We start from the raw sequence: 115343 nt of genomic DNA on the forward strand, positions 1-115343 counted from the left end.
CCCAGCGTCACCGGCCCGAACAATTCGGTCAGGTTGGGCGCCCGAATGTCGCGCGACCGGGTAACGCGGAAACGCACTTCCTCGATCGGCGCATAGATGCCGCCCAGTTTCCAGGTGGTGGCATTGACCGTCGTGGTGTCCAGGCCAGGGCTGGAGCGGCGATAATGGGTGCGGCGGACCGCGCCGTTCAGTTCCAGCGTCTGGGCGAAAGGCGCGTCCTTCAGGATCGGTGCCTGCGCCTCCAGATAGGCTTCGGCGACGCGGATGCTGCCATTGACCGCCTTGCCGTTGAACGACCAGAAGGCGTTGGCGGTGGACAGGGCGTCGGCGGCGCCGACCGCCTTGTCGCTGCGATATTCGCCACCCGCCGCGATCGAGAAATCGCCACCCGGCAGCGCGAACAGCGATCCGTTGATGTTGGCAGCGACCACATGCTCGGTCGTGTCAGTGGTCTGATAGCCCGACGGCGCGATATAGGCGGCGGCCTCCGGCGAGATATTGCCGGAGCCGAACAGGTTGATCGGCACGCAGCTGGGATCGTCATTGGCACTGCTGGCGTCGGCATTGATGCCGCACACCACCTGGCCGTTCACATTGACCGCATTGGCCGCGTTGGTGACCCGCGACCCGACGACGTTGCCGCTATAATCCTGGCGGAACTTGTTGCGGCCATATTGATAATAGGCGTCCCAGCGCCAGTTGTCGCTGATCTTGCCTTCCAGCGACAGCACCGCCCGATAGGTCTTGTTGTCGCTATGATTGACCGATCCGCCCAGATCCATCAGCGCGCGGCCTAGGGTGAAGGCCGTGATGGCATTCGCGTCCATGATCGCCGCGACGCCGTCGGGCAGATAGGCGTTGTTGCGCTGGATCGTCTGCGTCGTGCGGGCGACCGATCCGATCACCATGCCCTGCGACCGAGCATAGGACAGGTCGACACTGGCCTTCAATGCATCGGAAAATTCATAGGATGCCTGGCTGTAGCCGACGAAACGCTTGACCGGCGGGATCAGGAGAATGCCGTCCAGAAAACCGTTGCGCACCGACTCCTCGCCGCCCTTGGTGAACAGCGGCGACGGATTGGTGCCATAGATGGTGCCGAAATCATAAGCGTGCGTCGTGCCATCCGGGTTGAACGCCAGCCCGCGCAACGGCCCGGAATTGGCGACGATCAGTCCGCCGGACGAGATGGTGCCGGTGCCGGCCGGGCCGCCGCGGATGCTGGCGGGCAGGCCGCCAGATCCCGCCGGGCTGTTGCCGATCAACTGCTCGCGCGGACACCAGTCGCGGGTGTAGCAATCGCCCATTCCGTCCGACCGGTCATATTCGCCCGCGATCATGAAATGACCCTTTTCGTCCGCGAACTTCGTGCCCCAGGCGAGTTGCGCATTCTGCCCGGCATAATCGCCGCGGTCGGATATGCCCGCCTGGATCGATCCTTTGAGGCCGGTCAGGTTGCGGTCGAGGATGAAGTTGACGACACCCGCCACCGCGTCCGAGCCATAGGCGGCCGACGCGCCGCCGGTCACGACTTCGGTGCGCGACACCAGCGAACTGGGGATCAAATTGACGTCGATGGTGCCCTGCGTGGTCGACGGCACGAAACGCTTGCCGTCGAGCAGCACCAGCGTCCGGGTCGCGCCAAGGCCGCGCAGGTCGAGTACGCGCGCGCCGATATTGCCGCCCACCGCCTGCTGCGTCGCCGGCGTCACCAGCGGACGGAAGGAGGGCAGTTCGTTGAGCGCGTCGCCGACATTGGTGATGGCGCGCTGCTCCAGCCGCTCACCGCCGACTACGGTAACGGGCGTCGGCGCGTTGAAGCCCGATCGGGCGATGCGCGATCCGGTGACGACGATGTCGGCAGCCGCCGCGTCATCGACCTCCGTCGGCTGGGGCGGCGGCGCGGCGTCCTGCGCCGACGCGACATTGGCCAAGGCGCACAGCGCCGCACTGCCCAGAAGCCCGTATTTGAAGCGAGACACCAAATGAAGATTCATATTTTCATCCTCCCAACACTCTCGGATCTGCCATCCGCTTTATCGTGATATCGGTCACATTAGCGAATATGTTTATGCAAGGCAATCCCCTTGGCGCCAAAGAATGACATTCACCCTGCCCGCAAAAATATGGCTAGTAAGCAGAATATTTGGCTTTTTATCGCCATGTTCTACGAGGCCACCTGGGAAAATCCGTAGAGGATGCATCAAGCGCTTGGCCATCGATGCAGCATTTGATATCGGTCCCATCTATTAGAGAGAAATCGGAAGAGGACGAAAATGGACATCCGCGCCGCCGTCGTTGAAGCATCGAACCGCCCCATGGTCATCCGGTCGCTGACCATCGAACCACCCCGCGCGGGCGAAATATTGGTGCGGCTGGTCGCCACCGGCGTGTGCCATACCGACGCGACCATGTGGCAGCAGGGCGTGCCGGTACCCCTGCCGGTCGTACTGGGGCATGAGGGCGCCGGCATCGTCGAACAGGTGGGCGATGGCGTGACCGACATCCGCCCCGGCGATCCTGTGGTGATGAGCTATAATAGCTGTGGAAGCTGTCCAACTTGCTGTTCGGACCACAGCAGCTATTGCCATGAATTTTTCCCGCGCAATTTCTTCGGCACCCGTCCCGATGGCAGCGCCGCCCTCGCCACGAGCGACGGCAGCCCGGTCTTCGCCAACATCTTCGGCCAATCTTCCTTCGCGACCCACGCGATCTGTCACGCCCGCAACACGGTAGTCGTGCCTGAGGGTTTCGACCTGCGGATCGCCGGCCCGCTGGGCTGCGGCATATTGACCGGCGCAGGCGCGGTGATGAACGCGCTTCAGGTCCGTCCGGGGCAGAGCGTGGTCGTGCTGGGCGCGGGGTCGGTCGGCCTATCCGCGATCATGGCGGCCAAGGCGGTGGGTGCGACGACCATCGTCGCCGTGGACTTGAACCCGGAGCGGCTGGCGCTGGCGGCGGAACTGGGCGCGACCCTGACGATCGACGGCCGCACCGACGATCCCGTCGCGCGCGTGCTGGAAACCGTGCCGGGCGGCGTCGATCATGCGCTCGACTGCACCGGCCTGCCCGCGGTGATCCAGCAGGGGATCGCGATGCTGGGCGTGCGCGGCACTTGCGGCATTGTCGGCGCAGCGGCACCCGGTACGCTGTTTCAGGCCGACGTCTCGCATGTGATGAGCGGCGGGCGTACGATCCGGGGCATTGTCGAAGGCGACGCCGACCCCAAGCGGTTCATCCCGCAGCTTATAGCCTTGCACCAGGCCGGGCGGTTCCCATTCGACCGGCTGATCCGTTTCTATCCGTTCGACGCGATCAACGACGCCTTCCACGACTCCGAAAGCGGCGTCGCGATCAAGCCCGTGCTTCTGTTCGAATGACGAACCGCGCCCCTATTGTCCTACCACATCATGGTGCATCGGGGCCAGTTTCGACAGGAAGCGGTTCTGCGCCTGAAAATCGATCTTCTCGTCGCGCATAGCCTGTTGCAGCAGTTCGACCAGGCGGTTCATATCCTTGCGCTGCACGCCCAGATCCTTGTGCGCACTGGCCATGTCGCGGCCGCTATAGGAACAGCCAGCGTTGAGGATGTAGCAGAATTGCTCGACCAGAGTCCGCTTCAGCCGGACCTTGTCATGGCTGACGAATATCTCACCGATGACCGGGTCGGCATAGGCCAGCGTGACCATATGGTCGACGACCCGGCCGATGCCATCCTGACCGTGAAAGGCTCTGGCCATCGCATCGCCCGTGAAGGGCGTCGCGCCGGCATTGGCGTTGCTGGCGACATAGGGATCGACGGTCGCCTCGCCGGGCATGGCATGGGGCGCTGCCTGAAGCAGGAGCAGGGAAAGGATCAGCGACATCTCAATAGTCCTTAAAAGGCGGCCTGGAGCGAGAGGAAGACGCCGCGCTGGCCCTTCACCGTCGCGATCGAACCCAGATCGGTATAGGCGACCGTCGCGGTCAGGTTGCGGCTGAGCGCCAGCGCGGCGAAGGCGTCGAACCAGTCATCCTCCCGCGCGATGCCCAGATTGTCGGGCTTGCTGCGAAACTCGCCGCCAATGGCCAGACCAGGCGACAATTGCCACGCAGCCGATCCTTCGAACTCCACGCCATAGTCGCCATTCTTGTCGCCGCCAAAGCCCAGCAGGCCCATCTGGTTCGCCTTGGTCAGGCGCGCCGTCGCCGACAGCAGGATGGAGCGGGAGAGAAACAGCCGACTGACCGTGGCATAATAATCCACGCCCTCGTCATGGCGCGCGCCGATCGCGCGCACGACGTCGCCCTGCCCGTTCTTCTTATACTGCACGCCGACCGCGATCGCCGGCAGCGAATCATAGACCAGATCGCCCGCCACGCGCAGTTTCGCGCCGACAATATCCTGCGAAAAGGCATAATCCTTGCCCAGTCCCAGCGCGGCGCCGATCTCGTTCGTGTTGAAATCCTGATGGGTGTAGCTCAGTTCCAGCCGGTCGCGAAAGCCGATGGCGACGCCGGCGCTCTGATAATCATAATCCTTGACCTCAACGATCGTGCCATGGGCGGACAGGCCGATGCCCTCGTCCGTCTCATTGCCGGCGATCACCGCCCAAGGGGTCAGGCCACCGCCAGCCGCGCCCTCCAACGAGCTGATGCCGTTGGTCAGCAGCAATTTACCGCCATTACGGAGCGGTTTGGCGGTGGCTTGCCCGGATGGCAGGGCAACCGCCAGGGCGGCGAGCGCGATGAAGGAATATCGGGTCATGCCATGCTGATAGCCCGCCATGGTTAATATTCGCTTTGGCCAACCGTGCGGTTTTTATGGCAAAAGATACGTCCGGTTCGCACTAAACATTTCTTCAACCTTAGCGATTAGGAGCAGGCATCATGTATTGCCTGCGCCTCGTCCCCCTCGCCCTGACCTGCATGGCCGCGCCTGCGCTGGCGGGCGATCTCAACCTCAAGCTGGTGGATGCGGCGGGGCGCCCGGTCGCCGACGCCGTCGTTACGGTGCGTCCAGCGGGCGGCATCCCGCCCGGCCCCATCCGCTTTCCCTGGCCTACCACCATGGTCCAGCAGAATATCGCCTTCGCCCCGCATGTGCTGGTGGTGCCGGTCGGGACCACGGTGCGCTTTCCCAACAAGGACAAGGTGCGCCATCACGTCTATTCCTTTTCCAAACCAGCCAAGTTCGAGATCAAGCTGTTCGGCCAGGATGAAACACGCAGCTACACTTTCACGTCGGTGGGGGCAGTCGCGCTGGGTTGCAACATCCACGACCAGATGAGCGGCTTCATCAAGGTCGTCGACACGCCCTTCGCGATCAAGAGCGATGCGGCCGGCACCGCGCACCTGGCCGGTATGGCGACCGGCACAGCGCAAGTGACGATCTGGCATCCGTTGCTCAAGGCGAAGGACAATGAAATCGTCGTCAACATCCCCATTCCGGGCAGCGGCGCGGCCAGCAAGACCGTCCCGCTAACGCTCCGCAACGCTCAATGAGCCACGCTCTCGCCCTCAAACGATTCTGGCGGCGCGCCGTCTGGCGCTTCCAGTCGACGCTGACCTTCCGCATGACGCTCTTTTATGGAGCGCTTTTCGTCGCGGTGTCGATGCTGTCGCTGTTCGGTACGCGCAAGGCGATCGAATCCTATGCCGAAAGCCAGATCCGCCGCGAAATGACGGTCGGCAGCGCCCTGTTCGACCGGATCGCCACAATGCAGTTCCATCAACTGGCGCAGGCCGGCAATGTCCTGGCCAGCGACTTCGGCTTTCGCGCGGCGGTCGGCACCAACGACGCGGCGACGATCGCCTCCGCATTGCAGAGCCTGCAGGGCCGGTTCAAAATCGACGACGCCATGTTCGTCGGCATCGATGGCACGATAGCGGGAGGTTCCGACGGGCTATCGGCCACGGAGCAGACGCAATTGTTCGACGCACTGGACGCCGGACGCGAACGCGGCATCGTGCGCTGGCGCGGCCAGAGTCATATGGTCGCCGCCGCGCCGGTGCGTGCGCCGATGTTGATGGGCTGGGTCGTGTTCGCGCGCAACATGGGGCCGGTCGATCTGCAACAACTCGCCAAGCTTTCTTCGATCGATTTGCATCCGCAACTCGTGCCGCTCACCGCCGCTGTGGCGCGGGGCACCGAGGTGCGGGAAATCGACCGCGGCGGCGAACGCATTCTCAGTTGGGGGCAACCGGTGCCTGCGCTGGTGGAGGCCGCGCCGCAACGACTGATACTGGAATATAGCCTGACCCGCGCGCTGCGGGGCTATGCGCCCATCCTCTGGGCGCTGTTCGGCTTCGGCGCGCTCGGCCTGCTGCTGGCGATCGCCGGCGCCTTTGCCGCCTCGCGCCGGCTGGCGCGGCCGATCATCGCGCTGGAAGCCGCCGCGCGCAAAGTCAGCGCCGGCGAACATGCCGAGGTGGTGGTCGAAACCCGCGATGAGATCGGTCGCCTCGCGCGCAGTTTCAACCGCATGGTCACTGCGGTCGAGGAGCGCGAGCGCCAGATCGCGCATATGGCCTTTCATGATTCGCTGACCGGCCTCGCCAACCGCACCCTGCTGCGCGAACAGATCGCGCTGGCGCTGCACCGCCATGGCGGGGTGGATTTCGCGCTGTTCTGCCTTGACCTCGACAATTTCAAGTCGGTCAACGACACGTTGGGCCATCCGACCGGCGACGCGCTGCTGTGCGAAGTCGCAACGCGCCTCGCCGAAACCTGCCCCCAGGGCTTCGTCGCCCGGCTGGGCGGCGACGAATTTGCGATCATCGTCCAGGATGGCAATGGCGCCGCCGACCAGACTGGCAGGGCCATCGTTCAGGCGCTGACCCGTCCCTTCACCGTCAACGGCCATCGCATCGTCACCGGCGGCAGCGTCGGCATCGCACTGGCGCCGCAGGACGGACAGGATGCGACGTCGCTGCTCAAGAACGCCGACCTTGCCCTCTACCGCGCCAAGCATGACGGCAAGGGCAGCCACCGATTCTTCGAAAACGCCATGGATGCCGAAGCGCAGGCGCGACGCGCGATGGAGGTCGACCTGCACGACGCGCTGCGCAAGGGCGAGCTGGAGCTGCATTTCCAGCCGCTCTTCGGCCTGTCCCAGAACCGCGTGACCGCGTTCGAGGCGCTGATGCGCTGGAACCATCCGGTGCGCGGCATGGTGTCGCCGATCGACTTCATTCCACTGGCGGAAGAAACCGGTCTGATCATCCCGATCGGCGAATGGGCGCTGCATGAAGCCTGCCGGATCGCCACCAGCTGGGGCGACGACATCCGCGTCGCGGTGAATGTGTCCCCGGTCCAGTTCCGCAGTTCGACACTCAACAGCATCGTGTTCCAGGCGCTAGCGCGGTCCGGCCTGGAGCCGCAGCGGCTGGAACTGGAGATCACCGAAAGCCTGTTCATCGACAATGTGGAGGCGACGCTTGCCTCGCTGCACTCCCTCAAAGTCCTGGGCGTGCGAGTGGCACTCGACGATTTCGGGACCGGCTATTCCTCGCTCAGCTATCTGCGCAGCTTTCCCTTCGACAAGCTCAAGATCGATCGCAGCTTCATCGTCGACCTGCTCGCCAATGAAGGCGCCACCGCCATCATCCGCGCCATCACGACGCTGGCGGACGCGCTGGGCATCGAGACGACGGCCGAGGGCGTGGAAAGCAGCGAGCAGCTCGACATATTGCGATCCGAAGGCTGCAACCAGATCCAGGGCTATCTGTTCAGCCGGCCGATCCCCGCGGGCGAGGTTCCCGCGCTGCTGATGAAGCTGTCGGGCGATCGCATGGCGGCCTGAACCAGCCCCGTTCCAGAAGCATATAAAGCCAGCCTGGCGCTTGCCGACTGACTCGTCGCGCTGTTGTAAAAGCGCTGTTTCCATGCCGCTGAAGGCCCGCCGGGTCGAACTATCCTCCCTCGCAAGGGCCTTCCTCGCAAGGGCCTTGCGCGCCCGGCGCGCGCCGATCCATATTCCGCTACGAATTGCGTGCGATCGTTAGACGATGGTCGAACTTCGGATCGTTGCGGACCGAACGGTAAAACTTCATTAGCCGCGAAATCATCCAAGGGAACCAGTGCCTCAACAAGGACTGGAACCATGGCCCGAACATTGATCACCGCTCTTCTCGCCGCCGCGGCCGTCGTCACCCCGGCAGCCGCTTCCCAGGGACCGTTGCAGGTCGCCTCCAAGATTTTCGTCGAACAGCGCGCGCTGGACAAGGCCGGCGCGGTCAGTACCTCGCTGGCGCCTGCCACGCGTGCCGTGCCGGGCGACCATGTCGTCTTCGTGCTCGCCTATCGCAACACCGGCGCGCAGCCGCTGTCCGACATCGTCCTCGACAACCCCGTGCCCGGCGCGATCACCTATCGCGCGCCCGGGGCCGGATCGGCCGCGCCGGAACTGTCGGTCGACGGCAAGACCTATGGCGCGCTCGCCCAGTTGCGCGTGCCCACGGCCAGCGGCGGCAGCCGCGCGGCCACATCCAATGATGTCCGCCACATCCGCTGGCGCATCGCGACCGTGCCTGCCGGAGGACAGGGCCAGCTCGCCTTCAAGGCCGTCCTCAAATGACCCCCGCTGCTCGAACCACAGGAAACCACAAGATGATCTCTCGCTCCCTGCGGCTGATGCTGCTGAGCGGCGCCGCAATCGCCGCTACCGGCACCGCCCACGCCCAGTCCGCCTCAACCGCTACCACCGCTGGCACGGAAGTCGCCAACACCGCAACCGTGACCTATACCGTCAACGGCGCGTCGCAGACCACCACCTCCAATACCGCCAAGTTCGTGGTCGACCGCAAGGTGGACTTCACGGTCATCACCGACCAGACCGGCGCCACCCAGGTCAATCTCAGCCAGCAGGCCGCCGTCACCAAGTTCAAGGTGACCAACCACACCAACGGCATCCAGGATTTCTGGCTCGATCCGGACCAGACCACCCTGTCGGTCGGCATCCTGACCGGCACCGACGATTTCGACATCTCGAGCATGAAGGTCTATGTCGACAGCAATAACAACGGCGTGTACGACGTCGATGTCGATACCCAGACCTATATCGACGAACTGGCGCCCGAAGCCTCGGTCGCCGTGTTCATCGTCGGCAATATCCCCGCGACCGTGGGCATCCACGAAGCGCAGGTGTCGCTGCATGTGATCGCTGCCGCCGGCGGCACTTCGGGAACGAAGGGCGCCCTGCTCGTCGCGACCGACCTAAATCTGGGCAATGCCGACAATGTCGTCGATATCGTGTTCGCCGACGACGACAGCGACGGTACGCTCAACCTGGGCGACGTCGCCCGCAACGGCCAGGGCCGTGCCTATGCCGCCTATGTCATCGGCACCCAGAATGTCGCGCTGACGGTCACCAAGTCGGCCCTCATCCTGTCCGATGGCGTCAACACCCTCAATCCCAAGGCGCTGCCCGGCGCGACGGTGCAATATTGCCTGCTCGTCCATAATGGCACCGCGCTAACCGGGGCGAACGGCGTGGCGCTGACCGACATCGTGCCGTCGAACACGACCTATGTGCCGGGTTCGATCAGCGTCGGCCTGCCGGGCGGTACCTGCGTGCTGGCCGGCACGACCGAGGATGACGATGCCGACGACGCAGCGGAAACCGATGGATACACCGCCAATTACAATAGCGGTACGCAGACCGTCACGGCCAATGTCGGCACCGTCGCAGGCCTGGGTTCGGTGGCCGTCGCCTTCAAGGTGACGATCAACTAACCACCGGAAAAGCAAAGGACAACTGGGCGGCGCGCGCTTTACCCGCGCGCGCCGGCAGGACCCCTATGGCCAAAATTCGCGCCCTTGCCAACCTGATCGCCGCCCTGAGCGGCGTGGCCGCCGCGACCCCCGTCGCGACGCAGGGGCAGACGCGCGTCACCAATACCGCGACCGCGACCTGGCAGGCGCCGACCGGCCCGGTCAGCATCGATTCCAACACGGTGACCTTCGACGTCGAAGCGCGCGGCAAGCGCCCGACCCGGTTGAGCTTTCGCCTGCTCCCGGTCGGCTACAGCTTGCAAGGCACGCGATGCGAAACGTCGCCCTCCATCGTCTTCACCCCCGCCCCGATCGACGCTGCCGACCTTGCGCGCGCGCCGGTGGCCGAATCCATCGACACCCATGTCCCCTTGATTCTGGTGCTGGACAATCCGGGCGGCAATCATGATCCCAATCTACGCGAAACCTCCTGGATCAACGTCCACACCCAATATCTGACCAGCACCATTCCCATGATGGAGACAGGTCCCGATACCGGCGTCTTCGCCGGCGGCGTGCCGCAGGGCAATGACGGCTCCGCCTCCCCCTGCGACCCGACGCTGGATCGCGGCGCGCAATTGACGCTCAGCTTCACCGAGGATGCCTATAGCTACGGATCGACCAGTTCGATCCTGATCGATCCCACCGGCTATGTCTTCGATTCCGAAACCGGCGCGCTGGTCGATGGCGCGACGGTGACGCTGCTGGGCGAGGACGGCCAGCCCGCCAAGGTGTTCGGCGACGACGGCGTCAGCGCCTACCCCTCCACCGTCGTCAGCGGGGGCAGCACCACCGATGCCAGCGGTCGCCTCTATGATTTTCCCCAGGGCAATTACCGTTTTCCGCTCACCGCACCGGGCCGTTATCATCTGCAAGTCACGCCGCCGGCTCATTATGTCGCGCCCTCGACCCGCAGTCGCGCCGATCTGGAGGCGCTGCGCGGCCCGATGAACCATCCCTTCATACTGAACGAGGCGTCGTTCGGCGGCGTCTTCGCCCTTAGCGATCCGGAACCCTTCATCGCCGACATCCCCCTCGATCGCGTCGGCGATACCCATTTGCTGCTCACAAAGACCGCCTCGGTCCGCGAAGCCTCGCCCGGCGATTTCGTCCAATATCTGGTCCGCGTAGACAACCGCTCGGACGACGACGCCAGCGGCATCCATCTGACCGACATCCTGCCGCCCGGCCTGCGTTACGAGCGCGGATCGACCCGAGGGGCGGACGAACCCGTGGTCGCGACAGACGGCCGAACGCTGGACTTCACCATCCCGGCCTTGCCCGCCGGTAAGACGCTGGAAGTGCGCTATATCGTCTCCGTCGCGCCCGGCGCACCGCGCGGCGAGGCGCTCAACCGCGTGCTCGCCTCCGGCTCTGCCGGCGCCACCAGTAACGAGGCGGCCGCCTCCGTCCGCATCGGTGCGCTGCTTTTCACCGACGGCTTCACTGTCGTCGGCCGCGTCACCGAGGGCGACTGCAACGCCCCGGCCAAGGGGCGCAAGGGCGTTGCCGGCATTCGCCTGCTGATGGAGGATGGCAGTTTCGTCGTCACCGACAAGGACGGCCTCTATCATTTCGAAGCCGTACGGCCCGGTCGCCACGTCGTCCAGCTCGACGGCGCCAGCCTGCCCGCCAGTCACGCGCCGCTGCTGTGCGACGCCGACACGCGCAACGGCGGCAGCGCAACGTCGCGCTTCGTCGAGAGCGCAGGCGGCCTGCTCCAGCGCGTCGATTTCCAGCTGCGCTTGACCGGCCTCGCCGCTGCCGCCGTCGCCGACGCCCTACCCGCCGCGCCCGACGCCGCGCAGGCCGCAGGCGACCGGGAATGGTTCGACGGGCAGGATGCCGGCATCGCCCTGCTGTTCCCGATGCAGGGCTATAATCCCCGCTCCCCGTCCACCCGCGTCGTCATCAAACATCATGCCGGGCAAAAGGTCGCGTTACGCCTCAACGGCGGGCTGGTCGATGCGCTGGCCTATGATGCCACCGATACGGACGGCGACATCGCCATCGCCAAATGGTCCGGCCTCGGCCTCGATCCCGGCGACAACGCGCTGGAAGCCACCGTGATGAATGCGGACGGCAGCATAGCCCAGACGCTGCACGGCACCGTCCATTATGCCGGGGCCGCCGCCAACGCCATCGTCGCGCCGGACGCCAGCAAGCTCGCAGCCGACGGCCTGACCAACCCGGTCCTCGCCTTCCGCCTGACCGATCGAAGCGGCCGCCCGGTGCGCGACGGCACGACCGTTCCCGTCACGGTGGACCAGCCCTATGCTATCGCGGTCGACACCACCGTCCCTGCCAGCCGCCGCGCCAGCGGCACCGCGCTGGTGATCGGCGACGAAGGCATCGCCTATCTCGCGCTGCAACCCACCACCCAGGCCGGCGCCTTGCGGGCGACCGTGACCCTGACCGACGACAAGCAACAGCGCGCCATCGAACTGCGCGCGCGCCTGACGGCGGTGGCGCGCGACTGGACCGTGGTCGGCTTCGGGTCGGGTACGATCGGCTTCCACACGCTGCGCCGGCGCTCGTCCGCCCTGCCTGCCTCCAGCCGCAACAGCCTGGTCACCGACGGGCAGTTGGCGCTCTATGCCAAGGGCCGGATCAAGGGCAGCTGGCTGATGACCATCGCCTATGACAGCGACCGCAAATATGACCGCTCGCGCGGCCTGCTGGGCCAGATCGACCCGGATCGCTACTACACCGTCTATGGCGACGCCACCCGCCAGGGCCATGACGCCGCGACCGCGCGCAAACTCTATCTGCGGCTGGAGCGCAAGGATTTCAGTGCCCTGTTCGGCGATTTCGAAACCGGCATGACCCAGACCCAGTTGACCCGCTACAGCCGGACCCTCAACGGCATGAAGGCGGATTATGCCGACGATCGCCTCAGCTTCAGCGCCTTCGCCGCCAACAGCGACGACCTGCACGCCCGCGACGAAATCCAGGGCAATGGCCTGACCGGCCCCTATCGCCTGTCGGGCCGTGACATCGTTCCCAACAGCGACAAGCTGAGCATCGAAACACGCGACCGGCTGCGCCCCGAGCGCATCCTGTCCTCGACCCCGCTCACCCGCCATATCGACTATGATATCGACGCGACTATCGGCACCATCCGCTTCCGCGAGCCGGTGCTGGGCCGCGACGCCGCCAACAATCCGGTCTTCATCCTCGTCGACTATGAAACCTACGGCAAGGGCAAGAAGCTGACCGCAGGCGGCCGCGCCGCGATGAAGTTCGCCAAGGGCAAGGCCGAGGTCGGCGTGTCGGCGATCAAGGACAACAGCCATGGCGACGGCCTGCTGCTGGGCGCGGACGTCAGTGCGCGAATCAGCGACACGACCCAGTTGCGCGCCGAAATGGCCGCCGGCAGCCGCGACGGCCTGACCGACGGCCGCGCCTGGCTGGCGGAAGTCGAACATCACAGCAAGAAGGCCGATGTGCTGGCTTATGCACGACAGCAGGACGACGCGTTTGGCCTCGGCCAGCAGAATCTGGTCGAGGCGGGCACGCGCCGCATCGGCTTCGACGGCCGCGTGCAACTGGCCGACAAATGGGCGCTTACGGCCTCCTCCTGGTATCAGGACCAGCTGATCGGTGCCGGCAGCCGCTTCGCTGGCGAATCGCGCATCGAATATCGGCGCGACCATGGCACGATCTTCGCCGGCGCGCAGTTCGCGCTGGATCACGGCATCGACGGCAAGGATCGCGACTCCCGCCTGCTGACGCTGGGCGGCACCCAGATATTGATGGGCGGCAAGCTGACCCTTACCGGCCAGACCCAGTTCGCGCCGGGCGGCGACCGCGACAGCGTCGATTTCCCCGCCCGCCACCAGTTGATCGCGGCTTGGCGCGTCAAGCCGGGCATCCGCCTGATCGGTGGCTATGAAGTGGCGCAGGGCGAGGACTACACGACCCATACCGCGCAAATCGGCTTCGACGTCCAGCCCTGGACCGGCGCCAAGGTCACCACCGCCATCAACAACCAGACGTCAGGGGAGAATGGCGGGCGCGTCTATGCCAATTACGGTCTGGTTCAGTCGCTGCCGATCGGCGATCGCTGGACGATCGACGCGACCTTCGACGCCAGCACGACCGTCAGCGGCAAGATTCCGGCCGGCGGCGTCGTTCAGCCGTTCCAGACCAGCGGATCGGGCAGCGTTGGCGGCGGCGCGCTGGGCAGCATCTATGGCAATGACGGCGATTATGCCGCGGTGACGCTGGGCGCCAATTACCGCGCTGACCTCTGGTCCTGGAACGGCCGGGTCGAATATCGCAAGTCCGGCCAGAATAAGCGCTTCAATATCACCAGCAACGTCGTCCGCGCGCTGGGCGAGGGCAAGACGCTTGCCGGCACCGTCCGCTACGCCACGCTGAGCCAGGTCAGCGGCGCGCAGGCGAAGAGCCTGGCGACCTCGGTCGCGCTCGCCTGGCGACCGCTCGACAGCCGCTGGTCGCTGTTGGAGCGGCTGGAACTGCGCAAGGAAAGCGCGGATGCGGGCGTGGGCGGGGGCAACGTGCTGGGCGTACCGGCCGGCAGCGGCATCGGCCAGCGCACCCTGCGCCTTATTAACAACCTTGCCGTCAACTATCGCGCCGGCGCAGAAGGCGGGCGCCACAATGTCGAGGCGACCGTCTATTATGGCGCCAAATGGGTCAGCGGCAGCTATGGCGCGGACGACTATACCGGCTATATCGACGTCACCGGCGTCGACCTGAGGATGGACCTGGGCAAGCGTTTCGACATCGGCGTGCAAGCGTCGGCGCAGCACGCCTGGAGCCGCGGTGCGGTGGCGTTCAGCGGCGGACCGTCGGCCGGCGTATCCCCTGCGCCCAATGTCTGGATCAGCGCCGGATATAATATCGCGGGTTATCGCGACCGCGATTTCGAGGATGACCGCTACACCCGTCGCGGCCCCTATGTGACGATGCGCATGAAATTCGACCGCAACGCCATCGCCGGCCTGCTCGGGAAGGGCCGCTGATGCGCCGGTTCACCTTCCTCCTGCTTGCGGCGCTGTCCACACCCGCCCTGGCCGATCCGATCACGGCGACCAAGTCGGTGAGCGTCGTGTCCGATCCCATGGGCAACCTGATCCCGCGCGCCATCCCCGGCGCGGTGGTCGACTACAGCGCGACCCTCGCCAACCCGCTCGCCAACCTGGGCAAGACAGTGCGGGGCGTCGCGTTCGAGGACCAGTTGCCCGCCAATGTAATCCTGCGCGTCAGCGATCTGGGGACCAGCGGCAGCGGCCCGGTGGTCTTCACCAACGGCGCGATCGTGCTGGGCGTGGGCGACAGCGGCCTGACCTACACGTTCAGCGGCCTTGGCAGCACAACCGACGGTATCGAATTCAGCAACGGGGCGAATTGGGCCTACACGCCCATCCCGGATGCCGACGGCTATGACTCCAATGTCCGCGCCATCCGTATCAAGCCAATCACCACATTCAAGGCGGGCGGATCATTTACCGTCCGCTTCCGCGTCAAGCTGCGTTAGCCAAAGGGGGAAGTCAGACATGTCCTACGGAATGGAACAGGCGGCGATGATGCCGATGGCCGCTCCTTCGATCGCCGGACCATCGGCTGTCGCGATGGAACGGCGGCGGGACACCCGCGCGGCGACGGTCTTTACCATCGGCAAGATTTCGTTCGATGGTCGCAGCCTGCCCTGCATGGTGCGAGACCTGTCGGAAGGGGGAATGCGCATCCAGTTGCCCGCCCCGCCGCCGCCCGGCGCCCGCGTCCTGATCGAAATGCGCGGTCTCGACCCCCGCCTTGCCTGCATCCGCTGGGCGGTGGGGCATGAAGCCGGCCTCAGTTTCGACCTGCGCTGCTGCCCGGCGGATATTTTCGCGGCCCGCGCCAGCCGGTCGGGACGGATTGCGCGCCAGCCGCGCTTCCCGTTGCGCCGCGACGCGCCATTGTTGATCGACGATATGCCGATCGCCGCCACGATCGAAAATATTTCTGTCGGCGGCGCGCGGCTTGTCCTGTCCGAACCGCTGGCGAACGGCCGGCAAGGCGTGCTGGGCCTGACACTTGGCGACCGGCACGGAGTCGCCGGAACCATCTGCTGGACGCGCGACGACCACTGCGGCTTCCGCTTTGTTCAGCCGATCAGCAGCGTCGCGCTGGCCGTCATGCTGGATGGCGCCGGATTGGATTGAGTCCGCTCAACCGGTCGCCGCCAGCCAGCGATCAATCGCGATCAAGGCGGTCCGGCTGTCGCGCAATGCCGCCGCTCGCCCGCCCGTTCCCAGATCGACCGCCTGCCAGCTCCCGCTCGCGACGGTGAAGCCCAATGTGCCTGTCAGTCCTGCGATGCGGTGGGCGCTATGACCCTCCGCTCCCTCGATAGCCCTTTCCAGTTCCGCGCGAAGGCCCTCCACCACAGGCAGCAGGCCGTCGCGGCCGAACATCGTCGCCATGCGCGCCAGACTGGCCGTATCCGGCGGCAGCCACTGACTGAAAATGGCGGTAAGGCGTTCAACGCCCTGATCCGGATCGACCACCAGATCGACCGGAAAAGACGGCGTCCTCCCGCCATCCATCACCGCTGCCACAATATGATCGCGCCGCAGCGACGCAACCTCGCCCATTCCGTCCACAACGATCATGCTGGCCGCCGCGACAGCGTCGCCATCGTCGCATGATGCTTCCAACACCTCCCATCCGGCAAGGCGCATTGCGGCGCCAACATGCGCATAGGTTAACGAGGCGGCAACACTGATGACAGCCAAAGTGTTTTGCGATCCGTCCATAGACGCATTACATCCTGTTGCGTCCTTTCCCGTGACTAGCCCATTTTCTACAAATGGATAACAATAAGGCTGGAGGATGGTGGAGACCGTAACCGGAGGCCGCGTATTGATCGCGGACGACCACCCGTTGATCCGTGAGGGTCTGGCGCTCGCCGCGCGCGCGGTGATGCCTGGCGTCACGGTCGATACCGCCGGCACGATCGGCGAAACCCTGGCGACCTTGAAGCGCCACGCCAAATATCGCCTGATCCTGCTCGACTTCGTCCTGCCCGACGCGCGCGGCTTTTCCGGCTTCCTGCAGGTGCAGCATGAAGCCGGCCGGACGCCCATCGCGATGATCTCCGCGCATGAGAATGCGACGCTGGTCGAAAGCGCCCGCGCGTTGGGCGCCGCGGGCTTCCTGTACAAGACCCGGCCGTTCGATGACCTGGCGCGCGACATAAAGAAGCTGGCGGAGGGGCAGACCAGCTTCCCCGCGGTGGATATCGACGCCAATCCGGCAGACCTGCGCGATCGCATCGCGACCCTGTCCGGCGCACAGCTCCGGGTGTTGATCGCCCTTTCGGACGGGCGTCTCAACAAACAGATCGCCGCCGATCTCGCCGTATCGGAGGCGACGGTGAAAGCCCATCTGACGGCGATCTTCCGCAAGCTTGATGTCGGCAACCGCGCGCAGGCGCTGCTCGCGGTGCAGCCGCTGTTGGGAGACGTGGCGGCGGCCCGCCCAACATGAACGGCGCGCCCCCCGAGCCGCCCAGCGCGTCACCCTTCGTGCTGGCGGCGCTGGTCGTTCCGCTGGTGCTGGCGGCGCTGCTTTTCTGGCTGGGCGGGGAATATGGCCGCTGGAACGGCCTGCGCGTGAATGCCGACCAATCATTCCAGCGGCGCGTCCTCCTGATCGACATATTGTCCGAACTGCGCGCCGCAGAATCCAGCCAGCGCGGTTATATTATCACCAACGACCCGGAATTCCGCGCCCGCTACGGCGAGTGGCATGGCGAAATCCAGCGCAGCTTCGAAAAGGCCGACGCGCTCTACCGCGAAGCGCCTTCGCACCAGACCAGCTTCGACGGCCTGCGCCGGATCGCCCGGACCAAGGTAGCCGAGATGGACACGGTGTTGCGAATATATGCGAACAGCGGGCCGGAAGCGGCGCGCCGACGTGTGGCGGAAGGCGAAGGCAAGCGACTGATGAACCGGCTACAGCAGCAACTGGATCGCGTCATCCGCGAAGAACAGGGGATCGGTGAAACGCGCGTCGCCGACTATCGCAGCCGCACCGAAACATTGCAGCGGGTCATGTGGATACTCGTCGCACTCAGCAGCCTGTCGCTGGCGATCGCGCTGCTCGGCCTGTGGCGCCAGCGGGTGTCGCAATATATTGTCGAACTGCGCGGGTTCGAGGCGGCGCGGCGCAACGAAACCATCCTCGACAGCACGATCGACCCCATCATCATCGTCAATCCCAGCGGCAGCATCGAAACCATCAACCAGGCGGCGACGAAAATGCTGGGCTATGAGGCGACCAGCCTCGCGCGCCGCGATTTCGACCTGATTTCCGACATTGCGCCTGGCGTCGGCAGCTTCCTCGACCGCATCGGTCTTGTCGATGGCGAACTACGCACACCCTATTGGACCGATCGGCAGGTTCGGCACCAAAGCGGCCGCCTGCTGCCTGTCGATATCGCCTTGGGCGTCATGTCGCTGCCCGACGGCAACCATATCGTCGTGTCACTGCGCGACATTGTCGAACGCAAGCGGGTCGAGCGGTTGAAGGACGACCTGATCTCCACCGTAAGCCATGAACTGCGCACGCCGCTGACATCGATCGTCGGCGCGCTGGCGCTCCTCCGGCTGGATGTCGGCAATCGGCTCGACCCGGAATCAGCAGGCCTCGTCACCATCGCCGAAAATAATGCGCAGCGTCTGATCCGCCTCATCAACGACATGCTCGACATCGATCGCATCGATTCGGGCAAACTGCGCATGACGTTGGCCCCGATCGACCTGCATCATGTCGTGATGCGCGCGTGCGACGACAATGGCGGCCTGGTCCGGTCCGCCGGCGCGTTGCTCGACCGCACCATGGCGGACGAAACCCTGATGGTTCAAGGCGACGAGGAACGGCTGTTGCAGGTCATCACCAACCTCCTGTCCAATGCCGTCAAGATATCCTCAGAAGGCCATCATATCGCCGTCGGACTCACGCGCAGCGCCGACGGGCGTCGCGCCACCGTCTTTGTCGATGATGACGGCCCCGGCATCCCCGAGGAATTTCGCGGGCGCATCTTCGGCCGGTTCGAGCGCGCCGCAAATGACGAAGGCGCGCCGGGTACGGGGCTGGGGCTGGCCATCGCGCGCGAGATCGTCACGCAGCATGGCGGAGAATTGTGGTTCGAGGACCGGCCCGGCGGCGGAACCCGCTTCGCCTTTTCGCTGCCGGTCATGCTGCCGGTCGCCCTGCCGCGCGAACGCCCCCATGGCGAAACCCATGTGCTCATCTGCGAGAGCAATCCCGCCGTCGCACGGTTGCTTCAGTCGCAATTGTCGGAGGAAGGCTATGCCTGCCGCGTCGTCACCGACGCCCGCGCAGCGCGCGCGGCGATCGTCGCCGATGGCTTCAGCCTTCTATTGCTCGACATGGCGCTCGACGATGCCGACGCCTTTCATTTTGCGCGCGAAATGCGCCGGCTGGAAGGACCGGAAAAACTGTCGATCCTCATGGTATCCGCTACGGGCGGCGATGCGTCGACACCCTTGTCGCTGGACCTGATCGACTGGATCGACAAGCCGATCGATCCCGGCCGGCTCAAGGCGGCGATCACGGCATCCTTCCGCCATTCGGGCATCAAACGGCCGACGGTTCTTCATCTCGACGACGACCAGGACACACTTGAAATCACCGCCGCAGCGCTCAAAGGCATCGCCTACATCCTCAAGGCCACGACCCTTGCAGAAGCGCGCGCCCTGCTTCGTGTGGAAACGCCTAATCTGGCGATCCTGGACGTCCATCTGGAAGAAGGCCTCGGCCTTGACCTGTTACCCGATCTGGTGGACGACCAAGGGGTCGCCATCCCGACCATCATCTATTCCGCGCATGATGTCGATATAGAGATCGCCGGCCAGATCGACGCGGTGCTGGTCAAATCGCGCACGTCGCTGCCCGATCTCAAGGCGACGGTGCGACGGGTCGTGGCGACCCGTCACGGCCGGGCAGAAGGCGGGGAGGAAGAAGGCGCATGAGCGAAGCCGACCGTTTGCGCATCCTTTATGTCGATGACGACAAGGACATCCGCCACATCGTCAAACTGTCGCTCGCCCTCGACCCCTTGATCGAATTGCGGCTGTGCGCCGATGGCGCCGAAGCGCTGGAGGTCGCCGCGACCGGTGCATGGCGATCCGACCTTGTCATGCTCGACGTGATGATGCCCCGCATGGATGGCCCCACGCTGATGGTTGCGCTGCGCGAGCTGGCAGGCTTTGCGGACATACCCTTCGTCTTCGTTACCGCCCGCGCCCGCGAAGCGGACGTGCAGAGCTATCATGCAGCGGGCGCCAGGGGCGTGATCCTGAAACCGTTCAATCCGCTGACCTTGGCCGGCAGCGTCCGCACGCTGGTCGGCTGAACCGCGGCGGCGTCAGGCATCGACCAAATGGCGCGCGCGCATCAAGGCGCTCGGGTCGGGCGCGCGGCCTAGAAAAGCCCTGAACGATTCCATCGGATCGCGACTGTCCCCCGCCGCCAATATCTCCGCCCGGAAGCGGGCGGCGAGCGCAGGATCGAAAATGTCGCCTGTCGCCAGAAACGCTTCGAACGCGTCGGCATCCAGCGCCTCTGACCAGGCATAGCTATAATAGGCGCTGGCATAGCCGCCGTCGAAGATGTGGGTGAAATAGGGAACGCGATGCCGAAGCCCGATTTCCGGCGGCATACCCAGCCGCTCCAGTTCCGCCGCGACAAAAGCGCGCGGATTGGCGGCCGCACCCACCGACCGGTGCATGGCCAGGTCGACCAGCGCACAGCCGATCAGTTCCACCGTGGCGAAACCCTGGCCATAGGCCTCGGCCTGGCGGATCGCATCGATCAGCGCGTCGGGTACGCCGAAGCCCGACAGCACGTCCCGGCTGACGATCCAGTTTTCCATGAACTTGCTGGGAAATTCCACGAAATCCCGCGCGACCGCCGTCCCGGACTGGCTGGGATAGGTGACGCGCGACAGCAGGCCGTGCAGCGCATGGCCGAACTCGTGGAACAGGGTGCGTGCCTCGTCGATCGACAGCCGCGTGGCGGCGGTGTCAGGCGGTGGCGCGGCGGCGAAATTGGCCACCAGATAGACGACCGGACGCACGTCGCCGTCCATCGCCTCCTGCACGCGCAGGCTGCCCATCCAGGCGCCGCCATGCTTTTCCGGCCGCGCCAGATAGTCGGTGAAGAGCAGGCCGACCGGCGCACCGGTCGCGTCGCCGACTTCCCACGCCCAGACATCGGGATGATAGCCGGCGATATCGGCCCGGCGCGTGAAGGTCAGGCCATAGAGACGCGCGGCGCTGTCGAACGCCGCCTGCCGCACAGCGTCCAGCCGCAGATGTTCAGCCACCGCCCCGCCGTCCAGCGCATAGCGATCGCGGCGCACCTTTTCGGCATAGAAGCGCCAGTCCCAGGGCGCGAGCGCGAAGCCGCCGCCGTCCGCATCGATCAGCGCCTGTAATTCGGCCGCTTCTTCGGCGGCGCGACGCTTGCCCGGCTCCCACAACTGGGCGAGCAGGTCGGCGGCGGCGGCGGGATCATGCGCCATACTGTCTTCCAGCGCATAATGGGCATGGTCAGCGTAACCCAGCAGTGCCGCCCGCTCCTGCCGAAGCGCCAGCGTCTCCGCGATCACCAGCCAATTGTCATGCGCCCCGCCATCGCAGCGATCGGTAAAGGCCCGCCACAGCGCCTCGCGGAGATCGCGTCGCGCCGAAAAAGTCAGGAAACTCTCGTAATCGGTACGGTCGAGCGTCACATGATAGCGCCCCACCTGCCCCTTGGCCGCGGCGCGCCCGGCGGCCGCATCGCACAGACCCGACGGCAGACCCGCAAGATCGTCCGGGCCAAGGTCCAGAACCCAGTCGGCGGTCGCGGCCAGCACATGATGACCGAACTGCACCGCCAACGCCGACAATCGCGCGTCGATCGCGGCAAACCGGTCCTTCTGCAACGGGGTCAGCGCCGCCCCACCGCGCCGGAAGCCGGCATGACTGCTTTCCACCAGCCTTATCTGTGCGGGTGTCAATCCAGCATCGTGCCGTGCGGCATGGACCGTGGCGACTTTCGCGGCGAGTATGGCATTATGGCTGATCGCCGTTCCATGCGCGCTCAGCATCGCCGAAACCTGCCCCTCGATCGCACGGATAGCAGGCGTCCCCTGCGCCGAGGACAAGGTCCAGAAAAGCCGGCGCACCCGCGCCAGCGGCTCGCCCGACCGCTCCAGCGCAGCGACCACCGTGTCGAATGTCGCAGGCGCATCATCTCCTGCGATCGCGGAAATCTCGTCCCGGTGCAAAGCCATCGCGGTCTCGAACGCGGGCAGGAAATCCTCGTCCCGCACCTTGTCGAACGGCGGCGCGCCCAGCGGCCCGTCCCAGGATTGCAGCAGGGGATTGGCATGTGGATCAGTCAATGGATTGGACCTCGTCGGTATGGACTTCGAACCGCACCAGATTCGCCGGACCAAAGGCGGTGGTCAAGGCGACATCAGTGGCGTCGCGCCCGCGCGCCATCAAGATGCGGCCGATCCGCGGTCTGTTGTGGCGGGCGTCATGGGTATACCATTCGCCGTCGATATAGACGTCGAACCAGGCGCTGAAATCCATCGGCGCGTCCACCGGCGGAATGCCGATATCGCCTAGATAACCCGTGCAGTAGCGCGCCGGGATGTTCATGCAGCGGCAAAGGGTGACGGCGAGATGGGCGAAATCGCGGCACACGCCCTGCCGTTCCTGATAGGCGTTCCAGGCAGTTTTGTCCGGCCGCGCATGATGATAACCGAACTCGATATGGTTGTGGACGAAATCCACGATGGCATCCACCCGCGCCCGCGCCGATCCATAATGCGCAAAATTCGCCCAGGCGACCGCCATCAGCCTATCCGTCTCACAATAGCGGCTGCCCAGCAGGAAGGGCATGACCGCATCGGGCAGATCCTCGACCGCCATCTGTGGCCCGTCGGGCGCTTGCGCATCAGGCAATCCGCTATCCTCGATCACGAAGTCGCAGGACAGGGTAACGCCACCTGCGGGGATGGTCAGGCGGGTCGCGACGTTCCCGAACCCGTCCTCGAAATGATAGAGCGGGATGTCGGGAGCCGCCATCAGCCTCTGCGGCGTGCGCAGGTCGTGATGGCGCGATGGATGCAGGCTCAGCATCGCCATCATCGCGGTCCTGTTGTCGGTCTCGAATCTTATGTCATATCCGCATCGGATCAGCATCTTAAGGTGACTTTCCTGAAGCGCCGATGGCTCGGCTATTGATGGCCCCATGGTCTGACACGGGGAATTTGCGGGGATCGGCGCGCCGTACATCGACGGTGACGTCCATCCCCAGGAAGCTGGCCGGCAGGCCGAACCATGTGCCCGACAATGGCAGCGCCTGATAAGGATCGCGCGCGACAGCGACGCGGATCAGCCCACGATTGCCGATGATGCCGTTCGTCGGATCGAATTCGACCCAGCCCGATCCGGGAAGGAAAATGCGCACCCAGGCATGGGTATTGCCGCCGCCCACGACATCTTCTGCGCGCGACGGGTTGTACACATAGCCCGACACGAAGCGCGCGGCGAAACCCAGCGCCCGCACCGCCTCGATCATCAGCACGGCGAAGTCGCGGCAAGTGCCCTGTCGCTTGCGCAACGTCTCGATCGGCGACTGGGTGCCCTTCTCGTGGCGCGGGACATAGGTAAAGTCGCATTGAATGCCGGTCGCCATCCGGGTCAGCAGGTCGACCGTGGCGGTATCGCCATGATTGCTGACGAAGGCGCGCGCCCAATTGTCGACGATCCGTTCAGGATCATGATATTGCCGCTCGATCGACCGCAGCAGATCGGGCATGTCTTCCGAGGCGTAAGTGAAGGGGAAGAGCCGGGCGTAAGGTTCCACATCCACCTGTCTTTGCGCCAGTGGCGCATGTTCCAGCGTCGCTTCGCTCGTCACGACCAGATGCGACGCCCGCCGCTTGAACGAAGCGATCGCCACCGAATTGCCGAACACATCATGCAGCCAGCGCAGTTCGCTCGGCTCGGGGTCGATGTCGAGCCGGGCGGATAGCAGCCGCTGGTCAAACGCCTCGCGCGGGCGCATCATGATGCGATGTTCACCCAGCGACACCGGCTGCTGATAGCGATAGCAGGCCACATGATGGATCGTCAGCAACGGCATGGGGAGAAATCCTGATGGCCGGGCACACGACGGAGGGGTTGCTGGGGGCGGACGATCCGGTGCCGGTCGGCCTGTTTAACGCAGCAGGCTCCTCGCCGTTCCTGCTGATCGGTGACCATGCAGGGTCGGCGGTGCCGGACGCGCTCGGCGATCTTGGTCTTACCGCTGCGGATCGCGGCAGGCACATCGCCATCGATATCGGCGTCTACGGCCTTGGCCATGCCCTTGCCGCACTGCTGGATGCACCTTTCCTGCATCAATTATATTCACGCCTCGTCATCGACTGCAATCGCGACCCGGCCCAGCCAGAGGCTATCCCGGCCTTGTCGGACGGTAGCCAGATTGCCGGCAATGCAGGGCTGGATGCCGCCGCCCGCGCCGCCCGCATTGCAGCGATCCACGAACCCTATCAGGCCGCGATCACCGCCACGATCGCCGAGCGTCAGGCGGCTGGACGCGCCACCATCCTGCTCTCGCTGCACAGTTTCACCCCGGTCATGGACGGCATCGCCCGCCCCTGGGACGTCGGCGTGCTGCTTTGGCTGGGCCGCACCGATTTCGCCCGGGCGATGCTGGATGCGCTGCGCGCCGACGCCGCGCTCACCGTCGGCGACAACCAGCCCTATCAGATGGACGCCACCGACCACACCGTCCCGCGCCATGCATTCCCCCACCAGCTTCCCTATGCCGAAATAGAGGTGCGCCAGGATCTGATCGGCGACGCTGTGGGCCAGCATCTCTGGGCGCAACGGCTGGCGCAGGCCGCGCAAAGCGGCGCCGCCCGGATAGGCTATGGATCGAATGCCGCTGCCGGGGGATTATAGCCCCGCACGGATCGGCACAGCCGACGGTGCCATCCATCACAAAAACAGCAGCAAGAGGGAGCAAGACATCACGATGCCGAACCCCATGTCATGCCGACAGCACGCCGACCGGCATGGTGCGGCCGCGGAGCGCCCGTGAAGAACCCTTTCCCGACCGTGCTCAAGGCAGCCCGCATGGCGCGCAAGGGTCGTCCGCTGTCCGCCGCCTTGTTGTGGCAACGCGCGCTGATGCCTACGCTGCCAAAGCCGCCGCGGGTGACCAAAGGCAAAAGCGCGGCCAAAAAGGTCGATCGCGTCGTGCGGCCCGCACCCGGCAGCTTCATCGAAAGCGATTATAGCTGCGCGCAGGGGTCGCTCCGCTATCGCCTCTACACGCCAGTCGGCTCCACGCGCCGCCGCCTGCCGCTGATCGTCATGCTGCACGGCTGCACCCAGTCGGCCGCCGATTTCGCGACCGGCACGGCGATGAACCGACTGGGCGACGAACTGGGCTTCCTCGTCCTCTATCCCGAACAATCGCCGCGCGCCAACCCCAATCGTTGCTGGAACTGGCACAGCCCGTCGCACCAGAAGCGCGGCAGCGGCGAGGCTGCCGTCATCGCCGGCATGACCCGCCATATCCTGGACCGGTGCAGAGGCCATGCCGGGCGCGTCTATATTGCGGGCATATCCGCCGGCGGAGCAGCGGCCGCGATCATTGCTGCCGCCTATCCCCAGCTCTATGTCGCGGTCGGCGTCCACTCGGGCGTGCCGATGGGCGCGATCGGCTCGGTCGGCGAAGCGTTGGCGGCGATGCGAGGGCAGGCCGTTCCACCCATCGGCAAGACCACGCCGCCGCTGCCCATGATCCTGTTCCACGGCGACAGCGACCGGGTGGTCCACCCATCCAACGCCAGCGGCTTCGTCAGCCAGTTGCAGCGGTCGAGCACGCGGGCGCTCAGCGTCCAGTCGGAAGCGGGCGTCGCACCGGGCGGACGGGCCTTCACCCGCAGCTTCTATCGCTACGGTCGCGGGCCGGTCATGCTGGAGGAATGGACGGTGCATGGCAGCGGCCATGCCTGGTCAGGCGGCTACGCAGGCGGCAGCCACACCGACCCCAAAGGCCCGGACGCATCGCGAGCGATGGCGACCTTCTTCCTCGCCCGCCGCCGCTCCCTTTGATCGTCAGCCTGCGTCGTCCTCGTCGCGCTCATTCTCCGCCGGCTTGAGCGGCGCCAGCACCCAGAAGGTCAATAAGGTGAACGCGGTCAGCACGACGGCGACGTCATAGCTGCCCAATCCCGCGGCCACGCCGACCGCCCCGGTCACCCACAGGCTGGCCGCCGTCGCCGTTCCCCGAACGCTGTTCTTCTGCTGCAGAATGGCGCCCCCGCCCAAGAAGCCGATACCCGCGATCACGCCTTCCAATACGCGGGCGATGGCGGCAGGATCATGCGCCATCATCGTCTCGACCGCCTGTACGAAGCCACAGCTTGCGACCGCGACCAACGGAAACGTCCTGATGCCCGCGCTGCGTTCCGCCTGCTCCCGATTCCAGCCGATCGGCAGGGCCAGTCCATAGGCGATCGAAAGCGCGAGCAAATGGGGCAATATCGCGAAACTGTCGGTCATATCGGACACAACGCGCGGCGATCCATTCGGATGCGCAACGACGCGATGTGCCGTCGGCCGAAGCCCCGACGATGGTAGGCCGGCATCAGGCCAGACGATGGTAGGCCGGCATCAGGCCAGCCGCATTGTCGGAGCTCCTCACGCATGATAAGGTCGCGGCTGACGCGTCTTATAGCAGTTTCCATATGCGTATGTCGACGAACCGGAGCGGCCGATATCCTGCATCAACACCAATGGTGAGGGACTCATGACGAATCCTGCGTTTTTGATATGCCTCGGTTTGCTTGCAGGCGGCGGAATGGATGATGCGCCAGCAGACGGCACGCCTGCGCCGACAAAAGTTCGCAGGCTGCCCGGCACTGGCGGCATCATGACGCCTCCCCCCGATCCCGAAGCCGCGATCCGGTCCGAATTTACAGCGGTAGAGCAAAAGGATTCGGCGTCGGCCTATGACATGTTCGCGCGACGCCATCCCGGCCACCCTCTTGCTCGCGAAGCCAAGCGACGCGCCACAACTCTGAATGCAAAAGCACCGCGCCGCCTCGATCCGACACCTTGTCTGAATGGCGCCTCGCGCAAATGCGATCCACCATCCTGATTTTGCGCAGAGTCGATTTTCCAAAAACCCAAACAATACAATAGTCTATTTTTCGATGATGACTATGCCGTTGATTTACAGGACAAATGTAAAGCTTGGCATGAACAGTGAATAGTGCCATTAAAGCCCGCAACAAACGGTCGCCAATCGACACAGTGAACGTGTCAGCCTCTCTTCTCTTTAGGAGGATGTATGTTCAAGGTCACTGGCTCTGGGCCCGTCAAGGTCAAGTTAACTCCCGATTATTCCCTTCCCTCGACTTCGGATGCTAGCGGATCGAGGCCGGAATTTACCGGCACATGGTCGCTGGCGCGCGAAGCGCAGGTGCGCAGCGAAGTCCGGCTGCTCTATCCGATGGATGCACCGACACCCCCTGCCACCACGCCCAGTTCCGGTGATCTGGCGGAAAATGGCAGTGCTTCCACGACGGTAACGGTAGGCGCTACGGGCGACGCCCGCATTGATGGCATCCTGCGCGGAGTCGCCTGGTCCGGAGGCATCACCTATTCGGACGTGGACTCGACGGCCGACTATCAGTCTGGCTATTTTTCCGATAGCGACGGCGACGGCACCAGCGCTCAGAATGAGGGCTTTTCCCAATTCACGGCGCAGCAATTGCTGGCGATGCATTCCGCGCTCAACGCAGCGACCTATACCCAGCTTGCCGGCGCCTACGGCTTTTCGATCGAGGGATTCACTAACCTGACCATCGACTATGCCGGTGCAGGGCTCGGCACCGCCACCATCCGCGGCGCCAATTCCAGCGATGCGCCGACCGCCTATGCCTATTATCCGGCCAACAACATCTATGGCGGCGATACCTTCTTCGGCAACGCCTATGACGGCACGTCCAATTCCCTGAAGAACCCCGTGGCAGGCAACTATGCCTGGCATACGATGCTCCATGAACTAGGCCATTCGCTCGGCCTGAAACATGGACAGGAAACGGGCGGCGTCAGCAACGTGGCGCTCCCTACCGCCTGGGACTCGATCGAATTTTCGGTCATGACCTATCGCAGCTATGTCGGGGCGCCGCTCAGCGGGTACAGCTATGAAGAGTTCGGCGCGCCGCAAACATATATGATGCTCGACATCGCCGCGCTCCAGACAATGTATGGTGCGGATTATACGGTTCATGCGGAAAACACGACCTATAGTTGGAATCCGTCTACCGGCATCACCTATATCAATGGCGACATCGCCATCCAGCCCGGCGACAACCGTATTTTCGCAACCATCTGGGACGGCGGCGGCGTCGATACATATGACCTGTCGGCCTATAGCAGCGGCGTCACCATCGATCTGACGCCCGGCGGCTATTCGCTGTTCAGCGGAACGCAGCAGGCCTATCTGGGCGGAGGCAATTACGCCCGCGGCAACATCTTCAACGCCCTCACCTTCGGTGGCAGCAACGCTTCGCTGATCGAGAACGCCACGGGCGGGTCGGGCGGCGACACGATTACCGGCAATGCCGTAGGCAACCTGCTCAAGGGCGGCGGTGGCACCGACACCATCTATGGCGGTGACGGCAACGACGTCATCCAGGGCGGCTTCAATGCAGACTTCGTCTATGGCGAGGCTGGCGACGACGTCTTCCAGGTACTGCAAGGCGAATTTGGCGACAATATCGATGGTGGTATCGGCACGGATCGACTGGATCTCAGCAACTATACCACAACCTACGGCGCAACCGTCGATCTCAGCGCTGGCACCTGGGACTTCAATCCCAGCTTCGGCGGCCCCTACACCATTACCGGGGTTGAAAATGTCGACGGCACCCAGCTTGCCGACACCATCACCGGCGACAGCAACAACAATGTCCTCAATGGCAATGGCGGTAACGACACGCTGAAGGGCGGCATCGGTCAGGACACCATCTATGGCGGTGACGGCAACGACATCATCCAGGGCGGCTTCGGGGCCGACACCGTTTATGGCGAGGCTGGCGACGACGTCTTCCAGGTGCTGCAGGGCGAGTTTGGCGACAATATCAACGGGGGCATCGGCACCGACCGGCTCGACCTGAGCGATTACACCGCCACTTATGGGGCAACCGTTGATCTCAGCGCTGGCACCTGGGACTTCAGTCCCAGCTTCGGCGGCCCCTACACCATCACCGGGGTCGAAAATGTCGACGGCACCCAGCTTGCCGACACCATCATCGGCGACGGCAACAACAATGTCATCGACGGCAATGGCGGTAACGACACGCTGAAGGGCGGCATCGGTCAGGACACCATCTATGGCGGTGACGGCAACGACATCATCCAGGGCGGCTTCGGGACCGATTTTGTCTATGGCGAAGCGGGCAACGATGTCTTCCAGGTGCTGCAGGGCGAGTTTGGCGACAATGTCGACGGCGGCAGCGGCACGGATCGGCTCGACCTGAGTGACTATACTGCGACCTATGGCGCCACGGTAGATCTGGCAGCGGGAAGTTGGGACTTCAATCCCAGCTTCGGCGGCCCCTACACCATCACCGGGGTCGAGGATGTCGACGGCACCCAACTCGCCGACACCCTGACCGGCAACAGCGCCAATAATGTGCTGAACGGCAATGGCGGCAACGACGTCCTCAGCGGGGGCGCCGGCAACGACACCATCAACGGTGGCAGCGGCGACGACCAGATGATCGGCGGCACCGGCAATGACATATTCGATGGCGGATCGGGCGTCGACACTGCCTATGGCGAAGCGGGCGACGATATCTACAAGGTCATTGCTGGCTGGAATGGCGGCTATGGAGAGTTGTTCTCTGGCGGCGCCGGCGTCGATACGATCGACGGCTCCGCGCTGTTCTCCGACTATGTGGTCAATCTTTCCGACGGCGAATTCGCGATCAGCGGCGGTTCTGGCCTGATCGCGCTCGCCAGCGTGGAGAATGCGACGACCGGGTCGGGCAACGATACGCTCACCGGTTCGGGGGAGGCCAATCGGCTGATCGGCAATGCCGGTGCCGATACGCTGAACGGCCTGGACGGCAATGACGTGCTGCAAGGCGGGACGGGTAACGACCGGCTGAATGGCGGCCTGGGCGATGATACGCTTGATGGCGGTGCGGATGTCGACACTGTCACCTATGCCGGCATGGCTGCCGGCGTAACCGTCAGCCTCGCGATCGCAGGCGCGCAGAACACGATCGGCGCCGGCACAGACACGCTGGTCGGTATCGAAAATCTGGCCGGCACATCCTTCAACGACGTGCTCACCGGCAATGGCGGCGCCAATGTGCTTACCGGCGGTGCTGGCAGCGATACGCTTGATGGCGGTGCTGGCGCCGACACCATGGATGGCGGCACGTCCAGCGACATCTATTATGTCGACAATGTCGGCGACAATGTCGTGGAAAGCTTCTCCACCGGCGGCACGGACGATCAGATTTTCTCGTCCGTGACCTATTCGCTGTCGGGGCGCCATATCGAAAAACTGACCTTGACCGGATCGGCCAACATCAACGCCACCGGCAATGACCTGGCCCAGACGATCACCGGCAACAGCGGCAATAACAGCCTGAGCGGCCTTGGCGGCAAAGACGTGCTCAACGGCGGCATGGGCAACGATATGATAGACGGCGGCGCCGGCAACGACACCGCTTCCTATGCCGGCATAGCAGAGGGAGTGATCGTCAGCCTAGCGATCGCGGGCGCGCAGGATACGGTCAGCGCCGGCACCGATACGCTGGTCGGCATCGAAAACCTGACCGGAACATCCTTTGATGACGGGCTGATCGGCAATGGCGGCGCCAATGTGTTGATCGGTGGCGCTGGCCTCGACATCCTCGACGGCGGCGCGGGCGCAGACATCATGGATGGCGGCACATCCAACGACCTCTATTATGTCGATAATGTCGGCGACAATGTCGTGGAAAGCTTCTCCTCCGGCGGCACGGACGATCAAATCTTCTCGTCAGTGACCTATTCGCTGGCCGGGCGCCATATCGAACGACTGACCCTGCTCGGATCGGCCAACATCAACGGCACTGGCAATGACCTGGCCCAGACCATTACCGGCAACAGCGGCAATAACAGCTTGAGCGGCCTTGGCGGCAACGACATACTCAACGGCGGCCTGGGTAACGATATGATCGACGGCGGCGCAGGTGTCGACACCGCCAACTATGCCGGTGCGGCAGCCGGCGTGACCGTCAGTCTGGCGATCGCCGGAGCGCAGAATACGGTAAACGCCGGCACCGATACGCTGGTCGGTATCGAAAACCTGTCCGGCACAACCTTCAATGACATATTGACCGGCAATGGCGCCGCCAATGTGATTACTGGCGGGTCGGGCAGCGACACCATCAACGGTGGCGCTGGCGCCGACACCATGGACGGTGGCACGTCCAGCGACATCTATTATGTCGACAATGTCGGCGACAATGTCGTGGAAAGCTTCTCGTCCGGCGGTACGGACGACCAGATTTTCTCGTCGGTTACCTATTCGCTGGCCGGTCGCCACATTGAAAAACTGATCCTGACCGGGGCGGCCAACATCAACGCCACCGGCAATGACCTGGGCCAGACCATTACCGGCAATAGCGGCAATAACATCTTGAGCGGCCTTGGCGGCAACGATGTGCTCAACGGCGGACTTGGTGCGGACACGCTGATGGGCGGCACCGGCGCCGACATCTTCCTGTTCAACTCCACGTTGGGCGGCGGCAATGTCGATACGATGGCCAGCTATGTCGTGGCCGATGATACGATCCAGTTGGACGACGCCATATTTACCGGGTTGGCGCTGGGTACGCTGTCGGCTGCTCAGTTCCAGATCGGATCGGCCGCCAATGATGCTGCGGACCGGATCATCTACAACAGTGCAACCGGCGCGCTGTTGTTCGACGCGGATGGCACCGGAGCGATCGCGGCGGTTCAGTTCGCGACGATCGGCACGGGATTGAGCATGGTCGCGTCCGAATTCGTCATCGTGTAAACGTGACCCAGATATTGTGAATAGGGCCACCCGATCCCGTCGGGTGGCCCTTTTTTTTGGATCGAACCCAATTGGCGGTGTTGCGGCGGTAAGATCAGGGCGGAACGTCATCCGCGGAAATCACTGCTATCGCGCGAAAGGAATGCGCCATGAGAAAGCACGCGTGATGAGGCCGAACCGGTCAGCGAATGGCCAATCCACGGGTAACAAGCGGCGAATCATGCGATGGATATAGGATAGACCGGCACCTGTGTCTCCGCCGCTGGATCGCCAGGAAGCCCGCTCATTCGCGGAAGGCCGTTTCCTTGAGGCGCGTCAGCGGGGTCAGAATATAGGCCAGTATCGTGCGCTTATCGCCAAGCAGGCTGACATTGGCCCCCATGCCCGGCCCGATGCGAAGCCTATGTCCTTCCTTGTCCAGGATGGCATCGCTACTCGTGCGCACCCGGACCAGATAATGGCTCTCGCCGGTCCGTTCATTCACAACCGCATCGGGAGAAAGGGCGACGACCTGTCCCTGCATCGACCCATAGATCGCGCTGTCATAGGCCGATATTTCGACCTTGGCCCGCTGGCCCAGCCGGACCGATGCGATATCCTTGGCGGCCACCATCGCCTCGACCAGCAGGTTGTCGCGGGCCGGCACCATTTCCAGCAAAGGATCGCCCGCACGCACGCTGCCGCCCACCGTCGTCACGAAGACGCGGTTGACGCGGCCGTCCAGCGGCGCGCGCACGATGGTGCGGTCGAGCTTATATTCATAGGCCGGCATCGTCGCGTCGCGCACGGACATTTCGGCGCGCGCGGCAGTGAGTTCATCCCCCGCACGCGCGATCCAGTCGCGCCTCTGCTGCATCGCGCTGGCCTGCGCCTCCGCCAGGATATAATGGGCGCGGCTGAGCGCGGCCCCGGACCCGGCCGCTTCGCTGGTCGCGACGCTATAGGCATTTTCCGCCTGTAGCAGCGACCGGCGTGGCTCTATCCCTTCGCGCACCAGCGGACGCATCAGGTCGAGGTCGGTACGCGCCGTATCGCGCGCGGAAATGCGGGCGGCCTGAACCGCAGCGGCCTCACCGATCCCGCGTTGTGCCTGGGTGACGCGGGCGGACCCGACATTGGCCAGGCTGGCCAATTCGGCCATGCGCGCGCGATACAGGCTCTGCTCCACCGCGATCTGGCTGGCCATGCTGGCATTGCGGGCGGCTGGAAAGACCGGGTTGCGCCCCGAAATCTCCGCCTCCAGCCGCAATATCTTCAGGCTAAGCGCATCGCCGCTGGCCCGATTGCTCGCCAACTCCGCGCCAGGCTGGATCGGGCTGAGGCGAATCAAAGGGGCGCCAGCTTTCACGTCCTGTCCGGTCCGCACGAGGATCGTGTCCACCACGCCGCCTTCCAAGTTGGAAATCACCTGCAACTGCGAACTGGGAATGACCCGGCCATTGGCGCGCACGGTCCGGTCGATTTCGGTCAATCCCGCCCATAGCAGGAAGATCAGCAGGAAAGCCGCGATCGCCCATAAAAAGATGTTCGCGGGGACGGCGGGCCGGATATGCGCGTCACCCGGCAATTGCGCCTCGCCGCTCATGCCGCCTTGCCCCGCGTCAGCCGCTGCAGGATGATATCGCGCGGCCCGTCGGCGGCGATCCGCCCCTGTTCCATCACGACGATCCGATCGACCAGCCGTAGCAGCGAGGGCCGATGGGTGATCAGCAATATGGTGCGCCCCTCCACTTCCGGTTGCAGGCGGTCGATCAGGTCGGTTTCGGTCTGGATGTCCATCGCGCTGCTTGGCTCGTCGAAGACCAGGATGGGCGGTCGTCCTGCCAGGGCGCGCGCCAGCGAAATGGACTGCCGCTGCCCGCCCGACAGGCCTTCGCCGCGATCCGTCAGCTTCAGGTCATAGCCATTGACGATCTTGCCCATGAAACCATGGGTGCCGCTCAGCGACGCGACGCGGATCATCTCGTCATGGTCGATATCCGTACGGTCGAGACAGATATTGTCCCGCACCGATCCGGCGATCAGCACATTATCCTGCATCGCAGCGCCGATGAACCGGCGCAATCGGCCGGGATCGAACTGACGCACATCGGTGCCGTCGATCATGACCACGCCCTCCTGTGGTTCGTACAGGCCCAGGATCAGCCGCGCCAGGGTCGACTTGCCCGACCCCACGCGGCCCAGAAAACCGACGCGCTCGCCCGGCGCGATAGACAGGCTGATCTGATCCAGCGCCTTTTCGGCGGCGCGCGGGTAGCGGAAGGCGACATTGCGCAACTCGATCGCACCCAGCAGCTGCGCGGGTTGCAGCGGCTCGCCCGCCGGCCCTTCGCTGGGCGTGTCCATCAAGGTGTTGATCTGGCGGCAGGCGATGCGGGTGGCGGACAGGCGCGCCAGCAGGTTGGCGATCTGCGCGAGCGGAGCGATCGCGCGTCCGCACAGGATGGAGCAGGCCAGCAGCGCACCGGTCGTGATGCTATTGTCGCGGATCAGCCCCACGCCCAGAATGATGATGCCGCAATAGGCGATGATGTTCGCGCTATTGGCCACCGTCATCGCGATCGATGCCGTCAGTCGCTGGCTCAGCGAACTTTGCGCATGGCTTTTGAGCGCCGACCGCCACCGCGCGCCCAGCATCCCGCCCGCGCCGATCGCCTTCACCGTTTCCAGGCTGCCGACGGTTTCCACCAGCACCGACTGTTTGCGCAATCCGTCGCCCAGACTGGCCGCCGACAAGCGGTCGAGCGCCGGGTTGGTTATCAAGCCGGCGACGACCACGACGGGGATCATCGCCAGCGGCGGCAGCACCAATATCCCGCCCAGCATCGCCATGACCGCCAGCGTGATGATGACGAAGGGCACGTCGATGATCGCCGTCAGCGTGGCGGACGCGAAGAAGTCCCGCAGCGTCTCCAGTTCACGCATCAGGCCGGTGAGCGTGCCGGTGGACCCGGGGCGGCGGTCGAGTCGCATCGACAGCAGCTTGGCGAACAGCGTGTCGCCCACCTCATAGTCGATATTGGCACCGGCGATATCGACGAAATAGACGCGCAGCAGCCGCAACACGAAATCGAATATGACCACGATGGCAAGCCCGATGCTCAGTCCCACCAGCGAGGAGGACGCATCATTGGGTATGACCCGATCATAGACGGTCATCGTGAACAGGGAAGAGACCATCGCAAACAGATTGATCATGGCAGCGGCGGCCGCGACCTTGATGTAGGTGCCGCGATTGCGCAGCATGGGTTCGATCAGCCAGGGTGCGAAGCGTTGCCGGGCGGCGGCGATCAGGGGCTGGTCGGTCATGGCGTTTCCATCCGGTCCGAAGGAGTGACGGCGATCGAGAGGCTGGGCAATAATCGCCCTGTCCGGCCCAGCAGGGCAAAGCGCGACACATCCCGTTCGGCCAGGGTCTGCACATAGCTTGCAATGGAATAGAAGTAGTTGTCCTCGACATAGAGCAGGTCGTAAAGCGTACCCTGTGAGGCTTCGAAGCGCGTGGCGATGACGTCGCGGGTATTGCGATTGGCGATATAGCTCGCCTCCGCCGCGGCGAGTTGATCGTCCAGCGCCCTGATATCGGTGAGCGCGATCTGCGCGTCACGCACCGCTTCCTGCCGGACGCGGTCGGCATAGGCGTCCGCAGCGTCCGCACGCGCGGTCGCCTGGTCGGCCTTGGCGTTGAAACCGGCGCCAAGCTGCGCTCGCACGATGATGCGGCCGCGCACATCATAGTCGCCGGGGCTTTCGAACACGCCGTAGCGCCCCGCATCCACGCCCGCGGCGATGGTGGGCAATCGTTCCGATCGGGTCGCACGCGCTTCCTGCCGCGCTGCCCGCGCCTCCGCCTCCGCCTTGCGGACAACCGGCGATCGCAGCACGATCGCATCCAGCATTTCCATGTCATCGACCGCTTCGGGCGGCAGGACGGCTCGGGTCAGCGCAGGCGGCGGCTCGTGGCCGGTCAGCGCACGATATTGCGCCTCCGCACCCGCCAGGTCACGACGGATGCCGGCAAGCCGGGACCGGACATTGGCGATCGAACTGTCGACCCGCGGCAGATCGCCCTGTGCCGAAAAGCCCTGATCGATGCGGCGTTGCAAACCCTCGCGCAACTGCAGCTGGCGCACTATATATTCCTGTGCCGCCTGCGCCATCAACCGCTGCGAGAACACCGAATACCAGGCGGTGATGGTTCGCAGCCCCACTTCCTCGCCATAGCCCAATATGCCCTGCTGCGCTGCATCCACGCGCGCGTTGCCCGCGTCGATCCGGTTCGAAGCGGCGCCGAAATCGAGCAAACGCTGTCGCACGGAGGCCGTCGCATCGGTCCGTCCTTCAGGTCGCGACCGTTCGATGATGTTACCGGGATCGTTGGAGAAATTGCGGGCGACCGATCGATTGGCATCGATCGACAGGTCTATCGAAGGAAAAAGCAGCGATCGGGCCTGTGTCCGCGCCGCGCGTGCCTCACGTTCACTCGCTCGCGCTTCGTCGAGCAGCGGATTGTTGCGGATGGCCGTTTCGATTTCCGATCGGAACAGCGGGTCGGCGACGGCCGGTTTAGCCAGTTCGAGCAGCGGGTCAGATTCTGTCGGCGCGCTGAAGGGCCGGGGATTGGGCGCTTGAAGGAGCTTGCGCGTCGCATTGGCGGCGCGCGCATCCTGGCCCTGAATGCACAAGGCCATGCCGAACGCGATTGCGGCGCACCCGGCGGCGCGGAGGTCTGCCCCCCTCTTCCTATCCTGCGATGTAACAAAGCACAGTGCCCCGGCCGCGCGTATACCCCCTCCAAATCTCCGCAATACTCAACAAAAGTTTTGCGGCCATCTGGCGATTCTCAACATGCCCGAGAACGGGTGCGCAGGCAACTTACATAGATTGTAATGTTCGACGAAATGAACGCCCGATCAATTCAATGCGATAGGATGGTCTGCCAAATAAATTTGCCGTCAACCATCTCGATATCGTTACCCCTATCCCGGCCTTGATCTTTATCCTGTCATCCCGACGAGTTGGTTCAGGCCAGTCGATCTGGCAAGGACAGCGCTTCCTCCACGATCGCCTCTTCCGCCGCAAGTGCTTCCCAGGGAAAGACGAACCAGCGCTTGTCGATTTTGCGGTCGATATTATCCGCGCAATAATCGACCGTCTCGCCGGAACTGTCATTATTGAGCAACACCGCAAAGCGCACATGACGCAGATCACTGCCCTGGTCGCGCAGAAGGCGGCGAAGCTGGCCGATCGTCCCGCCGCTGTCGTTGATGTCGTCGATGAGCAGGCAGCGGACACCGGCCGCGCTTTTGGCCGCGATGCCGGCGAGCGCGGGGTCGGCGAGGGCGAGCAGGTTGCTGCTATAGTCGATCGACAGCATCGGCCGGTTCAGACGATGCGACAGATAGACCGCCGGAACGAGGCCGCCCCGCCCGATTCCGACAAGAATATCGGGCATCCATGCATCCGCCTCGATCCGGCGGCCGAGTAGCGCCACGTCGGCAAGGAACCGCGCATGGGTGATGGGATAGAGTTCGGGACTGGCGGACGGGTTCATCGGCATGAATCCAGTTATCGGGCTGCGTCGAAGAAAAACGGTCAGCCTGTCTTACGGGACGGCGCGACGGACGCAAGAAGCCCGGCCCACGCTTCCATCATCATATCCAGCCGATAGGCTCCAATCCGGTCGCCCGGTCGCACAGCGTGCGCCGGATCGATCTGCCGCGTCATCGCCTGCGCCATGGCAACAGAGTCCGACGGATCGACCAGCAATCCGTGACGCCCTTCCGCCAAGAGCGACGCCGCATTGCCGGCGCTGCGCGATGCGACAACGGGCACATTCAGCGCCATCGCCTCCAGCAGCACATTGGCCGACCCCTCCCACCAGGACGGCAGGACGAATGCACCGGCGCGCGCGAGCCAGGGGAAGACATTGTCGACCGTACCAGGTAGCAGCAGGTCCGCCCCGATGCCGAGCGCGTCGGCCTGGTCGCGCAGCATTTGTTGGGACCGGTCGCGGCTTTCGCCCAGGATGATGAGCCGGGCCGCCGTTCCAGCCCGGCGCATTTCCGCAAAAGCCGCCAGCAAGGTGCCAAAATTCTTCTGCGGCGCCAGTCGGCCAATCGCGACGATGACCGGTACGCCATCGTCATAGCAGCCATGCGGCGCTGGACCCGCCGCGCGGGCGCGGGCGATGGTGGGGTCGATCGCATTTTCGATGATGCGCGCCCTGCCTTCGGCAAGAGCGCAGGCGAAGGCGCCGACCGCCAGTGTGGGTGACACCAGCACCAAATGATCGGCGTCGGCCGCCAGCAAGCGCATGGCGAACGACCGGCCGAACCGACCAGCCATGCTCCCGGGCGTGCCGGGCGCGGCGCGGCGCAGATCGTTGCTGATCCGATAGACCCGACGAAGACCCGGCACGACCCGGCTGCCCAGCAGCGCCGTCAGATGGCCGTGATTGCCCGCCGACAATAGCACATCGGGTCGCGCCCGGCGCAGATAAGCGTGGAGCCGCGGCATCGCCCGCCATTTCTGCAGCGCCCGCGATCCGCCTGACCCCGCCAGCAGCGGATGATGCGGCACGCCCGCCACCCCTTCCCCGCCGGACAGCGCCGTCACGAGCGTAACGTCATGACCCCGCGCGCGAAAGTCGCTGGCCAGCAGGCGTGCGTTGCGCACGACGCCGGTCGCCGCGAGCGCATGGACATAGAGGGCGACCTTCACCGCCGGTCCCGCTGCACCGCCCGCGCTGCACGCCAGTCCGCGTCCGTCAACCGATCGAGCGCGTGACGATAGAGGGCGCCCAGCCGACTATCTGCGACCCCCCGGCCGTTCACCAGTTGCACGATGTCGGTGCCGGGGTTCCAATTGCCCTCGATCAGCACCGGCCCCTGCGTCGTCAGACCGATGTCCCAGCCGATCAGGGTGAAGCCCTGCCGGAACCGCTCATGCGCCTGGAGCGCCAGCGCGCGCGCCGCGTCATGATCGGGGATAGTCGCGCCTTCGATCGCCATGCCGGTCACGGGGTGGCGGCTGTGGCGGGATGGCGCGCGTTTGCCGCCGCTGCGCCAGGCTACGCCGCAACGCCCTTGTCCATCGACCGCCAGAACCAGATTGCCCGCGTTGAAATTATCGACCGGTCGCGGCCCGCCTGCCGACAGGCGCAGCGCCATATCGCAGATTTCCGGAGCGCGCGCCTCGTTCAGGCAGGTGACGATGCGCAATGTCGGCAGCGCGCCTGGTGACAGGTCCGCCAAGGCCGCATGGGTCGGCAGGCGCTGCTGAATGACGCCGCCCTTGCGCCACAGCGCGCGTAGCGAAACAGCGAGTTGGACAGTTGTGAGGATTAAATCGCCGTTGCGCCAGCCATCGCCATTGCGGACGAAACGCTCTACGCCCTGTCCCTTGGATCGATAGCTGGGCTTGGCGATGATGTCGTCCTGCCCGGCCAGCCAGTCGCCCAAATCCATAGCATTGGGGTCACAAGCGTCCGGCAGCGGTAGTCCCGACGCCATTTCTGCAAATAATTGCTTATTTTTCAATATGTTATTTGACAGCGGGAAGGCGCCCGGGTTGAGCAGCCGATGCAGGCCCTTGCGATCCTTCATGCTGAGGCCCTGCGTCCGCACGGCTTCGCCCAGATAGAGCCGTTCGGCGGGGGACCATCCGCCACAGCCGATCGCAGACAGACCATACGCCGCCAGCCGCCGCGCAGGCGGCCAGTGGCGCGCCAGTCCGTCATGATAGGCGGCGATCAGGCTATTGCCGCCGTCCCGCCGGACCGGCAGCGCGCGCAGCGTGAGCAAGCCTTACTCCGCCGCCACGGCCAGCGTGCTGCGCCCGGCCAGCATCTGTTCCGCCACGGCGTGCGAACGCGCATGGTCGACGTCGATCGCCACGGCGCCATCGGTCAGGATCACAGGGCTGATGGTCAGACGGAAGCGGTGCGAAAAGCGGGCGAAGGCCTGCTCCAGCGTACCGATGCCCAAACGGAAGCGGAGGAGGTTGAGCAGGCCGAAAGCGCCGACGATGCGCGCCGGATGCTTGACGAACTGGCCACCCGACCGGAACGTCTCCGCGGCTTTCAGCGCAGCCCGATCGCGCAGCCAATAGCTGTTGCAGTTGGAATAGCTGTCGTCGGCGAAATTGTAGAATTTACGCTGTCCGTGCGGATGGGCGGCCAGCACCGACGCCCGGCGGGTGAAGGCGACGGCGGCATCCGCCGCCTGCGCCGTGCATCCGTCCAGCATCTCGTCCACCGCCTCCGGCGTCAGCATCACATTGTCGGCCGTGGTGACGAACAACGGGAAGGCCGCGCCGGCCGCACCGGCCAGCACGCTATCGACCAGATTGGGCCACGCCGCCACGCCGACCACCCGGCCGCTATGGAGCAGCCCGCGCAGCGGCGGGAGACCGGCCAGCAACGCCGGGTCTTCGATCACCACGCGCACCTGCCCGATCCGGCGATTGGCGACCAGCGCCTCGATTACATGGAGCAGCATGGGCTGGCCCGCGACCGGGACCAGGCATTTATGGGTCACCCCCGCCGCCAGCGCCAGCGGATCGGTCGCGCCGTCACGTCGCCCTGCGAGCAGGATCGCCGTCGTGCCGCCGCTCTTCATGCCGCGACCCGTACGATGGCGTCGCTCAGCAAGCCCTGCCGCGCCAGGCTATGGCCGACGATCGTTTCGACCAGCGCCGCATGATCGAGGCCGATCGAGGCGGCCGAGCGGGAGATCGTCTTCTTCGACCACAGGTTGCAAGACAGGTTCACTTCCATGAACAGCACTTGCCCGCTCGCCGGATCGTAGCGAAATTCGAACCGGCCATAATCGAACGGCCAGAATTCGGGCAGCAGCGCGGCCGTCATCGCCTCCAGCCGGGCGCGCAGGTCCATGTCCTCGACCAGCACGAGCGGATCGTCCCCCGCATCGATCAGGCCACGTTTCTCCTCATAGCTGCGTTCGCGATGGGGATCGGCCGGCACATATAGCATCGGCGGCAAGATCCAGGGCTGGCCGCCGCTGCCGCCGATCACCGGCACCGCGACGTCCAGCAGCGGCGCCCATTGTTCCACCAGGACATCATGGCCCAGCGCGAACAGGCTGTCGGCATGATCCTGCGCCGCCGTCCAGTCATCCACCATCTTCACGCCCCAGGAGGCGGAGGAGGCGTTGGGTTTCACCACCAGCCTGTCGGCCTGGAAGGCGGGAGCGTCGAACAGGCCGCCGCGGCGGAACAGTTGCGCGTTCATCGTCGGCACGCCGCGCGCGCGCGCGATCAGCTTGCTGAGATATTTGTCGTCGGACAGGCCGCGCACGATCGGACTGGCGCCCAGATGGGGCATGGCGTGCCGGCTCAGCAGCAGCGGCGCCAGCATCTCGCTATTCTGGAAGCCGCCGCGGTTCAGCAGGGTGACGACGAAGTCGGCGTCGGGCCGATCGAACAGCGCGTCGTAACTGTCGGCGACATCGACATGCAGGCCGATCGCCTCCAGCGTCGTGCGCATCTCATGATGATAGACGGCATGATTGCCGTCCTGCGCATCGGGCCGGCCGCCGGCGCGGGCATGCTTGGCGAGGAAGAGGATATGCAACCGCGCCTTGTCGGCAGCCGGGATGCGGATCTGGCGGGGATGTATCGCTGTCATTGCGCCAGATTACAGCCGGCAAATGACGCGCCGCTTACGGCGCGGTTGCAGCGACATGAAGGCCACCGGTCAATCCGATGACGCTTTGTGCGCAGTTTTGTTACCGCAGGTCGATCGGCGGCGTTTCCGCATCGGGCAGCGTGCCGCCCATGATCGTGGCTAGCGTCGGCGCGATCGCACGCATGTCGATCCGGCCCAGATCCTTGCCCGCGGCGATGCCTTTGCCCATAGCCATGAAGGTCGCCTCCAGATGGGCGGGGCCGGGCAGATAGCCGTGCATCCCCTTGACCGGCGTGCGCGCCACCAGCGGCGCACCCGCGCCGCGGAAGATGTCGGTGACGAAACCGGGCTTCAGATTGACATAATAGGCCGCTTGCGGATTGCCGCCGACCCTGGCGATCGCCGCCTTGTCCAGCACCGCCGCAATGCCGTTCGCCGGGTTGGCGGCGAGCCGGTCGAGCAGTTGTTTCGTGCGGTCGGCGATGGCAGCGTCCTCCGGCCGCGCGAGCATGATCGCGGCCGACCCGCCCGCTATCCAGGGCATCGCCTGCCAGGACGCGACCTTGCCGTCCTTATCCAGCGTGATGAGGCCTTCGTCGATGAAGGCGCGGAAGAGGTTGAGGCCGGTGTGCGTCGCTTCGAACCCATGGTCGCTGACCAGTGCGATCGCCGCATCGGGATGCGCCCTGCGCTCGGCGGCGATGAGGTCGCCGACGATCGCGTCGATCTTTTCCAGCACTGCCTTGGCGGCAGGCGTGTCCGGCCCCTTTTCATGCTGCTCATGGTCGAGCGCAGTAAGATAGACGGTCAGGAAATCCGGCTTGTGCGCGGCGATCAGCGCGGTGGCGAAACGCCCCCTATTCTGGTCGCCGGACAGGCTTTCATCGATGCCCATGGCGTAGGGATGGCCGACCTTCGCCTCCAGATCGGCCTTCAGCCCCGGCGTCGCCAGCGCATCCAGAAGCTTGGCGTCATCGGCATGGCCGGTGCGCCAGATTTGCGGCAGGTTCCAGGTCACGCCCTTGGCAGCGACGCTGACGGGCCAATGGATATTGCCGGTGGACAGGCCCGCTTTCGTGGCCGCCTCCCACAGGGTCGGCACCTTGATATCCTGTGCATACCAGTACCAGCCGCCCTGGTTGATTCCGGTCGGATCGAAACTGTTATTGGCGACGACGCCATGTTTGGCCGGCGACACGCCGGTCATCAGCGTCGTGTGGCTGGGATAGGTCAATGTCGGCGCAACCCCGGTGACGCCCGACGCATGGGCGCCCTCGGTCAGGAAGCGGCGCAGATTGGGTAGGGAAAGGCCGCGCTTTTGCGCCTCCAGCACGTCGCCGGGGCGCAACCCGTCGATCGAGATCAGGAGCAGCGGTTCCGCCAGCGCCGTTGAGGGGAGGAGGATGGCGAGAGCGGTGGTGAAGAGCGCGGTCTTTTTCATGAGGATTGTTTGTCTTTCCTAAGCCCCTTCCCTTCAGGGGAGAGGTTGGGGTGGGAGCTTGCCCCTGTGGCTGCGCCTGATCGACATCCCCCACCCCCGGCCCTTCCCCTGAAGGGGAGGGGTGAACCAGTGCTTAGAACCCCGCCTTGGCGGTGATGAAGAATTGCTGCGGCGCGCCGACCAGCAAAGTCTGCGCGTCGCCGCTGTTGCCGAAGCCGCCCGACCCGATCGTGCCGACATATTTCTTGTCGAACAGGTTGGTGGCGTTGAGCTGCAATTCGATCTTGTCGGTGAAGCGATAGCCCAGCGAGGCGTCCACGATCAACCGGCCGGGGACCGACGCGTCGTTGGTGTAGCTGTAATAGCGGCGCGACATGTAATTGGCGCCGATCCGGCCGAAGATCGGACCCTGGTCGTAATTCACCTCCCCGCGCAGCATATGTTTGGGGCTGTCGACCACGGTCTTGTCCTTGATCGCGGCGACCAGCGTGCCGTCGCTGCTGTTGAACACATTGTCGCGATAGGTGGCGTCGGTGTAGCTGTAGCTGGCATAGACGCCGAAGCCATGGCCGAGCTTCAGGTCGCCCGCAGCTTCGACACCGACCGCGCGCACGCCGCCGACATTCTGGAGGGCGGAGGCCAGACCCTGGATCGGACTGCCCACCTGCACCGCGAGCAGGCGGTTCTTGAAGTTGACCAGATAGGCGCCGAGCGTGCCGTTGAAGACCGGCGTATTGTAGCGCAGGCCCAGTTCGAACGTGTCCGACGTCTCCGGCTTCAGATCATCCTTGATCGCGTCGAAACCGGCCTGGTTGGTGGAGAAGGGACCAGTGGTCGTGGCGCTGGCGAAGGCGCGGGTCACCTGGGTGAAGCCACCGAAGATTTCCGCTTCGGGGCTCAGCTCCACCGCGAAGCCGGCATGAGGCTGAAACCAGTCCTCGACCTTGATCTTGCCCTGTGGGAAGCTCGCCTGGACGATGGCCTCGGCCTTGTTGGTGACCTTGAAGCCCTTCCAGCCCAGGTTGATCGTCACCATGCCGAGGTCGATCTTGTCCTGGACATGATATTGGAAGGTATTGGTGGTGAAGTCGAATTCCCACTGGGTCGCGAACGGGTTCTTGGGATAGTCGCGGAACGACAGGCCCGGCTCGGTGCGGCTGGCGAAGGCGTAGAAGCGCCGCGCCTGATGGAACTGGTTATTTTCATACCAGGCGCCGACGCTGAAATTCTGGATGCCGAGCGTGTAGTCGACACTGCCGAACGCGCCGATCCGGTCCATGTCATATTCGGTGGTGCGCACCGACATCGGCACGCCGTTCGGGCTTGGCGTATAGGGGGTCGCCCACAGGCCCATGCCGCTATTATTGTGATAATAGCCCTTGATCTTGAAGGTCGCGGCATCGCCGATCGGCGTGGTCAGCCCCACCGCACCCAGCCAGTCCTTGCGCAAGCCGGCGGCGTCATAATAGGCGTCGTCGGCGCTGGTGACATTGCCCGGATAGGTCTGGCCGGTGGCGACGGGCGCGCCGCTATAGTCGTACAGGCCGTCGGGAAAGGGCGAGCCCCCGCTGTTGCTGACCTTGTCGACGTCGTTCAGGCGGTCGGCATAGTCGATCGCGCGGGCATAGTCGGGATAGGTGTTGTCCCAGTCCCAGCCCAGGCGGCGGATCATGCCCATCGACATGTCCTGATAATCCTGCTCGCGCCGGTCCGAATAGCTCAGCCAGCCGTCAATCTTGGCGTCGCCGACCGGGATCACGACCTTGGCGTTGCCCATATGCTGGTCCTGGACGCCCTCGCCCTTATATTTGTCGGTCGAGCCATAGCCATAGGACACATAGCCGCGGATGCCGTCTGCACTGCCCAGATTGACGCGGCCAAAGGCGCGCCAGGTGTCGTCGCTGCCATAGGTCAGGTTGCCCTGCGCGCCGAACTCGCCGGTGGGGTCCATCGAGAAGGTCTCGACCGTGCCGCCCAGATTGCCGGTGGCCTGCGTACCAAGCGAGCCGGCGCCCTGCGACACGCGCACGCTGCCGATGTTCTCGCTGCTGATCGCGCGGGTGATGTGCAGGCCATTATGGTTGCCATAGCTCATGTCGCCCAGCGGAATGCCGTCGAAGGTGAAGCCGAGCTGGTTCTGGTTGAAGCTGCGGATGGTCACACGCTGCGACCATTCATAATTGCCGAACGGGTCGGCCGACTGGAAATTGACGCTGGGCAGCTTTTCGATCGCTTTGAGCGGATTGGTGCCCGGCGTCAGCGTGACGATGTCCTTGGCGGAGATTTCCTGCACCTGACGGGTTTCGCCCCGGCCGAACACGATGATGTCGGCGCCGGCGTCCGCCGCCACATCGGCCGCGGCGGGCGCAACGTCCTGAGCATAGGCGGATTGGGCGATGATGGCGGTCGACGCCATCAGCAATATGGTGGTGATACGCATTTGGATAGTCCCCCTCTTGGACCTGAAGTCGGGGGCGGCCTATCCGCATCATGTTGCACCGCAATGTGGTTTGGTTGACGGCGCCAAGTCATATCGATGACAGGCGCCGTCACATATTGATCAGTCGTTCAAGAAGGTCAGCGTCGCCATATGATAGAGGGTCGCGACCTTCTGGTTGGCCAGGCTGAGGTCACCCTTTTCCTCCTGCGTCGCGCTCAGAATATAGCGCCCCTTGTCCTTGAGCGGCAGCGCCACGCGACCCTGGGCATCGGTCGTGAACGCCTTGGTCCATTTGTCGGGCGAAATGACGGTCAGCTTGGTGGCGGGCACCGGCTTGCCTTCGCGTAGCAAGGTGAAGCTGTCGGCATGGGCGGCGGTCGGCACGATCTCCAGCGGCAGGCCCGCCTTCGCCTCGGCGCGGCCAGCGCGGGCGTAATAGATTACGCCTTCCTTCTTGCCCTCTTCGCCCCAGGGTTCGAACACCGTGTCGTCGATGACGCGGACGTCGCCGGCCGGTGCCGCAACCTCGATATAGCCGGCCTTGCGGACCTGCGCCGCCTGCGACGCGGGCATCAGTTTGGGCGCCTTCAGCTTCTCGAACTCGGGATCTCCGCCTTCGGGTAGCGCCTCGCCCGGTTCGCCCAGATAGATGCGCGCTGGCCCCGTGCCGTCCCGCTCCACCCATATTTCATGCGCCTGCGCCACGCAGGACAGGCTCACCAGCGCCACCAGGGCCAGGGATAATCTCTTCATGCTTTCTCTCCTTTGATATCCCGTCAGAAACGGAAACCGACCGTGCCCATCACGTTGCGCGGCGCGCCGACGAAACAGTCGCCCCGCGCCAGGCAGGACGCATAATAATGGTTGTTGAGCAGGTTGGTGGCGTTCAGCGCGAGGCGCCAGCTGTTCCAGTTGATCTCCGCCAGCGCATCGACCGTGGTGCGCGACGGCGTGACGATCGTATATAGCGCGCCGACAGGAATGGCGGCATTGAATCCATAGGGATCGACAAGACCGGTCGAGACGCTCTTGCCACTATATACGACGCCGCCGCCGAGACGCAGTTGAGCCTCGCCGGAAAGGCCGAACGTCTTGGTCGACCAGACCGACGCCGTATGACGCGGCATATAGTCGAGGCTCGTGTTGGTTTCCGACTTCAGCTTCGAATAGCCATAATTGGCCAGCAGTTCGAAATTGCCTGGCAGGGTATGGCTGGCCTCGATCTCGAACCCCTTGGTGCTGAGCACCCCGGACTGAGTGGTAGAATCATTGGCGCCATACAGGACGCGGTTGCGCTCCTTGATCTTGAACATCGTGGCTGTGACCAACGTGCCGGCGGCCGGCTGCCACTTCACGCCCGCCTCATATTGGGTGCCGGTCTGTGGGCGGTAGGCATCGCTCGGAATACCGCCTGGCAGTTGAATTCTACCCGCAACCGGCAGGAAGCTTTCGGTATAGCTGAAAAAGGGCGAGATGCCGGCGCCGATTTCGCCGATGATGCCGGCGCGGAACGTGGTGGCATTATCCTTTTGGCCCGATGAGCCGGTCACATGGTCGCGACGGGCGCCCAGCACGACCGAGACGCGATCGTAGAAACGGATCTGGTCCTGGACGTAAACTCCAAGCTGTTTTTGCGTTTCCGCGGTGAACGGACCGGTAGCGTCATAGGTTTGAAGCGCATCATAGTCGATGTCGTAGAGATCAACGATTTCGCTGCCGTAAACAGTCCGCTTGGCCACCTTGTTCCAGCTATAGTCGATGCCAACAAGCAGCTTGTGTTCGATATTGGCGCCGGTGTTGAAATTGACCTGGAGATTGTTGTCGGTCGAGAAGACGTTCATTCGCGCATCGCTGGCGCTGGCGGTCAGGCCGATCGTGCGCCCATCCGTACCATAGACCGAGAAGGGATCCTGCGGATTGGAATAGCTGTCGGCATAATGGGTGTTATATGCCAGGTCGCTGTCGATATAGCGGGCCTTCAGGCTGAGCTTGATAGCATCGGAAAAGCGGTGCGTGATGGAGCCGCCGCCCTGCAGCGAGCGACCGGCATAGCGGTCCCAGCCCGCCTTGCCGACGAAGGTGTAGCGCCCAAGCTGCTCGCCTGCGACCGTGTTGGGGCGGAAGGTGCCGACGATCGGCAGGAATTGCGAGGTCGATCCGCTATCGTCCTCCTGATAGAGGCCGGTCAGCACGATGTCGGTGTCGGGCGTCGGCTGCCAGCGGATCGACGGCGCAAACATCACGCGGTCGTCGGGCACATGATCGACATAGGTGTCGGCGTCGCGAGCGCGGCCGACGAAGCGGACCGCCAGGTTATCGGCCAGCGCGACATTGACGTCGCCCAGGACTTCCTTGCGGTCATAGCTGCCATAGACGAGGTTCAGCTCGCCGCCGGTGCGGAACTCCGGCGTCTTGGAGACGAGGTTGACGAGGCCGCCGATCGATCCCTGGCCGAACAGAACGGAGGCCGGACCGCGCAGGATTTCGACGCGCGAGAAATTATAGGGGTCCGACGTGACGCTGGCATAATAGCTAAAAATGTCGCGCATGCCGTCGCGGAACTGGAGCGCGTCCAGGCCGCGCACGTTGAAGCCGTCCACCCGCGTATCGCGGCCATAGGGATTGGCCAGCACGCCGGCAGCATATTTGACCGTGTCGGAGATGCTGATCGCGCCCTGCGACAGATATTGTTCCGACGTAATAACCTTGATCGGCTGGGGCAGTTCGACCAGCGCGGTGTCGGTCTTCGAGCCGGTCGTGGCTGCGGTGACGATGATGCTGTCCTGCATCTGATCCGCCGCTGCGACGGCGGCTCCGTCCGCGGCATGAGCCACCGTATGGCACAACGCCATGCCCGCTGCGCTGCCCAGCGCGATCCATTTTACCTTCATTCCAACGCCCCTTATTCGTGATTCGATTGGCTCGCGGCGTATAGATAATGCGACATATTATCAATAGCATGATGTGATATTGGCGCGAAATCGCGCTTGACGCGCTTTCCATCGCGCGCAGTCGCACTTCACCCCTTTCCTACAAGGCGTAATGAACTCAATGGCTTGTAACGCGTTATGGGGGAGTGACGGCGGGGAATGGAGGCAGGCGATGGCGATTTCTGTGCGTTTCCCCGACGGCAGCTGGCGTGACGTTCCCAGCGAATTGCGCCCCATCGATCCCGTAACGACCGGCATGAAGAGCCGCTTTCGCCATGTCCCCGTCAACTGCGATCCGCAATGGCGCTATCTGCGTGTCGCCTCGATCTGGCACGCGCGTCCGCGCCGTGGCAGTTTGGCGATCCTCACCCCTTCCGTCGACGACTGGTGGCTCGGCATAGCGGCGATGGCGGACACCCCCGCTTCCTCGGACAAGGAATCCCATTCGCCACGCGCCGCCTGACGATAGACTCTCGTCAGGGACAGGGATCGGGCAGCACGCGATGCACCGTTTCGATCGCCGCCAGTTGCTCATCGGTCAGGCGGATGGCCGCGCTCGAGATATCGACCCGTAACTGCTCCAGGCTGGTCGCGCCAATGATCGTCGATGTGACGAAGGGCTGGGCATGGACGAAAGCCAGTGCGAGCGTCGCCGGGTCCAGGCCGAAGGCATGGGCGACCGCCACATAGCGGGCGCTGGCGACCGGCTGGTTGGGCAGGTCGTAGCGCACGAACTGGCGCGACACGTCGCGGCGCGAACCCGGCGGAATGACCCCGCCCAGATATTTGCCGGTCAGATTGCCGCCCGCCAGCGGCGAATAGGCGAGCAGCCCCACATCCTCGCGCAGGGCGAATTCGGACAGGCCGATCTCGAAGATTCGATTGAGCAGGTTGTAGGCGTTCTGGATCGACGCCACCCTCGGCAACCCCTGATCGCGCGCAAGCCGCAGATATTCGCCCAGCCCCCAGGGCGTCTCGTTGGATACGCCGACGTGGCGGATCTTGCCGGCCTGGACCAGGTCGGCCAGCGCCTCCAGCGTCTCCTGGATCGGCACCGTGTCGGGACCGTCGGCCAGCGCACCCAGGCCGCGCGCGCCGAAGGACGGCACCGGCCGGTCGGGCCAATGCACCTGATACAGATCGATATAATCCGTCTTCAACCGCTTCAGGCTGTCATCGACCGCCTGATGGATATTGCGGCGATCCAGCCGGTTGTCGCCGCCCCGAAATTGGCGGATCGGATCGCGCGACGGCCCCGCCACCTTGGTCGCCAGGATGATGTCGTCGCGCTTCCTGCGCCCGGCGATCCAGTTGCCGATATAGGTTTCGGTCAAAAATTGCGTGTCCGCGCTGACCGGCGTCACCGGATAGGCTTCGGCCGTATCGATGAAGTTGACGCCCTCGCCGATCGCATAATCCAGCTGGGCGTGCGCCTCCGCCTCGCTATTTTGCGATCCCCAGGTCATGGTGCCCAGACAGATCAGGCTGACCTTCAGGTCGGTGCGGCCGAGCGTGCGATATTCCATGCGATCCTCTCGAAGCTATTGGGTTGCGTCTTACCGACGGGCTGGCGGAAGGAAAGAGGGTCGCAGGCGCTTCACCAAAACTCATCGACCTATGAGGCAGGCAGGGTCAGCCCTGTTCGGTCAATTCCATGAAGTTGCGCGCCGCGTCCCGGTCCGTCGCATCCTCGAACACGACATCCAGGTCGGGCGCATCGCCAAGCAGGAACAGCAGCGACCAGAGCGCGAACCGCCGCCCGCGATCCTCCTCCAGCCCCAGGTCGACGCGCATCCGCTCGATCCCGGATTCCATCGCCGCGGCAGGCAGGCTATCGATCTCGGTCGTCCCGAAATAGCGCTGGAGCTGATCGTCGAAATGCATCGCTGCCGACCCTACAGCAGCCAGCCCCTCAGGAGCAAGCCGCGCCGCCGCCGTCGAGCATCGCGCGCAAGGCCGTTTCGGGCAGCGGCACGTCGAACCGCACGCCAAAGCGCTTGGCCCGCACCCATATGACATGCGCAACCGCCGCCAAGTCTTGGAATTCGATGATGACGCCATCGCCGATCCGCGGCGGCCGTTCGGCGTGGAGCAACGCGCCCGACACCGACAGGTCCAGCATATGGGCGCGCCGAAGCACGCCCGCATGGCGCAGCGCCAAGGGTTCGAACAGCTTGTGCCGCGCAGCACCCCGCTGTCGCATGTCCAATGCCGTGAAAGACCCTCGATCGGTCATGCCGCAGCCTCCCTGGATGATCTTTACGCCATCGGGCTATGCCGGCTTCTCAACAAGCAACATTAGGCAAAAATTAACCCTGCGGTTCAGCCCTGAAAGGCGCAGGGGACGATGCTGGCCGGGTCGGGCCGCGCGGCGATGCGCCGGAACCGGGCCAGATAGCCGCCCGCGGTCGGTTTCGGGATCACCTGCTCCATGCGGAATCCCATCGCCGCCAGTTCGCAGGCCAGCAGGCGCGGCGGCGTGCCATGCTGGTCGGTCGGCCGGTTGGCATCGACCACGATCAGTTCGCCGTCCTTCTTCAACGCCGGACTCATGTGCCACAGAAAGGCATAGGGTTCGCCAATCTCATGATACATATGGACCATCAATATGCGGTCGAAGCTGTTCTCCGGCAGCTTGGGGTCTTCCGGCGCGCCCAGCTTCACGCTGACATTATCCCATTTCTCGCGGGTGATGCGGCGCGACAGCGCCTCGATCACCTCGGGCATGATATCCTCCGCCAGGACGCGACCCTTGTCGCCCACCCGTCTGGCGAGACGCACGGTATAATAGCCCTCGCCTGCGCCGATATCCGCGACGGTCATGCCGGGGCGGATGCCCGCCCGGTCCATGATATCTTCCGCCTCGTTGACCCGGTCGCGCGCTTCCTCGCTCGACCAGCGGGTCGACACGATCGGGGCCACCGGCCGATCGGCCTGCGGAAAGGGTGCCGCCGCGGCGGAGCGATGCGAATCCTTGCCGCCGCCAATCTGGTCGCAGGCGGCCAGCAGGACAAGCATGCCCGCCATGACCGCCCGGATCATCAGTCCACATCCTCCACATCGACCTTCTCGCCCGTCACCTTCTGCGACAGGGCAGCGGCCATGAACGGGTCGAGCGCGCCGTCCAGCACATCGTCGGGCGCGGTGGAGGTAACGCCGGTGCGCAGATCCTTCACCAACTGATAAGGCTGGAGCACATAGGAGCGGATCTGGTGGCCCCAGCCGATTTCGGTCTTGGCCTGATAGTCGGTATTGGCCGCTTCTTCGCGCTTGCGCAGTTCGGCTTCGTACAGGCGCGCCTTCAGCATGTTCATCGCGGTGGCGCGGTTCTTGTGCTGCGACCGGTCATTCTGCGATGCGACGATAATGCCCGACGGGACGTGGGTGATGCGGACCGCCGAATCGGTGGTGTTGACGTGCTGACCGCCCGCGCCCGATGCGCGATAGGTGTCGATCTTGAGGTCGGATTCCTTGACCTCAATATCGATATTGTCATCGATCACCGGATAGACCCACACCGACGAGAAGCTGGTGTGGCGACGGGCCGCGCTGTCATAGGGGCTGATGCGGACCAGACGGTGGACGCCGCTTTCGGTCTTGGCATAGCCATAGGCGTTCTCGCCCTTGATCAGGAAGGTGGCCGACTTGATGCCCGCGGTTTCGCCGGCCTGATAATCGACCAGTTCCACCTTGTAGCCGCGCCGTTCGGCCCAGCGGCGATACATGCGGGAGAGGATTTCGGCCCAGTCCTGGCTTTCGGTCCCGCCAGCCCCTGCATGGATTTCCAGATAGGTGTCGCTGGCATCGGCCTCGCCGGCGAGCAGCGCCTTGATCTTGTCCTCGTCCGCCCGGTCGGCCAGCGCCTTGAGCGACGCGATGGCTTCGGAAACCATTTCCTCGTCGCCCTCGGCCTCGGCCATTTCGATCAGTTCGGCATTGTCGGTCTTGCCGCTCTCGATCGCACGGGTGGCGCCGATCGCGCTTTCCAGCCGGGTGCGCTCGCGCATCACCTCCTGCGCCAGCTTCGCATTGTCCCACAGGGTCGGGTCCTCGACACGCGCATTCAGCTCGTCCAGCCGGCGCAGCGCGCGGTCCCAGTCGAGGAAGCGGCGCAGCAGGTCCAGCGCGGCGTCGATACGATCGATATATTGCTGCGCTTCGGCGCGCATGGGGAGTCTCCGGATATTGGCTGGCGCGTTAACGCATCAAGCGACCGCCCCTATCCCAGCGCAGAAGGATTGGAAAGATTCAATCCTCCCCTGGAAGGGGAGGTGGCAGCCCGAAGGGCTGACGGAGGGGTAGCTTGCATCACTCAGCCAATGTCAGCGGGAGTTGAACATCCCTTGAGCAACAGCCCCTCGATATTGTTCATCAGTATAGCCGGGGCATCTACGCCGCAGTTCGTCAATCAAACCCTGATCATTGGCCAATTGACCGATAGCGTCCCGCACCTCGACGCACAAATCATATGCCGCAGAAGTTAGAAGACTATCCATGATGCCCCCTCAATAAATCCCGCCCTGCCCTTCCAGGAAATCGGCATCGTTGCGCTGGCGGGCACGGCCCGTCACCGCCCTGGCGGCGGCGACCTTGGCCTGTTCCTCCGCTTCCTCCTTGCGGATCGTGCGGCGCGGTTCGGATTCGGGCTTGAACGCTTCCCAGATGACCGCGGCCTTCGGCTCGCTGGTCGGCCAGGCGCCATAGACGCGCTTGCCCGACCGGCGGTCGATCGCAACCATGCGCACGCCCGCCGGGGCGACGAAGGGCGTCTTGGGCATGGTTTCCAGGATCGGCGCCATCGCCGCCTTCCAGATTGGCGCGGCGATGCGGCCGCCCTGCGCCCAGCCGCCCAGGCTGCGCGGCTGGTCGTAGCCGATATAGACGCCGGCGACGAGATCGGGCGATCCGCCCACGAACCAGACGTTGGTCGGGCCGTTGGTGGTGCCGGTCTTGCCGAACAGCGGCCGGCCGAGATCGGCCAGCACGGTGGCGGTGCCGCGCTGGACCACGCCTTCGGCGATGTGGACGACCTGATAGGCGGTCATCGGGTTCATCACCTGCTTGCCCTCCATGCCAAAGCGGGGCATCGGCTTGCCGTCCCAGTTCGCCATGTTGCAGCCGTCGCAGGCGCGCCAGCGCTCCGGCCAGATCACTTTGCCGCGCCTGTCCTGCACATAATCCATGACCTTGGGCGGGAATTGCCGTCCCTGGTTGGCGAGCGCGGCATAGGCGTTGACCATCCGTTCCACCGTCGTCTCGCCCGCGCCCAAAGCGAAGGAGAGATAGGGCTGATAGTCGCCGATCCCCATATTCTTGATGGTGCGCACGACCCGGTCCATGCCGGTCTGGCTGGCGGCGCGCACGGTCATCAGGTTGCGCGACTGCTCCACGCCCCAGCGCATCGTCTGCGGCCCGGCGCTGCCGCCGGAGAAGTTGCGGAAGCATTTCTGACCGAGGCCCGCGCCCTGATAGACGCACAAGGGGCCATCGACGATGATCGACGCCGGGGTCATGCCATTGTCGAGCGCGGCGGCATAGACGAACGGCTTGATGGTCGATCCCGGCTGGCGCAGCGCCTGCGTCGCGCGATTATAGGAGGACAGGCGCGAATCGAAGCCGCCCTGCATCGCGCGGATGCGACCCGAATGGACCTCTTCGGCGACCATGCCGCCCGACACTTCGGGGATAGAGCGCAGCGCCCAGCTCGATCCGTTGCGCGCCACGACGATCAGGTCGCCGGGCTTCATCGCGGAAAAGGCAGGCCCGCCGACCTTGCGATAGGGCATTTGCGCCGATGCAGCGGGCAGCGTGCCGGTGCTGCCGTCGGCAAAGCCGATCTGCGCGTCGGACGAGGTCCGGCTGATGATGACGGCGACGCGCCATTGCGCATAATCGACGTCGATATAGCTGGCCGCCAGTTCGCGTTCCCAGCCATTGTCGACATTGATGTGGCCAACCGGACCGGACCAGCCGCGTCCGGCGTCGAAGCGGAGCAGGCCGTTGCGCAGCGCGGTGGCCACGCTGTCCTGCACCACCGGATCATAGGGGCTGCGCACCCACAGGCCGCCGGCATAGACGCTGTTGGGGCCATCATCGGCCTTTTCGCCGAACAGGCCGATCAGGCGACGGCGCACCTCCTCCATATAATAGCCGCCGGCGCGGGCGTCGAAGCTGGAGCCATGGGCGGCCACGGTGCCGAGCGGCTGGGCCTGCGCGGCCGAACGCTGGGCCGCCGTGATCCAGCCATTTTTCTCCATCTCGCCCAGCGCCCAGTTGCGCCGGTCGAGCGCGCGGGCATGGCCGCTTTCGCTTTCGGGGCGGTAATTGGCCGGCCCCTTGGGCAGGATGGCGAGATAGGCCATTTCAGGCAGGGTCAGGTCGGCGACATCCTTGTCGAAATAGGCGCGCGCGGCCGCCTGCACGCCGTAAGCGTTGCGGCCGAGGAAAATCTGGTTGAGATAGAGTTCGAGTATCTGCTGCTTGCTCAGCACATTTTCCATGCGGTAGGCGAGGATCATCTCCTTCACCTTGCGCGTGGGCGAATATTCATCGCCGATCAGCAGGTTCTTGGCCACCTGCTGGGTGATGGTGGAGCCGCCGCGCGCGCGCTGGCCCGACCCCAGCTTGCTGGCATAATCGACCACCGCGCCGGCGAAGCCGGGAATATCCACGCCATGATGTTCGAAGAAGGTCTTGTCCTCCGCCGCCAGATAGGCGCGGATCAGCAGCGGCGGATAATCGCTATATTGGAGCTGGACGCGGCGCTCGCGGGCATAGCTGTGCACCGGCTGGCCGTTGATATCGCGCACGATGGTGGGCAGCGGCGGTTCATATTCCAGCAGCGTCGCCGCATCGGGCAGGCCGCGCGCGAAGATGAGCCAGAACAGGGCGCAGAACAGCGCGAAGCCGCCCAGCAGGATCGACGTCCAGCGGAACCAGCGGCGTTGCCACAAGGGACGCAGACGGCCGAAAAAGCCCCCCGCGTCGCGGCGCAGGCGATAGGCGAAGGACGACGGGGCGGGTTCGGAACGGGCCTCTTCCATAGGGAAGAGGCTCTAGGGTCAAATTATCGCCAAGACCAGTGGGCATGACGCGATCCGCCGCAACTCTTGCCCAAACCGAACCCACCTCCGTTCGCCCTGAGCCTGTCGAAGGGCGCGCGCAACGCCCTTCGACAGGCTCAGGGCGAACGGTTTTTGCACTTTTATGGCTGCGTTCAGCCGCCAGCCGCCCCGTCACGCATCGCCAGCTTGCGGGCGAAATGCACCTCGATCGCGCGGGCGACGCCGCGGGCGATCTTGCCCTGCCCCTCGCGCGAGGAAAGGAAGGCGCTGTCGTCGGCGTTGCTGACATAGCCGGTTTCGAACAGGATCGACGGCGTGTCCGGCGCTTTCAGGACCATCAACGATGCGAAGCGGTGATAGGCGCTGCGGAACGGTACATAGGGCGCCGCCTCCCGCTGCAACAGCCGCGCAAAGTTGGCCGATATGTTCATCGATTCGCGCTGAGTCAGGTCGATCAGGATGGACGAGACGTCGCCCGACTGGCCGCCCAGATTGACGCCGTTGATGATGTCCGCCTTATTTTCCCGCGCCGCCAGCCGTGCCGCTTCGCGATCGGACGCCGTTTCCGACAGCGTATAGACGGTCGCACCATGGGCTTCGGTATTTTCTGCCGCATCGGCATGGATCGAGATGAACAGGTCCGCGCCCAGCTTGCGGGCGATGCCATAACGTTCCTGCAGCACCAGGAATTTATCGTCGTCGCGGGTCAGCGCCACGCGCACCCGGCCGGACTTGACCAACTGATCGCGAATCGCCTGGGCGATGGCCAGCGTCACGTCTTTCTCGCGCTTGCCATTTTCCTTGTTGATCGCGCCGGGATCATGGCCGCCATGACCTGCGTCGATCACCACCAGCGGCCGGGCGCCGTCATGCGCCCCCTCCACCTGCGGCAGCGAAACGCCGCGCGCCGCGGCGGGGATCGGCACGGTGATCGAATGGATGCGCTTTTGCGGACGCGCCGCCATGTCGGCAGGGCCGTCGAAGCGCGTGCGCCCCTTGCCCACTTCGGCGCGGAACCGGCTGTCGCTCACGCCCTGTAGCGAGAAGCTGAGCGACTTTCCGTCCTGCGCCAGCCGCGCATTGCCCAGCGTCGCCGGGGTGGAGAGGTCCAGCACCACGCGGGCCGTGTCGCCGCTCAACTGGCCCTGGCGCACGGCGGCGATGGCGCCGTTGCCCGGCGTGAACCGTCCCCTGCCCATTTGCGCGCCGTTGATGTCGAGCGCGATGCGGCGCGGCGAATCCAGCAGAAAGGCCGAAGCCCCGTCCACGCGGTCGTCGAAGCGCACGACGACGGTGTCATCCTGCACGTCCACGCCGGATATGCCGCCGGCGCTGCCGGGGACCGCCATCAATATCGTGCCTGCCAGGGCAATGCTTTGGAGCATACGCCGCTTGTGCGACGCGCGCCTGTCGGCCGTCCAGCCAAATTTCATTTGGGCTAATCCGTTCAGCGTCCCCACGCTAAATTCCGGATTAAGCATCGCTCCTTGTGGCCCGGTAAAATGAGAAGGTTAACTCGTCCTTCACGATGAATAGAGCATCGATAGCCCGACCGGCGGACACGGCATTATATTTCAGGCGGCCGTTGCCCCGTCGGTATTTGACTGCTACCCATTCATATTCCTGAAAGACTTGCCGATATCATGGCAGCCTTGCGGGGCAATGAGACAGGCACCGGCGGAGGCAGCATTTGCCCCCCGCAGTGTCGCAAACAGGTTGACGCTGCATGAGGCATGATTTCCATTCCACGCTTGCCCCGGTCACGGGCGATGCGGCGTGGATGGTCCGGCCCGGCGATTTGTCCGGCCCTGCCGACGCAGCAGACGCGCATAATTTCCTTCAAACCTGGACGATGCCGACATCCGCGCCCTTAACGGAGCGCGCCCGGCCGTCCCTTCACTATCGCGTGGCGGCGCGGCCCTGTGCCGCAGCCCGTCCACGCCGGAGATATATAAATGACAATGCGTATGCTGATCGACGCGCGCCACCGGGAAGAGACCCGGGTCGCGGTCGTCAAGGGTAACCGGATCGAGGAGTTCGACTTCGAGTCCGCAGAGCACAAGCAGCTCAAGGGCAATATCTATCTGGCCAAGGTTACCCGCGTGGAGCCGTCGCTCCAGGCGGCGTTCGTCGATTATGGCGGCAACCGCCACGGCTTCCTTGCTTTCAGCGAGATTCATCCGGATTATTACCAGATCCCGCGCGAGGACCGCGAGGCTCTGTTGCGCGAAGAACGCGCCCACGCCGAGGAAGAGGCCGCGCTGCGCGCCGATTTCGACGATGACGACGAAGACCATGACCATGGCCCGGCCGAAGGCGGCGTCGAATATGTCGAGGCGACCCATCATCATGACGATGAAGAGCCGGGCGAAGACGCCGAACAGGCCGAGGGCGAAGCCGGCAACGACGGGGCCAATGGCGATCGCGGCGGCCGTCGCGGTGGACGCGGTCGTGGCCGCGGCGGTGACGAAGCCGCCGACGAACTGCGTCGCAAGCGCATGGCGCTGCGCCGTCGCTACAAGATCCAGGACGTCATCAAGCGCCGCCAGGTGCTGCTGGTCCAGGTCGTCAAGGAAGAGCGCGGCAACAAGGGCGCGGCGCTGACCACCTATTTGTCGCTGGCCGGCCGCTATTGCGTGCTGATGCCCAACACCAGCCATGGCGGCGGCATTTCGCGCAAGATCAGTAATGCGGCCGACCGCAAGCGATTGAAGTCGATCATCGCCGAAATGGCGCTGCCCTCCTCGATGGGCTGCATCGTCCGCACCGCCGGCCTCCAGCGGACCAAGCCGGAGATCAAGCGCGACTTCGACTATCTCGCCCGCCTGTGGGATGAGATTCGCGAAAAGACGCTGAAAGCCGCAGCGCCCGAGCTGATCCACAACGACAGCGACCTCATCAAGCGCGCGATCCGCGATATCTATAACAAGGATATCGAGGAAGTGATCGTCGAGGGCGAGCATGGCTACAAGGCCGCCAAGGACTTCATGCGCCTGCTGATGCCCAGCCATGCCCGGCGGGTGAAGCAATATGCCGATCCGGTGTCGCTGTTCCAGCGCGCCAGCGTCGAAGAGCAACTGGCGGCGATGTACAACCCCGTCGTGCAGCTCAAGTCCGGCGGCTATCTGGTCATCAACCCGACCGAAGCGCTGGTGTCGATCGACATCAACTCGGGCCGGTCGACCCGCGAACATGGTATCGAGCAGACCGCCGTCGCCACCAACCTGGAAGCCGCGCGCGAAATCGCGCGCCAGTTGCGCCTGCGCGACATGGCCGGTCTGGTCGTTATCGACTTCATCGACATGGAGGTGAACTCCAACATCCGCAAGGTCGAGAAGGCGATGAAGGAGGCGCTGAAGGACGATCGCGCCCGCATCCAGGTCGGCCGCATCTCCGGCTTCGGCCTGATGGAAATGAGCCGGCAGCGCCTGCGCACCGGCGTGCTGGAAGCATCGACCCGCCAGTGCCCGCATTGCGAAGGCACGGGCCTGGTCCGCACCGCATCGTCGGCGGGCCTGGGCGCGCTGCGGATGCTGGAAGAAGAAGCGGCGCGTGGTCGCGGTAGCCTCATCACCCTGCGCGCCAGCCAGGAAGCGGCCTTCTACGTCCTCAACAACAAGCGCGCCGAACTGGACGAGATCGAGCAGCGCTATGGCGTGCGCATCGAAATCCTGCCCGATGGCGAGATCGAGGGCGCGCGCATGTCGGTAGAGGCCAGCGGCCCACGGCCCGAACGTGTCGTGACCTATGCGCCGCTGCCGGAAGAGGACGACGATCTGGACGTCATCGAGGAGGAAGAGGAAGAGGTCGAGGAGGCCGAAGCCGAAACCGAAACCGAGCGTGAAGAACGGAGCGATCGCAGCGACCGCGGAGACGAAGATCGTGACGGCGGCCGTCGCCGTCGCCGTCGCCGTCGCCGTCGCGGCGGCCAGCGAGAGGATAATCGCGCCGAGGAAGACGCCAGCGAGAATGGCGATGCGGAAGCCGAGGGTGAAGACGAAGCCGTCGCGACAGCCGAAGACGCGACCGAGGCATCGGCGCCAGCCGCCGCCGCGGGTGATGACGAGGATGGCGGCGCGCGTCGCCGCGGTCGTCGCGGTCGCCGTGGTGGTCGCCGTCGCCGCGAAGGCGGGGAAGGCAGCGAGGACGTTGCAACCGTCGAAGCGGAAGCTGGCGAACCGGCGGAAGCGGTTGCCGCAGCAGTCGAGCCGGTCGTCGAAGCCGTGGTCGAGGCGGCGCCCGCCGAAGAGGCGCCCAAGACCCGTCGTCGCCCCCGCGCCCGCAAGCCCAAGGCGGATGTCGAGCCGGTAGCCGAAGCGGACGAACCCGTGGTCGAGCCTGTGGCGGAAGCCGCCGCCGAACCCGCGCCGGTCGACGCCGCTGCCGAGGAGGCGCCGGCCAAGCCCAAGCGCACCCGTCGCAAAAAGCCCGTCGCCGATGCTGCGGAAGCGGATGTCGTTACGCAGGAAACCGCGCCTGCCGTCGAGGCTCCCGCTGCCGAGGAAGCGCCGGCCAAGCCCAAGCGCACCCGTCGCAAGAAGCCCATCGTCGCGGATGCAGAGGTCGAGGCCGCTGCACCCGCCGTCGAAACGGTGGCGCAAGCGGCCGCGCCGCAAGCCTCCGTTGCCGAAACCGCCGACGCCGCCAATGGCGAAGACGGCGTAGGCGAGGATGGCGAACCCCGCCGTGGCTGGTGGCAACGCACCTTCGGCCAATAAGGCCGGACTTAGGCTGTTATGAACAAGCGCCGCTGTCCATCCGGTCCCGACCGGTGCGCAGCGGCGCTTTTCGTTGCCCCCTCCCTCTTCACGGCAGGTTCAGGCCGACCTTGGCACGAAGCCGCCGTGACGGTCTGCCCCTCTTTGCCCATGGCGCGCCGCTGATGCGGGCGCGGCTCAAAATTTGCGTGCTGGCGATCGCCGCGCTCGCCTGCACGGCGCAGCCAGCGGTGGCCCAGCAAATATTGCGCGATGCCGAAACCGAAGCCTTCATGGCTGACATGTCGGGCCAGTTGGTCAAGGCCGCCGGCATGGAGCCGAAAAACGTCCAGGTCCTCGTCATCAACGACCCGGAAATCAACGCCTTCGTCGCGGGCGGCCAGATCGTCTGGGTGCATAGCGGGCTGATCGCCCAGGCCGACAATGTGAACCAGTTGCAGGGCGTCGTTGCGCACGAACTGGGCCATATCGAAGGCGGCCATGTCGTCCGCTTCGGCGAGGGGATCAAGGAGGCCACCGGCGTCACCCTGCTCAGCCTGGTGCTGGGCGCGGCCGCGATCGCGGCGGGCGGGGCGGAAGCGGGCATGGGCATCATGGGCCTGGGCCAGCAGGCGGCGATGACCAAGTTCCTGGCCTTTTCCCGCGGGCAGGAAAGCTCGGCCGATCTGGCCGGCGCGCGGTACCTGTCGAAGGCGGGTCTCAGCGGCAAGGGCAGCCTGGAATTTTTCAAGAAGCTGCAAAATCAGGAATATCGCCTCGCGATCCCGCAGGACAACAGCTACGGACGCACCCATCCGCTGTCGGGCGAGCGCATCAACGTGCTGCGCGAAGTCTATACCGTCGATCCGGCCTGGGACCGGCCGCCGGACAAGGTGCTGGAGGCGCGGTTCGAACGGATCAAGGCCAAGCTGATCGGCTTCGTGTCCGAACCCACCCAGACCTTGCAGAAATATCCCGAAACCGACCAGTCGATCCCGGCCCATTATGCGCGCGCCTATGCCTGGCATAAGGGCGCCTATCCGCAAAGGGCGCTGGACGAGGCCGACGCCCTGCTCGCCGCCGCACCGCATGACCCCTATTTCCTCGAACTCAAGGGCCAGATCCTGCTCGAGAGCGGCCGCCCGAGGGACGCGGTGGCGCCGCTGCGCGACGCGGTCAAGATCACCAACCAGCCGCTGATCTCAGTGCTACTCGCCCACGCGCTGATCGCGACCGAGGATGAGAGTAATTTCGCCGAGGCCGAGCAGGTGCTGCGCCTTGCGGTCCAGCGCGACCGGGAAAATCCCTTTGCCTGGTATCAGTTGGGCGTCGTCTATGAACGGCGCGGCGACACGCCGCGCGCGGCGCTGGCGACGGCGGAACGCTATGCGATGATGGGCGAACATCCCATGGCGCTGCGCAGCGCCGACGCCGCGATGCAGGGATTGCAGGCCGGCACGGTTGACTATCTGCGGGCGCAGGATATCGCGATGACATCCCGCGCCGCGATCGAGCAGCAGCTCAAGAAAAGATAGATATGACAGACCAGACCCGGCCCAGCTTTCGCGCGGCCCTTTCCAACAGGACGATACAGATGACCCTTGGCGCCCTCGCCCTGACCGCCATTGCCGGCGTCGCGCTGGCCGCGCAGGCGCCCGCCAGCGTCAACGCCAGTGACAAGGCCGCGATCGAGAAGATCGTCCACGACTATATACTGGAGCATCCCGAAATTATCCCGCAGGCGGTGGAGAAGTTGCAGGCCAAGCGCATGTCGAGCACCATCGACGCCAGCCGCAGCACGCTCGAAACCCCCTATGCGGGCGCCTGGGAAGGCGCGGCCAATGCCGATGTCATCGTGGTCGAATTTTTCGACTATGCCTGCGGCTATTGCCGCGCCTCTCTGCCCGACCTGGCCAAGCTGGTCGCGAACGACGCAAAGGTGAAGGTCGTCTATCGCGAACTCCCCATCCTGTCGGATGAAAGCAGCGCCGCGGCCAAGGTTTCGCTGCTGGCGGCCGAACGCGGTCAATATATGGCCTATCACAAGGCCCTGTACGGCGCGGGCAAGGTGACGCGCGACACGATCGTGGCGGCGGCGGCCAAGGCGGGCATCACCCGGTCGGAAGCCGAAGCCGCAATCGCATCGAGCAAATATGATGCCGAAATCCAGTCCAACATCGCGCTCGCCCAGAAATTGCAGGCCAGCGGTACGCCGACCTTCGTGATCGGCGGCCAGGTACTGAACGGCGCAGTGGGCTATGACGCGCTCAAGGACGGCGTGGCGAGCGCGCGGGGGAAGTAATCCTCATCCGTTCGCTTCGAACGTGCCGAGAAACGGGAAGCGCTCCGCTTCGTTTCTCGACCTCGCTCGAACGAACGGACTCTTCCGGCCTCAGCCATTGACTTCGCCCCCCCTTTTGCCTATCGGACGCCCCCTGACTGGCGGCCGCTGCTTTGGCGGCCCTTTTTTGTCACGCCTGATTCTCTAGTTGTTTTGAGGAATGAACGATGAAGCGCACTTTTCAGCCGAGCAATCTGGTTCGGAAGCGCCGTCACGGTTTCCGCGCGCGCATGGCGACCCCCGGCGGCCGCAATGTGATTCGCGCGCGCCGTTCGCGCGGCCGCAAGAGCCTGAGCGCCTGATCGACGCGCCGCCGTCCGCTGCGCCTGCCGTCATGAGCAGGCGTGCGGATTTTCTGGCGGCGAATCGCGGACGCCGCGCGCCTATGCCGGGATTCGTCCTGCTGGTGCGCGAACGCGGCGATGGCGACCCGGCGATGCGTATCGGCATCACGGTCACGAAGAAGATTGGCGGCGCCGTCATCCGCAACCGGATGAAGCGCCGCTTTCGCGTTCTGGCGCGCGCACTGCTGCCGGCCCATGGCATTGCCGGCGCGGATCATGTGCTGATCGGCCGCGAAGGCGGGATCGAACGCGACTTTGCGCTGCTGCACGCCGAACTGGGCAAGGCGCTCGGCAAGATCATGACGCGCCCGGTCGATCCGCCGCGCGGCCCGGCACGCCCCCGCAGGGGCAAACCCGCCAAAAAGAGCGATACGCCTGCGGCGCGTTCAAGCGAACAGCCGTGATCGCCCGCCTGCTGATCCTGATCGCGCGCTTCTGGCAACTTGGCCCTTCGCGCGTCCTGCCCCCTACCTGCCGCTACGCCCCCTCCTGTTCGGAATATGCGATTCAGGCGATCCGCAAATATGGCGCGATCAAGGGTAGCTGGCTGGGGTTCAAGCGGCTAATGCGATGCCACCCATGGGGCGGGTCGGGCTACGACCCGGTCCCCTGACCCGATAGACATAAGACGGCGGAGCCGAACACGTGGACGACAAGAAGAATATCATTCTGGCGGTGCTGCTGACCGCGGCGATCCTGTTCGGCTGGCCCTATGTCTCGCATTATGTCTTTCCCGCGGCCAATCCGCCGGCGACGAAGATCGAAGGCGGCAAGACCACCCCGGTTGCGGCCCCCGGCACCGACACGGCCGACGGCCCTGCGACGATTCGCGACCGCGCCATCGTGCTGAAGGAAAGTCCGCGCGTGCCGATCCGTACGCCCAAGCTGACCGGATCGATCAACCTGCGCGGCGCGCGCATCGACGACATCGTGCTGCCAACCTATCGCGAGACGATCGCCAAGGATTCGCCCGCCGTTCGCCTGTATAGCCCCAGCGGCACGCAGGACGCCTATTTCGCCGGCTTCGGCTGGCAGGGCGAAGGCCTAAAGACGCCGAACAGGGACACGCTCTGGACCGCGCAGGGCAGCGAACTGACGCCGACCAGCCCGGTGACGCTGACCTGGAACAACGGCGCGGGCCAGACTTTCGAAATCCGCCTGTCGGTCGATGAAAATTACATGATCTCGGCCGCGCAGAAGGTGTCGAACAGCGGCGCGGGCGCGGTGGGCGTGAAGCCGTACAGCTATATCAGCCGCACCGGCATCCCCAAGGACCCCGACACCTGGACCATCCATGTCGGGCCGATGGGCGTGTTCAACGGCGCGGCCAACTATGACGTGAACTACAAGGATCTGGACAAGGGTCCGTCGACTCAGAGCTTCCAGTCCAAGGGCGGCTGGATCGGCTTCACCGACAAATATTGGCTGTCCGCGCTGATTCCCGGCGCCAACGCCGATTTCGCCGGCCAATTCCGTAAAGGCGCCGGCACGCAATATCAGGCGGACGCCGCGCTCGGTTCGACCATGCTGGCGCCCGGCAAGGCGGCGACGCAGAGCATTCGCCTCTATGTCGGCGCCAAGGAAGTGAAGACGCTCCAGGCCTATGAGCGGAACGGCGTGAAGTTGTTCGACCGAGCGATCGACTGGGGATGGTTCTACTGGTTCGAACAGCCGATCTTCGCGCTGCTCCACTGGCTGTTCGAAACGCTGGGCAATTTCGGCGTGGCGATCATCTGCCTCACTTTCTGCGTCCGCGCGCTCATGTTCCCGGTCGCCCAGCGCCAGTTCGCCAGCATGGCTGCGATGCGCGCGGTGCAGCCCAAGATGAAGGCGCTGCAGGAGAAATATAAGGACGACAAGCCGCAACTGCAGCAGAAGATGATGGAATTGTACAAGCAGGAGAAGGTCAACCCGCTGGCCGGCTGCCTGCCCATCTTCATCCAGATCCCGATCTTCTTCGCGCTCTACAAGGTATTGCAGTTGACGATCGAAATGCGGCACCAGCCCTTCGTCCTGTGGATCAAGGATCTGTCCGCGCCCGATCCGCTGCATATCTTCAACCTGTTCGGTCTGCTGCCCTTCACCCCGCCCTCTTTCCTGGCGATCGGTGTGCTGGCGCTGCTGCTGGGCATCAGCATGTATTTCCAGTTCAAGCTGAACCCGGCCCAGATGGACCCGATGCAGCAGCAGATCTTCTCGATCATGCCGTGGATGATGATGTTCATCATGGCGCCGTTCGCGGCGGGCCTGCTGGTCTACTGGATCACCAACAACTGCCTGTCGATGGCGCAGCAATGGTGGCTGTACAAGCGCCACCCCGTGCTGAGCACGGCGAGCGCAGCGAAGTAAGCCAAGCACCACGCCCGTTCGTTTCGAGCTTGTCGAGAAACGGATGCCAACGGCCCTCGACAAGCCTGTCCGGAGCGACTGCTGCAAGCAGTCAGTCGAAGGGCTCGAAACCGAACGGAGTGTGGAATGACGGACCAAGATAACGCGGACTTCATCGAGGAAGCGCGCAAGCTCTTCAGCGGGCCGATTTCCTTCCTCAAGTCCGCGCCCACGCTCGACTTCCTGCCCGACATGGACGTGAACGAAGTCGCCTTTGCGGGCCGGTCCAATGTCGGCAAATCCTCGCTGCTGAATGCGCTGACCAACCGCAATGGCCTCGCCCGCACCTCCAACACGCCAGGCCGGACGCAGGAACTCAACTTCTTCGACGTGGGCGAACCGCTGCGCTTCCGCCTGGTCGACATGCCGGGCTATGGCTATGCCAAGGCGCCCAAGGACATCGTGCGCAAATGGAAGTTCCTGGTGAACGACTATCTGCGCGGGCGCGCCTCGCTCAAGCGCGCGCTGGTGCTGATCGACAGCCGCCATGGCATCAAGGATGTCGACAATGACATGCTCGACATGCTCGATGGCGCGGCGGTCAGCTATCGCATCGTCCTGACCAAGGCAGACAAGATCAAGGCGAGCGAATTGGCGGCCGTGACCAAAGCCACCGCCGACGCGATCCGCAAGCGCCCCGCCGCCCATCCCGACATCATCGTCACGTCGAGCGAAAAGGGCATGGGCATCCCCGAATTGCGCGCAGCGGTGCTGCAAAGCGTGACCCAGGGATAGATGGCCATGGCCGACGACGACTATGTCTATGACGAAGCCAGCGGCGAATGGATCAGCGCGGCGAACGCCGCAGCGGCAACCGATGCCATCGATCCCGTCGAAGTCCGCGATTCGGTCGGCAATTTGCTGGCCGACGGCGACCAGGTCACGTTGATCAAGGATCTGACCGTCAAGGGTGCGGGCCAGACGTTGAAGCGCGGCACGCTCATCAAGTCGATCCGCCTGACCGGCGACGCCCAGGAAATCGACTGCCGCTATGACGGAATCAAGGGTCTGGTGCTGCGCGCGGAGTTCGTCCGCAAACGCTGAGAGGCCGTCAGAACAGGCTATATTGCGCATCGCCCTTTAGCGGCCAGCAGCCCACTATCTCATGCCGGGTGCGGCCGACATGGCTGCACAGCAGCACCACTTCCTCCACATGCCAGCCGAACCCGTCGATGCGCCGCTGCTGCGGCCGCCCGTCGCTATAGTATAGGGTCTGGTGCGGGCTGAAGCTCCAGCCCGGACGCGGCGTCGCCCCGGCGCGCGCCATTGCGGCGGCGACCTGTTGTTGCACCTTCTTCAATCCCGCAATGCTGCGCGATGGCCGTAGGGCCGCCGACCGGCCGCCAAAGTTCACACCGTCCATCAGCAGGTCGAACGGCTCCGCCATGATCCCCGCCGCTGCCCGGCGCAGCGCCTTGATAAGTTCATAGGGATAGTCCGGCCAGTCGGTCGTGATGCCGAGCGTGACATGCTGATGTTCGGGACGGATGCGGTCCGCCCCCGGCGCCAGCGTCGCGGCGAAATGGTCGATCTGCCGCGCGACGACCGGCGGCGGCTTGAGCGCGAAAAAGGGGCGGTAAAGCAGCGCGGCGCGGCTTTCCATGGCGGCAACTCCCGAATCATATCCGATATGTTCATTATATGTTCTTATGAACAGAAGTCGAATCCGATCGATGGAACCCGACTCGCCCTGTCCTGCGTTAAGACCCGATCGAGCAGAGGAGACGCACATGGTGCAGCACACGATGGCCAGCCTGGCCGAAAAGATGCAGCATATCGATTTTGCCATGCTGTCGACCCATACGGAGGATGGCCATATCGGCGCTCGTCCGATGAGCAACAACCAGGATGTGGCCCATGGCGGCGACAGCTATTATTTCACCACCGAAGACACGCTGATGGTCCGGGATATCGAGCGTGACCCGCGGGTCAGCCTGTCCTTCCACGGCAAGAGCGGGCTGTTCGGCCAGCGCCCGTTGTTCATCGCGCTGGAAGGCCGCGCCGACCTGATCCGCGATCGGGCCCTGTTCGAGGAACATTGGAACCCCGATCTGGAGCTTTGGTTCGAGAATGGCGCCGACACGCCTGGACTGGTGATGATCCATGTCCATGCCGAACGCGCCCATTATTGGGACGGGCAGGATGAAGGCGAGCTTGAAATCGACGTGATGCATTAAGGCCGTGCACGGCCGGACCATCGCCCGACTGGTGCTGGCCGCCGCCTATGCCTTTGCCGGCATTGCGCATCTGACGCGACCCGGCGGTTTCATCGCCATAACGCCGCATTGGGTACCGATGCCCGAAACTGTCGTGGCGTTGACCGGTGTGGCGGAACTGGCGGGGGCGCTGGGTCTGATGATCCCCGGTCTGCGCCGAGCGGCCGGGATAGGCCTGGCACTCTATGCGCTGTGCGTGTGGCCCGCCAATATCAATCACGCGCTCAACGACATCCCCCTGGGTGGGGTGCATCTGAGCTGGTGGTATCACGGACCCCGGCTCACGTTGCAACCCGTCATCATCTGGTGGGCGCTCTGGGCCAGCGACGTCATCGACTGGCCGTTTCGGCAGCGCCGCTAGGCGGTTGTGTTTCGGAGGGGGGGATTAGGGTGCCGACGTCCCCCCAACCGCTCTGGAGCGCATGTGACCCGGCACCTACCCTGGATTTTGACCGCTTGTCTCGGCGCGATCGCGCTCGGCGTCGTCGCGGTGTCGCGCGGCGAGGCGGTCAACGCGCTGTGGATCGTGGTCGCGGCGGTCTGCTGCTTCCTGGTCGCCTATCGCTATTATGCGCTGTTCATCGCCCGCCATGTGATGCGGCTCGACCCGGCGCGCCCCACCCCGGCGCTCCGCCGCGCCGATGGCCTCGACTATGTCGCGACCGACAAGTCTGTCCTGTTCGGCCATCATTTCGCAGCGATCGCGGGCGCAGGACCATTGGTCGGGCCGGTGCTGGCCGCGCAGATGGGCTACCTCCCCGGCACATTGTGGATCATCGTGGGGGTCGTGCTGGCGGGCGCGGTGCAGGATTTCATGGTCCTGTTCATCTCCATGCGCCGCGACGGCAAGTCGCTGGGCGAACTGATCCGCATGGAAATGGGGCAGGTCGCCGGCACCATCGCCCTGTTCGGCGCCTTCATGATCATGGTCATCATCCTGGCCGTACTGGCGCTGATCGTGGTCAAGGCATTGGCGGAGAGCCCCTGGGGCATGTTCACCGTCGCCGCCACCGTGCCGCTGGCCATGGCGATGGGCGCCTACACACGCTGGATCAGGCCCGGCCGCATCGGCGAAGTGTCGCTGCTGGGTCTCGTCGGCCTGCTCGCTGCGATCGTCTATGGCCAGGCGGTATCGCTGTCGTCGGTCTGGGGTCCGATCTTCACCTTCACGCCGGTCCAACTCTGCTGGATATTGATCGGCTATGGTGCGGTCGCTTCCGTCCTGCCGGTGTGGCTGCTGCTCGCGCCGCGCGACTATCTCTCGACCTTCCTCAAGATCGGCGCGATCGCGGCGCTGGCCATCGGCATCGTCATCATGGCCCCGCCGCTCAAAATGCCTGCCCTTACCCAGTTCGTCGGCGGCAACGGCCCGGTCTGGTCGGGCGGCCTCTTCCCCTTCCTGTTCATCACCATCGCCTGTGGCGCGGTGTCGGGCTTCCACGCGCTGATCGCCAGCGGCACCACACCCAAGCTGATCGCAAGCGAAGCCCATGCGCCGATGATCGGCTATGGCGCGATGCTGATGGAGGCGTTCGTGGCGATCATGGCGCTGGTCGGCGCGTCGATCCTGGACCCCGGCATCTATTTTACGATGAACAGCCCGGCCGCGCTGATCGGCACCGATGCGGCCAGTGCATCCGCCGCCGTCACCGCCATGGGCTTCCCGATCTCGCCCGACCTGATCGCCCAGACGGCGAAGGATGTCGGCGAACATAGCATCATCAGCCGCGCGGGCGGCGCGCCGACGCTGGCGGTGGCGATGGCGGAAATCTTCAGCCATGTCGTCGGCGGCCCGGCGATGAAGGCCTTCTGGTATCATTTCGCGATCCTGTTCGAGGCCTTGTTCATCCTGACCGCCGTGGACGCCGGCACCCGCGCCGGGCGCTTCATGTTGCAGGATCTGATCGCGCTGGCCGTGCCGTCCTTCAAGGACACGACCAGCCATGTCCCCGGTATCGTCGCCACCGGCCTGACCGTCGCGGCGTGGGGCTTCTTCCTCTATCAGGGCGTCACCGATCCGCTGGGCGGGGTGAACACACTCTGGCCGGTGTTCGGCATCTCCAACCAGATGCTGGCGGCGATCGCGCTGATGCTGGGGACGGCGGTGCTGTTCCGCATGAAGCGGGACAAGTTCGCCTGGGTGACTTTGGTCCCTACCGTCTGGCTGCTGATCTGCACCCTGTCGGCGGGCTGGCTCAAGCTGTTCGCGGCCGATGCCAAGGTCGGCTTCCTCGCCCATGCGGCGAAGTTCAGCGCGGCGGCGGACGCAGGCAAGGTGCTGGCCCCGGCCAAGTCGATGGCGGAAATGCAGCGCATCATCTTCAACGACCAAATCGACGCCGCGCTGGTCGCGCTGTTCCTGGCGGTGGTGCTGGCGCTGCTCTTCTTCACCGTCCGCACCTGCCTCGCCGCCCGGCGAATCGCGGCCCCAACCGCACGCGAAATTCCTTCGCAACTGGTGCCGGCCGAATGAGCGGGTTGTTCGATACCCTTCGCCGTACCGCGCGACTCATGGTCGGGATGCCTGACTATGACGCCTATCTGCGCCACATGGCCGCGCATCATCCCGAGCGTCCCGCGATGAACCGCACCCAGTTTTTTCGCGACCGGCAGGAAGCCCGCTATGGCGGCAAGAATGGCGGCCGCTGTTGCTGAAAATATCCTGTCGAAACAAGGCGGATAGCGACTCTTGGCGGAAGTCGTTATCCGCAGAATATCGCAACTCTTGTAATATTACGACTGTAAAATCGGATGGCACGACAAGAAATTTCGCAAATACGTCGTTAGGGGTATTGATCCATCCCGCCGCTTTGCTAGGGCGCGCCATCCTTTGTGCCCGACAGCGTAAGGGATGTGTCCCCTGCCCATCCCTTGCGGCAGGGGGCACGCATCGCCCTTAGCATCTGGGCATCAGCGCGAGGTTCGCGCCATCAGATGTTTTCCATCCGATGAGCAATCGCTCGGGCGTTGAACCCGGCCACCATCCCTGCCGTGATCGACAGCGCGATTTCCGCCGCGCCGATCGCGCCGATATCCAGCCCGGCCGGCCCGTCGATACGGGCAAGATCGTCGGCACCAAAGCCCATCGCCCCTAGCCGCTCCAGCCGCGCCGCATGGCTCTTGCGCGATCCCAGCGCCGCGACATAACCCGTCGATGCGCGGAGCGCCGCCACCAGCGCAGGGTCGTCGATCTTGATGTCATGGCTCAATGTCACCACCGCGGTTGATTCGCCCGGGAAGCGCGCCGCAATCGCCTCGTCGGGCCAACGGTCGTCCAGTTCCACGCCGGGAAAGCGCTCCGCCGTCAGGAAGCGGCCGCGCGGGTCGATCACCACCGGCGTCACCCCGATCGCCTGCGCCAGCGGCACCAGGCTCTGGGCGATCTGCACCGCGCCGACGATCAGCAGACGGCGCGGCGGATCGTAGCGATTGAGGAAATCCCCTTCTCCCGCCACCTCGCGCGTCACGCCGCTGTTCAGGTCGGTCGCCAGCGTCAGCGCCCGGCCGCGCGCGCTGGCGGCGGCGATCCGGTCGAACAATCCGGGCGCGAAGCCGGCCTCGTTCACCGGCTGGACCAACACCGCGATCTCGCCGCCGCAGGGCAGTCCGACCTCCCAGGCGTCGCCATCGGCGACGCCATAGCGTTCCACATGGGCAGAGCGGCCGCCGATCACTTCCGCAGCGCGCTGCAGCACGGCGCTTTCGACGCAGCCGCCCGAAATACTGCCTTCGAACCGGCCATCGGCGTGGACGATCATATGGCTGCCCCGCGGCCGCGGCGCCGATCCCCAGGTCGACACCACCGTCGCCAGCGCCATGCGCGCGCCGCGCCATTCGATCGATTTGCGGATAATCGATTCATTATCGTTCAATCGGAATTCCCGGAAGTTCTGAAACTTCGTCCATTTCGTGCCTATGATAGGAACCGCCCTACAGGATGGGATGCGGCCCCGCGCAATTCAACGCCTAATGCAAGCGCCTGCCGCTCCAGACGACCCGGCCGACAATATCCACCAGCGCCGGATCGATATCCGCCCAGTCGGGATAGTGCGGATTGTCGCTGACCACGCTGAACCAGCCGCGCCGCGGCCCCATGGCGACCCGCTTGACCATCAGCACGCCGTCCAATCGCAGCACGTAGACGCCATCGCGGAGCCGGCCGGCGTCATCGTCATGATCGACCATGATATCGTCACCGTCGTTGAGCGTCGGCGCCATCGATTCGCCATCGACCCGGATGATAGACACACGCTGCGGCCGCACACCCAGATGGCGCAACCAGCGCGCGTCGAACGCCATCACGCCCGCCGCCTGCTCATCCTCGTCCAGCGACCCTTGCCCCGCAGACGCGCCCAGCGCCAGACGCGGCACCGCGACCACCGCAGGGATGCCGCGCACCCGGACGGGCGCAGCGACCGGCGGCGTCGCGCCGCCCAGCATCTGTTCGGGTACGCCGAAATAGCGCGCCAGCACATGGCGATCCTCCTCGTCCAGCTTGCGCGGGGTGCCGCGCTTGATGAACTGCTGGATATAGGCCGGATTGCGGCCGATCAGCCGGGACAGATCGGCATAATTTTCTCCCCGATCGGCAATCAGTCGATCGAGCGCAATCCGGGCATGTTCCGATTCATCCATATCCAATCCATAATGATAGGAATTTTCCTAGACAAGTAGGAAATTGGCTTAGAGATAGGAATAAACCTATCGACTTGCAGCGGGCGAGTCGCACTGAACGGGGAGAAGAAGGCCAATGTTGCTGCGTATGATCGAGCAATTTCTTCGCGAATTTCAGATGCCGCCGACCAGGTTCGGGCGCGAATGCGCGCGCGATCCGCGGCTGGTTTTCGACCTGCGCCTGGGTCGGGAACCCGGCGATCGCGTAAGAAGGCGAGTAGAACATTTCATGAACAGTTATCGCAGGAGCATCAGCCAATGACAAGCATGGATCATGGGTTCGGCGCGGCCAACCTCATCCGAAATAAAGCAATAGGAAATCGGCCCACGAACCCGCTGCCGTCTCTTCTGGCGCAGTTGCTCGTTCGGGCGGGTCAGCCCGCCATCGTCGAACGGGCGGTCAGCCGGCCCTGGGCCAGCGCCCTGTTCGAAGGGCAACGGCACAACGTGCGACTGCGCCTGAGCGGCGACGACTTCCCCGAACGCGGCACGGCCTTCATGACCGGCCTGGCCGACGTCGAATGGGTGCTGCCGGGTCATTTCGTTGCCGACATCAGCGTCGACGACGGCGATGCGGACATGGAGAGCGTCTGGCTGGAATTGTCCGCCCTGACGATCGAAGACTGGTAGACCTGTGCCGGGCGCGCGCTTTTAGCGTCGCCCGGTCATGGAGCGCAGTGCGCCGAGCGCGGCGCGCAGCGCTTCGTCGGCATCCTGCTCGACCGCCGCGCGCACCGGCACAGCCGATGCCACCGGCATGTCGGCAATCACGCGATCGCCCGCCGCAGCCGAAGACATTTTGCGCGACCGGTGCATTAGCCCCCGCTCCAACCGCTCGGTCAGCTCGCCGATCGACAGGCCATGGGTGGAAGGCATTGGCAACGGTGCGGACGGGATCGATTCAGCAGGCGGCGCCAAGAAGGAGGGCGTTGCGGGCGGCGTCCTGTCGATCGCGACCGGGGCTGAATCGATCCCGGCGACGGGTTCGTCAGCCAGATCATCCTCGATATCGCTTTCGACCAGGCTCGGCACGGCAAAAGGGCCGGCCGGACGCAGGAAGGCGGGCTGCGGCAGTTCCGCTTCGGACAGCGGCATGGGCGCACTGGGCATGGCCAACTTGCCGAGCGGCACGATCGTCTCGCGTTCCGGGTCGCGATGTGCGACCAGCGATCGCCGGCCGGCTTCGGCCCGCGGGAAGATATCGATGCCGTCAAAATCGCGGCTGGCGAAGATGGGCGGACGCGACGGGGCGTCGGGATGGGCGTCGGCACGACGCAGGATCGGCGCGTCCGGTTCGATGCCCGGCGCAGCACGGCCCCGCGCCAGCGCGGTCAGCTTGGAGAATGCGAAACCCATTTTATGTGCTCCCTGGACGCGAGGGGCGCGTCCTTTCCCATTATCTTGTTCCGGCCCACCGGCATCACGGCGCGCCAGGCCGATCAGGCCGAGCGCCATGATCCCGGCAAAACCCGCCATCAACAGCCGCGCCTTCAATCCCAGCGGCGGCGCCGCGGCGGGCAGCGCTTCGCTGAGGCCACTCGACGCCACGAGCATCTCGATCAGGCCCACCGGAATCCACAACACCAGCAGCGCGGTCGCCATGCCGGCCGATGCGGCGATCGCCATGCTCCGCCTGTTGATGACTCCCGCCGCCACCTTGTCTTCAACCCTTGCTCATGCGGCCGCACGTGTCCGGGACGGCCGCGCCAGCAGTCGCTGGTAAACGGGTTCATAACGCATAATGTTTGACGACCAGTTACGTTCGCGCTCGACGAAGGCGCGGGCCACGGCGCGGCGCGCATCCCATCCGTCGCGATTCGCAAACAGGCCCGCCAGCGCCGCGGCGATCGCCGCCGGATCGTCCGGCGCGAACAAGGTGCCGGTGACGCCGTCTTCGATCAGTTCGCGATGCCCGCCGACGCTCGACGCCGCGACCAGACGCCCTTGCGCCATCGCCTCCAGCGGCTTCAGCGGCGTCACCAGATCGGTCAGGCGCATCGCCTTGCGCGGGTAAGCCAATATGTCGACCTGCGCATAATAATGTTCGACCTGGTCGTGCGGCACCCGCCCGACGAAGACGATATGGTCGGCAAAGGGCGACGCCATCGCCTGGTCGCGCAGCGCCTGTTCGCGCGGACCGCCGCCGACCAGCAGCAGCTTGGCGCGGGGCCGGGCGCGCACGAGTCGCGGCATCGCGGCGATCAGGTCGTCCAGCCCCTCATAATCGTAGAAGCTGCCGATGAAGCCGACCACGTCGGCGCCTTCGAGGCCCAGCTTCGCGGTCAGCGCCGGGTCGCGATCGACCGGCGTGCCAAACTGGTCCATATCGACGCCATTGGGCGACACCACGATCTTGTCCGCATCCACGCCGCGCGCGATCAGGTCGCCGCGCAGCCCTTCGCAGATCACCGCAACGGCATCGGCCGCGCGCACCGCATGGGTTTCGAGCTGGCGCGTCAGCCAGTAGCGCGGATTGCCTTCGACCCCGGTGCCGTTGCCGACCGCCGCATCCTCCCAGAAGGCGCGGATTTCGTAGATCATCGGCAGGCCGTGGCGCTTGGCCACGCGCTGCGCCGCGATCGCGTTCAACACCGGCGAATGGGCGTGGATGACGTCCGGCCGCCAGGCCCGCACCAGCGCGTCGATCGCATCGGCATGGGCCGATATGTCGCGCCATTCGCGAATCAGCGGATTGCCGCTGGCCGGTTCGCCCGGCGTGCGATGGAAGGTCAGGCCGTCGACCACTTCCTCTTGAGCGCCCTGCGCCGCATGGCGATGGCCGGTGATGCCGCGCACCTCCCACCCCTTTGCCATTTGCGCGCGCAGAATCGCGCGGGTGCGAAATGTGTAGCCGCTATGGAGCGGCAGACTGTGGTCCAGGACGTGGAGAATACGAGTCATAGCCCAATCTGTTTGCCGAAAAAGGTTTAACGGCCCGTCAACTCTGCCTCGCTAGTGGGGACAAGTGCCGAACGGAATCACTCAGCCCCCTATGATCGACGCGCGATGATCGACGCCCTGTCCCTGCTTATCAGCCATGGCGTGATCCTGCTTGCGGCCTGGCGGCTGCTGCCGCGCGCCGATCTGGATCGCGACCCGCCCCCGCAGCTTCCTTCGGCGCCGGAGCCGCATACCGATGCGTGACCTCTTCTTCATCGCCTTTCTCGGCATCTTCGGCCTGATGGGCCTGCGCCGGCCGTTCCTGCTGGTCGCCGTCTATGCCTATATAGACATCGTCTCGCCCCAGCGCCTGTCCTATTTCCTGCTCAACACCATTCCCATCTCCGCCATGGCCTTTGCCGCCATGGTCGGGGCCTGGCTGGTCATGGACGACAAGAAGGATTGCCGATTCTCGGTGCGGCAGGGGCTGATGCTCGTGCTGGTCGCCTATTGCGGCTATACCACCATGACCGCCGATTTCCCGGTCGAAGCGCTGACCAAATGGAACTGGGTATGGAAGGCGATCATCGCCGGCATCTTCCTGCCGCTCGTCCTGCGCACCCGGCTGCGGATCGAGGCGTTGACGCTCTTCATGATTCTTTGCGCCAGCACCATCATCATCAATGGCGGCATGAAGACCGCGCTGTCGGGCGGCGGCTATGGCGTGCTCAACCTGATGGTCGAAAACAATAGCGGCCTCTATGAAGGCAGCATCATCAGTTGCGTCGCCATATCGCTGATGCCGCTGATCCTCTGGCTGTCCAACCATGGCACCATCTTCCCGCCGGACTGGCGCGTGAAGACCTTCTGCTACGCCCTGTGCCTCGCCTGCATGTTGATGCCGATCGGCACGGAGGCGCGCACGGGCCTCGTCTGCCTCGTCATCCTCTTCGGCATGATGCTGGTGCGGTCGAAGAAGAAGTTCGTCTATGGTCCGCTGCTGGCCGTGGCCGCGCTGGCGTCCATCCCCTTCCTGCCCGCCAGCTTCACCCAGCGGATGGAGACGATCGAGAATCACCAGGGCGACGAAAGCGCCGCCACCCGAGTCGCGGTGTGGATGTGGACGCTCGACTATGTGAAGACGCATCCGGGCGGCGGCGGCTTCGACAATTATCTCCAGAACAGCTTCACCTATTTCGCCCAGAGCACCGTCGTCGACAGCGGCGGCGCACGGATCGAGCGGCGCATCGTCACCGACAAGGGCCGCGCCTATCACAGCGCCTATTTCGAGATGCTGGGCGAACAGGGCTATTTCGGCTTCTTCATATGGGCGCTGATCCACGGCATCTGCTTCATCCGCACCGAATCGATCCGTCGCCTCTATCGCAAGCGCGCCAATGAACCGGACAAATACCCGGACGAAGCCTGGATCTCGCCCTTCGCGTCGGCCCTGCAACAGGGCCATGTCGTCTACATGATCGGATCGCTGTTCGTGGGCATCGCCTATCAACCCTTCATCTTCATGATGCTCGCGCTCCAGATCGGGCTCGACACCTATCTGACGCGGCTGCGCAAGGATGCGGCGAAGCAAGCGCTTGCGGCAACGCTCAACGCGCGGCGGGCGGTGACGGCATGACCGGGGAATTGCGCCTGCTGGGCCTGGCCCACGGCCTGCTGCTCGGCCTGTTGCTCGCCTGCCCGTGGCAAGCGCCGGGCCTGCTGCCCTGGGGCATCGACGCGCTGCTGCTGGTCGGCGGATTCCAGTTGCGGCTCGCCGATCGCCGCTTCGCCCTGCGCCCCGGCGCGCGGGAGTGGGTCAGCCATATCCTGATGGCGCCGCCCCGGCTGATCCGCTGGGGCGCCGCCGCGGTGGTCGCATTGATCGCCGGGCACGGCGATCTGGCAGTCGCCGTCCTGCTGGCCGCGCTCGCCTGCGAACTGCTGGCCTATCCGCTCACCACCCGGCTGCTCGGCCGGGCGCCTCTGGCGCCGGCGTTGGCGATCCTGACGCTGTTGGTCGCCGCGCTGGGCCTGCCCGGCCCGTCGACGCTGCATCTCGTCCTCAGCTTTCTGACCGGGGTCACCGCCGCCATGGCCTGGCTGCGCGGCCCGGATGGGGAACCGCGCGCGCTCGCGCTGGCGCTCGGCGGCATCGTCGCCGCCATCGTCGCGCCGCTGCTCTTCCCCGGTGCGCAGGCTTTCGCCGCCCCGACGCTTACCGTTTGCGCGGCATGGGCGCTGGCGCATCTGTCGGTCCTGCGCCGGCGCGTCATGCCCTGGCACCTCGGCGCCGCGCCGCTCAGGCTTCGACCGGCTGTCCTGCGCTCACCGCCGTCCTGAACGCCTCCACAAAAGCGGGAATATCGTCGGGATTGCGGCTGGTGATGATGTTCCCGTCGATCGCCACCTGCATGTCGACCACCTGCGCGCCGGCATTGGCCAGGTCGGTACGCAGCGAGGGCCAGGACGTCATCGTCCGGCCCGACGCCACGCCCGCCTCCACCAGCAGCCAGGGTCCGTGGCAGATCGCTGCGACCGGCTTGCCCGATTCGGCAAAGGCGCGGACGATCGCCACAGCCTTTTCGTTCATCCGCAGCGTATCGGGATTCGCCACCCCGCCCGGCAGGATCAGTCCGTCATATTCGGCGATCCGGACCGCCTCCAGCGTGATGTCCGGCGTGATCCTGTCGCCCTTTTCGGCATGCTTCATGCCCTGAATGGGTTTCGTACCGGGCGATGCGAGCACGACCTCCGCCCCGGCGTCGAGCAAAGCCTGACGCGGTTCGAACAGTTCGGACTGTTCGAACCCGTCGGTTGCAAGGATCAGGATTCGGCTTTCTTCGATGACGGGCATGATGCTCTCCTTGATGATATGGAGCCTAAACGGGCGCCCGCCGCGGAGGTTGCGGAACGAAGCGATGAACGGCGGGTTTTCGGGCTTCAAGGAACAGGATGGGGGAGAAGGATAAGATGGCCCATAGCTCCATCGTCCATGCGGACGACTCCATTCCCGGCATTACGCGACGCGCGCTCAAGCACGGATGGGCCTATTATGACGCCGACGGCACGCGCATCGCCGACCGCGACGAAATCGACCGGCTGAACGCGATCGCGCTGCCGCCGGCCTATGTCGACTGCTGGTACTGCCCCTCACCCTGGGGTCATGTCCAGGCGATCGGCTATGACGATCGCGGCCGCAAACAATATCGCTATCACCCGGACTTCCGCGCCGCGCGGGAGGCGGAGAAATATGCCGGCTGCCCCGATTTCGGCCGCTCCCTGCCCAAATTGCGCGAACGGCTGGAGGCCGACCTGTCGCGTCGCGGCCTGCGCAAGGACCGTACGCTGGCCGCCGTGATCCGCCTGCTCGACCTCGCCAAGCTGCGCGTCGGCAACGAACATTATGCCACCACCAACAAGAGCTTCGGCGCGACCACGCTGCGCCGCCGCCACATGGACCTTAGCGGCAAGTCGCTGACGCTGCGCTACCGCGCCAAGTCGGGCAAGGAGCAGTTGCTGACCGTCACCGACACCCGCCTGCTCCGCTTCGTGCGGCAGGTGCAGGATTTGCCCGGCCAGCATCTGTTCCAATATCTGGATGAGGATGGCGACGCCCGGCCGATCACGTCGGGCGACGTCAACGCCTATATCGCCGACGCCATGGGCGGCCCCTTCACCGCCAAGCATTTCCGCACCTGGGGCGCCTCCACCATCGCGTTCGAAACGCTGGCGGCGGGCCATGTCTCGCAGAAGGAGCTGCTCGCCCCGGTGGCGCAGGCGCTGGGCAACACGCCGGCGATCAGCCGCAAAAGCTACGTCCACCCCGCCCTGCTCGCATTGTGCAAGGACGGACAGGATGAATGGCGTGCGGGGCTTCGCTTGCCGCGCCGAACGCGCTATCTGTCGCGCGGGGAGCGCGGCCTGATTGCGTTTCTCGACGGGATCGCGGATTGCGCCCCGCTGGCAGCGGCGGCCTGATCCGCCGCGCCACCCTATTGCAGACGGAACAGCATGGCCGACAAGAAAGACCCCGCCCTCCCCGACCTCAGCGTCCATGCGCCGAACCTGCGCGAGATGTGGGATTCGACCATCGCCTGGTTCCAGGTCCACTATGTCCAGATCCTGATCGCCGTCGGCGCGGCCGTCCTCATCTATCTTGCCCTCGCCGCGCTGCGCGAACTGGGCAAGCGACACAAGGGCAGCCGCGGCGATCCGCTGGGCTATGCCAATGTGCTGGGCCGCGCCGCCGCGCGCACCACCCATTATTTCATGGTGCTGGTCGCGGCCCGGCTGGTCGTGGGCTATGCCGACGCGCCGGCTTCGCTGACGAAGACCGTCGCTTTCCTCTTCACCATCGCCACCGTGTTGCAGGCCGCGCTGTGGGCGCGGGAGATCATCCTGGGCCTTATCGAGCGCAAGACGCTGGCGGAGGATGGCGGCGGCGAAACGCTTGCCAACGCCATGGGCCTGATCCGCGTGCTGGTCAGCTTCGCGCTGTTCGCGATCGCGGCGATCGTGGTGCTGGACAATCTGGGCGTCAACGTCACCGGGCTGGTCGCGGGTCTGGGCATCGGCGGCATCGCCATTGGCCTCGCCGCGCAGGGCATCTTCTCCGACCTGTTCGCCGCGCTGTCGATCATCTTCGACAAGCCGTTTCGCCGCGGCGAGATCATCCAGTTCGACCAGACCACCGCGCGGGTCGAGCGGATCGGCCTCAAAAGCACACGCCTGCGCGCCATGTCGGGCGAGCGGAAGGTCGTGTCCAACGCCAATCTGCTGCAGAAGGAAATCACCAGCCTGCAAACGCTGACCCAGCGCCGCGTCACCTATGCCATCGGCATCATCTACCAGACCGAGGAAGCGAAGGCCGACGCGATTCCCGACATGTTGAAGGATATTGTCGAGGCGGAGGGGCTGATCTTCGTCAATGCAGGCATCGTCGCCTTCGGCGCCAGCAGCCTGGACTATCAGCTTAATTTCGACGTGCCCGATCCCGACCATCACGACTATTTCCAGATGCGCCACCGCATCGGCCTCGCCATCTGGAAACGCTTCAACGCGGAGGGAATCGAATTCGCCTATCCGACCCAGACCAGCATCACCGCCGGCCCCGACGGCAAGGCGATCATGCCCTATCCCGAGGTGCAGCCGGTGCGGACGGTCGGGGAGAAGGGGTGATCGACGCCTGATCGGAATCATCCTCACCCCCGGGCTTGACCCAGGGTGGGCGACATCGGGATAATCGCTGATCTATCCCCTCGGATGGGAAAACCATCCCCCTGTCACCGCAGGTGCGTCGATCCGACCATGGCACAGCGCCTTGCCGCAGGACCGACTCGCCTCGTCCCTTCGCCCCTTGCCGCCGCCAGACACCCGGCCTAGCCGCCCTGTCCATGACAATGTTGCGCCTCCCTCTCGTCGCCCTGGCGCTCGCCGCCGCCCTTCCTTCCACCGCTTATGCAGAAGGGCTGGGCGCAGAGGTCAATTATGGTCGCGCCGACGGCCATTGGGGCACGGAGATCGGTGCGGGCTATGCGCTGAACATGGCGGGATTCAGCCTGACGCCCGGCGCAGGCGTGTATGTGCGCGATGGCGACACGAAACTCTATGGCCGGGTCGAGGCCGCCTATACCATCCCGTTGTCCGCCACGATCGGTGCGGGCGCGCGCTTCAGCGGCGACAATATCCGCCCTTATGCGACGCTGGCGATGCCGCTCATCCCCAAGCTGCGGGCCAAGGCCAATGTCGGCCCCAAATATTATGCGGTCGGCCTGACGCTCGGTTACTGAGCGCCGCCCCATAGCGTGCCCGGCTGCAACAGCCCGTCGCGCAGCGCCAGGCCACCGTCCCGGTCATCCGCCAGCAACAGCGCGCCGTCCAGGTCGATCCAGTCCGCCCCCTGCGCCACCAGAGCGGCGGGGGCGATGCCGAGCGACGTGCCCAGCATACAGCCGACCATGATGCGAAAGCCGCGCGCCCGCGCTTCCTTCGCCAGCGCCAGCGCTTCGGTCAGCCCGCCGGCCTTGTCGAGCTTGATATTGACTGCGTCGAAATCGCCCAGCCGATCGAGATCGGCCCGCGTATGACAGCTTTCGTCGGCACATAGCGGCAGCGGGGCGCGTACGCCCGCCAGTCGCGCCTCCTGCCCGTGGATCACCGGCTGCTCGACCATTTCGACACCCAGCGCCGCCAGCGCCGCCGCCTCCGCCGCAATGTCCATGGCGTGCCAGCTTTCATTGGCATCGACGATCAGCCGGGCGTCGGGCGCGCCCGCTCGCACCGCCGCGATGCGCGCCCGGTCGCCCTCGCCGGTCAGCTTGCATTTGAGCAGTGCGAAACCCCGCGCCGCCGCGGCTCTTGCGTCCGCCTCCATCCGGTCCGGTTCCCCCAGGCTGATGGTGAAGGCGCTGGGCAAGGGCGCGGGCGATTCCAGCCCGGCCAGTTGCCACACCGGCAAGCCGGCCTGCTTCGCCTCCAGATCCCACAGGGCGCAGTCGAGCGCATTGCGCGCCGCGCCGCGCGGCATATGGGTCAGCAGCGCCGCCCGCTCCAGCGGCCCGGCATAGCCTTGTATCGCCGCGACGCAGCCTTCCGCGCTCTCGCCCTCATAATAGATGGCCGTCCCTTCGCCGCGCCCTTCGTGCGCCCCATCGCTCACGGTGCAGACGATGACGTCGACATGGGTCTTGGCCCCGCGGCTGATGACGAAGGCGCCCGCAACCGGCCACCGTTCGACTGTCGCGGAAATTATACGGGTCATCGGCGTTCCCTGCGTCATCCATGGACGATGTGTGACGCTGTCATATGCGCGAAACAGGATAGGCGGCATAGTCCGGCAGTTCGACAAGGAGCATGTTTTTACAGTGACATCCCGTGACCTCACCGGCCTCCTCGCGCTCACCGAAGCGCGCCATGCCGATAGCGACCTGCCGCGCCGCCTGTCGGACATGGCCTGGCGCATCGGTTTCGGCGCGATCGGCTGGCCCTGGCTGCTCGCCAGCCTGTCGGGCGGGCGCCCGGCGGACAAGCGCGCCCTGCTGGACGAACTGCAATTGCCGCACGACGCCCTGCCGCATCTGGGGAGCTGGAAGGCCGATGTCGGATTCCTGCGCCACATCGTGCGGGAGATCGCCCGGCTGCGCCCCGCCCATGTGGTGGAGCTGGGGGCGGGCGCGTCCTCCCTCATCGCCGCCCGCGCCCTGCAATTGCATGGCGGCGGCCGACTGCACAGTTTCGACCAGCATGGCGGCTTTGTCGATGCGACCCGGCAGTGGCTGGCCGACCACGCGCTCGACGTCGACATCCGCCACGCCCCGCTGACCCATGACAGTGCCGACTGGCCGGGCCGCTGGTATGCCATCGATGCCCTGCCCGACCAGATCGACCTCATCATCATCGACGGGCCGCCCTGGAGCGTTCACCCGCTCGTGCGCGGCGCGGCCGACAGCCTGTTCGCGCGCCTGTCCCCCGACAGCGTGGTCCTGCTGGACGACGCCGCCCGTCCCGGCGAGCGGCTGGTGGCGCGGCGCTGGCGGCAGCGCTGGCCGCATATCGATTTCCGCCTGGTGAAGGACGGGACCAAGGGCACGCTGGTCGGCCGCCGCCGCGACACCCGCCTGCCGGTCGCCAATGACAATGACGCCGGCCGTACCTTGCGCCATGTCGGACGCGCCGCCGCCATCGCCGCATTGCTCGCCAGCGGCTGGATCGCCCGCGGCGCACTGGGCGAATTTCCGCAAAGCGCGCAGGCCAGCACATTCCTGGACGAAGCGGCCGCCTCCCGCCGCGCCGGCCTCCTGCGCCAACGCATGGCATCCCAAGTCGAAAGTGCGACGTTCGACCCGCAGGAGATCGAACGGTCGACCGGCATCGTGCTGCCCGCCCTGCCCGCCGGATGGCGCGTGACCGACGTCCAGCTCTTTCCGACCGCGGACAGTCCGGCGATCGCCATGTCCCTGCGCACGCCGCAGGGGGAAGCCTTGTCCTTCTTTGCGGATCGCGCCGAAACGCCGGCTGAGGCGACGCCGCTGATCGCCCGGCAACAGGGCGACGTCGTCGCCTATTGGGAAGCCGGCGCCATGGCGTACGCCCTGACCAGCAAGGGCGACGCCCGCCGCGTCATGCAACTGGCGGGAGAGATCGCCCCCGGCGCCTGAACGGCCGATTGCGGCGGGGCGACGCTGCTGGCGCCCCGGTTTACGCGATTTCGCTTCGCTGGAGTCTTCAGATGTTCCATCTGACTTGAAATCGCTTTAAGCGCCGCATCCATGGAGGATGCCCCGCAACCCGCCGCCCGCGCCGATGCGCGACCCGCCCTTGGCAGCCTGACGATGCTGTGGGGGTTCGCCCGTCGCTATCCGGGCCGCATCGCCGGCGCGTTGCTGGCGCTGATCGTGTCGTCCGCGGCGACGCTGGGCATCCCCAGCGGGTTCCGGTTGGTGATCGACAAGGGGTTCATGGGCGGCGGCGACATCAGCCGCTGGTTCGCCTATCTGCTGATGATCGTCATCGTCCTGGCGATCGCCAGCGCGCTGCGCTTCTATTTCGTGTCCTGGCTGGGCGAGCGCGTCGTCGCCGACATCCGCAGCGCCACCCAGGCCAATCTGTTGCGCCAGGCGCCGCGCTTCTTCGAGGAAAATCGCCCCTCCGAAATCGCCTCCCGCATGACGGCGGACACGGCGATCGTCGAACAGGTGGTGGGATCGACCGTCTCGGTCGCGCTGCGCAACCTCGTCACCGGGATCGGCGGGCTGATCTACCTCTTCGCGCTGGCGCCCAAGCTGGCAGCGATGCTGTTGCTGGGCATTCCGGTCATCCTGCTGGTGCTGATCGGCCTTGGCCGCCGGGTACGCGGCCTGTCGCGCGCCAGCCAGGACCGGCTGGCCGACATCGGCAGCGTCACCAGCGAAGTGCTGGGCGCGATGAAGATCGTCCAGGCCTTCGGGCAGGAAGGGCGTGAAGCCGCCCGCTTCGACGCGACCGTGGCAAGCGGATTCGCCACCGCGCGGCGGCGGATCGGCCTGCGCGCGGTGATGACCGCGGTGGTGATCGCACTCGTCTTCGGATCGATCACGGCGGTGATGTGGCAGGGCGCGCTCGATGTCGCCGCCGGTCGCCTGTCGGGCGGCAGCATCGCCGCGTTCGTCCTGACCGGCGGCCTGGTCGCCGGCGCGTTCGGATCGCTGTCCGAAAGCTGGGGTGACCTGTTGCGCGGCGCGGGCGCGGCCAGCCGCCTGCATGAACTGATGACGGCCGAGCCGGACATCGTGCCGCCAACCCATCCCGTCCCGCTGCCTGCCGGCGATCATGGCGCGCATCTTCGCTTTGAGGATGTGCATTTCCACTATCCCACCCGGCCCGATCAGGCCGCACTCCATGGCGTCTCCTTTGCTGTCGCGCCGGGCGAGACGGTCGCCGTCGTCGGCCCCTCCGGCGCGGGCAAATCGACCCTCATCCAGCTCGCCTTGCGCTTCTACGATCCAGGGTCGGGCGTCATCCGCCTGAACGGCGTCGCCCTGCCTGATGCCGATCCCGCCGCATTGCGCGCCATGATGGCGATCGTGCCGCAGGACAGCGTGATCTTTGCCGCATCGGCCCGCGACAATCTGCGCTACGGCCGCTGGGACGCAACCGACGAACAGATTTGGGAAGCCGCCCGCGCCGCCAATGCCGAAGCCTTCCTGCGCGCCCTGCCGCAGGGCTTGGACAGCCAGATGGGCGAGGGCGGGGCGCGCCTGTCAGGCGGCCAGCGCCAGCGGCTGTCGATCGCCCGCGCGCTGCTGCGCGATGCGCCGATCCTGCTGCTGGACGAGGCCACTTCTGCGCTCGACGCCGAATCCGAACGGCTGGTGCAGGATGCGCTTGGCCGGCTGATGCGCGCGCGCACGACGATCGTCATCGCCCATCGACTGGCGACGGTACGCGCCGCGGATCGCATTCTGGTGATGGACGAAGGGCGTATCGTCGAACAGGGCGATCATGCCGCGCTGGTGGCCCGGGACGGCCTGTACGCCCGCCTCGCCAGTCTCCAGTTCCAGGATGCGCCAGCCGCCTGATATCCGTCTGGCGCTCAGATGGCGCCAGGCGATGCGTCGCGCGTCAGTATGAGCCACCCGTCTCGTTCAGGCGAACGATATGGTCGAGTATCGCGGGATGCAGCGGCCGTTCGAAGGTGCAGCCCGATTCGGGACCGCGGGTCCACAGAACGCGGGCGCGGCGCCCTTCGAAGCCCGGCAACATGATCCACAGATCGCTGCCGATCGTCAGCTTCATGAAGCTCTGCAGGCGAAATCCGGTAACGGACATGTCCGTGATCCGGCTGGTGAACCAGGTTTCACCCGGTCGCCGGACCTTGACCCCGATCTGGACGTGGCGACGCTCGGCCGCCCGGCCCTTGCGGTCATATTCTGATTTCCGTTCCGCACTCATGATCGATACCGCGCTGCTTCGGCCGCATTATCGGCGGTCGAGGTAAGCAAAAGATTAAATCGGCCGGCGTGGCGGTTCCGTCCTCATTCCCGACGCACAAAAAAGGGCCGCCCGAGGGCGACCCTTTTGTCTCTGTCATCTTCCATCGCATGATCCAGCAAACCCCACCCGCCAACCGGGAAGTCCTGTGCGGGATAAGGGCCGCTGGCAGTCAGCGATCAGAAGTTGCCATATTGCTCGTTGCCGACGAAGCCCAGCTTCGTCACGCCCGCACGCTTGATCTCCGCCAACACTTGGTCGACGACGACATAGCGGGTGGCGGCGTTGGGCTGGAACTGCAGTTCCGGCTCGACGGGCAGGCGCAGCGACTGCTGCAGATACTGACGCAAGGTCAGCAGGTCGATCGGCGAACCGTTCCAGGTGATGATCCCGGCCGGGTCGATGGCGACCTTGTTCTTGACCGGGTCGATCACGCTGTCAGTCGGCGGCGCGTTCTGCGGCAGATCGATCTTAACCGCGTGGGTCTGGATCGGGATGGTGATGATGAACATGATGAGGAGAACGAGCATGACGTCGATCAACGGCGTCGTGTTCATTTCCATCATCGGCTCGCCATCATCGGAGCCCATGCTCATAGCCATAGCGAAATCTCCTTAATCAGCCGATCAGAGGCGGGTCGTCGACGTGCCGGGTTCCGGCTCGGAGATGAAGCCCACCTTCGGGAAACCGGCGCGCTGCATCGTATAGATGGTCCCGCCGATGCAACGATAGGGGGTGTTGATGTCGCCGCGAATATGCACTTCGGGCAGATCCTCGGGCGTCATGTTTTCGACACCGCCTGCCTTCTTGATGTCCGCCTCAAGCTTGGCGACGGCACGATCCAGCAGTTCACTGGAGTTGACCGGGGCCATGCCCCAGAACACCGCACAGCTGCCATCCGTGGCCGTCGTGACCGAAAGGGACACATTTTCCGGCTTCGTCGTGGTCGGCTCGAACGCAACCTTGGGAAGTTGCAGATCGACCGTCTGGACGACGACCGGGACCGCGATGAGAAAGATGATGAGCAACACCAGCATGACGTCGACGAGCGGCGTCGTGTTGATGTCGGACAAGGGCTTGTCGTCACCGCCGCCGGGGCCAACACTCATTGCCATTGATACTATCCTAACCTTGGTGTCGATGGCGCCCCGTCAGGCGGGGCCCACGTCCGGCGGGACCGGGCGGTCGCAGCCGCCACCCGGTCCCATACCGGAGTCTTAAGGCAATCAGGCCTTGGTCGGCGCAGCAGCCGGCTTGGCGACCGAAGCAGCCGGAGCGGCGGCAATGGTCGGCTTCACGGCGCCGTCCGAAACCAGATAGGCGAGCAGATCGACGGTGAAACCGTTGAGCTGTTCGGCGATCGACTTGTTGCGGCGCTGCAGGAAGTTGTAGGCGAGCACCGCGGGAACGGCCACGGCCAGACCCAGGGCGGTCATGATCAGCGCTTCACCGACCGGGCCGGCGACGGCGTCGATCGAGGCCTGACCGGCGGCGCCGATCTTGATCAGCGCGCGGTAGATACCGATAACCGTACCGAACAGACCGATGAACGGCGAGGTCGAACCGACGGTTGCGAGGAAGGCGAGACCGCCGCCGAGCGACGAGTTGATCGCGGCTTCCGAGCGGGCCAGCGAACCGTGCAGCCAGTCATGTGCTTCGACCGGGTCCTTCAGCTTGCTATGCTCTTCCTGCGCCTTGATGCCGTCGTCGACGATCTGCTTATAGGCCGAGTTCTTTTCCAGCTTGGCCGACGCTTCCTTGAGCGAACCGGCGCGCCAGAAGGTCGCACGAACCTTCTTGCCCTGGTTGATCACCTTCTGCTGTTCGATCAGCTTGGTGAAGAGGACGTAGAAAGTACCGACCGACATGGCGCACAGGATCAGGAACACGGTCCAGGCGATCGTGCCGCCCTGTTCCAGAGCTTCCATCAGGCCATAGGGGTTTTCCGGCTTGGGAGCCGCAGCTGCGAGATACATCAACATGTTCAAGACTTCCCTCTCAATGAGATCAAGCTAGGGCCAGGCGGCGCCGAGCGCACGCCTGCCCGATCAGGATTATTCCGGCAGACGCCAGGTGATACGCCCGTTGTAGGTGTCGGGCATTTCCGCGCCATCAGACCCCTTGGCCGGCTTGAAGCGCGCACGCTTCGGCAGCAGGCGGCAGGTCGCCTCGTCGAGATCGGCATGGCCGGTCGAAGAGGTGATGGTGCAGTTGGTCACCCGACCATCGGCGCCGATTTCCAGCCGGAAACCGGCCGTACCCGAACGTTCTTCGCGCTGGGCGCGGCTCGGATAGTCGGCATCGCTGAGCCAGCTGCCCGGAGCGCCACGCGGCGAAGCGCGCGTTGCGGCCTGAGGCGGTGGCGGCGGTGCAGCCGGAGGCGGCGGCGGCGCGGCGACCGGAACCGGATTGAACACCGGAGGGGGCGTCCGAACGGTCTGGATCGGCGGCGCAGGCGCCGGGGTCTGCACAATCGGCGGAGGCGCGACGACCGGCGGCGGCTCGACCGGCTGGTCTGGCGGCGGCGGCGGCGGCTCCTCGTCCGGTGGTGGCGGTTCCTCCTTCACGTCGATCACGTTCAGCTGTTCTGCCGCCTTTTTGACATATTTCATGCCAAGACCGGTGACGAAGGCATAGCCAAGAACAGCGTGAATCAGGGCGACGATGACGATCGAGACAGTCCGACTCGATCCTTGCGAGTGGTCAGCATAGGCCATTCGGCAACGACACTCCTTAACTCATCTTACCAGTGGTTTATACAAAATCAGCCAAAAACGACCCAAGCCGACCGAGCTACCCCAATCGCCTTTGGCCCCTGCCCGTTCATTTGCTACCGCGCAAACTCCTATCGCGACGCATCGTGGCACGCAAACGCTTTATCGATTTGTTCATTTGCGGTTACCATTTCATATCGGAATGACTTGCCTGTGACATCCTTGCCACGGGCCAAAAACATAGGACGAAGCTGACGATGAAATCCGCCACCCGCCTGCGCCACCTGGGATTGTTGTGCCTCATTTCCGCCGCATCTCCCGCGGTTTTTCCGGCCTTTGCCCAAAGCGGCAGGATGGTAACGCAACCATCTGGCGCCCGCCCCGGCCTGTCCTATGCCGACATTGTGGACCTGGCGGACAAAGCGCCGCTAGTGGCCAATGTGCGTATTCGCAACATCATCGCGTTGAAGGCGGAACAGGCCGGAACGGTCCCCGCAGGCCATAAAAGACTGTTTATCGAGGCCGACGTGACGGGGCTGATTCGCGGTGAAGCGGGAATCGCACCCCTTGTTACCTATCTCTATGATGCGCCGCTCGACGCGCGGGGCAAAATAGCCAAGCTCAAAAAGGCGCAGGTCATCCTCTTCGCGCGGCCCGGCGGGCGACCCGGCGACATCCAGCTGATCGCGCCCGACGCGCAAATTCCGGCCACCCCTGCAGAGGTGAACCGGGTCAAGGCGATATTGTCGGAACTGGTCGCCCCCAACACGCCGCCCCGCATCCTGGACCTGGGCGACGCTTTCCACGTCGCCGGCACGGTTGCGGGCGAAGGCGAGACGCAGATTTTCCTGCGTACCGAAAATGGCGATCCGGTGTCGCTGTCGATCCTGCGTCGTCCGGGCCAGGCGCCGCACTGGGCGGTGGCGCTGGGCGAGATCATGGACGAAGCCGCCCGTGCGCCGGAGCCGGGCAGCCTGCTCTGGTATCGGCTGGCCTGTACATTGCCCGCGACCCTCCCCTCTCGCGCCGTCCGCACCCTGTCGATGCAGGACGCCGAAGCCGCACGCGCCGACTATGGCGTGGTGATCGCCGCGCTCGGTCCCTGTGGACGGACGCGCGCCACCTCCTGATTCGGAGGGCGCGCGACGGCCGCCCGCTTTTCCTTGGACAGTTTCGCGCGGGCGGCTATCAGCGCGGCGTTCATCACGGAAGGGAAGATACGCCGCCATGACCAATCTGCACCGCCATGCCCCGCTGCGCGTCGCGCTTGTCGGCCTCGGCACGGTGGGCGGCGGGGTGATTCGGCTGCTGGAGACCAATGGCGACCTGATCGCCCGCCGCGCCGGCTGCCCGATCCAGATCGTCGCCATCTCCGCGCGCGACCGGAACAAGGATCGCGGCGTCGACCTGTCACCCTATGAATGGGTGGACGACATGACGACGCTGGCCACGCGCGACGATGTCGATGTCGTGGTCGAACTGATCGGCGGCGCGGACGGCCCCGCCCTGACGCTGGCGCGCCAGTGCCTGACCCTGGGCAAGCCCTTCGTCACCGCCAACAAGGCGATGCTGGCGCATCATGGCCTCGACCTCGCCCGGCTGGCCGAGCAGGGCGGCATCGCGCTCAAATATGAAGCTGCGGTCGCGGGCGGCATCCCGGTCATCAAGGGGATGCGAGAAGGCGCGGCCGCCAATGAGATCAGCCGCGTCTACGGCATCCTCAACGGCACCTGCAATTATATCCTGACCACCATGGAGAAGGAAGGCCGGGGCTTCGACGAGGTGCTGAAGGAAGCGCAGGATCTGGGCTATGCCGAAGCCGATCCCAGCTTCGACATCGACGGCGTCGACGCCGCGCACAAGCTGACCATCCTCGCCAGCCTCGCCTTCGGCACCGAACTGGATTTCGACGCGGTCGCGACCACCGGCATCCGCCATGTCATCGCCGCCGACATCGCCGAAGCCGCCGCGCTGGGCTTCCGCATCCGCCTGGTCGGCATGGCGCAGAACGGGCCGGACGGCCTGTTCCAGCGGGTCCATCCGATGCTGGTGCCGCTCGATCATCCGCTCGCCCATGTCGACGGTTCGCTGAACGCCGTGGTCGCAGAGGGCAATTTCGTCGGTCGCCTTTTCTTTCAGGGGCGCGGCGCAGGCGACGGGCCGACCGCGTCGGCCGTGGTCGCCGACCTGATCGACGTCGCGCGCGACGAATATGGCGATGCCTTCGCCATGCCGGTCGCCGCCCTGACGCCGCAAAATACGGCGGACGTCGGCGCGCGCATCGGCCGCAGCTATCTGCGCTTCAAGGTACAGGACCGCCCCGGCGTGCTGGCCGAAATCGCAGCAGCCACCCGCGACGCGGGCGTATCGATCGAAAGCATGATCCAGCGCGGCGCCAACCAGGCCGACGGCGTGCTGGTCGCGATCGTCACCCATGCCGGTGAGGAGCGCTGCGTGCGCGACACGCTGGAGCGGCTGGCGGGGTCCGACAGCCTGCTGGGCACGCCGATGGTCATGCACATACTGGACTGATGCCGCCTTAATCCCGCCCGGCGCCCTTGATGCGTTCGGGCGGCGGCGGCGACAGGTCGGCATCGGGATCGACGATCGCTTGCACGCCCCTGGCCAGCGCGCCGATCATCTGGAACACCGGCAAGCCGCCGGTGCAGCCCGTTCCCTGGCCGCCGGCCACACCGCAACTGCCCTGCCGCACGGCGACGGCCGATGCCCGCGGCGCCTCCCCACGCAACGGGGCGCCGCCATCGTCGTTGGAGCGCGGCAGGGGCAGCCGCTCGCGCGCATTGCGTTCCGCCCGCGTCCCGCACACCACGATAGCATCGCCGCTGCGATCGCAGGGACGGACGACCCGCGTCTTGTCCCGATAGGCGGCCATCACCGCATCCTCTCCCGCATCCTGCGCATGGACAGGCGATGCCATCGCCAGCGGAGCGAGAAGAATAAGCCGCTTCATCATGCCAGAAAAGCAGCCAATCATGGCCGTATCATGTCGCGGCGAATCGTTGCGAAATGAGCCATGCGGTCCGCCTTCCTCGCTCGACAAGAACGGGCCGGACGCCTATCGGATCGATCCATAAGAACAGGCAGAGGAAAATGATGGTGCAGGCAAGCTCGACTCTGGATCGCGTCCTGGTGCTCGAAATGGTCCGCGTCACCGAAGCGGCGGCGATCGCCGCATCGAAGCTGATCGGCCGCGGCGACGAAAAAGCGGCCGACGCCGCCGCCGTGGAAGCGATGCGCCTCGCCTTCAACGACCTTTATATGGACGGCACCGTCGTCATCGGCGAAGGCGAGCGGGATGAAGCGCCTATGCTCTATATCGGCGAGAAGGTCGGCAACGCCATCGGCACCGGGCCGCGGATCGACATTGCGCTCGATCCGCTCGAAGGGACCACTATCACCGCCAAGGCCGGGCCCAATGCGCTGGCCGTGCTGGCCATCTCCGAAGAGGGCGGCCTGCTCAACGCGCCCGACGTCTATATGGAGAAGCTCGCGATCGGCCCCGGCTATCCCGACGGCACGATCGACCTCAAACGATCGGTGCGGGAGAATGTCGAATCGGTCGCCCGGGCCAAGGGCGTCGATCCGCACGAAATCATCGTCTGCGTGCTCGACCGGCCCCGCCATGAGAAGCTGATCGGCGAACTGCGCGCGATCGGCTGCGGCATCATGCTGATTCCCGATGGCGACGTCGCCGGGGTCATCGCCACCACCGACCCGGAAACCACGATCGACATCTATATGGGATCGGGCGGCGCGCCTGAAGGGGTGCTCGCCTGCGCCGCGCTGCGCTGCGTCGGCGGCCAGTTCAAAGGCAAGCTGCTGTTCCGCAACGAGGACGAGAAGGGACGCGCCCGTAAATGGGGCATCACCGATCTCGACAAGATCTACGACCTCAACGAACTGGCGAAGGGCGACTGCATCTTCGCCGCGACCGGCGTGACCGACGGCTCGCTGCTCGACGGGGTCAAGCGCCTGCCCGGCGGCAAGCTGACCACCGAGAGCGTGGTGATGCGCGCCAGCACCGGCACCGTGCGCTGGGTGAAGGGCGAACATCGCTTCGACAGCAAGAGCCGCTGACCGCAAAAGGGAGCCGGCTAGGCTCCCTCACATGATCGCTTGCGGTCGGCCCTAGCGGCCGGCGCGATGATTGAGATCGTGGCCCAGCGCCAGGATGCCGACGCCGATCAGCGTGTAGACGCCTTCCTGCAGGCCGTGATCCATGGTGAGCGCACCCGCCATCACCCCCAGCCCCAGCGATCCGATCGCCGCGGGCATCATATAACCATGGACCAGCGCGCCATGGCCGAGCGCCACCGCGCCCAGCAAAATCGCCAGCACCAGCCCGGCCTCGTGGAATATGGGGCTTTCGAAGATTCCGCCCGCCGACGCCAGCAGGCCCAATATCACCGCCGTGGCGAAGCAATGGGCGACGCACAAGCCCGACAGCGCGATCGCGATGCGATCGATCCGGCCACTCATCAGGGCATGGCGCAAGGTCAACTTCATGGTTGCGAGTATTTAGGCCAAGCGACCGTAAGTTACAACATAACATTGCAAATTTTCCGCGTCGGCGCGTGGGAGGTCAGGCCGCCAGACGCAGGCAATTGCGGCCGCTATGCTTGGCGCGATAGAGCGCCTTGTCGGCCGCTTCCAGCATCGCCGACCGATCGGACGCGCCGTCCAGTTCGACCAGCCCGGCGCTGAACGTCACGCCGATGGCCAGCGACGCGCCGACGGTGATCGGCTCGGTCAGGATGGCGCGCAGCCTTTCGCATAGCATGCTCGCCCGGTCGACGTCGCTGTCGAGCAGGAGAATGGCGAATTCCTCGCCACCCAGCCGGCCGATGCTGTCGCCCGCGCGCAGGCCAGGCCGCAGCCGTTCCACGAAGGCGCTCAGCACCCGATCGCCCGCGCCATGGCCGTAGCGATCGTTGACCGCCTTGAAATGGTCGATATCGATCAGCAGCAAGGACGAGCGGGCGCCGATGGCGACGCGCTCGATCTCGCGGTCCAGTTTGTCGAGGAAGGCCCGGCGACTGTCCGCCCCGGTCAGAGAATCGCGCGCGGCGACCTGTTGCAGCGCGCGCTGACGCGCTTTGTGCCGCGACATGTCGCGGATCATGCTCACTACGCCGCTCGGCAGGCCGCGTTCGTCGATCATGGCGCGGTTCACCATCTCGCACCATTCCAGCCCGTCGGTCGATACCAGCGGCCGGAACTCGACCTTGTGCACCGCGCCCGGCTGTTCCAGCGCGAGACGATGGGTCGCGATCACGGTGGCGCGATCGTGCGGGTCGACCAGATTGGCGACCGCCTGCCCGACCAGCAGGTCCGCGGCGCAGCCGATCTGCTCAGTCGCCGATGGCGACGCATATTGGATCGTGCCGTCCAGGCTGATGTGCAGCACCACGTCGCCGCTATATTCGGCCATGGCGCGATACCGCGCCTCGCTCTGCTGCAACATCAGGAACAATCGCTTGCGCGCTGCCAGCTCGACGGCAGCCGGCATACATAGCAGGAAGCTGAGCGCGAGATAGAATTGGAAGAACTGGATGCGGTCGCCCGTCGAACCGGGAACCCAGGTCAGCGGGCCGACCCCCGCCATGGTCGCACTGCCGCCGATCGCGGCCAGCAGGATGATCGCCGCCGCCGACCCCATATGGCCGACCCTAAAGGCGATCAGCACCAGCGGCAGCAGCGGCGCGAACAGCAGCGGATAGCGCGCCCAAAAGAAGACGTGGACGGTCGTCAGCGCGAACAGGCCGAGTAACAGCACCGCCTCCAGCTTCGTTCGGTTCGAGGCCTCGTCCATCCATCGCCGGAATTCGCCCTGCAACGCCATGATCAGAATCGGCGCGCAGGTCAGCCCGCCCAGGACATGGCCGGTATACCATTGCACGAAGGAATGGCCGAAGGACACGGGCGTCAGGGCCGACGCCACCAGCGCTGCGGCGACGCCCGACACCATGTTGGCGACGCCGCACAACGCCACGATGAACACGATCAGCGGGCGAATCGATCCGGTCACCATCCGGTCGGCCACGAACCAGCGGCATAGCACGGCCACGATCAGCGATTCGACGATGTTGATAGCCGCCATGGGCAGCGCGGCGAGAGGCCCCATGCCGAAGCAGGCGGTCGCGATGGCGCTGGCGATGCCGCAGGCGATGATCGCGCGCGGCCAATGGGCGGTGCGCGATGTCAGCAGTTCCGCCATCAGGAAGGCGTTGGCGCCCCAGATGAACGCCAATCCGCCCTCAAAGCGCGACAGCATGAGCGCAAGCGACGCCACCACGAAATAGACGCAGCCGGTGGCGACCGATCCGATCCAGGAGGGAGATTGGCGAAGAGCGGTGCGCGACATGATGGGCCAGTGCTAGGCGCTCATCGTTAATATTTGCTCACGACCGATCCGGTCATGTGGAGGAGAAGACCCGCGAAATCCGGGGCGCCGCTTTATTCCGCCTGCGCCAGCACAGCGCGCCACCCCGCCAGCCGCTGCGCCCGCACCTGCGCCGACATCAGCGGCGTAAATGGCGTCGCCGCCGACGCGATGCCGGCCGCCGCCTCCAGCGAAGGGAACAGGCCGGCCCCGACGCCCGCCAGCATGGCCGCGCCCCGCGCCGTCGTCTCGACATCGGCGGGTCGTTCGACCGTCAGGTCCAGCATGTCGGCCATGTCCTGCGCGATCCAGTCGTTGGCGCTCATCCCGCCATCGATCCGCAGCGTCCGCCACGGCGCGCCGTCGGCGGCAAAGGCGGCGGCCAGGTCATGCACCTGATGCGCCATCGATTCGAGCGCGGCGCGCACGATATGCGCTTTGCCCGTCCCATGGGTCAGCCCGCTGATGACGCCGGTCGCCTCCGGCCGCCAGTGCGGCGCGCCCAGGCCGGACAGGGCGGGCAGCAGGAAGACCCCGCCATTGTCGGGCACGGAGCGGGCGATCGCATCGGTATCGACCGCCGCCGCGATCAGGCCGATCCGGTCGCGCAGCCACTGGATCAGGCTGCCGGCGACGAAGATCGATCCTTCGAGCGCATAGTGGCGCCGCCCGTCCATCTGGCACAGCACCGTGCCGAGCAGCCGGTTTGCGGATGCCGGCACCACCGCCCCCACCGGCGCCAGCACGAACGCCCCGGTCCCCAGGGTCGCCTTGACCGCGCCCGCCGCCAGGCATCCTTGCCCGATGGTCGCCGCCTGCTGATCGCCGGCCAGTCCGCAGACCCGGATCGGTCCACCCAGCCAATCCGGCAGGGTTGCGCCGAAATCGCCCGCATTGTCGACGATCTCCGGCAAGGCCGCGCCCGGCACGCCGAACAGGGCGCATAGTTCGGCGTCCCATCCCGTGCCGTCCAGCGCCATCAACTGCGTCCGGCTGGCATTGCTGGCGTCGCTGATATGCAGCCCGCCGGTCAGCTTCCACACCAGCCAGCTTTCGATCGTGCCCAGCGCCAGTCCATGTCCGGCCGCGGCCACTTCGGGGCGGTGGTTGATCATCCAGCGCATCTTGGTCGCGGAGAAATAGGGATCGATGACGAGGCCCGTGCGCTGCTGGACCAGCGCCTCATGGCCCTGCGCCCGCAGGGCCGCGCAATGATCGGCCGTGCGCCGGTCCTGCCACACGATCGCCCGACCGATCGGATCGCCCGTGCGCCGGTGCCAGGCGACCACCGTCTCGCGCTGGTTGGCGATGCCGATCGCGGCGATGCGGTCGGCTCCCCCGGCACGGTCCACCATCTGCCGCGCGCATGCCAGCGTGTGCGTCCAGATTTCCGCCGCATCCTGTTCGACCCAGCCGGGTTGCGGATAATATTGGGTCAGGTCCGCCTGCGCGGTCGCGATCCGCGCACCATCGGGGGCATAGAGCATAGCGCGGGTCGACGTCGTCCCCGCGTCCAGCACCAGCAGATGACGTTCGCTCACAGCCTCTCCTCCAGCCAGCGCTCCAGCCGCGCGACTTGCGGCCGGTCCAGTCGCAGCCCCAGCTTGCTCCGCCGCCAGAGCATGTCCTCGCTGGTCTGCGCCCATTCGCGCGTCACCATATGCGCCGCCTCCGCTTCGCTCAGGCCATGGCCGAAGTCCAGCCCCAGCGCCGACGCGTCTTTCGCCTCCCCCAGCCACAACCGCGCCTGCGTGCCATAAGCGCGCGCGATCCGATCGACCGTCGTCGGCTCCAGAAAGGGATAGTCGCGCGCCAGCCCGGCGATCAGGTCCGCAAGGCCGGTCATCGGAAAATCGCCGCCGGGCAAGGGCGCAGCGGCGGTCCAGTCGTCGCCCTTGAGCGCGGGCAAATGGGGCTTGAGCATATCCACCGCCTCCGCCGCCAGGTGGCGATAGGTGGTGATCTTGCCGCCAAAGACGCTGAGCAGCGGCGGTGCGCCCTCCCCGTCCAGTTCCAGGCGATAGCCGCGCGTCGCCGCTTCGGGTTTGGCCGATCCGTCGTCGACCAGCGGCCGCACCCCGGCATAGGACCAGACGACGTCGGCCGGCCTGATCGAACGCGCGAAATAGCGATTCGCGCCCTCGCACAGATAGGCGATCTCCTCGGCGCTCGGGGCGACATGGTCCAGCCCGCCGTCATGATCGCGGTCGGTCGTGCCGATCAGCGTGAAGTCGCGCTCATAGGGGATGGCGAAGAAGATACGGCCGTCGGGCAACTGGAAAAAATAGGCGAAGCCATGATCGAACAGGCGCGGCACGACGATATGCGATCCACGCACCAGCCGCATATGCCGGTCGGTCGGCCGATCGGCGCGGTGGAGCAGGTCGAGCACGGCCGGACCGGTCGCGTTCACCACCGCGCGGGCATGAACGACCTCTTCGCCGCGTTGCGATTGCGTCACGATCCGCCAATGACCATCGGCGCGCGCCAGCCGGACGACAGCGGTGCGGGTGCGCACATCAGCGCTCCGATCGGCGGCATCGCGCGCGTTGAGCACGACCAGCCGGGCGTCGTCGACCCATCCGTCCGAATAGCAATAGCCCGGCCCGAAGCCGGCTTTCAGCGCAGCGCCCGCAGGATGGCGACGCAGGTCGATCGCCTGCGTCGCGGGCAAGGCGCGACGGCCGCCGATATGGTCGTAGAGAAACAGGCCCAGCCGCAGCATCCAGCGCGGCCGAAGACCGCGTGTCCAGGGCAGGACGAAGCGCATCGGGTGGATGATGTGCGGCGCGATGCCCCAGAGCCGTTCGCGCTCGGCCAGCGATTCGCGCACCAGAGCGAATTCATAATGCTCCAGATAGCGCAGGCCGCCGTGGATCAGCTTGGTGGACGCCGACGATGTGCCGCTGGCGAGGTCGCCTTGCTCCAGCAACAGCACGCGCGCGCCGCGCCCGGCCGCGTCGCGGGCGATGCCGCAGCCATTCACCCCGCCGCCAATGACGGCCAGGTCGTAGATGTCGGCTCTTGGCGTCTCGTTCACGCCTGCCGGTGTAGGATGGGCAGGCGCGCGAGGGAACCGCGAAAACCATGGCCGGCGACGGCAGGCGATGCCGCGCCGCCGCCGGGCTTTCGCCAGTCCCCAGGCGAAAGACGGGTCAGGCCAGACTGTCGATCACCAGCCCGCTGTTGCTGCTGTCGGTGCTGCTCGCCGCGTTGCCGTACAGCGACTGCGACAGGCTGCTGCGCAAATTTTCAAGGAAGGCGATGATCGAATCCAACTGCTCGGTCGCGCTGGTCGCATCGGTGCTGGTCGTGCTGCTGTCGTCTGTCGATTCCGACGGCGGCGGGCCGGGTGGCGGGCCGCGCATCGGGCCGGGGCCGCCGACGCCGCCCATCCCCTCTATGCCGAAGCCTTCCTCGCCACTGGCATCCGCGGTTTCCGTCGCGCCACCCGGTCCCTGCGCGAAGAAGCTTTGCAGCGCCGTGGCCTGGTCCTCGGTCAGCGTCCCGGCCGATAGCTGATCGTCGATCAGCGAATCGATCCGATCCTTCATCGCCGACGGATCGAGCCGCGCACTGCCTTCGCTCGCCGAGGTGGACAGTGCAGTGTCGATCGAATCGAGCGCCGTTTCCAGCGCATCGCCATCGACCGACGACAATGATCCCGTCTCGACGGCGGCGCCGATCTTGCGGTCCATCATCGCGCGGGGCGATGGCGGCATGTTCATAGTGTAGCTGTTGATACTGGTCATGATGGAAGTCCCCACTTCGTTTCAGCAGGGCCATGATGCCGACAAGGTCTAAAAAAACCTTGTATTTCAATGTAGTAATTTATTGAAATATAAGCGCTACACGGATCAAGGATCGGTTAACGCCCGGCCCCGGTCAGGCCTTTTCCAGCGTGCATTGGAGCGGATGCTGGTTCTGCCGGGCGAAATCCATCACCTGGTTGACCTTGGTCTCGGCGACCTCATAGCTGAAGATGCCGCACACGCCGACGCCGCGCTGGTGGACATGCAGCATCACCCGCGTCGCTTCCTCCATATCCATGCGGAAGAAGCTCTGCAGCACATGCACGACGAACTCCATCGGCGTATAGTCGTCGTTGAGCATCAGCACCTTGTAGAGCGAGGGCTTCTTGGTGCGGGTGCGCGTCCGGGTGGCGATGCCGACGCTGGGACCGCCCGGTCCCTCGCCCTGATCGTCCGGATGCTGGCCGGCCATCGCAACGGGGCCTGCATGGGATGTGGTAAGGCTGTTCATGATGCCCGAGGATATGGCGATTTGCCGGCCCATGGCAAGGGGCCGGACAATCGATCCGGGTGGGTGGGACGATATTTCAGCTTCAATGCAAAGGGGCGCCGCTTCCCCGAAGGAAGCGACGCCCCTGCGCTATGACGATAAAAGTGCGACCGATCAGGCGGCCAGCGACTTCACCTTGTCGGTCACCAGATTCACGCGGGCGGTCAGCGGCTGAGCGACGTCGCCGGCCAGCTTCATGAACGCTTCGCTGCTCTTGGCGGCTTCCTTGGCGAACTCGTCGAAGCTGCTCGAAAAGAGCTGGCTCTGCAGCTGGAAGAATTCGGTCGGCGTCTTGACGGTCGAGAAGGTCTTGAACGACGCGGTCGCCTTTTCGAAATTCTTGCGGCTGTAATCGACGGCTTCCTGGCCGAGCGTTTCCATGCCCTTGGCGGCGATCTTGCCGGATTCGACCAGCGCTTCGACATTGCCCTTGGCGATGTCGCTGAATTCTTCGATCGCCTTGGTCGACTTCTCGACGCTGGCCTTGGCCTTCTCGTTCAGGTCGGCATAGGCCGTTTCGAACTTGGCCTTGGTGTCTTCGGCGAACTTCTTACCGGTTTCGATGACGTCGTTCATGATCTTGGTTCCTTCTGCGGGCAGCGGCTGGGTCGCGATGGTTTCGGCCTTGGCCAGGCTCTCTGTAATTTCGGGTTCGGGCGCGGCGTCCACCGCAGTCGTGGCGGCGGCGACCGCGACCGGGTCGGCCTTTTCGGTCGGGATCTCGACAGGCTCGGCCTTCGACGAAGGCGTCGGAGCGGGCGTGGGCGTCGGGGTCGGCGTGGGCGTCGGGGCAGGAGTCGGCGCTGGCTCCTTCTGCGGATTGGTATCGATCGGCTTTACCGCCGCCGAAACCGCCTTCCTGGGCGTGGGCTTTTTTTCAGCCGGGCCACCGATCGCCGCTTCCGCCGCCTTCAATGCCTCGCTCGCCGACAAGGTCGTCGAGCCGGGCTTGGCGCGCGGGCTGCTCTTCGGGGTCTTTGGTGTAACAGCCATGACCATCCTCCGTTTGTTGCACTGCACAATAAGGGCTTTGCGGGAGTCTTGCAAGAGTTATTGTGCAGTGCAACAAAATTGAAACGGACGGTTCGACCACTTGCCGGCACGATTGGCCGAAAAGCCCATATCACCGGGCTTTAGCGCGCCTTTACGTAGCGTCCGGGCGCATCCTCGAGAGCCTTGAGACGACCTTTCCCCGGCTGGCGCGCGCTCTTTGCCGGCACCCGGCGCGAATCACCCTGCTCGATCCAGGCGCGCCAGTCGGGCCACCAACTGCCTTTGGTCTCCCTCGCCACCGCGAGGAAATCCTCCAGCGTCGACTGCGGCTCTTCAGCAACCCAATATTGATATTTGTTCGCTGCGGGCGGATTGATGACCCCGGCGATATGGCCCGACCCCGCCAGCAGGAACCGCACCGGCCCGGACAGATTGTCCGTCAGTTTCCAGACGCTTTCCAGCGGGGCGATATGGTCCTCCCGCCCGGCCTGCACATAGGCGGGGGTCCGGATCTGCGTCAGGTCGATCGGCGTCCCGTCCACGCTGATCGCGCCGGGCACGACCAGCAGATTGTCGCGGTACAGCCGGGTCAGATAATCCTTGTGCCATCGCGCCGGCAGGTTGGTGGTGTCGCCGTTCCAGTAGAGCAGGTCGAAGGGCGGATAATCCTGCCCCAGCAGATAGTTGTTGACGACATAGTTCCAGATCAGGTCGCGCCCGCGCAACAGGTTGAAGGTCGCGGCCATATAGCGCCCGTCCATGAAACCGCCGGCCGAAAGCTGGTCCACCAGCTTCATCTGCTCGTCATCGACGAACAGGGTCAGGTCGCCCGCCTGGGCGAAATCCACCTGCGCGGTGAAGAAGGTCGCGCTCGCCACCTTGTCCGCCTGTCCCCGCGCCGCGAGCAGCGCCAGCGTCGCGGCGAGCGTCGTGCCGGCCACGCAATAGCCGATGGTGTGGACGCTCTCGACCTTCAGCAGATCGCGTACCGTGTCGATGGCATCGATCTGGCCTTTCAGGATATAATCATCCCAGACCAGATCCTTCATCGACGCGTCGGCCGATTTCCACGACACCAGGAACACGCTGATCCCCTGGTCCACCGCCCATTTGACGAAGCTCTTTTCCGGCGACAGGTCGAGAATATAGAATCGGTTGATCCAGGGCGGGAAGATGATGAGCGGGGTTTCCAGCACTTCCGCCGTCGAGGGCGCATAATGGATCAACTGGTAGAGCGGGGTTTCATGGATGACCTTCCCGGGCGTCGCAGCGATGTTGCGCCCCAGTTCGAACTGGGTGCCGTCGGTGTGGCTCAACTGCCCCTTTTCCATGTCGGCCAGCATATGCTTGAGGCCCTTGACCAGATTCTCGCCGCCGCTCTCGATCGTCTTCTGCACGACGATGGGGTTGGTAAGCGGGAAATTGGCGGGCGACAGTGCGTCCAGCATCCCGCTGGTGGCGAAACGCAGCTTGGCCTTGGCCTTGGGATCGACCCCATCGACCGCGTCCGCCAGCCGGGTCATATAGTCCGACACCAGCAGATAGCTTTGCCGGATCAGGTCGTAAAAGGGATGCTGCGTCCAGGCCGGGTCGGCAAAGCGGCGGTCCTTCGCCGCCGCCGGACTGTCAGCGGGGGCCGGGTCCGGCTGGTCTCGCAGCAATCCGCCCGAATCGAGGAAACGCTGCCACAGCGCCAGCCCTTCGTCGGCGAAGCTGGTCTGGATGCGCGCCACCGTTTCCGGGTCGAACGGCAACGCCCGGCCGGTCGCGCCGGCGGCCTGTTCCAGCATCAATTGCTGGGCGCGGCCGATCACCTCGGTCCATTGCTGCATCTGCTGCAATGTGGGCAGGTGGGGTTCCATGACATCGGCTTTTTCCATGGCCACCTTGCTCCTCCTGGCATCGTCGCTTCGCGCGGCTTTCGCTGGCGCGTCGCAATCGGGCGGGTTATAGCCAGATTGTGACATGCCAACGGCGCGTCACCCACTATTCCTTACAGAGAGCTTTCAGGAAAGCCCCTATAATGTCCGAAGAATTTTACCGCATGAAGCGCCTGCCGCCCTATGTCATCGCCGAAGTGAACGGCATGCGGGCCGCCGCGCGCGCCGCGGGAGAGGATATTATCGACCTGGGGATGGGCAATCCCGACCTGCCGCCGCCCGACCATGTCATCGCCAAACTGATCGAGGTGGCGCAGAAGCCGAGCGCCCACGGCTATAGCCAGTCGCGCGGCATCCCCGGTCTGCGCAAGGCGCAGGCCAATTATTATGCCCGCCGCTTCGGCGTGGAGGTGGACCCGGAAACCGAGGTCGTCGTGACCATGGGATCGAAGGAGGGGCTGGCCAGCCTCGCCACCGCGATCACCGAGCCGGGCGACGTAGTGCTGGCGCCCAATCCCAGCTATCCGATCCATACGTTCGGCTTCATCATCGCCGGCGCGACGATCCGGTCGGTGCCGACCACCCCGGACGAGAATTATTTCCGCTCGCTCGACCGCGCCATGGCCTTCACCGTGCCGCGCCCGTCGATCCTGGTGGTGAACTATCCGTCCAACCCGACGGCAGAGACGGTCGACCTCGCCTTCTACGAGCGGCTGGTCGCCTGGGCGAAGGAGAACAAGGTCTGGGTGCTGAGCGACCTCGCTTATTCCGAACTCTATTATGACGGCAATCCGACGCCCTCCATCCTCCAGGTGCCGGGCGCCAAGGATGTCGCAATCGAATTCACCTCGCTGTCCAAGACCTATTCCATGGCCGGCTGGCGCATGGGTTTCGCCGTTGGCAACCGCAAGCTGATCGCGGCGATGACGCGGGTGAAATCCTATCTCGACTATGGCGCCTTCACGCCGATCCAGGCGGCGGCCTGCGCCGCGCTCAATGGGCCGCAGGACATCGTCGAGAAGAACCGCCTTCTCTATCACAAGCGCCGCGACGTGCTGGTCGAAAGCTTCGGCCGCGCCGGCTGGGACATTCCGCCGGCGCGCGCATCGATGTTCTGCTGGGCGCCGCTGCCGCCTGCGCTCAAGGAGATGGGCAGCCTGGAATTTTCCAAGCAGCTCCTCACCCATGCCAAGGTCGCGGTCGCGCCGGGCGTGGGCTATGGCGAGGATGGCGAGGGCTTCGTCCGTATCGCCATGGTCGAAAATGAGCAGCGCCTGCGGCAGGCGGCGCGCAACATCAAACAGTATCTCAAGTCCATGGGCGTCAATGCGCCTTCGTCCAAGGGCGTCGCCTGATCCCCTATGGCGCTCCTGCCGTTGCGGGGGCGCCATCACGCCCGAACACAGTCGCATTTAGCGACGCATTTATCCCTGACACCGTCCCTTGCTCCTTGTCCCCCAATGGCGGATAGCTTCACGGGATGAGAGGTGCCGCTTGATGATCCCCCTGCCCCAGGTCAGCCAGGTCGCCCAGACCATCCAGCTGGCGCTTGCACCGGTGTTCCTGCTGGCGGGCATCGGCGCCTTCCTCAACGTCTGCGTCAGCCGCCTTGCGCGCATCATCGACCGGGCGCGCGACGTGGAAAAGCTGGTGCTCACGACGCGCGGCAAGGAACATGATCGTATGGTCGCGGAAATCCGCGTGCTGGACCGGCGCATGAGCGTGGTCAATGCGGCGATCTTTCTGTCGGTCGCGTCGGCCTGCGCCGTCTGCCTGGTCGTCATCCTGCTGTTCGCGGGCAATCTGTTCGACGCCCATCTCGGCACACCCATCGCCGTCCTGTTCAGCCTGGCGATGCTGCTGCAGGCGGGGGCTTTCGCCACCTTCATCCAGGAAATCCGGCTGGCGTCGCGGACCATCCATATCCGCAACGAAGTGCTTTACCACAAGGCGGAAGCGGAAGAGATCGATGCCGCCGAAAAGGGGGTGGCGTGACCCGCTTCACCGTCAACGACCGGCCGGTGCAATATCGCATGGACCCGGACACGCCCCTGCTCTGGGCGCTGCGCGATGCGTCGAACCTGACCGGCACCAAATATGGCTGCGGCACCGGCGACTGCGGCGCCTGCACCGTGGATATCGATGGGGAGGCGGTGCGATCCTGCCAGGTGACGATCGGCAAGACCGAAGGCCGCTTCGTCACCACGATCGAGGCGCTGTCGCCCGATCGTGGCCATCCGCTGCAACAGGCGTTCGCCGCCGATAATGTGTCGCAATGCGGCTATTGCATCCCCGGCATGATCATGGCCGCGTCGGTGCTGCTGCGACGGACCAACGATCCCTCCGACGAAGAGATCGACGGCGCGATCACCAATATCTGCCGTTGTGGCATCTACCCGCGCCTGCGCGGCGCGATCAAGCGGGCCGGCCGGATCATGCGCGGGGAAGATCAGGGCAGCGGGGATCAGGGCGCCGCCGCGCCACCGCCGGGCATCACCCCGGAAGATGCCGCGCGGACCGTGCCGGCGCTGGGCCGGCCGGCTGCTCAGCCGAAGCGGTAACCCGACACCGACCAGCCCATGACCGAGCTGCGATGGTCGCAGGTGGCGGCATCGTCGCCGCCCGCGCCCAGCGCCACCATCAGCGGCAACAGATGCTCCTCGCGCGGATGGGCGAAGCGGGCCTGCGGCAGATGGTCCCAGGCAGCGACACGCGCCGCCCGGCTCTGCGGATCGGGATCGGTCACGGCGGCGGTCAGCGCATAGTCCCAGGCGGTCGACGGTGCGATCGCCTGCGGCCCGCGCACCCGCAGATTGTGGAAACTCATGCCCGACCCGACGATCAGCACGCCTTCGTCGCGCAGCGGAGCCAGCGCACGCCCGGCCGCGATATGGGCGGCCGGATCGAGGTCATGGTGCAGCGACAGTTGGGCGACGGGAATGTCCGCATCGGGCAATGCGACCTTCAGCGGCACGAAGACGCCATGGTCCCAGCCCCGCGTAGCTTCCTCCGCCGTGGCGAAGCCGCTCGACTGCAGCAGCGCGGTGGCGCGGCGCGCCAGTTCGGGCGCACCCGGCGCGTCCCAGCGCAGCGTATAGGTGTGCGGCGGAAAGCCATAATAGTCGAACAGCAAAGGCGGCCGTTCGCCGACATGGACAGTGAAGGATTCCTCCTCCCAATGGCCCGACACCAGCAGGATCGCGCGCGGCCGTTCGGGCAGGGTCGCGATCAGACCGGCGAGATAGGCCTGCATCGGCCGCCACATCGGGTCGCTGTGCGGATGGTCCGGATCGGTCGGGTCCATGAAGAAGCAGGGACCGCCGCCATGGGGGATGAAAAGGGTTGGCTGGGTAGACATGGCGCATAGATCGCCACCTGCCGGCCGGCCTGCAATCGACGATGCGGAAACTGTCCGTTTCGCTGTCGCGGTTCAGGGCGCCGCGTCGATCACCGGCGTCAGCGCCTGCGCCAGCGTCACGCTGGAATAGGGCTTTTTGAGCAGGGTCACATCTGCAAACTGCGCCGGCAATTCCAGCCCATCGCCATAGCCGGTGGCAAAGATGAAGGGAATGCCGCGCGCCGCCAGCAGGTCCGCGATCGGCAGGCTGGTTTCATGCCCCAGGTTGAAGTCCAGCACCGCCAGGTCGACCGGCTGGATCGCGATCGCCTCCCGCGCGCGGCCGATGCTGGCCGCGGTCATCACCTCCGCACCCAGGTCGCGCAACGCATCCTCGCCATCCATGGCGATGATCATATTATCCTCGACCAGCAGGACGGTGCGCCCCTTCAGCAGGCCGGGTTCGACCACCGCCACCGGTTTCGCGCGATCGGTACCCGTCACATCGGGCAGCACGGACACGACATGGGCCGACGGAATGCAGAAATGCGCCTCGATGCCCGCCAGCCGATAGTTGATTTCAGCATGGCCGCCCAGATCATAGGGAATGGATCGCTCGATCACGGTCGATCCGAAGCCGCGCCGCGTCGGCGCGATCACCGCCGGGCCGCCGCTTTCGGTCCAGTCGATCAGCAGGCTGCCATCCTCGTCCACCCGCCAGTCGATCGCGACCACGCCGCTGTCCGACAGCGCGCCATATTTGGCGGCATTGGTCAGCATTTCGTGGATCACCAGCGCCAGCACGGTGAAGCAGCCCGGCGTCAGCAGCACATTCGGCCCGGACAGCCGGACCCGGTCGCTGCGTTCGCCCAGATAGGCGCCCGATTCGACCTCGATCAGATCGTAGAGGCGCGCCGGGCTCCAGCGATCGGCCGTGATCTGGTCATGGGCGCGGGCCAGCGCATGCACGCGGCTTTCCAGCGTGCCGATAAATTCGTCGACCGATCGCGCGCTATCCCGCGTCTGCGACAACAGCCCGCGGATCAGCGACAGGATGTTGCGCACCCGATGGTTGAGTTCGGCGATCAGCAATTCCTGCTTCTCATGCGCCCGCTGCCGTTCGGCATCGGCGGAATCGGACAGGCGCAGAATCACTTCCAGCAGGGCGGTACGCAGCGCTTCGGCCACGCGCAGCTCGGCGGGCAGGAACGGCAGCGCCACGCCCTTCACCAGTTCCGACCAGGATTCGAAACTTTTGCGCGGGGTCAGGCGCGGCCCGTTGGGGCCATATTCGATGTCCTTTTCCGGCTTGCCCGCCCAACGCACCGACCGCAATTGTTCGGCGCGAAACAGCACGACATAGTCGCGCGGACGGCGCGACAGCGGGATCGCCAGCAGGCCAGACACGCGATCGGCATAGGCGGCGGCCTCCGGCAAGACCGACGACAGATTGTCGGTGGTATAGACCTGACTGGCGGCGACACGGTTCATCATCGACACGATCGCGACAAAGGCGGGTTCGTCGGGAGCAAGGCCCGAAAAGGTCATCTGCCCGTCGATATAAACGCCCACCCCATCGGCGGGGATGGTGTCGAAGATGATATCACCCAGCCAGCGGGCGTTGGTCAGCAGATCATGATCCTGCGCCACGGCCGACATCAGCCGGTCGGCCACCTGCCGCGCCTTGCCTTCATAGGTGGCGGTGTCGCCGCGCTCGCGGCTTTCCAGCATCATCGAGAAAATCTGGCCGAACAGTTCGGCGGCGCTGCGCTGCGCAAAGGTCGGCAGGCGCGGAGCATAATGGTGGCAGGCGAACAGCCCCCACAACTTGCCCTCCACGATGATGGAGATGGAGAGCGAGGCGCCCACCCCCATATTGCCGAGATATTCGATATGGATTGGCGACACGGCACGGGTCAGGCAGAGCGACATGTCGAGCGCCGCGCCGGTCGGGTCGAGCTGCGGCACGATGGGCACCGGCTGCGCCTTCACATCGGCGATCACGCGGAAGATATTGCGCAGGTAAAGCGCCCGCGCCTGTGCAGGAATGTCGGATGCGGGATAATGGAGACCGAAGAAGCTCTCGATGCCCGGCTTCAAGGCTTCGGCGACCACTTCGCCGTCCCCGCCATCGGCGAAGCGATAGACCATCACCCGGTCGAACCCGGTCAGCGCCCGCACCTGGCGCGCGCCGTCACGCAGGAAGGCGGTCATGCTATCGGCCTGGGCGAGCCTGGCGACCATGGAACGGACGGTGCTGCTCGCCTCCATCTCGTCATGCGCCGCCGGCTCCGCCTCGACCACCACCAGCGGGCCGGAGAAATGGACCGCCACGTCGAACGCCGGGCCGCCCGTCATCAGCGGGATCGAAAAGAGCCGCTCGACCGAGTCGGGACCGCGCAACAGGGTGATGCGATTGCGCAGCGCGTGAATCGCTTCCCCATCCAGCAGGGTATGGACCGGCTTGCCCAGCATGTCGTCGGGCGAGAGGCCGATGAACTGCGCGCTATTGGCCGATACGCGCGACACCAGCCAGTCGGCGGTCAGCGCGATCAGGAAGCCGAAGGGCTGAACCGTCCCCAGCACATGGATCGGCTCCCGATCGCAATTGTCGAGGTCGACCGTAAAGATCGTGTCGGGGACTTCCCGGTCAGCCATGGCCGACCGCCTGATCGGCCGCCTGGCCGGCCTGCGCGAACAGGGCGAAGGCCGCCTGCGCGCCCTGCACGGCGTCGTCCAGCCAGCCTTCGCCGCCTTCGCGCGCGGCGCTGTCGAGCGCCTGCTGGAAGGCTATCCATTCGCCCTTGCCATGCGCGGCCGACAGATAAGCCCTGGGCAGGCCCGGCGCGACCTGGCGCGACAGCATCGCGCCGCCCAGCCGCGATCCTTCGAGCGCATAACGCAGCCCCCAATGGAAGCCGTCGCCCGGACGCGCCTCCAATGGCAGCGGATCGGGCAAAGGGAGGTCGAGCGCCGACAGATCCTGCGCCAGCAGCGGCAGCCGCGGCGCATCGGGCCGGGCCGCGGCTTCGAGACCGCCCAGAGCCTTGGCATGGGCCGTCAGAAAGGCGCGATAATCGATCACCGAATCGAGCGCAAAACCGGCATAGATGGAATCGACCCGCCGATGGCTTTCCATCGTCGCTTCGCGCAAGGCCTGGCGGGTCTGGCCAGCATCGGGAGATATCGTCACTCGTCAGTCCTATAGGCAGTTACACGGCGGCGCACTGATCTGGATCAGCTTCTGGGCGCACTCCGGGGTTTCGTCGCCAATGCGACACGTACCAACGGACACTCGTCGTCTGAATATCGCCTGTCTATCGTCTTTCCCCGATTCTTTCAAATAGCTGTCGGACGGGTTCAGCATCTCGACATCGCGCCTTGCGTAGAGAGGGATCATGAGGGGGCGTAGTGTCCCCGGCCAACGAAAGTCACGACGATGTTGAGGAAGATGATGCTGGCAGGTCTGATGACCGCAACGCTGCTGAGCGGCGTCGCACCGGCCTATGCCCAGAACAACCCGGAGCAGCGCGGCAATCGCGGTGGCGAGCGGGCTGGCCGCGCCGAAGGCGGCGTCGCCATATCCCGCGGCAACCGCATGGACCAGCCGCGCGGCGAAGCGCAGGCGCAACGCTGGCAGCAGCGCATGGCCGAACGGCCCGCGCCGCAGATGGCGCCGCCGCGACCGGAAGTGCGCCCCGAGCGCCGCCTCGAGCAACGCCCTGAACAGCGCGCCAATCCGCAATGGCGGGGCGATCAGAACCGCCCCGGCACGCCGGCGCAGCGCGAAGCGCGCCAGGACCGGCGCGACGATCGCCAGCAAAATTGGCAGGACCGTCGCAATGACCAACGCGAAAGCCCGCCCGTCTGGCGCAATGGCCGTCGCGACATCACGCAGGATTTGCGGAACGCTCGGCGGGAGGATCGCCAGGACTGGCGCAACGATCGGCGGGAGGACCGTCAGGACTGGCGCAATGACCGCAGGGACGATCGCCGCTGGACCGAGAATCGCGGTCAGGCCGGCGCCAACTGGAATAATGGTCGCCGCTATGACGATCGCACGCGCTGGAGCAATCAGCGACGCTGGGACAATGGCTGGCGTCAGGATCGGCGTTACGACTGGAACAGCTATCGCAACCGCTATGGCGACCGTTATCGCATGGGCCGCTATTATGCCCCGCGCGGCTGGGACTATGGATATCGCCGCTTTTCGGTGGGTATCGTGCTGAACAGCCTGCTCTATTCCAACAACTACTGGCTGGACGATCCCTACAGCTACCGCTTGCCGCCAGCCTATGGCACGCTGCGCTGGATCCGTTACTATGACGATGCCCTGCTGGTCGATATTCGCGACGGCTATGTGGTTGACGTGATCAACAATTTCTTCTGGTGATGCCGCGGCGGCAGCCGCGCCTATGCCAGACGAGTGCCCCTTCCTGGACTGGCCTTCAGGAACCCCTGACCCCGGAGCGGAAACGCGCCGGGGTCTTTTCAGGATGGTCGCCTCTGTGGCAGGACGCAGCCATGAGCCAAAATATGAGCGAAGACAGGGATGATGGCGGCACCGCGTCGCCGCTGCGCGCCGGTATCGGCGAGGATGTGCGCAAACGGCTGGACCGCAATCCGATGGTGCATCGCATCGACGCTCCGCAACTCGAAATCTACGGACGCCAGGATTTTCTGAGCGCGGAAGAAACGGCGGGCCTGCGCGCGATGATCGACGCCGACGCCAAACCGTCCACCCTGTTTTCGGGCAGCGCCAACGCCGATTATCGCACCAGTCATAGCTGCAACCTCAATCCCTGGGACAAGCTCGTGCTGGCGGTGAGCGACCGCATCTGCGCACTGACCGGCCTGCCCGCCCGCCATGGCGAAACGCTGCAGGGACAACGCTACGCCCCGGGCCAGGAATATAAGGTCCATTGCGACTATTTCCCGGTCACCGCCAGCTACTGGCCGCAAATGCGCACCAGCGGCGGGCAGCGGACATGGACCGCCATGATCTATCTGTCGCCGGTCGAGGCTGGCGGCGAAACCCATTTCCCGCAATGCGAATTCATGGTGCCGCCGGTCGAGGGCATGATCCTGATCTGGAATAATATGGACCGCGACGGCGCGCCCAACCGCTTCAGCCTCCATGCGGCGCGGCCCGTCGAACGGGGCACCAAATATGTCGTCACCAAATGGTTTCGCGAACGCCCCTGGGGCTGACCCCTGTCGTCCGCCGGTTACACTTTGCGACATAAATGACTGGAATCTGACAGCTTCATTCTCGCACCGTTCAGCCGCCAAATCCCATAACCCTTGTGTAGGCGACGGAACCCGATCCTGCCGGACAGGTTCAACCGCCACGGAATATGGGAGAATTTCTATGCGTAAACTCATCATCCTGGGTCTGCTTGCCGCCACCGTCGCACCGAGCGTCGCGTCGGCCCAATCCTACGGCGAGGTGCGCCGCAGCGAACGCAATCTGCGTGAGGAGAAGCGCGACCTGCGCCAGGCGCAGCGCTATGGCGACCGCCGCGACGTGCGTGAAGCGCGCCGGGACGTTCGTGACGCCCGTCAGGAAGCGCGCGAAGACTGGCGCGATTATCGTCGCACCCATCGCGATGTCTATCGCGGCGGCAACTGGCGTGCGCCGTTCCGTTACAGCCAGTGGAATGCCGGGGCGCAACTTCGTCCTGCCTATTATAGCTCGCGCTATTACATCACCGACATCAACCGCTATCGCCTGCCCCGCCCGGGCGTGAACCAGCGCTGGGTGCGGCATTATAACGACGTGCTGCTGGTCAATGTTCGCACCGGCCGGGTGATTACGGCCCATCGCGCCTTCTTCTGGTAAATACCATCACAGAAAAGCGGCCTCGGACGGATCGTCCGGGGCCGCTTTTCTTTGTACCCCCCGCTTGGCCGCGCCGCCCGTTTCCGGGCGCACGCGGCCGATGACGCACGCAAGGCGCATCACCAGTCCGAAAGGGGGGTGGACCGATGCGCAGAACGCCCGACCATCGCGGAATGTTCCGCGCCGGCGCGCGTCAGGCGGCGAGCGCCTGCGCAATCAGCGTCCGGCTGTTCTCGATACCGTACAGCGCGATGAAGCTGCCCATGCGCGGCCCCTGATCGGCGCCCAGCAGCGTCTGGTAGAGCGCCTTGAACCAGTCGCGCAGCTCGGCGAAGCCGAACGCCTCGTCCTTGCCGATGGCATAGACGATATTCTGGATATCCTCGGCCGATGCGCCTTCCGGCAGCGCAGCCAGTTCGGCATCCAACCGGCGCAGCGCAGCCGCCTCATTGGCGTCGGGCGCACGGCGCTTGAGCGTCGGCGCGACGAAATCGCGATGATAGGCCAGCGCATGGCCGATCAGCGCGTCCAGTTCCGGATAGGTTTGCGCGCTCGCCCCCGGAACGTAATTTTGCAGATAGGACCAGACCTGCTCCCGGCTGGCGTCGCCCATCACGCCGACGAGGTTCAGCAGCAGGCCGAAGGTCACCGGCAACTCACCTTGCGGCAGCTTGCCGTCATGGATGTGATGGACCGGATTGCCGAGTTGCTGCTCGATCGCCTGCTTGGAATAATTGCCGCGGAACTGCCAATATTCGTCCACTGCGCGCGGGATGACGCCCATGTGGAGCTGCTTCGCCTTCTTCGGCTCGCGATAGGCGTAGAAGGCCAGACTTTCCTGCGGGCCGTAGGTCAGCCATTGTTCGAGGCTGAGGCCATTGCCCTTGGACTTGGAGATTTTCTCGCCCTTCTCGTCAAGGAACATCTCGTAGTTGAAGCCTTCAGGCGGGCGGCCGCCGAGCGCGCGGCAAATCTTGGACGACTGGGTAACCGAATCGATCAGATCCTTGCCCGCCATTTCATAATCGACGCCCAGTGCATACCAGCGCATCGCCCAGTCGACCTTCCATTGCAGCTTGGCCGCGCCGCCCAGGATCGATTGTTCGATCGTCTCGCCGTCATCGACGAAGCGGACGATGCCGGCTTCGGCGTCGATCACCTCGACCGGCACCTGTAGCACGATGCCGCTCTTCGGGCTTATCGGCAGGACCGGCGAATAGGTCGCCTGCCGTTCCTTGCGCAGGGTCGGCAGCATGATGTCCATGATCGCCTGATAACGGCGCAGCACCTGGCGCAGCGCTTCGTCGAAAGCGCCAGCCTGATATTGCTCTGTCGCAGAGACGAATTCATAGTCGAAGCCGAAACTGTCGAGAAAGTCGCGCAGCATCGCATTATTATGATGCGCGAAGCTTTCGAACTTTTCGAACGGATCGGGCACCTGCGTCAGCGGCTTGCCCAGATATTCGCTCAGCATCGCCTGGTTCGGCACATTGTCGGGCACCTTGCGGAACCCGTCCAGATCGTCGCTGAACGCCACCAGCCGGGTGGGAATGTCCGACAGCGCGTGGAAGGCGTTGCGCACCATCGTCGTGCGCAACACTTCGTTGAAGGTGCCGATATGCGGCAGGCCCGACGGACCATAGCCGGTCTCGAACAGGACATGTCCCTTGTCCGGCGCGCCGCTGGCATAGCGCTTCAGAAGCTTGCGGGCTTCTTCATAGGGCCAGGCCTTGGAGGCGGTCGCGGCGGTGCGGATGATGTCGGACATGGTCATGGAACGCCCCCTAAACCCGGAAAGGGCGAAAGAAAACGGGTATTGGCGGCAAATCCACGTTAAGAATCGTTCTCATATTTAGATTTCATTAACCCTGGACCTCGATAATGGCGCCACAGGAGGCCATATGCAGATTCAGCGCAGCCGCGAGCGCATAGCCGTGGAGATCCCCATCGTCGTTACGACGGTGCTGGACAGCCTGGACGGCGTGATCGTCGACCTGAGCGAAGGCGGCGCCCAAGTGGTGGGCTGCACCCTGCCTGCACGGTCGCAATGCCAGATCGATCTGGACGGCTATATCGTCTTCGGCACGGTCCGCTGGTCCGAAGAGGACCGGATGGGCATCCGCTTCCCCTATGAGTTGAGCGACGGCCCGCTTTACGAGCAGCTTGAAATGGCCCGCGCCGCCAAACGCGCGCCGGCCGCCTTTCAGCCGCGCATCCCGGCCGGCTTCGGCGGCGCCAGCATCGGCGGCGGTGGTTTCGGACGGCGCACGGGCTGACACGCGCCACTTTTCAGGTTTTCCTTTTGTTCCTGTTCGCCTAAGCCCGGACAGGTGATCGATCCCGCCACCCTGCCCGCGCTTCACGCCAGCCATGGCGGCATCTGGTTGCGCGAGGGCGACCGCACCCAGGCGCTGGCCAAAGGACAGGCGATCGCGCGCACCGCCGAAACCCCGGTACTGCTGCTGAACGCGCCCCTCACCGGCCAGCGGCTCGGCTATCCCGAACTCAATGGGCTCGACCTGCTCGAACTCTGGGCCTTTCTCCATCCCGCGCGCTTCCTCGTGCCCACGCCCAAGGGGCTGGCCGCGGCGCTCGGCTTGCCCGCGCCGGCCAGCGAGTCGGACATCCCGGCACTGTTGCAGCAGGGGGCGGCGTTGCTGCTGGGCCGACTGGAGGCAGCCGACTGGACCGAGCGGGAGGGCGGCTGGACGGCGGCGCAGGCGCTGCATCGATTGCGCTGGCCCTGGTCGCCGCTGGTCGCGCCGCGCATCGCCCGGCCCAAGGAAGCGGAGCGCTGGCTCTTTTCCAAACTGCCCGAATGGGAAGAGGCCCAACCCCGCCCCGCCCCGCGCACCGTCAGCCTGAACGAGGAGCAGATATTGGCGCGACTGGACGCGCTGACCGGCGCGGGGGCGGAACCGCGCCCCGGCCAGCGCGCCTATGCCGCCGCCGCCAGCACCGTTTTCTTGCCCCGCAAGCATCGCGACCAGCCCAATATGCTGCTGGCCGAAGCTGGCACCGGCATCGGCAAGACATTGGGCTATCTCGCCCCCGCCTCCCTCTGGGCAATGCAAGCGCAGGGCACGGTCTGGGTGTCCACCTATACCAAGGCGCTGCAACGCCAGCTCGACCGCGAATCGCTCCGTCTCTTTCCCGATCCCGCGGTCGCGGCGAAGCGGGTGGTGGTGCGCAAGGGGCGGGAAAATTATCTCTGCCTGCTCAATCTGGAAGATGCGTTGCAGGGCGGCTTTGCCGGTCGCGCCGCCATCCTCGCCCAGTTGGTCGCGCGCTGGGCCGCTTTCAGCAAGGATGGCGACATGGTCGGCGGCGACCTGCCCGGCTGGCTGCCCACCCTGTTCCGGCGCAACGGCTCCACGGCCCTCACCGACCGGCGCGGCGAGTGCATCTATGCCGGCTGCCCGCACTACCGCAAATGCTTCATCGAGCGGTCGGCGCGCGCCTCGGCCGACGCCGATATCGTCATCGCCAATCATGCGCTGGTGATGATCAACGCCGCGCGGGGCCGCGAAACCGGGCAACGCCCGCAGCGCATCGTCTTCGACGAGGGGCATCACCTGTTCGATGCGGCCGATTCGACCTTCTCCGTCGCCCTGTCGGGGCAGGAGGCCATAGAGCTGCGCCGCTGGATCATGGGACCGGAGGGCGGATCGCGCGGACGGCGGCGCGGGCTGGCGGCGCGCCTGTCCGACCTCGCCAGCTATGACGAGGAAGGCGGACAGGCGATCCGCGCAGCAGTGGACGCAGCGCAGGCGCTGCCCGCCGACGACTGGCTGAAGCGGGTGGTGGCGGCCGAGCCGTTCGGACCATTGGAAACGCTGCTCGCCGCGGTGCGCGGCACCGTCTATACCCGCGCGGAAGCGGCGGGCGAGGCGGATGCCGGCTATGGGCTGGAGACGGAACTGGCGGAACCCGACGGCGCGCTGGTCGATGCGGCGCAGGAGGCCGCACTGGCGCTCGACGCGCTGATCAAGCCGCTGGTGCGTCTGTCCCGCCGGCTTGAGGCAGTGATCGAGGATGCGCCCGACTGGCTGGACGGCGCGGCGCGGGCGCGGGTCGAGGGCGCCATCGCCTCGCTCGGCTGGCGGCGCGACCTGATCGCGGCCTGGCTGGCGCTGCTGGCGCGCATTGGTGGACCGGCCGACCCCGACTATGTCGACTGGATGACGGTAGACCGGGTCGAAGGGCGCGAGTTCGATATCGGCATCCATCGCCACTGGCTCGATCCCACCCGCCCGCTCGCCGAAACCGTGCTGAAGCCCGCACAGGGCGTGCTGTTGACCTCCGCCACGCTCAAGGGCGGCGGTGACTGGTCCAATGCGGAGGCGCGCAGCGGCGCAACGCATCTGCCCTATGGCGCGGAACGGTTCGAGGCGGCCAGCCCGTTCGACTATCCCGGCCGCGCCGAAGTACTGATCGT

General features: G+C 65.2%; 102 protein-coding genes (2 of these 102 only partly in view). 50 read left to right on the plus strand and 52 right to left on the minus strand.

What is annotated here, in order from left to right; all coding sequences use genetic code 11:
• A protein-coding gene (locus SBA_RS01125; RefSeq protein WP_261935604.1) for a TonB-dependent receptor crosses the window boundary here: on the minus strand, positions 1-1997 show its 5' portion. Its footprint begins 841 nt before the window's first position; 1997 of the gene's 2838 nt are visible here — the first part of the coding sequence; the start codon lies at positions 1995-1997; its stop codon lies off the left edge, out of view.
• 279 nt (positions 1998-2276) lie between these two features.
• Between SBA_RS01125 and SBA_RS01130 the strand changes: the two genes are divergently transcribed.
• Complete coding sequence (locus tag SBA_RS01130) at positions 2277-3380, plus strand: NAD(P)-dependent alcohol dehydrogenase (RefSeq protein WP_261935605.1); 1104 nt, start codon at positions 2277-2279, stop codon at positions 3378-3380.
• A gap of 12 nt (positions 3381-3392) precedes the next feature.
• On the opposite strand, the gene SBA_RS01135 is transcribed toward SBA_RS01130, so the two are convergent.
• Both SBA_RS01135 and SBA_RS01140 read right to left on the minus strand, forming a co-directional pair.
• Positions 3393-3866 (minus strand): group I truncated hemoglobin, encoded by a 474-nt coding sequence (locus SBA_RS01135; RefSeq protein WP_261935606.1) that lies wholly within the window; start codon positions 3864-3866, stop codon positions 3393-3395.
• Between the two features lie 11 nt (positions 3867-3877).
• On the minus strand, positions 3878-4747 hold the full coding sequence (locus SBA_RS01140; RefSeq protein WP_224547955.1) for a DUF3034 family protein: 870 nt from the start codon (positions 4745-4747) through the stop codon (positions 3878-3880).
• A gap of 122 nt (positions 4748-4869) precedes the next feature.
• Between SBA_RS01140 and SBA_RS01145 the strand changes: the two genes are divergently transcribed.
• The 7 genes from SBA_RS01145 (at position 4870) to SBA_RS01175 (ending at position 15930) form a co-directional block, all read left to right on the plus strand.
• Positions 4870-5484 (plus strand): methylamine utilization protein, encoded by a 615-nt coding sequence (locus tag SBA_RS01145; protein WP_224547953.1) that lies wholly within the window; start codon positions 4870-4872, stop codon positions 5482-5484.
• The gene (locus SBA_RS01150) at positions 5481-7784 is read left to right on the plus strand and encodes a putative bifunctional diguanylate cyclase/phosphodiesterase (protein ID WP_261935607.1); all 2304 of its coding nucleotides are present in this window, start codon (positions 5481-5483) and stop codon (positions 7782-7784) included. The genes SBA_RS01145 and SBA_RS01150 overlap by 4 nt, the downstream gene beginning before the upstream one ends.
• 300 nt (positions 7785-8084) lie before the next feature.
• Positions 8085-8558 (plus strand): hypothetical protein, encoded by a 474-nt coding sequence (locus tag SBA_RS01155; RefSeq protein WP_224547949.1) that lies wholly within the window; start codon positions 8085-8087, stop codon positions 8556-8558.
• 32 nt (positions 8559-8590) lie between these two features.
• Positions 8591-9715 (plus strand): hypothetical protein, encoded by a 1125-nt coding sequence (locus SBA_RS01160; protein ID WP_261935608.1) that lies wholly within the window; start codon positions 8591-8593, stop codon positions 9713-9715.
• 65 nt (positions 9716-9780) lie between these two features.
• Positions 9781-14745 carry a hypothetical protein gene (locus tag SBA_RS01165; RefSeq protein ID WP_261935609.1) on the plus strand — a complete coding sequence of 1655 codons (4965 nt, stop codon included), beginning with the start codon at positions 9781-9783 and terminating at the stop codon, positions 14743-14745.
• Positions 14745-15260 (plus strand): hypothetical protein, encoded by a 516-nt coding sequence (locus SBA_RS01170; RefSeq protein ID WP_224547944.1) that lies wholly within the window; start codon positions 14745-14747, stop codon positions 15258-15260. The genes SBA_RS01165 and SBA_RS01170 overlap by 1 nt, the downstream gene beginning before the upstream one ends.
• Positions 15261-15279: 19 nt before the next feature.
• The gene (locus tag SBA_RS01175) at positions 15280-15930 is read left to right on the plus strand and encodes a PilZ domain-containing protein (protein WP_261935610.1); all 651 of its coding nucleotides are present in this window, start codon (positions 15280-15282) and stop codon (positions 15928-15930) included.
• Between the two features lie 6 nt (positions 15931-15936).
• On the opposite strand, the gene SBA_RS01180 is transcribed toward SBA_RS01175, so the two are convergent.
• Positions 15937-16428 (minus strand): hypothetical protein, encoded by a 492-nt coding sequence (locus tag SBA_RS01180; protein ID WP_261935611.1) that lies wholly within the window; start codon positions 16426-16428, stop codon positions 15937-15939.
• A 172-nt stretch (positions 16429-16600) separates the two neighbouring features.
• Here SBA_RS01180 and SBA_RS01185 point away from each other — a divergent pair, with 172 nt between their 5' ends.
• Genes SBA_RS01185 through SBA_RS01195 form a run of 3 tightly spaced genes read left to right on the plus strand, consistent with a single transcriptional unit; the run spans position 16601 to position 20150 of the window.
• Positions 16601-17257 (plus strand): response regulator transcription factor, encoded by a 657-nt coding sequence (locus SBA_RS01185; protein ID WP_224547941.1) that lies wholly within the window; start codon positions 16601-16603, stop codon positions 17255-17257.
• Positions 17254-19767: an ATP-binding protein gene (locus SBA_RS01190; RefSeq protein WP_261935612.1), complete on the plus strand. Its 2514-nt coding sequence runs from the start codon at positions 17254-17256 to the stop codon at positions 19765-19767. The genes SBA_RS01185 and SBA_RS01190 overlap by 4 nt, the downstream gene beginning before the upstream one ends.
• Positions 19764-20150 carry a response regulator gene (locus tag SBA_RS01195; protein ID WP_261935613.1) on the plus strand — a complete coding sequence of 129 codons (387 nt, stop codon included), beginning with the start codon at positions 19764-19766 and terminating at the stop codon, positions 20148-20150. The genes SBA_RS01190 and SBA_RS01195 overlap by 4 nt, the downstream gene beginning before the upstream one ends.
• Before the next feature lie 12 nt (positions 20151-20162).
• Here the strand turns inward: SBA_RS01195 and SBA_RS01200 are convergent, their stop codons facing one another.
• Genes SBA_RS01200 through SBA_RS01210 form a run of 3 tightly spaced genes read right to left on the minus strand, consistent with a single transcriptional unit; the run spans position 20163 to position 23941 of the window.
• Positions 20163-22187 (minus strand): M3 family metallopeptidase, encoded by a 2025-nt coding sequence (locus tag SBA_RS01200; protein WP_261935614.1) that lies wholly within the window; start codon positions 22185-22187, stop codon positions 20163-20165.
• Positions 22180-22995: a transglutaminase-like domain-containing protein gene (locus tag SBA_RS01205; RefSeq protein ID WP_261935615.1), complete on the minus strand. Its 816-nt coding sequence runs from the start codon at positions 22993-22995 to the stop codon at positions 22180-22182. The genes SBA_RS01200 and SBA_RS01205 overlap by 8 nt, the downstream gene beginning before the upstream one ends.
• 1 nt (position 22996) lies before the next feature.
• Positions 22997-23941 carry a transglutaminase family protein gene (locus SBA_RS01210; RefSeq protein WP_261935616.1) on the minus strand — a complete coding sequence of 315 codons (945 nt, stop codon included), beginning with the start codon at positions 23939-23941 and terminating at the stop codon, positions 22997-22999.
• Positions 23942-23955: 14 nt separating this feature from the next.
• Here SBA_RS01210 and SBA_RS01215 point away from each other — a divergent pair, with 14 nt between their 5' ends.
• Both SBA_RS01215 and SBA_RS01220 read left to right on the plus strand, forming a co-directional pair.
• Positions 23956-24765: an N-formylglutamate amidohydrolase gene (locus SBA_RS01215; protein WP_261935617.1), complete on the plus strand. Its 810-nt coding sequence runs from the start codon at positions 23956-23958 to the stop codon at positions 24763-24765.
• Positions 24766-24900: 135 nt separating this feature from the next.
• Positions 24901-25926, plus strand: a complete 1026-nt coding sequence (locus SBA_RS01220) for an extracellular catalytic domain type 1 short-chain-length polyhydroxyalkanoate depolymerase (RefSeq protein ID WP_224547932.1) — start codon at positions 24901-24903, stop codon at positions 25924-25926.
• 3 nt (positions 25927-25929) lie between these two features.
• On the opposite strand, the gene SBA_RS01225 is transcribed toward SBA_RS01220, so the two are convergent.
• On the minus strand, positions 25930-26376 hold the full coding sequence (locus SBA_RS01225; protein WP_224548047.1) for an MgtC/SapB family protein: 447 nt from the start codon (positions 26374-26376) through the stop codon (positions 25930-25932).
• A 247-nt stretch (positions 26377-26623) separates the two neighbouring features.
• Here SBA_RS01225 and SBA_RS01230 point away from each other — a divergent pair, with 247 nt between their 5' ends.
• Together SBA_RS01230 and SBA_RS01235 are read left to right on the plus strand one after the other, a co-directional pair.
• Positions 26624-26974, plus strand: coding sequence for a hypothetical protein (locus SBA_RS01230; RefSeq protein ID WP_261935618.1), 351 nt, complete (start codon positions 26624-26626; stop codon positions 26972-26974).
• 192 nt (positions 26975-27166) lie between these two features.
• Positions 27167-31903, plus strand: a complete 4737-nt coding sequence (locus SBA_RS01235) for a M10 family metallopeptidase (protein ID WP_261935619.1) — start codon at positions 27167-27169, stop codon at positions 31901-31903.
• A 283-nt stretch (positions 31904-32186) separates the two neighbouring features.
• Here the strand turns inward: SBA_RS01235 and SBA_RS01240 are convergent, their stop codons facing one another.
• From SBA_RS01240 to SBA_RS01295, 12 genes are all read right to left on the minus strand, one after another.
• Positions 32187-33488 (minus strand): HlyD family type I secretion periplasmic adaptor subunit, encoded by a 1302-nt coding sequence (locus SBA_RS01240; RefSeq protein WP_224547926.1) that lies wholly within the window; start codon positions 33486-33488, stop codon positions 32187-32189.
• Entirely contained in the window at positions 33485-35212 is a 1728-nt protein-coding gene (locus SBA_RS01245) for an ATP-binding cassette domain-containing protein (protein ID WP_261935620.1), read from the minus strand. Before SBA_RS01245 ends, SBA_RS01240 begins: the two co-directional genes overlap by 4 nt.
• A complete protein-coding gene (locus SBA_RS01250) occupies positions 35209-36594 on the minus strand; it encodes a TolC family protein (protein ID WP_261935621.1) in 1386 nt (461 codons plus the stop codon). Before SBA_RS01250 ends, SBA_RS01245 begins: the two co-directional genes overlap by 4 nt.
• A gap of 332 nt (positions 36595-36926) precedes the next feature.
• The gene (locus SBA_RS01255) at positions 36927-37463 is read right to left on the minus strand and encodes a phosphoribosyltransferase (protein ID WP_315975789.1); all 537 of its coding nucleotides are present in this window, start codon (positions 37461-37463) and stop codon (positions 36927-36929) included.
• A gap of 35 nt (positions 37464-37498) precedes the next feature.
• Positions 37499-38626 (minus strand): glycosyltransferase, encoded by a 1128-nt coding sequence (locus SBA_RS01260; RefSeq protein WP_261935622.1) that lies wholly within the window; start codon positions 38624-38626, stop codon positions 37499-37501.
• Positions 38623-39708, minus strand: coding sequence for a sugar-transfer associated ATP-grasp domain-containing protein (locus SBA_RS01265; protein WP_261935623.1), 1086 nt, complete (start codon positions 39706-39708; stop codon positions 38623-38625). Before SBA_RS01265 ends, SBA_RS01260 begins: the two co-directional genes overlap by 4 nt.
• A gap of 3 nt (positions 39709-39711) precedes the next feature.
• Positions 39712-40524, minus strand: a complete 813-nt coding sequence (locus tag SBA_RS01270) for an NTP transferase domain-containing protein (protein WP_261935624.1) — start codon at positions 40522-40524, stop codon at positions 39712-39714.
• Positions 40521-41552 (minus strand): D-alanine--D-alanine ligase family protein, encoded by a 1032-nt coding sequence (locus tag SBA_RS01275; protein ID WP_261935625.1) that lies wholly within the window; start codon positions 41550-41552, stop codon positions 40521-40523. Before SBA_RS01275 ends, SBA_RS01270 begins: the two co-directional genes overlap by 4 nt.
• Before the next feature lie 100 nt (positions 41553-41652).
• Positions 41653-42993, minus strand: a complete 1341-nt coding sequence (locus SBA_RS01280) for an alkaline phosphatase family protein (protein ID WP_261935626.1) — start codon at positions 42991-42993, stop codon at positions 41653-41655.
• Between the two features lie 133 nt (positions 42994-43126).
• Positions 43127-45433: a TonB-dependent receptor gene (locus SBA_RS01285; RefSeq protein WP_261935627.1), complete on the minus strand. Its 2307-nt coding sequence runs from the start codon at positions 45431-45433 to the stop codon at positions 43127-43129.
• 120 nt (positions 45434-45553) lie between these two features.
• On the minus strand, positions 45554-46186 hold the full coding sequence (locus tag SBA_RS01290) for a DUF4198 domain-containing protein (RefSeq protein ID WP_261935628.1): 633 nt from the start codon (positions 46184-46186) through the stop codon (positions 45554-45556).
• Positions 46187-46209: 23 nt separating this feature from the next.
• Positions 46210-48324: a TonB-dependent siderophore receptor gene (locus SBA_RS01295; RefSeq protein WP_261935629.1), complete on the minus strand. Its 2115-nt coding sequence runs from the start codon at positions 48322-48324 to the stop codon at positions 46210-46212.
• 211 nt (positions 48325-48535) lie between these two features.
• On the opposite strand from SBA_RS01295, the gene SBA_RS01300 reads away from it, so the two are divergent.
• On the plus strand, positions 48536-48826 hold the full coding sequence (locus SBA_RS01300; protein ID WP_261935630.1) for a hypothetical protein: 291 nt from the start codon (positions 48536-48538) through the stop codon (positions 48824-48826).
• A gap of 13 nt (positions 48827-48839) precedes the next feature.
• On the opposite strand, the gene SBA_RS01305 is transcribed toward SBA_RS01300, so the two are convergent.
• From SBA_RS01305 to SBA_RS01335, 7 genes are all read right to left on the minus strand, one after another.
• Positions 48840-49889: an NADP(H)-dependent aldo-keto reductase gene (locus SBA_RS01305; protein WP_261935631.1), complete on the minus strand. Its 1050-nt coding sequence runs from the start codon at positions 49887-49889 to the stop codon at positions 48840-48842.
• Between the two features lie 106 nt (positions 49890-49995).
• Complete coding sequence (locus tag SBA_RS01310; protein ID WP_261935632.1) at positions 49996-50247, minus strand: hypothetical protein; 252 nt, start codon at positions 50245-50247, stop codon at positions 49996-49998.
• Positions 50248-50275: 28 nt separating this feature from the next.
• Entirely contained in the window at positions 50276-50599 is a 324-nt protein-coding gene (locus tag SBA_RS01315) for a PilZ domain-containing protein (RefSeq protein WP_261935633.1), read from the minus strand.
• Positions 50600-50685: 86 nt separating this feature from the next.
• Positions 50686-51405, minus strand: coding sequence for a class I SAM-dependent methyltransferase (locus SBA_RS01320; protein ID WP_261935634.1), 720 nt, complete (start codon positions 51403-51405; stop codon positions 50686-50688).
• Entirely contained in the window at positions 51405-52532 is a 1128-nt protein-coding gene (gene prfB / locus SBA_RS01325; protein ID WP_261935635.1) for a peptide chain release factor 2, read from the minus strand. The genes SBA_RS01320 and prfB overlap by 1 nt, the downstream gene beginning before the upstream one ends.
• A 336-nt stretch (positions 52533-52868) precedes the next feature.
• Positions 52869-55406 (minus strand): penicillin-binding protein 1A, encoded by a 2538-nt coding sequence (locus SBA_RS01330; protein ID WP_261935636.1) that lies wholly within the window; start codon positions 55404-55406, stop codon positions 52869-52871.
• Positions 55407-55579: 173 nt separating this feature from the next.
• Positions 55580-56860: an N-acetylmuramoyl-L-alanine amidase gene (locus SBA_RS01335; RefSeq protein WP_261935637.1), complete on the minus strand. Its 1281-nt coding sequence runs from the start codon at positions 56858-56860 to the stop codon at positions 55580-55582.
• A 522-nt stretch (positions 56861-57382) separates the two neighbouring features.
• On the opposite strand from SBA_RS01335, the gene SBA_RS01340 reads away from it, so the two are divergent.
• From SBA_RS01340 to SBA_RS01380, 9 genes are all read left to right on the plus strand, one after another.
• Positions 57383-60145, plus strand: a complete 2763-nt coding sequence (locus tag SBA_RS01340) for an Rne/Rng family ribonuclease (RefSeq protein ID WP_261935638.1) — start codon at positions 57383-57385, stop codon at positions 60143-60145.
• Between the two features lie 164 nt (positions 60146-60309).
• On the plus strand, positions 60310-61659 hold the full coding sequence (locus SBA_RS01345) for a M48 family metalloprotease (protein WP_261936651.1): 1350 nt from the start codon (positions 60310-60312) through the stop codon (positions 61657-61659).
• A gap of 2 nt (positions 61660-61661) precedes the next feature.
• Positions 61662-62426: a DsbA family protein gene (locus SBA_RS01350; protein WP_261935639.1), complete on the plus strand. Its 765-nt coding sequence runs from the start codon at positions 61662-61664 to the stop codon at positions 62424-62426.
• Positions 62427-62632: 206 nt separating this feature from the next.
• Positions 62633-62767 (plus strand): 50S ribosomal protein L34, encoded by a 135-nt coding sequence (rpmH, locus tag SBA_RS01355; protein WP_021317369.1) that lies wholly within the window; start codon positions 62633-62635, stop codon positions 62765-62767.
• A gap of 32 nt (positions 62768-62799) precedes the next feature.
• Entirely contained in the window at positions 62800-63213 is a 414-nt protein-coding gene (gene rnpA, locus SBA_RS01360) for a ribonuclease P protein component (RefSeq protein WP_261935640.1), read from the plus strand.
• Positions 63210-63422 carry a membrane protein insertion efficiency factor YidD gene (gene yidD / locus SBA_RS01365; RefSeq protein ID WP_224547901.1) on the plus strand — a complete coding sequence of 71 codons (213 nt, stop codon included), beginning with the start codon at positions 63210-63212 and terminating at the stop codon, positions 63420-63422. Before rnpA ends, yidD begins: the two co-directional genes overlap by 4 nt.
• Before the next feature lie 32 nt (positions 63423-63454).
• Positions 63455-65158 (plus strand): membrane protein insertase YidC, encoded by a 1704-nt coding sequence (gene yidC, locus SBA_RS01370; RefSeq protein WP_261935641.1) that lies wholly within the window; start codon positions 63455-63457, stop codon positions 65156-65158.
• Between the two features lie 126 nt (positions 65159-65284).
• Positions 65285-65932: a ribosome biogenesis GTP-binding protein YihA/YsxC gene (yihA, locus tag SBA_RS01375; RefSeq protein WP_224547899.1), complete on the plus strand. Its 648-nt coding sequence runs from the start codon at positions 65285-65287 to the stop codon at positions 65930-65932.
• A gap of 6 nt (positions 65933-65938) precedes the next feature.
• Complete coding sequence (locus SBA_RS01380; protein WP_224547898.1) at positions 65939-66241, plus strand: alkylphosphonate utilization protein; 303 nt, start codon at positions 65939-65941, stop codon at positions 66239-66241.
• 7 nt (positions 66242-66248) lie between these two features.
• On the opposite strand, the gene SBA_RS01385 is transcribed toward SBA_RS01380, so the two are convergent.
• Entirely contained in the window at positions 66249-66800 is a 552-nt protein-coding gene (locus SBA_RS01385; protein ID WP_261935642.1) for a 2'-5' RNA ligase family protein, read from the minus strand.
• A 127-nt stretch (positions 66801-66927) separates the two neighbouring features.
• On the opposite strand from SBA_RS01385, the gene SBA_RS01390 reads away from it, so the two are divergent.
• The 4 genes from SBA_RS01390 (at position 66928) to SBA_RS01405 (ending at position 70068) form a co-directional block, all read left to right on the plus strand.
• Positions 66928-67374: a pyridoxamine 5'-phosphate oxidase family protein gene (locus SBA_RS01390; protein WP_224547896.1), complete on the plus strand. Its 447-nt coding sequence runs from the start codon at positions 66928-66930 to the stop codon at positions 67372-67374.
• A gap of 4 nt (positions 67375-67378) precedes the next feature.
• Entirely contained in the window at positions 67379-67774 is a 396-nt protein-coding gene (locus SBA_RS01395) for a DoxX family protein (protein ID WP_315975790.1), read from the plus strand.
• Positions 67775-67837: 63 nt separating this feature from the next.
• A complete protein-coding gene (locus tag SBA_RS01400; RefSeq protein WP_261935643.1) occupies positions 67838-69886 on the plus strand; it encodes a carbon starvation CstA family protein in 2049 nt (682 codons plus the stop codon).
• Positions 69883-70068, plus strand: coding sequence for a YbdD/YjiX family protein (locus tag SBA_RS01405; protein WP_224547893.1), 186 nt, complete (start codon positions 69883-69885; stop codon positions 70066-70068). The genes SBA_RS01400 and SBA_RS01405 overlap by 4 nt, the downstream gene beginning before the upstream one ends.
• Before the next feature lie 275 nt (positions 70069-70343).
• Here the strand turns inward: SBA_RS01405 and SBA_RS01410 are convergent, their stop codons facing one another.
• Positions 70344-71285 (minus strand): XdhC family protein, encoded by a 942-nt coding sequence (locus SBA_RS01410; RefSeq protein ID WP_261935644.1) that lies wholly within the window; start codon positions 71283-71285, stop codon positions 70344-70346.
• A gap of 94 nt (positions 71286-71379) precedes the next feature.
• On the minus strand, positions 71380-72048 hold the full coding sequence (locus tag SBA_RS01415) for a S24 family peptidase (protein ID WP_224547891.1): 669 nt from the start codon (positions 72046-72048) through the stop codon (positions 71380-71382).
• A gap of 115 nt (positions 72049-72163) precedes the next feature.
• Between SBA_RS01415 and SBA_RS01420 the strand changes: the two genes are divergently transcribed.
• Both SBA_RS01420 and SBA_RS01425 read left to right on the plus strand, forming a co-directional pair.
• A complete protein-coding gene (locus tag SBA_RS01420; RefSeq protein WP_261935645.1) occupies positions 72164-72349 on the plus strand; it encodes a hypothetical protein in 186 nt (61 codons plus the stop codon).
• Positions 72346-72717, plus strand: coding sequence for a hypothetical protein (locus tag SBA_RS01425; protein ID WP_261935646.1), 372 nt, complete (start codon positions 72346-72348; stop codon positions 72715-72717). Before SBA_RS01420 ends, SBA_RS01425 begins: the two co-directional genes overlap by 4 nt.
• A 21-nt stretch (positions 72718-72738) precedes the next feature.
• Here SBA_RS01425 and SBA_RS01430 read toward each other — a convergent pair whose 3' ends face one another.
• Both SBA_RS01430 and SBA_RS01435 read right to left on the minus strand, forming a co-directional pair.
• Positions 72739-73713 (minus strand): hypothetical protein, encoded by a 975-nt coding sequence (locus SBA_RS01430; RefSeq protein WP_261935647.1) that lies wholly within the window; start codon positions 73711-73713, stop codon positions 72739-72741.
• A gap of 48 nt (positions 73714-73761) precedes the next feature.
• Positions 73762-74988 carry a TIGR04063 family PEP-CTERM/XrtA system glycosyltransferase gene (locus SBA_RS01435; RefSeq protein ID WP_261935648.1) on the minus strand — a complete coding sequence of 409 codons (1227 nt, stop codon included), beginning with the start codon at positions 74986-74988 and terminating at the stop codon, positions 73762-73764.
• Between the two features lie 105 nt (positions 74989-75093).
• Between SBA_RS01435 and SBA_RS01440 the strand changes: the two genes are divergently transcribed.
• From SBA_RS01440 to SBA_RS01450, 3 genes are read left to right on the plus strand one after another with little or no spacing between them, the layout of a single operon-like run.
• Positions 75094-75231: a hypothetical protein gene (locus tag SBA_RS01440; RefSeq protein ID WP_261935649.1), complete on the plus strand. Its 138-nt coding sequence runs from the start codon at positions 75094-75096 to the stop codon at positions 75229-75231.
• Entirely contained in the window at positions 75224-76603 is a 1380-nt protein-coding gene (locus SBA_RS01445) for a DUF5935 domain-containing protein (RefSeq protein ID WP_224547886.1), read from the plus strand. Before SBA_RS01440 ends, SBA_RS01445 begins: the two co-directional genes overlap by 8 nt.
• On the plus strand, positions 76600-77307 hold the full coding sequence (locus SBA_RS01450; RefSeq protein WP_261935650.1) for a hypothetical protein: 708 nt from the start codon (positions 76600-76602) through the stop codon (positions 77305-77307). Before SBA_RS01445 ends, SBA_RS01450 begins: the two co-directional genes overlap by 4 nt.
• On the opposite strand, the gene SBA_RS01455 is transcribed toward SBA_RS01450, so the two are convergent.
• Positions 77267-77821, minus strand: a complete 555-nt coding sequence (locus SBA_RS01455; RefSeq protein ID WP_224547884.1) for a type 1 glutamine amidotransferase domain-containing protein — start codon at positions 77819-77821, stop codon at positions 77267-77269. The two genes, SBA_RS01450 and SBA_RS01455, sit on opposite strands and share 41 nt — an antisense overlap.
• 116 nt (positions 77822-77937) lie before the next feature.
• Between SBA_RS01455 and SBA_RS01460 the strand changes: the two genes are divergently transcribed.
• From SBA_RS01460 to SBA_RS01470, 3 genes are all read left to right on the plus strand, one after another.
• Complete coding sequence (locus SBA_RS01460; RefSeq protein WP_261935651.1) at positions 77938-78945, plus strand: DNA topoisomerase IB; 1008 nt, start codon at positions 77938-77940, stop codon at positions 78943-78945.
• Between the two features lie 33 nt (positions 78946-78978).
• Positions 78979-80145: a mechanosensitive ion channel family protein gene (locus SBA_RS01465; protein WP_261935652.1), complete on the plus strand. Its 1167-nt coding sequence runs from the start codon at positions 78979-78981 to the stop codon at positions 80143-80145.
• Positions 80146-80366: 221 nt separating this feature from the next.
• Positions 80367-80756: a hypothetical protein gene (locus SBA_RS01470; protein ID WP_261936653.1), complete on the plus strand. Its 390-nt coding sequence runs from the start codon at positions 80367-80369 to the stop codon at positions 80754-80756.
• Here the strand turns inward: SBA_RS01470 and dgcA are convergent.
• On the minus strand, positions 80750-81727 hold the full coding sequence (gene dgcA, locus SBA_RS01475; protein WP_261935653.1) for an N-acetyl-D-Glu racemase DgcA: 978 nt from the start codon (positions 81725-81727) through the stop codon (positions 80750-80752). The two genes, SBA_RS01470 and dgcA, sit on opposite strands and share 7 nt — an antisense overlap.
• Before the next feature lie 103 nt (positions 81728-81830).
• Between dgcA and SBA_RS01480 the strand changes: the two genes are divergently transcribed.
• Together SBA_RS01480 and SBA_RS01485 are read left to right on the plus strand one after the other, a co-directional pair.
• Positions 81831-83123, plus strand: a complete 1293-nt coding sequence (locus SBA_RS01480; protein WP_261935654.1) for a class I SAM-dependent methyltransferase — start codon at positions 81831-81833, stop codon at positions 83121-83123.
• Between the two features lie 111 nt (positions 83124-83234).
• Positions 83235-85022, plus strand: coding sequence for an ABC transporter transmembrane domain-containing protein (locus SBA_RS01485; protein WP_261935655.1), 1788 nt, complete (start codon positions 83235-83237; stop codon positions 85020-85022).
• Between the two features lie 43 nt (positions 85023-85065).
• Here the strand turns inward: SBA_RS01485 and SBA_RS01490 are convergent, their stop codons facing one another.
• The 5 genes from SBA_RS01490 to SBA_RS01510 all read right to left on the minus strand — a co-directional run bounded on the left by SBA_RS01490 (position 85066) and on the right by SBA_RS01510 (position 88151).
• A complete protein-coding gene (locus SBA_RS01490) occupies positions 85066-85395 on the minus strand; it encodes a PilZ domain-containing protein (RefSeq protein ID WP_224547875.1) in 330 nt (109 codons plus the stop codon).
• 218 nt (positions 85396-85613) lie between these two features.
• Positions 85614-86036 carry an ExbD/TolR family protein gene (locus SBA_RS01495; RefSeq protein WP_224547874.1) on the minus strand — a complete coding sequence of 141 codons (423 nt, stop codon included), beginning with the start codon at positions 86034-86036 and terminating at the stop codon, positions 85614-85616.
• A 24-nt stretch (positions 86037-86060) separates the two neighbouring features.
• Entirely contained in the window at positions 86061-86549 is a 489-nt protein-coding gene (locus SBA_RS01500) for an ExbD/TolR family protein (protein WP_224547873.1), read from the minus strand.
• Positions 86550-86660: 111 nt separating this feature from the next.
• Positions 86661-87416 carry a MotA/TolQ/ExbB proton channel family protein gene (locus SBA_RS01505; protein WP_261935656.1) on the minus strand — a complete coding sequence of 252 codons (756 nt, stop codon included), beginning with the start codon at positions 87414-87416 and terminating at the stop codon, positions 86661-86663.
• 72 nt (positions 87417-87488) lie between these two features.
• Positions 87489-88151 carry an energy transducer TonB gene (locus tag SBA_RS01510; protein WP_224547871.1) on the minus strand — a complete coding sequence of 221 codons (663 nt, stop codon included), beginning with the start codon at positions 88149-88151 and terminating at the stop codon, positions 87489-87491.
• Positions 88152-88405: 254 nt separating this feature from the next.
• On the opposite strand from SBA_RS01510, the gene SBA_RS01515 reads away from it, so the two are divergent.
• Together SBA_RS01515 and SBA_RS01520 are read left to right on the plus strand one after the other, a co-directional pair.
• A complete protein-coding gene (locus SBA_RS01515) occupies positions 88406-89278 on the plus strand; it encodes a hypothetical protein (RefSeq protein WP_261935657.1) in 873 nt (290 codons plus the stop codon).
• A gap of 97 nt (positions 89279-89375) precedes the next feature.
• On the plus strand, positions 89376-90680 hold the full coding sequence (locus SBA_RS01520; RefSeq protein ID WP_261935658.1) for a homoserine dehydrogenase: 1305 nt from the start codon (positions 89376-89378) through the stop codon (positions 90678-90680).
• Positions 90681-90687: 7 nt separating this feature from the next.
• Here SBA_RS01520 and SBA_RS01525 read toward each other — a convergent pair whose 3' ends face one another.
• Positions 90688-91143: a hypothetical protein gene (locus SBA_RS01525; protein WP_261935659.1), complete on the minus strand. Its 456-nt coding sequence runs from the start codon at positions 91141-91143 to the stop codon at positions 90688-90690.
• A 119-nt stretch (positions 91144-91262) separates the two neighbouring features.
• On the opposite strand from SBA_RS01525, the gene glpX reads away from it, so the two are divergent.
• A complete protein-coding gene (gene glpX, locus SBA_RS01530) occupies positions 91263-92246 on the plus strand; it encodes a class II fructose-bisphosphatase (protein WP_224548042.1) in 984 nt (327 codons plus the stop codon).
• A 51-nt stretch (positions 92247-92297) separates the two neighbouring features.
• Here the strand turns inward: glpX and SBA_RS01535 are convergent, their stop codons facing one another.
• The 8 genes from SBA_RS01535 to SBA_RS01570 all read right to left on the minus strand — a co-directional run bounded on the left by SBA_RS01535 (position 92298) and on the right by SBA_RS01570 (position 101726).
• Positions 92298-92675, minus strand: a complete 378-nt coding sequence (locus SBA_RS01535; protein WP_224547867.1) for a MerC domain-containing protein — start codon at positions 92673-92675, stop codon at positions 92298-92300.
• Positions 92676-92751: 76 nt separating this feature from the next.
• The gene (locus tag SBA_RS01540; RefSeq protein WP_261935660.1) at positions 92752-94533 is read right to left on the minus strand and encodes a sensor domain-containing diguanylate cyclase; all 1782 of its coding nucleotides are present in this window, start codon (positions 94531-94533) and stop codon (positions 92752-92754) included.
• A 92-nt stretch (positions 94534-94625) separates the two neighbouring features.
• Entirely contained in the window at positions 94626-96092 is a 1467-nt protein-coding gene (locus SBA_RS01545) for a glycerol kinase (RefSeq protein ID WP_261935661.1), read from the minus strand.
• A complete protein-coding gene (locus SBA_RS01550; protein WP_261935662.1) occupies positions 96089-97591 on the minus strand; it encodes a glycerol-3-phosphate dehydrogenase in 1503 nt (500 codons plus the stop codon). The genes SBA_RS01545 and SBA_RS01550 overlap by 4 nt, the downstream gene beginning before the upstream one ends.
• A gap of 115 nt (positions 97592-97706) precedes the next feature.
• Positions 97707-98303 carry a hypothetical protein gene (locus SBA_RS01555; protein WP_261935663.1) on the minus strand — a complete coding sequence of 199 codons (597 nt, stop codon included), beginning with the start codon at positions 98301-98303 and terminating at the stop codon, positions 97707-97709.
• Between the two features lie 133 nt (positions 98304-98436).
• Positions 98437-98847 (minus strand): ATP-dependent Clp protease adapter ClpS, encoded by a 411-nt coding sequence (gene clpS, locus SBA_RS01560; RefSeq protein ID WP_261935664.1) that lies wholly within the window; start codon positions 98845-98847, stop codon positions 98437-98439.
• Positions 98848-98967: 120 nt separating this feature from the next.
• Positions 98968-99846, minus strand: a complete 879-nt coding sequence (locus SBA_RS01565; protein ID WP_261935665.1) for a phasin family protein — start codon at positions 99844-99846, stop codon at positions 98968-98970.
• A gap of 140 nt (positions 99847-99986) precedes the next feature.
• Positions 99987-101726 (minus strand): PHA/PHB synthase family protein, encoded by a 1740-nt coding sequence (locus tag SBA_RS01570; protein ID WP_261935666.1) that lies wholly within the window; start codon positions 101724-101726, stop codon positions 99987-99989.
• Positions 101727-101869: 143 nt separating this feature from the next.
• Between SBA_RS01570 and SBA_RS01575 the strand changes: the two genes are divergently transcribed.
• From SBA_RS01575 to SBA_RS01585, 3 genes are all read left to right on the plus strand, one after another.
• The gene (locus SBA_RS01575) at positions 101870-103081 is read left to right on the plus strand and encodes an LL-diaminopimelate aminotransferase (protein ID WP_224547856.1); all 1212 of its coding nucleotides are present in this window, start codon (positions 101870-101872) and stop codon (positions 103079-103081) included.
• Positions 103082-103223: 142 nt separating this feature from the next.
• Complete coding sequence (locus tag SBA_RS01580) at positions 103224-103721, plus strand: DUF2721 domain-containing protein (protein ID WP_224547855.1); 498 nt, start codon at positions 103224-103226, stop codon at positions 103719-103721.
• The gene (locus tag SBA_RS01585) at positions 103718-104287 is read left to right on the plus strand and encodes a (2Fe-2S)-binding protein (protein ID WP_224547854.1); all 570 of its coding nucleotides are present in this window, start codon (positions 103718-103720) and stop codon (positions 104285-104287) included. Before SBA_RS01580 ends, SBA_RS01585 begins: the two co-directional genes overlap by 4 nt.
• On the opposite strand, the gene SBA_RS01590 is transcribed toward SBA_RS01585, so the two are convergent.
• The 3 genes from SBA_RS01590 to SBA_RS01600 form a co-directional block, all read right to left on the minus strand.
• A complete protein-coding gene (locus SBA_RS01590; protein WP_261935667.1) occupies positions 104272-105084 on the minus strand; it encodes a DODA-type extradiol aromatic ring-opening family dioxygenase in 813 nt (270 codons plus the stop codon). The two genes, SBA_RS01585 and SBA_RS01590, sit on opposite strands and share 16 nt — an antisense overlap.
• A gap of 72 nt (positions 105085-105156) precedes the next feature.
• Positions 105157-107721, minus strand: a complete 2565-nt coding sequence (locus tag SBA_RS01595) for an HWE histidine kinase domain-containing protein (protein WP_261935668.1) — start codon at positions 107719-107721, stop codon at positions 105157-105159.
• A complete protein-coding gene (locus SBA_RS01600) occupies positions 107714-108256 on the minus strand; it encodes a biliverdin-producing heme oxygenase (protein ID WP_390902361.1) in 543 nt (180 codons plus the stop codon). The genes SBA_RS01595 and SBA_RS01600 overlap by 8 nt, the downstream gene beginning before the upstream one ends.
• A 261-nt stretch (positions 108257-108517) precedes the next feature.
• Here SBA_RS01600 and SBA_RS01605 point away from each other — a divergent pair, with 261 nt between their 5' ends.
• The 3 genes from SBA_RS01605 (at position 108518) to SBA_RS01615 (ending at position 110905) form a co-directional block, all read left to right on the plus strand.
• A complete protein-coding gene (locus tag SBA_RS01605) occupies positions 108518-109456 on the plus strand; it encodes an RcnB family protein (RefSeq protein WP_261936655.1) in 939 nt (312 codons plus the stop codon).
• Between the two features lie 143 nt (positions 109457-109599).
• Positions 109600-110274 (plus strand): prolyl hydroxylase family protein, encoded by a 675-nt coding sequence (locus SBA_RS01610; RefSeq protein WP_261935669.1) that lies wholly within the window; start codon positions 109600-109602, stop codon positions 110272-110274.
• A gap of 160 nt (positions 110275-110434) precedes the next feature.
• A complete protein-coding gene (locus SBA_RS01615) occupies positions 110435-110905 on the plus strand; it encodes an RcnB family protein (RefSeq protein ID WP_261935670.1) in 471 nt (156 codons plus the stop codon).
• A 193-nt stretch (positions 110906-111098) separates the two neighbouring features.
• Here the strand turns inward: SBA_RS01615 and SBA_RS01620 are convergent, their stop codons facing one another.
• Positions 111099-112679 carry a lysine--tRNA ligase gene (locus SBA_RS01620; protein WP_261935671.1) on the minus strand — a complete coding sequence of 527 codons (1581 nt, stop codon included), beginning with the start codon at positions 112677-112679 and terminating at the stop codon, positions 111099-111101.
• 127 nt (positions 112680-112806) lie between these two features.
• Here SBA_RS01620 and SBA_RS01625 point away from each other — a divergent pair, with 127 nt between their 5' ends.
• Both SBA_RS01625 and SBA_RS01630 read left to right on the plus strand, forming a co-directional pair.
• The gene (locus tag SBA_RS01625) at positions 112807-113181 is read left to right on the plus strand and encodes a PilZ domain-containing protein (RefSeq protein ID WP_224547844.1); all 375 of its coding nucleotides are present in this window, start codon (positions 112807-112809) and stop codon (positions 113179-113181) included.
• Between the two features lie 54 nt (positions 113182-113235).
• Positions 113236-115343: the 5' portion of an ATP-dependent DNA helicase gene (locus SBA_RS01630; RefSeq protein WP_261935672.1), read on the plus strand. The gene runs 661 nt beyond the window's last position; only the first 2108 of its 2769 coding nucleotides appear in the window; it begins with the start codon at positions 113236-113238; its stop codon lies beyond the right edge, outside the window.

It is taken from the genome of Sphingomonas bisphenolicum, from assembly GCF_024349785.1.
In the GTDB taxonomy this organism is placed as follows: Bacteria; Pseudomonadota; Alphaproteobacteria; order Sphingomonadales; family Sphingomonadaceae; genus Sphingobium; species Sphingobium bisphenolicum.

Bases quoted from the DNA above. Each gene is read 5' to 3' on its own strand.
- SBA_RS01130 (WP_261935605.1), top strand. From the start codon at position 2,277: ATGGACATCCGCGCCGCCGTCGTTGAAGCATCGAACCGCCCCATGGTC.
- SBA_RS01135 (WP_261935606.1), bottom strand. From the start codon at position 3,866: ATGTCGCTGATCCTTTCCCTGCTCCTGCTTCAGGCAGCGCCCCATGCC.
- SBA_RS01140 (WP_224547955.1), bottom strand. From the start codon at position 4,747: ATGACCCGATATTCCTTCATCGCGCTCGCCGCCCTGGCGGTTGCCCTG.
- SBA_RS01145 (WP_224547953.1), top strand. From the start codon at position 4,870: ATGTATTGCCTGCGCCTCGTCCCCCTCGCCCTGACCTGCATGGCCGCG.
- SBA_RS01150 (WP_261935607.1), top strand. From the start codon at position 5,481: ATGAGCCACGCTCTCGCCCTCAAACGATTCTGGCGGCGCGCCGTCTGG.
- SBA_RS01155 (WP_224547949.1), top strand. From the start codon at position 8,085: ATGGCCCGAACATTGATCACCGCTCTTCTCGCCGCCGCGGCCGTCGTC.
- SBA_RS01160 (WP_261935608.1), top strand. From the start codon at position 8,591: ATGATCTCTCGCTCCCTGCGGCTGATGCTGCTGAGCGGCGCCGCAATC.
- SBA_RS01165 (WP_261935609.1), top strand. From the start codon at position 9,781: ATGGCCAAAATTCGCGCCCTTGCCAACCTGATCGCCGCCCTGAGCGGC.
- SBA_RS01170 (WP_224547944.1), top strand. From the start codon at position 14,745: ATGCGCCGGTTCACCTTCCTCCTGCTTGCGGCGCTGTCCACACCCGCC.
- SBA_RS01175 (WP_261935610.1), top strand. From the start codon at position 15,280: ATGTCCTACGGAATGGAACAGGCGGCGATGATGCCGATGGCCGCTCCT.
- SBA_RS01185 (WP_224547941.1), top strand. From the start codon at position 16,601: ATGGTGGAGACCGTAACCGGAGGCCGCGTATTGATCGCGGACGACCAC.
- SBA_RS01190 (WP_261935612.1), top strand. From the start codon at position 17,254: ATGAACGGCGCGCCCCCCGAGCCGCCCAGCGCGTCACCCTTCGTGCTG.
- SBA_RS01195 (WP_261935613.1), top strand. From the start codon at position 19,764: ATGAGCGAAGCCGACCGTTTGCGCATCCTTTATGTCGATGACGACAAG.
- SBA_RS01205 (WP_261935615.1), bottom strand. From the start codon at position 22,995: ATGCTGATCCGATGCGGATATGACATAAGATTCGAGACCGACAACAGG.
- SBA_RS01210 (WP_261935616.1), bottom strand. From the start codon at position 23,941: ATGCCGTTGCTGACGATCCATCATGTGGCCTGCTATCGCTATCAGCAG.
- SBA_RS01215 (WP_261935617.1), top strand. From the start codon at position 23,956: ATGGCCGGGCACACGACGGAGGGGTTGCTGGGGGCGGACGATCCGGTG.
- SBA_RS01225 (WP_224548047.1), bottom strand. From the start codon at position 26,376: ATGACCGACAGTTTCGCGATATTGCCCCATTTGCTCGCGCTTTCGATC.
- SBA_RS01230 (WP_261935618.1), top strand. From the start codon at position 26,624: ATGACGAATCCTGCGTTTTTGATATGCCTCGGTTTGCTTGCAGGCGGC.
- SBA_RS01235 (WP_261935619.1), top strand. From the start codon at position 27,167: ATGTTCAAGGTCACTGGCTCTGGGCCCGTCAAGGTCAAGTTAACTCCC.
- SBA_RS01240 (WP_224547926.1), bottom strand. From the start codon at position 33,488: ATGAGCGGCGAGGCGCAATTGCCGGGTGACGCGCATATCCGGCCCGCC.
- SBA_RS01245 (WP_261935620.1), bottom strand. From the start codon at position 35,212: ATGACCGACCAGCCCCTGATCGCCGCCGCCCGGCAACGCTTCGCACCC.
- SBA_RS01250 (WP_261935621.1), bottom strand. From the start codon at position 36,594: ATGGCCTTGTGCATTCAGGGCCAGGATGCGCGCGCCGCCAATGCGACG.
- SBA_RS01255 (WP_315975789.1), bottom strand. From the start codon at position 37,463: ATGCCGATGAACCCGTCCGCCAGTCCCGAACTCTATCCCATCACCCAT.
- SBA_RS01270 (WP_261935624.1), bottom strand. From the start codon at position 40,524: ATGAAGAGCGGCGGCACGACGGCGATCCTGCTCGCAGGGCGACGTGAC.
- SBA_RS01275 (WP_261935625.1), bottom strand. From the start codon at position 41,552: ATGACAGCGATACATCCCCGCCAGATCCGCATCCCGGCTGCCGACAAG.
- SBA_RS01280 (WP_261935626.1), bottom strand. From the start codon at position 42,993: ATGAAAAAGACCGCGCTCTTCACCACCGCTCTCGCCATCCTCCTCCCC.
- SBA_RS01285 (WP_261935627.1), bottom strand. From the start codon at position 45,433: ATGCGTATCACCACCATATTGCTGATGGCGTCGACCGCCATCATCGCC.
- SBA_RS01290 (WP_261935628.1), bottom strand. From the start codon at position 46,186: ATGAAGAGATTATCCCTGGCCCTGGTGGCGCTGGTGAGCCTGTCCTGC.
- SBA_RS01295 (WP_261935629.1), bottom strand. From the start codon at position 48,324: ATGAAGGTAAAATGGATCGCGCTGGGCAGCGCAGCGGGCATGGCGTTG.
- SBA_RS01300 (WP_261935630.1), top strand. From the start codon at position 48,536: ATGGCGATTTCTGTGCGTTTCCCCGACGGCAGCTGGCGTGACGTTCCC.
- SBA_RS01305 (WP_261935631.1), bottom strand. From the start codon at position 49,889: ATGGAATATCGCACGCTCGGCCGCACCGACCTGAAGGTCAGCCTGATC.
- SBA_RS01310 (WP_261935632.1), bottom strand. From the start codon at position 50,247: ATGCATTTCGACGATCAGCTCCAGCGCTATTTCGGGACGACCGAGATC.
- SBA_RS01315 (WP_261935633.1), bottom strand. From the start codon at position 50,599: ATGACCGATCGAGGGTCTTTCACGGCATTGGACATGCGACAGCGGGGT.
- SBA_RS01320 (WP_261935634.1), bottom strand. From the start codon at position 51,405: ATGATCCGGGCGGTCATGGCGGGCATGCTTGTCCTGCTGGCCGCCTGC.
- prfB (WP_261935635.1), bottom strand. From the start codon at position 52,532: ATGCGCGCCGAAGCGCAGCAATATATCGATCGTATCGACGCCGCGCTG.
- SBA_RS01330 (WP_261935636.1), bottom strand. From the start codon at position 55,406: ATGGAAGAGGCCCGTTCCGAACCCGCCCCGTCGTCCTTCGCCTATCGC.
- SBA_RS01335 (WP_261935637.1), bottom strand. From the start codon at position 56,860: ATGAAATTTGGCTGGACGGCCGACAGGCGCGCGTCGCACAAGCGGCGT.
- SBA_RS01340 (WP_261935638.1), top strand. From the start codon at position 57,383: ATGACAATGCGTATGCTGATCGACGCGCGCCACCGGGAAGAGACCCGG.
- SBA_RS01345 (WP_261936651.1), top strand. From the start codon at position 60,310: ATGCGGGCGCGGCTCAAAATTTGCGTGCTGGCGATCGCCGCGCTCGCC.
- SBA_RS01350 (WP_261935639.1), top strand. From the start codon at position 61,662: ATGACAGACCAGACCCGGCCCAGCTTTCGCGCGGCCCTTTCCAACAGG.
- rpmH (WP_021317369.1), top strand. From the start codon at position 62,633: ATGAAGCGCACTTTTCAGCCGAGCAATCTGGTTCGGAAGCGCCGTCAC.
- rnpA (WP_261935640.1), top strand. From the start codon at position 62,800: ATGAGCAGGCGTGCGGATTTTCTGGCGGCGAATCGCGGACGCCGCGCG.
- yihA (WP_224547899.1), top strand. From the start codon at position 65,285: ATGACGGACCAAGATAACGCGGACTTCATCGAGGAAGCGCGCAAGCTC.
- SBA_RS01380 (WP_224547898.1), top strand. From the start codon at position 65,939: ATGGCCGACGACGACTATGTCTATGACGAAGCCAGCGGCGAATGGATC.
- SBA_RS01385 (WP_261935642.1), bottom strand. From the start codon at position 66,800: ATGGAAAGCCGCGCCGCGCTGCTTTACCGCCCCTTTTTCGCGCTCAAG.
- SBA_RS01390 (WP_224547896.1), top strand. From the start codon at position 66,928: ATGGTGCAGCACACGATGGCCAGCCTGGCCGAAAAGATGCAGCATATC.
- SBA_RS01405 (WP_224547893.1), top strand. From the start codon at position 69,883: ATGAGCGGGTTGTTCGATACCCTTCGCCGTACCGCGCGACTCATGGTC.
- SBA_RS01415 (WP_224547891.1), bottom strand. From the start codon at position 72,048: ATGGATGAATCGGAACATGCCCGGATTGCGCTCGATCGACTGATTGCC.
- SBA_RS01420 (WP_261935645.1), top strand. From the start codon at position 72,164: ATGTTGCTGCGTATGATCGAGCAATTTCTTCGCGAATTTCAGATGCCG.
- SBA_RS01425 (WP_261935646.1), top strand. From the start codon at position 72,346: ATGACAAGCATGGATCATGGGTTCGGCGCGGCCAACCTCATCCGAAAT.
- SBA_RS01430 (WP_261935647.1), bottom strand. From the start codon at position 73,713: ATGGCGATCGCCGCATCGGCCGGCATGGCGACCGCGCTGCTGGTGTTG.
- SBA_RS01435 (WP_261935648.1), bottom strand. From the start codon at position 74,988: ATGACTCGTATTCTCCACGTCCTGGACCACAGTCTGCCGCTCCATAGC.
- SBA_RS01440 (WP_261935649.1), top strand. From the start codon at position 75,094: ATGATCGACGCCCTGTCCCTGCTTATCAGCCATGGCGTGATCCTGCTT.
- SBA_RS01445 (WP_224547886.1), top strand. From the start codon at position 75,224: ATGCGTGACCTCTTCTTCATCGCCTTTCTCGGCATCTTCGGCCTGATG.
- SBA_RS01450 (WP_261935650.1), top strand. From the start codon at position 76,600: ATGACCGGGGAATTGCGCCTGCTGGGCCTGGCCCACGGCCTGCTGCTC.
- SBA_RS01455 (WP_224547884.1), bottom strand. From the start codon at position 77,821: ATGCCCGTCATCGAAGAAAGCCGAATCCTGATCCTTGCAACCGACGGG.
- SBA_RS01460 (WP_261935651.1), top strand. From the start codon at position 77,938: ATGGCCCATAGCTCCATCGTCCATGCGGACGACTCCATTCCCGGCATT.
- SBA_RS01465 (WP_261935652.1), top strand. From the start codon at position 78,979: ATGGCCGACAAGAAAGACCCCGCCCTCCCCGACCTCAGCGTCCATGCG.
- SBA_RS01470 (WP_261936653.1), top strand. From the start codon at position 80,367: ATGTTGCGCCTCCCTCTCGTCGCCCTGGCGCTCGCCGCCGCCCTTCCT.
- dgcA (WP_261935653.1), bottom strand. From the start codon at position 81,727: ATGACCCGTATAATTTCCGCGACAGTCGAACGGTGGCCGGTTGCGGGC.
- SBA_RS01485 (WP_261935655.1), top strand. From the start codon at position 83,235: ATGGAGGATGCCCCGCAACCCGCCGCCCGCGCCGATGCGCGACCCGCC.
- SBA_RS01490 (WP_224547875.1), bottom strand. From the start codon at position 85,395: ATGAGTGCGGAACGGAAATCAGAATATGACCGCAAGGGCCGGGCGGCC.
- SBA_RS01495 (WP_224547874.1), bottom strand. From the start codon at position 86,036: ATGGCTATGAGCATGGGCTCCGATGATGGCGAGCCGATGATGGAAATG.
- SBA_RS01500 (WP_224547873.1), bottom strand. From the start codon at position 86,549: ATGGCAATGAGTGTTGGCCCCGGCGGCGGTGACGACAAGCCCTTGTCC.
- SBA_RS01505 (WP_261935656.1), bottom strand. From the start codon at position 87,416: ATGTTGATGTATCTCGCAGCTGCGGCTCCCAAGCCGGAAAACCCCTAT.
- SBA_RS01510 (WP_224547871.1), bottom strand. From the start codon at position 88,151: ATGGCCTATGCTGACCACTCGCAAGGATCGAGTCGGACTGTCTCGATC.
- SBA_RS01515 (WP_261935657.1), top strand. From the start codon at position 88,406: ATGAAATCCGCCACCCGCCTGCGCCACCTGGGATTGTTGTGCCTCATT.
- SBA_RS01520 (WP_261935658.1), top strand. From the start codon at position 89,376: ATGACCAATCTGCACCGCCATGCCCCGCTGCGCGTCGCGCTTGTCGGC.
- SBA_RS01525 (WP_261935659.1), bottom strand. From the start codon at position 91,143: ATGATTGGCTGCTTTTCTGGCATGATGAAGCGGCTTATTCTTCTCGCT.
- glpX (WP_224548042.1), top strand. From the start codon at position 91,263: ATGGTGCAGGCAAGCTCGACTCTGGATCGCGTCCTGGTGCTCGAAATG.
- SBA_RS01535 (WP_224547867.1), bottom strand. From the start codon at position 92,675: ATGAAGTTGACCTTGCGCCATGCCCTGATGAGTGGCCGGATCGATCGC.
- SBA_RS01540 (WP_261935660.1), bottom strand. From the start codon at position 94,533: ATGTCGCGCACCGCTCTTCGCCAATCTCCCTCCTGGATCGGATCGGTC.
- SBA_RS01555 (WP_261935663.1), bottom strand. From the start codon at position 98,303: ATGACCAGTATCAACAGCTACACTATGAACATGCCGCCATCGCCCCGC.
- clpS (WP_261935664.1), bottom strand. From the start codon at position 98,847: ATGGGCCGGCAAATCGCCATATCCTCGGGCATCATGAACAGCCTTACC.
- SBA_RS01565 (WP_261935665.1), bottom strand. From the start codon at position 99,846: ATGGCTGTTACACCAAAGACCCCGAAGAGCAGCCCGCGCGCCAAGCCC.
- SBA_RS01570 (WP_261935666.1), bottom strand. From the start codon at position 101,726: ATGGAAAAAGCCGATGTCATGGAACCCCACCTGCCCACATTGCAGCAG.
- SBA_RS01575 (WP_224547856.1), top strand. From the start codon at position 101,870: ATGTCCGAAGAATTTTACCGCATGAAGCGCCTGCCGCCCTATGTCATC.
- SBA_RS01580 (WP_224547855.1), top strand. From the start codon at position 103,224: ATGATCCCCCTGCCCCAGGTCAGCCAGGTCGCCCAGACCATCCAGCTG.
- SBA_RS01590 (WP_261935667.1), bottom strand. From the start codon at position 105,084: ATGTCTACCCAGCCAACCCTTTTCATCCCCCATGGCGGCGGTCCCTGC.
- SBA_RS01595 (WP_261935668.1), bottom strand. From the start codon at position 107,721: ATGGCTGACCGGGAAGTCCCCGACACGATCTTTACGGTCGACCTCGAC.
- SBA_RS01605 (WP_261936655.1), top strand. From the start codon at position 108,518: ATGCTGGCAGGTCTGATGACCGCAACGCTGCTGAGCGGCGTCGCACCG.
- SBA_RS01610 (WP_261935669.1), top strand. From the start codon at position 109,600: ATGAGCGAAGACAGGGATGATGGCGGCACCGCGTCGCCGCTGCGCGCC.
- SBA_RS01615 (WP_261935670.1), top strand. From the start codon at position 110,435: ATGCGTAAACTCATCATCCTGGGTCTGCTTGCCGCCACCGTCGCACCG.
- SBA_RS01620 (WP_261935671.1), bottom strand. From the start codon at position 112,679: ATGACCATGTCCGACATCATCCGCACCGCCGCGACCGCCTCCAAGGCC.
- SBA_RS01625 (WP_224547844.1), top strand. From the start codon at position 112,807: ATGCAGATTCAGCGCAGCCGCGAGCGCATAGCCGTGGAGATCCCCATC.